We start from the raw sequence: 114579 nt of genomic DNA on the forward strand, positions 1-114579 counted from the left end.
CATGTCGATCGCGTTGGCGGCCTCGGGCCGGTTCAGCTCGATGTGGGCGACGCCGTCAGTCACGGCGTACGAGATCAGGTCTGTCATGGATGTTCCTTCGTCAGGAGCGAGCGTCGTCGCCGACGCGCGCGATCAGGAGCGAACCGAGGTTCGCGATGTGGCGAGGGGCGTCAGTTGTAGGTGTAGAAACCGCGACCGGTCTTGCGGCCGAGAAGACCCGCGTCGACCATCCGGTTGAGCAGCGGGGGAGCGGCATAGAGCGGCTCCTTGAACTCCTCGTAGAGCGACTCGGCGATCGCCTTGGTGGTGTCCATCCCGATCAGGTCGGCCAGCGCGAGCGGGCCCTGGGGGTGTGCGGCGCCGAGCACCAGGCCGCGGTCGATGTCCTCGGCGGTGGCGAACCCGGACTCCAGCATCCGGATCGCGGAGAGGATGAACGGGACCAGCAGGGCGTTGACGACGAAGCCGGCCCGGTCCTGGCAGTCGATCGCGGACTTGCCCAGGGTGCCCTCGACGAAGGTACGGGCGCGCTCGGTGACCTCGGGGTCGGTGACGATGGAGGGGACCAGCTCGACCAGCTTGAGCACCGGGACCGGGTTGAAGAAGTGGATGCCGACCACGCTCTGCGGGCGCGAGGTGACCACGCCCAGCTTCATGATCGGGATCGAGGACGTGTTGGAGGCCAGGATTGCGTCGGGGGAGGTGACGATCCGGTCGAGCTCCTTGAACAGGGCGACCTTGGCGCTCTCCTCCTCGACGATCGCCTCGATCACCAGGTCGCGGTCGGCGAGCTCCTCGAGGTCGGTGACGATGCGGATCCGGTCCATCACCGCGGCAGCGGAGTCGATCTTGCCCTTGCTCTCGGCGCGGCCGAGGGACTTCTCGAGGCGGCTGCGGCCGGCCTCTGCGGCGGCCTGGCTCGACTCGGCAACGATCACGTCGAGGTCAGCGCGGGCGCAGACCTCGGCAATGCCGGCCCCCATCAGGCCACATCCGACTACACCGATCTTCTCCATGCTCATGCTCCCTGCCTGTCAGCTGGTTGACTCACCCGCGGAGGCTCGTGGCTACCGACAGGTAATTTAGTTGGACGTCCAACTAAAAGTTAGCAGAGGGCGTCTGGCCTCTATTCGCGCGCTCCCGCCGAGTGGGTCGCCTCATGGGCACGCGTCTCGAAGGGCACCTGGATGAAGAGTCCGCGCGCCTCGACGGTCCGCTCGCCGTCGAGCTCGATCCAGGCCTCGACGACGGTCTTGCGACCACTCTGGCTGGTGATCCGCGAGCCCAACGACAATTGACGATCCAGGGGCGTACGCCGCTTGTAACGCAACTCGAGTGTCCCGGTCACCGACGGCCTCAACGTCGACTGCACCAGCGCCCCGGTCATGCAGTCCATCAGCCAGGCGAGGGTGCCGCCGTGCACCGAGTCGGGCGGGCCCTCCTGCAGGGCGTTGATCGTGACCACCGCGTGCGCGGAGTCGCCGTCGAAGTGGATCGCCAGCGGGACCGAGGCGGGGTTGCCCGCGCTGCGGTGGAAGGGGATGCCGAGTTCGCGGGCCCGGCTGGGTGCCGGATATTCAGAGCGCGGCACCCGCGGTCGGGTCTGCTTCGCCAGCAGTTCGGTGGCCTCGGCGATCAACTCCTCGGCCCGCTCCCGGTCCTGACCGCCCACCGTCGAGGTGCCGGCAGCGAGCATCAGCGCGCGTACGGCGTCGGCCAGAGCCACCCGGTCGGGTGAGTCGGCGAAGGTGGGGTCGGTCAGGGTCGGGTCATCTTGGGTGGGATCAGTCGAGCTCGGATCGGCACTCATGAACACACCGTAGGTCGCTCAGGCGTGGTCGGGCATGTTGGTCCAGCCCTTGCGATTCACCTTGGCGTACCAGCCCGATGCGGCCAGAGTGCCGCCGTCGACAGGGACGGTGTGGCCGGTGATGAACCGGGCCTCGTCGCTGGCGAGGAAGGCGATCACTCCCGCGTAGTCGTCGACGTGACCGAACCGGCCCAGCGGCAGCCAGGTGCGCAGCAGCTCCGGGTCGCGACCGCGGAGCATGGCCTCGGCCGGGGTCTGCTGGGTGTCGGCGAGGTCGGGTGCGATCGCGTTCACGCGGATGCCGTGCTGCCCGACCTCGACGGCCAGGCTCTTGGTGAACGCGGAGACACCGGCGTTGTACGCCGTGTAGGGAGCGTGACCCGGGTTGCCGCGGAACGCCTCGACCGTCGAGTTGTTCACGATCACGCCGTGTCCCTGCTCGACCATCGTGGGCAGGAGCCGGTGCGTCACGGTGAGGACGTGCTTCAGGTTCAGCTCGTAGAGCCGCTGCCACTGCTCGGGCTTGCTGTGCAGGAAGGACTTCGAGGCGGGCCGCCAGTCGCCGACGTTGTTGACCAGTACGTCGACCCGACCGAGGTCCGAGACCGTGTCGGCGATGGCGTCGAGTGTCGTCTCGACGGTGACGTCCCCGACGATGACGTGGGCCGTGCCCCCGTCGGACCGAATCTCGTCCGCGGCCTGCTGAGCTGCTTCGTCGTCGATGTCGACCAGGACCACGGTGTCGCCGTCTCGCGCGAGCCGGCGCGTCGTGGCCCCTCCGATGCCGAGTGCGCCACCGGTGATGACGCTCACCCGACCGGTTCCGTCCTGCCCGCTCACCGGAGCACCTCGAGGTGACGCGTGCCGACCGAGCCCACGTAGACCTCTCGGCGAGCGAACCGCCAACCCTGACTGGTCCGGCGATAGCTGTCGCGGTAGGTGACGGTCCAAGTCAGGTCGCTCGCACGAGGTGACGACTCGTCGGCGAGCTCGAAGAAGTGGTGCGCCTGGCAGGCGACGCGACCGCTCGCCGTGTCCGGGCCCAGGATGGTGAACACCTCACCGGCTACGGCGTGGAAGGTGCCGCGCACTGCGAGCAAAGCCTGCATGGCCTCCAGGACACCGTCCCGCCCGACGTGCTCGGTCACCGGGTCGAGGTGCTTGGGCGGTGCGGCCGCGGCGAGGATGCCGTCCTCGGTGAAGAGCGCGGCGACGGAGTCGAAGTCACGATCATCGACGCCGGCGGCATAGCGGTGGACCAGGTCGCTCAGCGCGGCTCGGTCCGCACAGCCGAGCGTCTCGGTCCCGGCGGTCACAGGCCGAGCCGTTCGGCGCAGGCGCTCAGCTCGTCGCACGCCTGCGTCAGGTCGGAGGTGTTGCTGGCGGCCAGGACGATCCTGTCGGCACCCTGGGCGGCCAGCTTCTCGGCCCGGCCCTGGTCAATGCGGGTGACGAGGTGTCCCAGGGACAACTCGAGCGCCTCGGGGTCGCGGCCGGCCCGCTCGGCCTCGTCGCGCATCAACGCAACCAGCGCGGCGAGCTCCTCGCCGGCGACGCCCAGCGGCTGCAGGCCGTCCCCGTAGCGCCCGGCGCGACGAGCCGCGGCCTTGCTGTGACCGCCGACGTGCAGCGGGACGCCACCGGCCTGCGCCGGCTTGGGATAGCTCATCGCCCCAGCGAAGTCGAAGAACTCGCCGTGGTGGTCGACGCCTTCGCTACTGGTGTTGGCCCAGAGCTTGCGCAGCACCTGGAGTTGCTCGTCGGCACGCCGGCCGCGGGCGTCGAAGGGTGCTCCGCAGGCCTCGATCTCCTCGCGCATCCAACCCATCCCCACGCAGATCCTCAGCCGGCCGCCGGAGAGTCGGTCGATCGTGGCGAGCCGCTTGGCCAGCACGACGGGGTGGTGGTTGGGCAGGACGAGGACGCCGGTGGCAAGCCCCAGGGTGGTGGTCTGGCCGGCGAGGAAGGCCATCAGGTCCAGCGGGTCCGGGATGTCGAGGTCGTCGGCCAGCTCCATCTTGCCGGAGGCGTCATAGGGATAGACGCTGGAGTAGCGGCTCATCACCACTGCGTGCTCCACCGCGACCACCGACTCGAAGCCACAGGCCTCGACGTGCTGGGCCCAGGCGGAGATCCAGTCCGGGTCAGCGGTGGTGCCAGCGGCAGTCGGGGCGATGACGGCGAATTTCATGACCGCCACAGTGTCGGAGTCGCCACCAGGTGACACGACGGTTCCCGGTGGGCGGGAACCACCGCGAAGCCGGGGTGTCAGGCGCACTAGACAGACCTGTAAGGGCGCAGCGGCCTCGTTGCCGCATGCGCACCCTGCGCCTTGCCCCCTGCACCCGCGCGAACCCTGATCGACCTGACCTGCACAGGACCCCTGCGACACCCGGAGAGCCAGTGACCGCATCAGTGAACGAAGCCGCGAACCGAGCACCCAGCCAGAGCCAGAGCGAGGACCAGAGCCAGAGCGAGAACCAGAGCTCGAGCACCGGGACCTGGGCGACGGAGCGCACCCAGGCGACAACGGCCCTGGTCGCAGCCACCCGTTCGCTGATGCACGCCGCAGCGACCACGGACCTCCCGGTCGACGACCTGGCCACGGCACGGAGGGCGATCGAGAGCGTGACCGCTGAGCTCTCCGCACGAGCGCGGGACAGGGTGCTGCGGATCCCATTCGACCTGCCCGCGCAGGTACGGGCTGCCGGGCCGGAGGCTGAGTGGAACACCTATGCCCTGAACCCGTTCGGGATCCCGGTGCGGGTCACCTTCGACGACGAGACCTCCCGGGGAAGCTTCGTCCCGGGTGCTCTGCACGAGGGCCCGCCCGACTCGTTGCACGGCGGATGGTCGGCACACCTGATGGACTGCATGCTCGGGGGGCTGGTGCAGGCCACCGGTGCGCGGGCGGTCACGGCCACCCTGGAGCTGAGCTATCGGCACCGGGTGCCGCTGGACAGTGAGGTATCGATGGAGGCGACGATCACCCGCCGCGACGGCCGCAAGATCTTCGCCGAGGGTTGGATCGAGCACGACGGCGTCCGCTGCGTCGAGGCGACGGCCCTGTTCATCAGGGTCGACGGGATCAGTGTCGACGGGGTCGCCTCATGACCTACCCACTCACCGGTCTGGACGGCAAGGTCGCGGTGGTCACCGGAGCCGGACGGATGCGCTCGATCGGTCGCCACCTCGCCGTCGAGCTGGCCCGCGCCGGCTGCGACGTGGTGCTGACCGGCACCGGTCGCGCGCCCGAGCGCCGGCCCGCGGACGAGCAGGAGGCCGGCTGGAACGACATCGACTCGGTCGCCGACGAAATCCGCGCGCTCGGCCGTCGCGCCGTACCAGTCGTCTGCGATGTGTCCGATGCCGACCACGTCGACCAGCTGCTGGCCACGACCCGCGCCGAACTGGGCCGCGTCGACGTACTGGTGAACAACGCGGCGGCCTCCCGGGGCAACGACCGCGGCCCGCTGATCGACGTGGACGTCGAGGACTTCGATCGGGTGCTCCGGATCAACCTGCGCGGCACCTTCCTGATGGCGAAAGCCTTCGGTCGGGAGCTGGTCGAGCGTGGTGAGGGCGGCAGCATCATCAACATCTCCTCGATCGGCGGCAAGCAGTCCGGCGTCGGCACCGGCGTCTACTCCGCAAGCAAGGCGGGGGTGCAGTCGCTGACCTCGACGCTGGCCAAGGAGCTCGGGCAGTACGGCATACGCGTCAATGCGCTCTGTCCCGGCGTCACCGCGACCAGCCGCCTCGACGACCTCGACGCGTCGACGTGGGAGACCTACGTGCGTGCCAACATCCCGCTGGGCCGCGCCGGGCAACCGATCGAAATCGCGCACGCCGCGGTCTTCCTGGCCAGCGACCAAGCGGCATGGGTGAGCGGGCAGTGCTGGAACATTGACGGCGGGCAGCTGACGATCCGATGAGGCAGACACCAATGACACAGACACAGGCACCCATGACACAGGCACCCAACACACCGACACCACGCGACGAGGCGCTGGCACGGCTGACCGCTCCCGGGCAGCGCTTCGAGATCCGGGACGAGCCCGTGCGGGGCGCACAGCTCCCGGTCTTCGCCAACCGGCACCGGTGCCTGGCCGAGCTGCTCGAGGCCTCACGTCAGCACGGCGACGCCGACTATCTGGTCACCGAGGACGAGAGGCTCTCGCACGCCGATCACTACGCGATGGTCGCGGCCGTCGCCACGGCCCTGCGCGAGGAGCACGGCGTGCGGCCCGGGGACCGGGTCGCGCTGTGCGGTGCCAACTCGATCGAGTGGATCGTCGGGTTCTGGGCGACCGTCTCATTGGGAGCGGTGGCGGTCGGGATGAACTCGATGTGGTCCGCCGGTGAGCTCGCTGACGGGGTCGAGCTGACCAGCCCGAAGGTGCTGTTCGTCGACCGGCCGCGCTCTGCGCTGGTGGGCGAGACGAGTGCACGAGTCGTCGGCCTCGAGCCGGACACCGACCGCGAGGACGACTTGCGCGCGATGGCTGCGCGGCACCGCGGCGCGGAGCTGCCCCGAGCCGAGGTCGACGAGGACGACGCAGCGGTGATCCTGTTCACCAGCGGGACCAGTGGCCGCGCAAAGGGGGCCACCCACTCGCACCGCAACGTGATCGCCGCGGTCTGGTTCCACCTGCTCAACGATGCGATCGCCGCGGAGCTCGGCTTCGCGATGAAGGACCGCCGCTACCTGCTGGCCACCCCGCTCTTCCACATCGCGGGTCTGCACAACCTGGCTGTCGTCCGGCTGTTCGTCGGCGACACGGCAGTGATCCATCGCGGTCGCTTCGAGATCGACCGCGTGCTGCGCCTGATGGAGAAGGAGCGCGTCACCAACTGGGGGGCCGTCCCGACGATGCTCAACCGGCTCCTCGAGACCGACCTGTCCGGCTATGACCTGAGTGCCTTCCGGACGCTCTCGGTCAACAGTGCACCTTCCACTCCCGGGCTCAAGGAGCGGATCCGCGAGCACCTGCCGGTGGCCGGAGCGAGCCTGGGTACGACGTACGGCCTCACCGAGTCCTCGACCGGCGCCACCCTGGCCACGGCTGCCGACCTGGCGATTGATCCCGACTCGGTCGGTCGTCCGGTGGTGAACATCGAGGTGCAGATCCGCGCCGAGGACGGCACTGTTGTGGGCGAGGGGGTCGAGGGCGAGGTGTGCCTGCGCGGCGCCCAGATGATGTTGGGCTATTGGGCGAACCCGGAGGCGACGGCCGAGTCGATCACCGCCGACGGATGGTTCCGCACCGGTGACCTGGGCTCGCTGGTCAACGGTCACCTGAGGATCGCCAGCCGGCGGTCGGACCTGATCCTGCGCGGTGCCGAGAACATCTATCCCACCGAGGTGGAGCACCAGTTGATGCTGCACCCGGACGTGGTGGAGTGCATCGTGCTCGGCGTCCCGGACCCAGACTTTGGGCAGGCGGTGGCCGCGGTGGTCGTCGTGGGGCCGGAGTCGACGGTCGACGAGACCGGGCTGCGCGAGCACCTGGCCGAGCGACTCGCGCGCTACAAGACACCGTCGGTGTGGCGGATCACCACCGCGGCGCTGCCGCGCAACGCCACCGGCAAGGTGAGTCGGCGCGAGGTCCGGCTGCAGGACTGACCCGGTTCTCTCGCTGGGTGGGAGTGACGGTGCGGGTACGGCGTGCGGTTGCTTGGCTGCACGTACAGGGAGACGCCGACGGGGCTGCTCCCTCCGTATGGAAGGAAGTCCACCGATGCGTGGAGCCACACCCCGCAGCGCGCGCTTGGTTGCCGGTGCCGCCGCTGTCGTGCTGTCCGTCGGCCTGCTGAGTTCATGTGCCAGCTCCGATGACGACAAGGACACCCCCGGCAACGCCGCAACCTATGAGACCGGCCTGGTGAACATCCCCAAGGCAGGCGACGTGAAGAAGGGCGGCACGCTGAGCTTCGCCGGTTATGGCGAGCCGGCAGTGCTCGACCCCGCCGAGACCATCGTGGCCGGTTCCACCGGCGGCCTGGAGATGGCGGCGATCTATGACGTGCTCATGCGCTGGGACAGTGAGGCGAACACCGTCGAGCCTCAGCTCGCGGAGAGCCTCGAGCCCAACGAGGACTTCACCACCTGGACGTTGAAGCTGCGCGACGGGGTGAAGTTCAGCGACGGTACGCCGCTCGACTCGGCCGCCGTGAAGTTCAGCCTCGACCGCTATCTCCGTCTCGGTGCCGACGAGGCGATGCTGTGGAGCAACAACGTCAAGAAGGTCTCGACCCCGGACCCGCTGACGGTCGAGTTCGAACTGAAGACCAAGTGGCCGACCTTCGACTACATGCTGACCACCGGTCCGGGCATGGTCGTGGCCAAGTCGGCAGGCGAGGGCAAGGGCTTCAAGCCGGTTGGCGCGGGACCGTTCACCCTCGCTTCGCACGCGCCCAAGGAGAAGATCACCCTCAAGGCGAACCCCAGCTATTGGGACGGTGCGCCGAACCTGGACGCGATCGAGGTCGTCTTCCTCAACGACCCGCACTCGACCTGGGACTCCTTCAAGGGCGGAAACGTCGACATGGCGTTCCTGCGTGACCCCGACGTGGTGGACGAGGCTGTGTCGGCGAAGTCGCCGGGCTACATGAACCTGGTTTCGCTGGGCAACGTGGCGATCATCAACGGCACCAAGGGTCACCCGGGTGCAGACCCGCGGGTGCGCAAGGCGATGCAGCTGGCTGTCGACGCGAAGGTCGTGATGGAGCGGGCCTATGACGGTGCGGGCGTGCCCAGCAACGAGACGTTCGCGAGCTTCTCGCGCTGGCACACCGATGTCGACTCGCTGCCCCACGACCCGGAGGCCGCGAAGAAGCTGGTCGAAGAGGCCAAGGCGGACGGGTTCGACGGCAAGATCACCCACCTCGACTCCTCCGACCCGGCGTCGAAGGCCACTGCGCTGACCATCAAGGCGTCGCTCGAGGCAGTCGGCTTCGAGGTCGAACTGGACCTGGTCGCCAACATCCAGGAGCAGATCCAGAAGGTCGCCATTGAGCGGTCGTACGACGTTGCCGGCTGGGGTATCAGCTGGCGCGAGGCCGGCCCCTACGGCCGGATGTTCGCCACCAACCACAGCCAGGGCAACCTGTCGGCCGGAATGCCGACCTCGCCTGAGATGGACGCCCTCTTCGACGCCTTCCAGGCTGCGGAGTCCGAGGATGACCAGCGCGAGATCATGGGCAAGATCCAGGCCGAGTGGAACGAGCTCGTCCCGGCCCTGGTCTTCGCGCCGAGCGCGGAGTTCCTGATGTGGAGCAAGCAGGTGCACGGCGTGGTCGACTCGACCAACAGCCTGGTCCTGCTGCAGGACGCGTGGATCAGCTGAGGTAGCAATGCTCTGATTCGGCCCGGATGACTAGGCCGGTATGACTCGGCCCGTCTCGACACTCGAGCCCACTCCTGCACGTGCAGGTGTGGGCTCGAGTGATTTGTAGGTGCCGCGCTGTTCCTGACGCAGGGCACTGCCTGACGACGTGATGTTCTTGGCGCTGGGCGTGGCGCGGGGCTGGGCGTGGTCCCGCTCAGAAGGGCGGCGGCGCGTCCGGATCCGGCTGCACCTGCCGGTGGCGTCCGGTCGATGCCTCAAGCAACTCGGTCTCGTCGATGAGGTCGTTCGGATCGGGCTCCCAGTCATCGGGAGCGAAACAGGGAGTGCCGCGGGCATAGGTCACCTGGGCCTCGCGTTCTCGCCAGCGGCCAGGTCTGGGTGGTGGTCGGTCCCGCTCGGTTGAGTTCTCGTCGTGGAAGCATCCGGTGTGGTCCTCGACCTCGCCGGGCAGGGTCACATCCACGGTGCCGAGAGCGTCGCGGAAGTAGTGTCGGCCGCCGGGCGAGCGCCACAGGTGGGCGCCGGCATCGATGATCGTGTAGCTCCAGCCGCCGAAGGTCTTGAGCCGGTGGTGACGTCGGCAGGTGGCGGCCAGGTTGCAGGTGCAGGTCCGGCCGCCCTTGCCGAAGGGGACGTTGTGGTCGCAGTCGCAAGCGGTCGCCGGACGTTCGCAGAACGGGAACGAGCAGGTGATCGTGAACCTGGCGACCTGCTGCCTGATCCGGTCGGGGATCTCGTAGCGGTCCACGGCCTGGTGCTCGCGGTCGTCGATCACCGGAAGCACCGTGAGCGCCGTGTCCTCGCGGCCCAGCCAGTCGCGGATCATCGCCACCGAGACCGGCCGGGCCCCGCGCTCGAGGCGGGCGACCACCGGGCGAGCATCTGCTGGTTGGGAGGCTGATGGCCGAGAAGCTGTTGGCCGAGAGTCTGCGCAGGTGCACGTGGCGGTCACTGCGTCCTGGGAGATGTGCACGACGAGCGTGGCCCGCTTGCGGGTCGGCTTCGGCGGCTCGGTCCCCTCGAGCAGGGCCAGGGCGCGAGCGGGGTCGGCGAGCACACCGACGGCCAGGGCACGACGTACGTCGAGGGACTCCTCGCAGCCGGCGTCCTTGAGCAGGCCCGCCAACCGGGTGATCGTGTCGTTGAAGTCGAGCGCGTCCTTCAGGTCGGCCTCGATGATGATCGTGGCGACGCCGTTGGCGGAGATCTGCTCGAGCAGCCTGACCTGACGGGCATCGAGCGCAGCGGTGCGCTCGGCCTCGCGCTCCTCGGGGAACAGCACGATCATCGCCTCGTCGATCAGCTTCTCCAGCTTGAGGATGCCGACCCGGTGCCCCACATGGGCGACGTGCTCGTCCACGTGTGCGGCCACCTCGTCGGGGCGCCCCATCGTGGCCTGCGCGATGCGCCGAGCGCGCCAGGCAGCCAGGTTGCCGCGCACGACCCGGTCCCAGGTCAGCGGGCAACGGTGGCGCAGCTCCAGACCGTCCCGCATCAGCGCCTCGCCGGCATTGGGGGCCATGCCCACGGCGAGAGCGAACTCGGCGGCGGCGTCCCAGTCCACCTGCGGCATCAGGTCGTCGGGGTCGGTCTGCTTGGTCACCGGTCCGGGAAAGGGGAAGACGGACTCCGGATCCGCAGGGTGGGCATCGGCCCACTGGGTCGCCCGGACCAGGATCCGGCGCTCCGCATCATCGGCCACCCGGCGCTGCGCGGCAGCGTCTGCGAGGACCGCGTCGGCGGTCTCACAGGTGGGGTGATCGAGGAGGTCCATACCCCAAATCTAGATCGAACGAGCGTTCGAACGCAAGGGGTGAATTGCAATCTGTGGAAAACTATTTCCGCAGGTCAGACTGCATTTTCGGCTCAGCCGCGGAGGACCGCGAAATCGCCCAACATGATCTGCATGTCGAAGGCGCGGTGGGTCAGTTGCCACCCGTTCGCGGTCCGGCGCCAGCGGTCGTCGTACTCGCCCATGCACTCGAAGAACTTGCCTTCCATCGGCCCGATCCCGACGTGGTGGACCCGGGCATAGGTCAGCGAGCGGGCGGTGGTGTCGTCGACGGTGACCCGGTGGTTGCCGAGCAGGTGCTGGGTGGCGCCGACCCCGTCAAGGTGGGCGCGGGTCTGGGCGACGATCGCCTCCCTGCCGCGCTTGCCATAGCCGGTGGCATCCTCGACGAACAGTGACCCGAGCAGCGGCCAGTCCTTGGTGTCGAGGGCCAGCGCAACAGTGGCGAGCCGCTCGACGATCTCGTCACGCACGCAAGTTTGCGACATCAGTCGTCCAGCTCCGGCTGCCAGGCCACGCCGTTGATGTGGCCACCGCCGTCGGCGAACACGGTGTTGCCGGTGACATAGCGTGCGCCCTCGCTGGCCAGGAAGATCGCGACCGGAGCGATGTCGTCCAGCGGGTCACCCAAGCGGCCCATCGGGTTCATCCCGTCGACCTGGGCTGCGAGCGCAGGGTTGCCGGCCATCACCCGGTCGTACGCCGCGCTCTTGGCGCCGGGCGCGATCGCGTTGACGACCACGCCGCTCGGCGCCCACTCGCGGGCAGCGGTGCGGGTCAGCGCGCGCAGGGCTTCCTTGGCGGTGTTGTATTCCAGCGTGCCCACGTGCGCGTTCACGCCGTTCAGGCTGACCATGTTGATCACCCGCCCCCAGCCCTTGGCCTTCATTCGCGGATAGACCGCCTGCATCGCCCACAACGGACCGCGGAACCCGACCGCAAGAGCGTTCTCGATGTTGTCGTCGGTCTTGTTCTCCACCCGCGAGATGCTCGCGCGTCCCCAGGCGTTGTTGACGAGGATGTCGACCCCGCCGTGCTGATCGACGGCGTGCTGGACCATCGCCTCGACCTGGTCGCGCTGGGAGACGTCGGTCCGGATGAAGCTGCCGCCGACCTCGGCGGCCACGGCGCGGCCCTTCTCCTCGTTGAGCTCGGCGACCACGACGACCGCACCCTCGGCGGCGAACCCGCGGGCCACTCCGGCACCGATCCCGTCGCCGGCGCCAGTGATGATCGCGACGCGACCTTCCAGCTGACCGGTCATGCCTTCTCACCCCTCGCGCCCTTCACGAGCAGCTCGGGGGACTCCGCGCGTCCGTCGAGGACCCGACTGGTGCGCTTGGCGACCAGCCACCCCTCATCGGTGCGGACGAGTTCGAAGTGATGGGCAGTCGCTCGTCGGACCACGAAGTCCGGTGCCTGTTCGAACGCGCCGCCCTTGTTGACCACCATCAGGGAATGGCAGACCGCGATCGCCTCGTCGCCAGCCAGGGTGACCTTCACTGGGCCGAGGAAGTGCGCGCAGCCACCCTTGATCCAGCCCTGGTGATTGTCCGAGCGGACCATCGCTCGGAGCTGCTTGCGGCCGTGCATGGTGATCTCGTCGACGTCATAGACACCGTCCTCGGTCCACTGTGCGGCCACGTCCTCGGCTGCCCCTCCGTCGACGAAGGGCCCGTAGCCAGCGATCAACTCGACGATCGCCTCGCGGTCCTCGAGTTCGCGGAGACGTTGCTCCAGGGCGGCCAGTCGTTCCTCGGTACTCATCGGGTCTCCTCCTCGAGCGCGGCCAGCGCCTCGAGCTGCTCGCAGTAGTGGTCGACGGACTCGGCGGCGATGGTGGCGCTGACGATGGTGGCGCCGGCCGCACGGGTACGGCGTACCTGCTCGATGGTCTTGTCCCGGTTGTCGATCGGATCGAGTGGGCGGCCAGCACCCAGCGCGACCTCGAAGTCGTCGGGGAGGTCAGCCTTCTCGAGCATCGCGGCGAGCTCGTCGAGCTTGAGGCCGAAGGGGACCCAGCCGTCGCCGAGCGTCGCGGCGCGGCGCAGCGAGCGCGGTGTACGGCCGCCGATCCACAGCGGGAGCCGCTCCTGGATCGCGTGCGGTTCGACCACGACGTCGTCGAAGTCGAAGTGGGTGCCGTGGTAACTCGGCTCGCGCTTGCCGAGGCTGGCACGGAGTGCGGCGAGGGCGTCGTCGGCGATCGCGCCGCGCCCCTCGAAGGTGGCGCCGACCAGGTCGAACTCCTCCTTCAGCGAGCCGACGCCGAGGCCGAGGATCACCCGGCCGCCGCTGATCAGGTCCAGGGTTCCGTAGCGCTTCGCGATCTCCAGCGGGTGGTGGTAGCCGAGGACCAGCACCTGGGTCATCAGTCGGATCTGCTCGGTGCGCGCGGCCAGGAAAGAGAGGGTGGAAATCGGATCCCAGTACGTCGCCCCGCGCTGCTCGGCGATCGCGGTCGGAACCGCCACGTGCTCGCTGCAGGTGAGGTGGTGGAAGCCGAGCCGGTCCGCGGTCGCGGCGATCCGGCTGAGCTCCGCGATGCCAGCCTTCCCCTCCCACGCGCTGTGTGCGCCGGGATTCGCGGTCACGATCGGGCTGACGATGCCGATCTTCATCTGGTCCTCCTGGACGGCCGGGTTGCAGGCTGGGAATGCCTGTCAGTCAGCGTCGCAGGGGCGGTGCGGTTGGGTGGGGGCGCTCCCGATCAGCGGAAATGTGCGGGACGCACCAAGGTCAGGCAGGCCCGGTCTGGGTGAGGAGGACCAGCTCGCCGAGGCCGATCAGCGCCGTGGCGATTGCAAGGGCCAGTGCGGCGCGTCCGCCGCGGCCCTTGGGGCGGGTCCGGTGCCCAGCGCTGTGCCGATAGCGTGCCGCGCTCTCGAAGAAGACCCAGGTGCCGAGGACTGCGGCAACCACGACCAGGGCGAGCACCGGCGGCCCGGACTGGTCTACGGCGAGCCGGGCCATGATCGCCGTACCGGCAATCAGGGTCAGTGCGGTGCGTTGCCAAGCCAGGGCGGTGCGCTCGTTGGCGCTTCCCGGGTCGGGCTGGGTCACGTCAGGCCGATCAGTACGACGATTGCCGCTGCCACCACGACCAGGGTGAAGGTCAGTCCCGTCCCGAACGAGGGCAGCGGCTCGCGGCGGCGCATGGCTCGCTCCGCGAGGGCCCAACGGACCCAGGAGGCGACCGAGGTGACCAGGCCGGCGCTCACCAGCAGCACGGCCAGCAGGTGTTGGGAGGTGGCGGAGAGGGAGAGGTCGACGACGTCCACGGCCACTCCGGCCGCGAGCAGGGCCAGCGAGGTGCGGATCCAGGCGAGGAAGGTGCGCTCGTTGGCCAGGCTGAATCGGTAGTCCGGCTCCTCGCCCTCGTCATAGACGAAGGCTGGCCAACGGCTCGAAGCCACGACTCTCCTCTGTTCTGGGCGTTCTCAGGACTTTCGCGAGAGTAGTCGATCGCCTCGGCCTCGGCCGGGGCTCGCGCCGCTGGAGGCGAAACCAGAATGAATTCTAAGAAGTTCTTGCTCGGGTGTCCTCGATCACCTAGAATTCATTTCAGTTCCGGTGGTTGGCGCAAGTTTCGGTCCGTACAAAGGGAGTCACCTGATGTCTGCAGTTGAGAGTGTCGAGGTTCCGCAGAAGAACGGGCGCGAGCTGCCCCCGTCGATGGTCGAGCGGATGACGCTGATCCTTGATGCCTTCCGGGGCCCGACCACCCGGCTGACTCTCGAGCAGGTCGCGCGGGCCACCCACCTGCCGCGCTCGACCGCCCACCGGATCCTCGACCAGCTGGTCAAGCTCTCCTGGCTCGAGCACACCTCCTTCGGCTACGCGCTCGGCTCCCGCTCGCTCAAGCTGGGCGACGCCGGCGACCGGGGCAGCAACGACCTGCGCGCCGCGGCCGCACCCAAGCTGCACGAGCTGATGGTCCGCACCGGCCTGGTCGTACACCTCGCGGTGCTCGACGACGGCCAGGTCAGCTACCTCGACAAGATGGGCGGCCGCTTCGCAGCCTCAGTCCCGTCCCGCGTCGGCGGCCGTGCCCCCGCTCACTCGACCGCTCTGGGCAAGGCGATGCTCGCCTGGCTCGAGCCCGAGCTGGTCGACGACATCCTCGCCGAGGGGATGGCCCGGTCCACGGTCAAGACGATCGGTGAGCTGACCACCCTGCACCAGGAACTGCACCGCATCCGCCAGCGCGGCGGCATCTCCTTCGAGAAGGAGGAATGCTTCGCCGGCATCGCGTGCGTGGCTGCGGCCGTCCGCGGCGTCGACGGCCCGATCGGCGCGATCTCCCTGGTCAGCGACACCAAGGCGCCGCTGGAGCGGATCGCCCCGCTGGTCGCCGCCACCGCTCGCCAGATCTCCCTGACGCTCTCGCCGGAGCTGGCCAACGAACCTCGTTCGCGTCGAGGCCACGGCGCCTCGGCCACTGTTCCAACTCCGCAGGAGAGCTGGTCCCCGGAGACGCTGGGTCGGCTGATGGCCGTGGGCCAGGGCAGCTGGATGTGACGCCTCGTCCTCTGCGACAAGACTGAGGGAGCGCCGCCGGATTCGTACCGGCGGCGTTTCTGTATTTGTGGGGTGCGGCGGCGGCCCCTGGGCTCTAACTGATGGGTTGGGGTCGGTGGTGGCGGTAACTGATGGGTTCGGGGTCCGTTCAGGCTGATTTGGCCGCCCAAGACATCAGTTAGGTGAGCCGGTAGCCCTAAGGCATCAGTTGGTTGGGTTCGGCATCGCTGAGCGGTAACTGATGGGTTGGGGGACTGATCAGGCTGATTTGGCCTCCCGAAGCATCAGTTAGTCGAGACCGCGACCCCAGGGCATCAGTTAGACGAGCCCTGAGCCCCAACCCATCAGTTAGGCCGCCAGGGGCCGAAGAGTCAGCCCCAGCGGTTGCTGTTCGCCCAGTCCAGACCGGACTCGAGCAGCGCCTGGCCGTCGCGAGCCTGGTCGACGTGGTCGACGCCGAACTTGCCGCGGTAGAAGAGCATCGGGCGCTCCGGGGTTCCGGGCTCGAGCTCGAGGACCCGGCCGATGACGATGTCGTGGTCGCCGGCGGTGTGTACGTCGTGCACCTCGGCGTGGACGCGGAGCATCACGTGGGGGAGTGAGGGCGTGCCCCATGCGGAGACGGACCAGTCGAGGCCGTCGAAGCGCGCGCCGCGGCTGGAGCCGAACCGACCGCAGAGCTCGTCCTGGTCCTCGCCGAGGACGTTGACCGAGAACCGTCCGGTCGCGCGGATCCGCGGCCAGCTGCGGCCACCGTGGTCGGCGCAGAAGAGGACCAGTGGCGGGTCGAGGGAGACTGAGGCGAACGACTGGCAGGCGAAGCCGACCGGGCCGTCGTCGTCGAGGCCGGTCACGACCGTTACACCGGAGGCGAAGATGCCCATCGCCCGGCGCATGGCCATCGGATCGACGGCACTGTGCTGCGGGGCAGGTCCAAGGTCGATGCTCATGGCGCAGATCATCGACAGTGCACCGGGCAGCGAGGAGTGCTGATCCCGGTCAGTGGCAGATCGTGCTGCCAACCGCGCAGCTGCAGGCGCGTCGGAGCCACGGACTCGGGCAGCGCTCACCCGGCGCAGTGCAGGACAGGGGCAGGAAAGGGGCAGGACAGGGGCAGGACAGGGGCAGACAGGGCCAGCGCCTCCCGGTGATCGGGATCGCCGCCAGCCCCGCCGGCGCAGGGAACCTAGCGTTCAAGGGTGACTGATGAGCTGACCCGCGAGGGCACACTGCGAGAGCTGCAGACCGAGCACGGCGTGCTCCGCTACCACCAGGCGGGTGACCCCGATGCCCCGCCGCTGGTCCTCCTGCACGGCTCCGGCCCCGGAGTGACCGGGTGGCGCAATTATCGCGGCAACCTGGCCCGGTTCGCCGAGCACTTCAACACCTACATCCTCGAGTTCCCCGGCTTCGGCGTCAGCGACGACACCAAGCTGCACCCGATGGCCGCCGCGCTGCCGTCGGTCTCGGCATTCCTCGACGGCATCGGCCTCGAGAAGGCCCGGATCATCGGCAACTCGATGGGCGGCGTGGTCGCCACCCGCTTCGCGATCGCCAACCCCGACCGGGTCGAGCGCCTCGTGACGATCGGCGGCATGGGCCGCAACATCTTCAGCCCGTCCCCGGGCGAGGGGATCAACCTGCTCACTGACTTCGTCGAGGACCCGACCCGCGAGCGACTCATCGCGTGGCTCAACTCGATGGTCTTCGACCAGTCCCTGGTCACCGAGGAACTCATTGAGGAGCGGCTCGCCCTCGCCCTAGAGCCGGAGACTCTGGCCGCCTCGAAGCGGATGTATGGACGTGGTGTCCTCCAGGCGATGGCGAAGGCAGCCGAGAAGTCGAACGAGGCGCCGTACTGGGCGATGCTGCACAAGATCACCGCGCCCACCCTGCTCACCTGGGGGCGCGACGACCGAGTCAGCCCGGTCGACATGATGCTGCTCCCGATGCGGACCATCGGGCAGGTCGAGGTGCACGTGTTCCCCAACTGCGGCCACTGGGCGATGATCGAGGCGAAGACCGCCTGGGAAGCCACCGTCATCTCCTTCCTGACGCGGGAGGCCTGAGATGAGCACGGGCACGCAGGACTTCGACGAGGAGTTCGACCTCGTCATCGTCGGCTCCGGCGGCGGCGGGATGACCGCGGCCCTGGCCGCAGCCGAAGAGGGCCTGAGTGTCCTCGTGGTCGAGAAGGCGAAGAAGTTCGGTGGCTCCACCGGCATCTCCGGCGGCGGCGTCTGGATCCCCAACAACCCGACGCTGCGTCGCAGGGGCCACGACGACTCCCGGCAGTCGATCCGCCGCTATCTCGACCTGCTCACCGAGGGCCGCGTGCCCGGTGAGCGCCTCGACGCCTTCATCGACAACGGTCCCGCGACCATGGAGATGCTGGACAAGTCGAAGTGGATGAAGTTCGACTGGACCAAGGGCTACGCGGACTACCACCCCGAGCTCGAGGGCGGTCGACCGCTGGGCCGATCCATCGAGCCGAAGCCGTTCAACACCCGCAAACTGCGCGAGGACGAGCAGTTCCAGCGTCCCAACAGCATGAAGGGCCCGCTCGGCCTGTGGGTGACCAGCAAGGACTACCACGACCTGGCGATGGTCAAGCGCACCTGGCAGGGCCGCAAGGCCTCGCTGGTCGCGGCCTGGCGGGTCTTCTCCAACTTCTTCGCCCGCCGGCACATGGCGACCGGCGGCCGCGCACTGGTGGCCCGGATGCGGATGGCGCTCAAGGACGCCGGAATCCCATTGCGCCTGCAGACCGCGATGACCGACGTGATCACCGAGGACGGCCGGGTCACCGGCATCGTCACCCAGGTCCGCAGCAAGACCGGCGACGGCGAGGTACGCCGGATCCGGGCGCGCAAGGGCGTCCTGCTGGCCTCCGGGGGCTTCGACCACAACCCGAAGATGCGCGAGCAGCACCTGCCCGAAGGCGGGCGGGCCAACCACAGCCTGGGTGCCCGCGAGAACACGGGTGACGGGATCCTGCTCGGCCAGCAACTCGGTGCCGCCATCGACCTGATGGACGACGCCTGGTGGATGCCGTCGGTGGAGCACCCGATGGGCGCCACCATCCCACTCGTCTCCGAGCGAGCCATCCCCGGCCACGTCATCGTCTCCGGCGACGGGAAGCGGTTCACCAACGAGGCCTCGCCCTATGTGAACTTCGTCCACGACCAGCTCGAGGGCAAGCACCTCCCGGCCTGGTTCGTGATGGACTCCCGGGCCCGCGCCCGCTATCCGTTCGCGCAGATCCTGCCGGGCGCACCGATCCCGAAGGCCTTCTACGAGAAGGGGATCGCGTACAAGGCAGAGACCCTCACCGACCTGGCAGCCGCGATCGGCGTACCGCCCGAGACGCTGAATGAGACCGTCACCCGGTTCAACGGCTTCGTCAAGGACGGTGTCGACCTCGACTTCCGCCGCGGCGAGAGCGCCTATGACCGCTACTACGGTGACCCGACGTTGCAGAACCCGAACCTGGACCGGGTCGACAAGGCGCCGTACTACGCGTTCCAGATCGTCGTCGGCGACCTCGGCACCAAGGGCGGCCTGGTCACCGACGAGCACGCTCGCGTGCTGCGCGAGGACGGATCGGTGATCGAGGGCCTCTATGCCACCGGCAACGCCACCGCCTCAGTGATGGGCAACGAATATGCCGGGCCCGGCGCGACGATCGGTCCTTCCATGGTGTTCGGCTACGTGGCGGCACGCCACGCGGCTGCCAACTGACAGGAGCATTGCAGTGACCCACACCGAAACGACGTACGACGTCATCGTGGTCGGCACCGGCGCCGCCGGCAGCACCGCTGCCATCGCGGCCCACGACGCCGGGGCCTCGGTCCTGATGCTCGACAAGGCCTCCGAGTCCGAGGCCGGCGGCAACAGCCGGGTCTCGGGTGGTGGCTGGGCCGTACTGGATGACGAGAAGCTCGCCGCCACGTTCCTGCGGGCCATAAGCGGCGACTTCGCCCTGGCCGAAGATGTCATCGAGGCCTGGGCCCACGAGGTCGTGCAGAACTCCGCGTGGATGGAGTCGATCGGCGCCGACGTGCAGGTGTGTCCCGGGTTCCACACCCGCGCCGAGCACCACGACGCCGAGGCCAGCGAGACCTACAAGTGCATGCACGCTGTCGGTGGCACGCTCGGCGGCTTCGCGTTCTTCGACGCAATGCGCAAGGCCACCAGCGACCGTGGCATCGAGATCCACTTCGACTCGCCGGTCACCGAGCTGGTGCGTACCGGCGACGTCGTCACCGGTGTCCGGGTCGAGACCGCAGACGGGGTGCGGGAGTACGCCGCCCGCGGCGGCGTCGTTCTGGCGACCGGCGGGTTCCATGCCAACCGGCAGATGGTCAACGACTACCTGCGCCTGCCCTCCGCGCCGATCTGGGGCACTCCGCACAGCACCGGCGACGGGCAGCGGATGGCGCAGGCGATCGGTGCCGACCTGTGGCACATGGGCAACATGATGACCCAGATGGGCATCGACACCGACGGCTGGGGCACCTATCTTTCACTGTTCTCCGCGAACAGCTTCCTGCATGTCAACGACGATGGCCGCCGCTATCGCAACGAGGTGATCCCGGGGCGCCACGGCCACGTGGTCGACGGCCACGGTGTCGAGCTGCACCCACTGCACGGCGCCACGATGATCTTCGACGAGCCGATGCTCACAGCCGGCCCGCTCGGCGCCGGACCCGAGCTCCTCAACGTGGGTTGGGGACTGCTGATGGCGGGCGTGGCGTGGAGCAAGGACAACACCGCAGAGGTCGAGAGCGGGAAGATCGTCAAGGGCGCGAGTCTCGAGGACCTGGCGGCGAAGACGGGATTGGATGCCGAGAACCTGCGGTTCGCCGTGGAGACGTTCAACCGGTCCGCAGTGGCCGGCACGGACCAGGTCTTCGGTCGCGACCCGAACCGGATGACACCGCTGGACCTGACCGGTCCGCTCTATGCGTTGGCGGTGACTCCGATGCTCGGCTGGTCCAACGGCGGGCCGCGTCGTGACGGTCGGGCCCGGGTGCTCGATACCGGACACGAGGTGATCACCGGACTCTATGCAGCCGGTGAGGTGAGCTCGACCTACAGCTGGGGCAAGGACGGCGGCTTCCACATCGCCGACGCGCTCGCCTTCGGTCGGATAGCCGGCCGTGAGGCCGCAGCCCGCGCGGTTCCGCCCGCCTGAGGAGTCCCACCTCCACCCGATCCCGATCACCGGGAGGTGGCCGGACAACGACGCATTACCGACGTGAACTTGACGCAGACCACGCGCACAGAGAAGAGACCGACATGACCAACCCGGTGCTGGACTTCATCGAGGAGCACGCCGACGAGATCGCGGCCCTCGGCCCCGAGAACGAGAAGCTCGGCAAGCTCACGCCGCGTGCGGCAGAGATCCTGAGGCAGAGCGGCGTCATCAAGATGCTCCAGTCCGCGAAGTACGGCGGCTCCGAGGCGCACCCGGCGGAGTTCGCCAAGACGGTCATGCGGATCGCCTCGCTCGACGGCTCGTCCGGATGGGTCTCCGGCATCGTCGGCGTGCACCCCTGGGAGATGTCGATGATGCCGGCACAGCTCCAGGAGGAGATCTGGGGCGAGGACCACGACACCTGGATCGCCTCGCCCTATGCCCCGATGGGTGTGCTGCGTCCGGTCGAGGGCGGCTACATCTTCAACGGGCGTTGGCAGTTCTCGTCCGGCACCGACCACTGCGACTGGATCTTCCTGGGCGCGTTCCTCGGTGACGAGGACGGCAAGACGATCATGCCGCCGAAGAACTACCACGTGGTCCTGCCGCGCTCCGACTACGAGATCGTCGAAGACTCGTGGGACGTCGTGGGCCTGCGTGGCACCGGCTCGAAGGACGTCATCGTCAAGGACGCCTTCATCCCCGAATACCGCGTCGTCGAGTTCGGCCGGTTCCTCAACGGCTCCCAGCTGGCCGACTCCGGCCAGACCGACCCGTGCTTCGGGATCCCGTTCACCACGGCATTCCCGCTGGGCATCACCTCGGCCGTGATCGGCATCGCTGAGGGCGCCCTCAACGCCCACCTGGCCTACCAGAAGACCCGCGTCCAGATCACCGGCACCAAGGTGAAGGACGACCCCTACGTGCTGTTCGCGATCAGCGCGGCCGCCGAGGAGATCAAGGCATCGCGCACCGCGATCCTCGACAACGTCACGTTCTTCTACGACAAGGCAAAGCGTGGCGAGGAAGTCACCTTCGAGGAGCGCGCCGCATCGCGTCGTACCCAGGTCGCCGCCGCGTGGCGCGCAGTCCGGGCGATGGACGAGGTGGTCGCCCGCTCGGGCGGCAACGGCATGCGGATGGACAACCCCATTCAGCGGTTCTGGCGCGACGGCCACATGGGCCTGGCGCACGCGATCCACGTGCCCGGCTCGGTGTTCCACGCCGCGGCGCTGCTCGACATCGACGTGACGCCGCCTCCCGGCCCGATGCTCTCGATGATCTGACCCACCCCACCTGCTCGCACGACACGAAGGACGACCAATGACCGACATCCGCGGACTGGGCTATCTCAAGGTCCAGAGCCAGGACATCCCGCGTTGGCGGGAACTTACCGTCGACTGCCTCGCCATGCAGGAGACCACCGGCTCCGACCCGGACGGCCTCTACCTGCGGATGGATGAGCGGGCCGCGCGCCTGGTCGTCGTACCGGGCGACTCCGACCGCGTGCTCGCCGTCGGCTGGGAGGTGCGCGACCAGTTCGCGCTCGCCTCCGTCGGCCGCGCGGTCGAGGCCGCCGGCTACGGGGTGAAGATGCTGGACCAGGACGAGTGCGACGAGCGTCGGATCGAGGCCGGGATCCGCTTCGACGACCCGGCAGGCACGCCGGTCGAGGTCTTCTTCGGCCCCGTCCTCGACCACAGCCCGGTTCTCACCGGCCACGGCCAGCAGTTCATCACCGACGGGCAGGGGATGGGGCACGTCGTGCTGCCCACCACCCGGCCCGACGAGACCGTCGCGTTCTACACCGAGGTGCTCGGTTTCCTGCCCCGTGGTGCGATCCGGATCGGCGGCCCGACCTCGCCGCCGCCGGTGCGCCGGGTGCGGTTCATGGGTGTCAACCGTCGCCACCACAGCCTGGCCGTCTGCCCGGCCCCGCACGGTGAGGCACCCGGCCTGGTGCACCTGATGATGGAGGTCGACTCGCTCGACGCCGTCGGCCGTGCGCTGGACAAGGTGAACAAGGCGGGCTTCACGCTCTCCTCCACCCTGGGTCGGCACACCAACGACAAGATGGTCTCGTTCTATGTCCGCGCGCCCGGTGGCTGGGACCTGGAATATGGCTGCGAGGGCATGCTCGTGGACGAGGAGCACTACACGGCCGAGGAGATCACCGCCGACTCCTACTGGGGCCACGACTGGTCCGGCTCCGAGCCGCTGGCTGCGTTCACCACGCCGTGACATCCAGCGACCCCGCCGGGACTGACGCCGGGACTGGCCCACGGCCTACTGGTGCGCCGGTCCCGGTGGCCGACGTCGAGTTCGACCACGAGGTCGACGTCGTCGTGGTCGGCTTTGGCTGTGCCGGAGCGGCCGCTGCACAGGCAGCGGCCCTGGCCGGCGCCTCGGTGGTTGTGCTGGAACGCGCCTCCGGCCCGGGCGGATCCTCGGCACAGTCCGGGGGTGAGCTCTATCTCGGCGGCGGGACCGCTGTGCAGCAGGCGTGCGGCTTCGCCGACGACGCGGACAACATGTTCGCCTATCTGGCCTCGGCGCTCGGGCCCAACGCCGACCTCGACAAGCTGCGGCTCTATTGCGACGGCAGCGTCGAGCACTTCGAATGGTTCCGCGAGTGCGGGGTGGAATTCACCGAGTCGCTCTATGACGCGCCGACCTGGATGCCGCCCACGCAGGACGGGCTGATGTGGCTGGGCGAGAACGCCTGGCCCTACACCGAGCAGGCCCGACCCGTTCCCCGCGGCCACCGGCCCTCGACCGAGGGCTGGGCCGGTCACACCGTGATGGCGGCGCTGGTCGCTGCGGCCGGCTCCGCCGGAGTCGAGACGCACGTGGACACCCGCGCGACCTCACTGGTCGTGGACGGGGACGAGGTCGTCGGGGTGGTCGCGCGGAAGTTCGGTGAGAGTGTCAGCTATCGCGCCCGCAACGGCGTCGTGCTCACCACGGGTGGTTTCGTCGACAACGAAGACATGCTGGCAGACCACGCTCCGGCGCTGCTCGGGCACGGCAAGGTCAGTGATGGGCTCGACGACGGCTCCGGCATCGCGCTGGGCCAGTCGGTCGGCGGTGCGATCCGCCGGATGGCCTCGATCGAGGTCGCCTACACGGCGCTGCCGGCAATGCTGGTGCGCGGGATGCTGGTCAACGGTCTCGGCCAGCGCTTCATCAACGAGGACGCCTATCCGGGCGTCTTCAGCCACGCCGCGTTCCACCAGCCCGGCCCGTGCTGGGCGATCGTGGACGAGGCCGGTCTGGAGTCGATCCCCGAACAGGACCTCTGGGGTGTGCGGCCGCAGCACGCCGCCGAGACCCTGGCCGAGCTGGAGATCGACCTGGGTCTCCCGATCGGTTCCCTGGAGGCAACGGTCGGGCTCTACAACCGGCACGCCGCCGACGGCGTGGACGGGCTCTTCCACAAGAACCCGAAGTGGGTCCGGACCCTCGAAGGTCCCTGGGCCGCCGTCGATCCCCGGCTCGGCTTCGCGCCGGCCGGGAGGACCGGCCAGACACCGGGCAGCGGCTTCTCCGGGTTCACCCTCGGTGGATTGAGGACCAGCGTCGACGGGGAGGTCATCTCCCTGGCCGGGGCACCGGTCCCCGGTCTCTTCGCCGCCGGACGGGCTACTTCCGGCATCCACGGTGACGGCTACGTGTCCGGTACGTCGCTGGGCGACGGCACCTTCTTCGGCCGCCGCGCAGGGCGGACCGTCGCCTCGCGAACCGGCAGTTGTTGAGCGTCGAACCTGCAGTTGTTGCGCGCTGAACAGGCAATTGTTGAGCGTCGAACCGGCAGTTGTTGGTCGTCGAGCCTGCAGTTGTTGCGCGCCGAACAGGCGATTGTTGAGGTTCTAACGGATCACCCGTTGTGGACCCAAACCGCGGGCGTACGCCGACTGGCGGGGCGCCCGCGTGCGTCGTGCGGCCGGCACGGGCTGAGCACCCTGCCGGGCGCCCTCGACTCAGATCAGGTTGTCCTCGACGGTGATCCCGAACGCACCCTTGCCGTGCAGCGCGAGGGTGCGTTCCACATCGTTGGCCACGTGCACCGAACCCGCGTGGGCATCGCGCCACGCGCGCCCGATCGGGTTGTCGCGGCGCAACGAGTTGCCGCCGGCGGTCTTGAACAGGATGTCGATGGCGGTGAGTGCGCGCTCGGTCCCGCGGACCTGGTCGCGACGGGTGCGCAGGCGCAGCTCCATCGGGATCTCCGCACCGGCCGAGGCAGCGGCGTACATCTCCGCGATGTTGCGGTCCATCTGCAGGATCGCGGCGTCGATCTCGGAGGACGCCCGCGCCACGGCGATCTGGGCGAACTGGTCCTCCGCGAAGCGGCCACCGCCGAGGCTGAGCCGCATCCGGTCCGCCATCGCGTCGACGTACGACGTGAGCCCGCCGGCCACGGTGCCGAGCAGGGGAGCGGTGACCGTCGTGGTGAACAGCGCCCCGAACGACATCCGGTAGAGCGGGCCCTTGTTGACCTTCTGGCCCGGGCCCTCGAGGCGGGAGTGCACGAAGTTGCGCAGGCTGCGGTGGGCCGGGACGAAGACGTCGTCGACGACCACGTCGTTGCTGCCGGTGCCGCGCAGGCCGATGGTGTCCCAGACGTCGAGGACGGTGACCTCCGAGCGGGGGACCAGGGTGGTGATGAAGTCCACCGGCTTGTCGTCGGCGTCCACGGCGAGCGCCCCGAGCAGGACCCAGTCGGCGTGGTCGATCCCGGAGGCGAAGCTCCACCGGCCGTTGAGGCGGTAGCCCCCATCGACCGCGGTCAGCTTGCCGATCGGCGCATAGGAGGAGGCGATCAGGGCGTTGGAGTCGTCGGCCCACACCTCGTCCTGCGCAGCCTTGGGGAAGATGCCGAGCTGCCACGGGTGGACGCCCATCACCGAGGCCACCCATCCGGTGGAGCCGCAGGCGCCGGCGATCGCCCGGACCGACTCGTAGAACTCGATCGGGTTCCGCTCGAGCCCGCCGCACCGCTTCGGCTGCAGGAGCCTGAAGAAACCGGCCTCGGTGAGCTCGGCGATGGTCTCGGCGGGAACGCGACGAGCCTCTTCCGTCTCCACCGCACGCGCGGCGATGATGGGGAGGAGGTCACGGACGTTGTCGAGCACCTGATCGTTCACCCGGTCACGATGCAGTTTCCAGCCTCGCAACAGTGGGCGGTCTTCCGATGAGTGGGACTGCCGAGCCCCAGGGGAAGGGGTGCCATTGACACTCGAATGAGAGATGGTCGTAGGGCACCCCCAGCCCGAACTTGGACGGAGACATGTCATGACTGCAGTCGAGGACGAAGTCCGTCGCATCGAAGCCGATGCGGCACCCACGCGATTCGCCCGCGGATGGCACTGCCTGGGCCTGGCCAAGGACTTCCAGGACGGAAAGCCGCACCAGGTCAACGCCTTCGGCGAGAAGCTCGTCGTCTTCTGCGGTGAGGACGGCAAGGTCAACGTGCTCGACGGCTACTGCCGGCACATGGGCGGCGACCTGTCCCAGGGCACGGTCAAGGGCAACGAGATCGCCTGCCCGTTCCACGACTGGCGCTGGGGTGGCGACGGCAAGTGCAAGGCAATCCCCTATGCCCGCCGCGTCCCGCTCCGTGCCCGCACCGCGTCCTGGCCGACGATGGTCCAGGACGGCATGCTCTTCGTCTGGAACGACCCCCAGGGCAACCCGCCCCCGGCCGACGTGACGATCCCCAAGATCGACGGCGTCGAGGACGAGGGTTGGACCGACTGGCAGTGGTACTCGATCAAGATCGAGGGCGCCAACTGCCGCGAGATCGTCGACAACGTCGTGGACATGGCGCACTTCTTCTACGTGCACTACTCCTTCCCGACCTACTTCAAGAACATCTTCGAAGGCACCACCGCCACTCAGTTCATGAACGGTGAGGGCCGCGAGGACGTGATGCGCCCGCAGAGCGCCGGGAGCAACGCGCCCAAGGCGACCGGCAACTCCTCGGTGGCCTCCTACCACGGCCCGTCCTTCATGATCGACGACCTCGTCTACCACTACGAGGGCTACGACGTGAAGAGCGTGCTGATCAACTGCCACTACCCGGTCGACGAGAACTCCTTCGTCCTGCAGTACGGCATCATCGTCGAGAAGCTGCCCGGCATGGACGACTCCGAGGCCGACGCGATGGCCCGCAAGATGGGCGACTTCATCAAGATCGGCTTCGAGCAGGACGTCACGATCTGGAAGAACAAGGCCCGGATCGACAACCCGCTGCTCTGCGAGGAGGACGGGCCGGTCTACCAGCTGCGTCGATGGTACGAGCAGTTCTATGTCGACGTCGAGGACATCACTCCCGAGATGACGGACCGCTTCGAGTTCGAGATCGACACCAGCCGCCCGAACGAGGCATGGAAGGCCGAGGTCGCGCAGAACGTCGAGGCCCGCAAGCAGGCATCCGCCGAGCAGGGCCAGACGGTCTGATGGCTGTCCGTCCCGACAACCGTCTCGATGACGGCCCGATGCAGCCGGTCGAGTGCTCGGCCTGCGGGGCCTGCGTCCTGGTCCGCAAGAGCAGCTGGGAGCAGACCTCGCTGCAGTGGTCGGCGCAGGCCATCGAGGCCTGCGTCGAGCGGCGGGCCGCCTCCCCGCGGTCGGGTCCCAACGGTGCCGCCTTCTCCGGTTGCGCGTCGCTGCGTGACTCGGTCACCGCAGCCGTGAACCGCGGCGACGTGGTGGTCCAGATCGAGGACCCGCTCAAGACGAACCCCGAAGCGATGGCCGGTGGCACGGGTCATGGACATGGTCACGGCCATGGTGGACAGGAGCACGCACACGCATGAGCAACAACATCACCGTCGAGAAGTACGGCCCCTGGGCGGTCATTGCCGGCGGCTCCGAGGGCGTCGGCGCATCGTTCGCCGACCAGCTCGCCGCAGCCGGACTCAACCTCGTCCTGCTGGCCCGCAAGCCGGGCCCGCTCGAGGAGACCGCCGAAGCAGTACGACGTACCCACGGCGTCGAGGTCCGCACCCTGTCGGTGGATCTGACCGAGCCCGGCGCAACCAAGCAGATCGCCGAGCTCACCGAGGACGTTGAGGTCGGCCTGCTCGTCTTCAATGCCGGCGCCAACACCTATGGCCACGAGTTCGTCACCGGTGACCTTGACCGGTTCGGCAAGGTGATCGAGCTGAACATCAACGCACAGCTCGCACTCGTGCAGCTCTTCGGCGCCCCGATGAAGGAGCGTCGCCGCGGCGGACTCCTGCTGGTGGGCTCGCTGGCCGGCTTCCTGGGATCGGCGCAGATCAGCATCTATGCCGCGGTCAAGGCGTTCTGCCGGATCTTCGCCGAGGGCCTGTGGGTGGAGATGCGTGAACACGACGTGGATGTGCTCGAGTTCGTCCTCGGCGTCACCCGGACCCCTGCGATGGCGCGCGCCGGCTTGAACATGGACATGCCCGGCCTGCACGTCTCCGAGCCCGAGGACGTGGCTCGCCAGGCATTGGCCGCGCTGGGCAACGGCCCGGTGCAGGTCGCCGAGGGCAACGAGAAGGGCGTCGAGATCCGCTCCGGGGTCGACCGGACGAAGCTGGTGCTCGGCGCCTACGAGGCCTCGAAGAAGATGCTTCCGCCGAGCTCGAAGTAGTCCACACTGCACAAGGACCCCGCGGCCTCGGCCTCGGGGTCCTTGTGCGTGGGTGGTCCACCAACGAGTCTGCGGACGGGCCCATCGGCACGGCCGGCTGCCTCAGGCAAGCAGGTGCTTGACCGCCCGGCTCGCAAAGACCATCGCGGTGCCGATCGGAGCGCCCGGCCCGGGGTAGTGCTTCCCGGTCATCGACGCCGACGTGTTGCCCGCGGCGTACAGCCCCTCGATGGCTGAGCCGTCCTCGCGCAGCACCCGCGCGTCGACGTCGGTGACGAGTCCGCCCTTGGTGCCGAGGTCGGAGAGCAGCAGCCGCGCGGCATAGAACGGACCCTGCGCCACGGGCACCAGGACGGGGGATGCGAAGTACGTCGCGAACTCGTCCTTGCCGCGGTCGAAGTCCTCGTCGTCGCCAGCCTCGGCGAACCCGTTGAACCGTTCGACGGTGCTCACCAGGGCGTCGCCGGGGACGCCGATCTCGTCGGCCAGGGCCACCAGGGAGTCCGCGCGGGTCCAGGTCCCGGCCGCGAGGTGGTCCTCGGGGTCGCCCTCGGGGATCGCGATCGCGGGGATGTGGCCCAGCGAGGTGTTGTCGAAGATCACGTACGAGGGGATGCGTGCGGGGTCGGCGGCCATCTGTCGCCCCATCTGGTCATAGGGCAGCGACTCGTTGGCATAGCGCGTGCCGTTCTGGTCCACGATGAGCCCGCCGCGGAAGCCCAGCGTGAACGCGGCCGAGCCGTCCGGGTGTGCGATGCCGGGAGTGAACCAGGCCTGGTCCATCAAGTCGGTGGCAGCGCCCAACGCGACCGCAGCCGCGATCGGCTCACCGGTGTTGCTGCCCTCGGGGGCCATCGTCCACGCCGCATTGCCGGGGACACCGTGCCGGGCGCGCTCCTCGTGGTTGCGCTCGAAGCCTCCGGCGGCGAGGAGTACGCCGTCGCGCGCCGCGAGGCGGACCCGCGCGCCGTTGGTGCCGTTCCCGGCCACCCCGACGACGCGACCGTCCTCGGTGATCAGTTCGTCGACGGCCACACCGGTATGCACGGTGCCGTTGCCCGTGGCGTCGAGAGCCAGCAGGAAGCGGCCGATGTAGGCACGACCGGCAGCCAGCGGCTGGCCGAGGTGGTGCGACTTGCCGACGCGCTCGCGGTCGACCGGTGGGCGGACCAGGTCGAGGCGCTCGCCGATCTGCTCCAGAGGCAGCGGCGTGGGCACGAACGAGCGCCCGCCGGGCACGCGGCCGGGCCGCTCGAAATAGTCCGGGAAGGCCTGGAACTGGAACTCCAGCAGAGGGTCTTCCTCCAGCTTTGTCACCAACTCCGGTGACTCGGTGAGGAACGCCTCGAGTTTGACCTGGTCCGGCTCGTCGAGGAGTGCATTGAGATAGGTGCGCGCGGATTCAGTCGAGTCGACCAGGCCGGCCCGCTCCTGCACGACGGTTCCCGGGAGCCAGGCAGCCGCGCCGCTGTAGGCCGTGGTACCTCCGAGACGATCGGTCTTCTCGACCACGGCGACCTTCTTGCCGGCCTTCGCGGCCAGGTAGGCACCGGTCATCGCGCCGGCTCCGGAACCGACCACCACCACGTCGTACTCTGCATCCCAGGTCATCTGACACCTCTCGGGTCATTGGCACCCGCGCCGATCGCGTGGCCGGGTCACAGCCCACCGCAGCTGGCCGCGCCGGACCAGCCCGGTCTCGCTGAGCGGTAGGCTGCCGCGCATCGGAGCCCACCCTCGGACGAGCATTGACCAACCGATCGAGGGGGAGAAGTGCCAAGAATCGCCGAGGTCCGGCTGCCGGCCCAGCCGAACTCACCGCAGCAGCAGGAGCGGGTGAACCGGATTCTCCGTGCTGCCGCGCGACAGGGGGCCGCCCACGGGCTCGAGCGCGTCCAGATGCAGGAGATCGCCAAGGAGTCCGGTGTCGCGATCGCCACCCTCTATCGCTACTTCCCCTCGAAGATGCACCTGTTCACCGGCGTGATGCGGATGCAGATCGGCCGGATCGGTGCCGAGGTCTCACAGCCCGCCGACGGCACGGATCCCGTCGACGCGGTGACCGACCTGATGCTGGCCGCGACCAAGCGGATGCTCGACTCCCCGAAGCTGGCCCACGCGATGATGACCTCCAACAACGCTGCCTTCCATGCCACGGAGGCCGGCGCGCATGAGACCCACCTGGCCTTCAAGGGGCTGATCCTGCGGGCTGCAAGAATCGCGGAGCCGACCCCGCGCGACGAGCAGCTGGTCCGGCTGATCGAGCAGTCGTGGTTCGGTGCGCTCAACTCCGCACTGAACGGTCGCACCACCCGGGAGGAGAGCGAGGACGACATCCGGCTCTCATGTCGGCTGCTGCTTCCCGCCTGGTCGGAGCGTTGACGAACCCCTGCCAGTGAACCGTGCTCGAGACCACTGACCGGGAGCGCTGTGGGCGAGCCCAGAAGCCGGGTGCCACCATGCGAAGCATGAACAGGTTCAGTGGGACGAACGTGCTCGTCACAGGTGCGGCCTCGGGCATCGGGGCCGCGACTGTACGCCGTCTCGTGAGCGAGGGAGCCGCAGTCTTCGCGGTGGACCGCGACGAGGAAGGGCTCTCCGAGACCGCCGCGTCCGCACTCGGGTCAGGACGTGTCGAGACCGCGGTCGTCGACGTCACCGACGAAGCCGCGGTCGCACGCGTGGTGAACGATGCCGTGACGCGACTGGGCGGGATCGAGGTGTTGATCAACATCGCCGGGATCCAGCGGACCACGCCGATCGAGACGCTCACTGTCGCCGACATGCGTGAGCTCTTCGAGGTCAACATGATCGGCACGATGGTCTTCTGTCGCGAGGCACTGCGACACCTGCCCGAGCAGGTCGGGGTGATCGTGAACATCGCCTCCACGGCGGCCGACCACGGCAATCCCTACATGTCGGCCTATGCGGCCTCGAAGGGGGCAGTGCTCGCCTTCTCCAAGACGCTGGCCGCTGAGCTGGTCGTCCGCGGTATCCGGGTCGTCCCCGTCTCGCCGGGCACGACGGTCACCCCCCTCACCGCGAACGTGGTCCCGGGTGACCTGGACTTCTCCTACTTCAACCGAGTCCGTTCCTTGCTCGGTCCGGCCGATCCGGACCAGATCGCCGCGGCGATTGCCTTTGCTGCCTCGCGGGACGGTTCCTATCTGACCGGGGCCGAGCTCCGCGTCGACGGAGGGTCGCACACATGAACAGGACTGCTGTCGTCACCGGATCGGCGTCCGGGATCGGACGCGCCGTGACCGATGCCCTTCTCGCGCGCGGTGACCGGGTGATCGGGGTCGACCTGCGCAACGCCGACGTCCTCGCCGACCTTTCCACGACCTCCGGCCGCGCCGAAGCGGTGGCCGGCGTGCTCGGCGCCGCCAACGGTCCGGTCGACGTCGTGGTTGCGTGCGCGGGCATCTCGGGTACGTCGCCTGCCGTGGTGTCGGTGAACTTCTTCGGCGTGGTCGAGCTGCTCGAGGGCCTGCGCTCGGCGCTGGCCGCGTCGTCCGCTCCGCGCGCCGCCGTGGTCGCCTCCAGCGTCGCCGTCCACGCCTCCGACGCCGAGCTCGACCAGGCCTGCGCGGACCGCGACGAGGCCTCGGCACGAGCCCGGGCCGAGGCGCTCACCGAGCAGGGACACGGACACGCGATCTATCCCGGATCCAAGGCCGCGTTGGCCAAGTGGGTACGCCGGGTCGCGGTCACGCCGGAGTGGGCCGGCGCCGGAATCCCGCTCAACGCGGTGGCCCCGGGCGTCGTGCTGACGCCGATGTCGGCCGGGCTCTTTGATGACCCGAGGATGGTCGCCGCCATGGACCAGGCAGTGCCGATGCCGCTCAACGGCCACCAGGAGCCCGAGGTGATCGCCGACGTGCTGGCCTTCCTGGTCTCGCGTGAGAACTCGCACGTCACCGGCCAGGTGGTCTTCGCCGACGGCGGCGCCGAGGTCGTCCACCGGGGTTCCGCGCAGTTCTGAGGCGCTGGCTCGTCCCGTAGTCGGCCGACCACTGGTCGGGACGAGCCGGCGCAACCGCGTCTCGGGACGTCGTACGGTCCCGGCACACGTCACCGAAGAAAGCACCGAGGAGAGCAATGACTGAGACCAGCCTGGCCGGACGCACCGCGATCGTGACCGGCGCCGGTGGCGGCCTCGGCCGCGCCGAGGCCCTGGCCCTGGCGGCGGCCGGCGCGAACGTCGTGGTCAACGACTACAGCGCGGCCGGCGACGAGGTCGTTGCCGAGATCAAGGCCGCCGGCGGCGAGGCGATCGCGGTGCGCGGGGACATCGGCGAGTGGGCGCTCGGCGACCAGCTCGTCGCTGCGGCGCTGGACACCTGGGGTTCGCTCGACATCGTCGTGAACAACGCCGGCGTGCTGCGCGACAAGATGATCTTCAGTCTCACCGAGTCGGACTGGGACGAGGTGATCCGCGTGCACCTCAAGGGCCACGCCTCTCTCTCCCGGGCCGCAGCGGTGCACTGGCGCGCCGCATCCAAGGCTGCAGGCGCTCCGATCTATGGCCGTCTGGTCAACACCACCTCGGAGGCGTTCCTCTTCGGTTCGGCCGGTCAGCCGAACTACTCCGCAGCGAAGGCCGGCATCGTCGCCCTGACCCTGTCGGCGAACCAGGGCCTGTCGCGCTATGGGGTGACCGCGAACGCGATTGCCCCGCGGGCCCGCACTGCGATGACGGAGAAGGTCTTCGCCGGCGACCCGAACGAGGAGCGTGAGCTCGACATCCTGGCTCCCGAGCGGGTGGCGACGTTCGTGTCCTACCTCGCCTCACCGGCCGCGGCCGGGATCAGTGGGCAGGTCTTCGTCGTCTATGGCGACATGGTCGCGCTGATGGATTCGCCGAAGGTCGAGCAGAAGTTCACCGCAGACTCGGGCGTATTCTCCACCGACGAGCTGGCCGCCAAGCTGGGCAGCCACTTCGAGGGCCGTTCGCCGCACCAGACCTACGCGGCGTACTCGGTCGCCGAGCTCGACACCACCGGGGTGCAGAACCTCAACTGACCCCGCGAGCCGTCAGCTGCCTCGCCAGGTCTGCCGCCGATGCCTGCCCCCGGGAACGGGTGGCAGGCATCGGCCATGTGGTGGCTCCCGAACGCGTCGTTGCCGCGCCGGGCAACGGCCGCTCGCGGCCACTGAGTGGGAGACCTCAGCGCGGCCACGCCGTAGACGAGGCACTGTGAGCGGCACCGTTGGACAACAGGAGGAACCATGCCCGAAGCAGTGATCGTCGACGCCGTGCGCACCCCGGTGGGCCGTCGCAACGGATGGCTCTCGGGCCTGCACCCGACCCGGATCCTCGGGGCCGCGCAGAGCGGGCTGCTGACCCGCAATGGGATCGACCCCGGCTCGATCGGGCAGGTGGTCGGCGGCTGTGTCACCCAGGCAGGTGAGCAGTCGAACAACGTCACCCGCAACGCGTGGCTGGCGGCCGGGCTGCCCTGGAGGACCGCGTGCACCAGCATCGACTGTGCGTGCGGATCCTCCCAGCAGGCAGTGCACATGATCGCCGGGCTGATCGCCAGCGGCCAGATCGACGCCGGCATCGGCTGTGGGGTCGAGGCGATGAGCCGGGTGTCCCTCGGCGCCGCACTCGCCCCCGGGACCGGGATGCCGATGCCCGATGACTTCACCCTGGACATGCCTGACCAGTTCACTGCTGCGGAGCGGATCGCCGCGAAGTATGGCATCACCCGTGAGGCGGCCGACCACCTCGGGCTGGTCTCCCAGCAGCGTGGAGCACAGGCGTGGGCCGAGGGCCGGTTCGACAACATCCTCGTGCCCGTCACCGCCCCGGTGATGGCCAAGCAGGAGGACGGATCCCTCGTGGACACAGGTGAGACTCGCCTGGTCGACCGCGACCAGGGCCTGCGCGAGACCACCGCGGAGAACCTGGCCAAGCTGAACCCGGTCGTCCCCGACGGCATCCACACCGCCGGCAACTCGTCGCAGATCAGCGACGGCGCGGCCGCGGTGCTGCTGATGAACCGTGAGCGCGCCGAGGCCGACGGCCTGCGTCCGCGTGCCCGGATCGTCGCCTCGGGCATGATCGGGTCGGACCCCTACTTCCACCTCGACGGCCCCATCGCGGCCACCACCCACGTCCTGGAGAAGTCCGGGATGAAGCTCGGCGACATCGACCTGGTCGAGATCAACGAGGCCTTCGCCTCCGTCGTACTTTCCTGGGCCAAGACCCACGACGCCGACATGGACAAGGTCAACGTCAACGGGGGCGCGATCGCACTCGGTCACGCCGTCGGCTCCACCGGTTCCCGGCTCATCGCCCAGGCGGTGGAGGAGATGGAGCGCGCGGACAAGTCCACTGCACTGGTCACCATGTGCGCCGGCGGTGCACACGCGACCGCCACGATCATCGAGCGGATCTGAACATGTCTGAGACCAGCCTGACCGAGAAGGGCCTGGGCGCGATCGGCCTGGGCGAGGACCTGGAGCACCTGCGCGACTCGGTCCGCGGCCTGCTCCGTCGCCACATCAGCGAGGACGTCGTCCGCGAGGCCGTGGAGGCCAAGGAGGAACTGCTTCCGACCTGGTGGCCGACCCTGGCCCAGAACGGTCTGCTCGGCCTGCACCTGGCCGAGGAGCACGGCGGTGCCGGCTTCGGTCTCAACGAGCTGGCCGTCGTACTCGAGGAGGCCGGGCGCCTGCTCGTGCCCGGTCCGCTGGTGCCGACCGTGCTCGCCTCCGCCGTGCTCGACGCGGCCGGGCACACCCGGTTCCTCGCCGGGCTCGCCGACGGTACGTCGATCGGCGCGCTCGACCTCTCCGGAGAACGGACCGCCCTGGTCGGCACCCCCTTGGCCGACGGCGCCCTGCGCGTCGAGGGCACGAGCACCGCGATCATCGGCGGCCAGCTCGCCGACCTGTTCCTGCTGCCGGTGGCCACCGACGGGTCGACGGCCTGGGTGGTCGTTGAGCGCTCGCAGGTAGAGGTCGTCAACGAGCACAGCCACGACCTGACCCGGCGTCTCGCGACGGTGCGGACGAACGGACTGGAGGTGCCGCGCGACGACGTACTCGACATCGTCGCGCAGCGGCCCCTCGACCTGGCCGCCGTCGTGCTGGGTGCCGAGTCCGCCGGCATCGCCGACTGGGCCACCGCGACCGCCGCCGACTACGCCGGCACGCGGGAGCAGTTCGGCCGACGGATCGGCCAGTTCCAAGGCGTCAAGCACCGTGTCGCCCGGATGCTCGTGCGCACCGAACAGGTCCGTGCCTGCGCCTGGGACGCTGCCCGCGCCGCCGATTCCGCACGGGCCGCCGGCCCGGAGTCGGTCAGGCAGGCCACGCTGACCGCCGCGATGGCCGCGGCCACCTCGGTGCCCACGACGCTGGTCGTGGTGAAGGAGCTGATCAACACTCTCGGCGGCATCGGTTACACCTGGGAGCACCTGGCCGGTTTCGCGCTGCGCCGTGCCCTGACCAGCTCGATCCTGCTCGGCGCCAGCGACACCTGGGAGGTGCGCGTCGCGGAGCTCTCCCTGGCCGGGACGCGACGACCGCTGAGCCTCGAGCTGCCGCCCGAGGCAGAGGAGATCCGTGCGCGGATCTCCGCCGAGCTGGACCCGATCCAAGGCAGCGGCGACGCGGTCGCCCAACTGGCCAACCTGGGCTACACCGCGCCGCACTTCCCGGCGCCGTGGGGCAAGGCCGCCGACGCCGTCACCCAGGTGGTGATCGCCGAGGAGCTGGCCAAGCGCGACCTCGTGCCGCACGACATGATCATCGGCAACTGGGCCGTCCCGACCCTGCTCGCGCACGGCGACGAGTCGATCCAGCAGCGCCTTGTCCCGCCGTCCCTGCGCGGTGACATCACCTGGTGCCAGATGTTCTCCGAGCCCGGCGCCGGCTCCGACCTCGCCGCGCTGACCACCAGGGCGGAGAAGGTCGACGGAGGTTGGCGGATCAACGGTCAGAAGGTGTGGACCTCCGGCGCCGCCGGCTCCGACTACGCCATCCTGCTGGCACGCACGGATCGCGAGGCGGCCAAGCACAAGGGCATTTCCTACTTCGTGCTCGACATGACCACGCCCGGCATCGACATCCGGCCGCTGCGCGAGCTGACCGGGGGAGCGCACTTCAACGAGGTCTTCCTCGACGACGTGTTCATCCCCGACGAGATGCTGGTCGGCAAGCCCGGTGAGGGCTGGCGCTTGGCGATCACCACCCTGGCCAACGAGCGGGTGCACATGACCAGCAACTCGGCCACCGGCACCCAGGAGCTCCTCTTCGAGCACGTCGACCGCAGCTCGCCGGCACAGCTGGCCAGGCTCGGTCGACTGCTCGCCGATGCCCAGGCCGGCGGGCTGCTCGGTCTGCGCCAGACGATCCGCTCCATCTCCGGACTCGAGCCCGGAGCGGAGTCGAGCGTGGCCAAGCTGGCCAGCGCGGAGACGATCCAGGCGACCTGGCAGACGCTGATGGAGTTCCAAGGAGCCGACTCGCTCACCGTCGACCCGACCGAGCGCAGCGCGACCTGGTGGTTCCTGAGCAGCCGCGCGCTGACGATCGCCGGCGGCACGACCGACGTACAGCTGAACATCATCGGAGAGCGCATCCTCGGACTGCCGCGCGATCCCGCACCGGAACGGAAGTGAGCATGAGCGAGAAGCCAGAGCTGGTGCCGGGGGAGACCCGGAAGCTGGAGGTGCTGACCGCGATTCCCAAGAACGAGGGTGTCGACAGTGCCGTGGCCGCCACCCGGCGGGTGATCAGCGCGCTGCTGCACGCCGGTGACCGCACCTCGGCCGAGATGGGCGCGGTCGCGGCGCAGCTCAACGCGATCGCCGACCACCTCGACGAGCACAACGGCCCGGTCGATGACCGCCTGGTCGACATGTGGTCCGGCGAGGGCGTCACCCGCCACGACCCGATCACCGGTGCCGAGAACGCGATCGCTCCGCCGTTGCACCTCGCCGGACGCGAGGACGGATCGATCGGTGGAGTCGTCACACTCGGCCTGCCCTACCAGGGCCCGCCCGGCCACGTGCACGGCGGAGTCTCCGCGATGCTGCTCGACCACGTGCTCGGCGTCTCGAACGCCTGGGCCGGTACGTCGGGGATGACGGCACGGCTGACCCTCAACTACCACCGCCCCACCCCGCTCTTCCAGGAGCTCGAGATCACCGGGCGACAGATGAAGGTCGAGGGTCGCAAGATCTGGACCGAGGGAGTGATCTCCGTCGACGGCGAGCCGTGTGTCTCGGCCGAGGGGCTCTTCATCAACAAGCAGGTCCCGCGGCCTCGCTGACTCTCTGCTGCCCTGCGCTCGGCGCCCGCTCCCGTCCTAACTGATGGGTTGGCGGGCGCCGCTTGCGTAACTGATGGGTTGGTGGGCGCCGCTTGCGTAACTGATGGGTTGGGCGGCGCCGGACGATTAACTGATGGTTTGGGCGGTGTTTTCAGCCTGATTCGGCTCCCAAAGCATCAGTTGGTTCGGACCCAGCCCCCAAGGCATCAGTTGCTGCAGACGCAGATCCCCAAGGCATCAGTAACGCAGGAACCGGCTCCCAGGGCATCAGTTGCCCAGATGCCGGTTCCCCAAAGCATCAGTTGCGCACGCGCACCCGCAGGCGCACCCGCAGGCAGATCACCCTGCGGCGACCTGCGCGCGATTCACCTTGCCGGTGGCATTGCGCGGGAGCGGCTCGGTGGTCAGGCGCCAGTGGGCGGGAACCTTGTAGTAGGCGAGCTGTCCGCGCAGGAACTCGGCCAGCGACTCCTCGGAGGGGACCGTGGCTCCGTGCACCACGACGGCCAGGACCTCTTGGCCGAGATCCTCGCTCGCGACGCCGTACACCATGCACTCGACGACGTCGGGGTGCTCGGCCAGGGCGTGCTCGACCTCGACGGGATAGACGTTCTCGCCGCCGCGGATGATCAGGTCGGAGCGACGCGAGCTCAACCGCAGCCGGCCCTGCTCGTCGAGCGCACCCAGGTCACCGGTGTGCAGCCACAGGTCCTCGCGGATCGAGGACTCCGTCGCCTCCGGGTTCTCCCAGTAGCCGAGCATGTTGTAGCAGCTGCGCACGCAGACCTCGCCCTCCTCGCCCACGGGCAGCGGCCGGCCGAGCGGGTCGCGGATCTCGACCTGCACGCCGTACGTCGGCCGTCCCACCGTGCCCGGAGCCTCGGCGAGGTCGATCGGGGTGGCCGCCGAGACACCGGTCGAGGTCTCGGTCAGGCCGTAGGAGTCCACGAGGGCGGTGGCGAAGGGGAGGTTCTCGCGCAGCTTCTGCTTCAACGCCTCGGAGGAGGGTGCGGACGCGAGCGAGAACGCGGTCAACGAGCTGAGGTCGTACTTGTCGGCGACGTCGGCCGCCAACATCCGGGAGGTCATCGTCGGGACGGCGCCCCAGTTGGTCACCTTCTCCTGCTCGATCAGCGCATAGATCCGCTCGACGTCGAAGGCGCCGGTGTGCAGCGCGACCTTGGAGCCGGTGGCCAGGCGCGGGATCGCGAGGTTGTGCAGGCTGGCGATGTGGAACAACGGCGAGACCATCAAGTAGGAGCGGTCCCGCGGGTCCATCGGGTTGCCGAACGCCGCGATCAGCGCGTCGTTCATCCGGTGATATTCCACGACCGCGAGCAGGTTGCGGTGCGAGTGGGTCGCGCCCTTGGGCGCGCCGGAGGTGCCGGAGGTGAAAATGATGCAGGCCGGATCGTCCTCGGCGACGTCAGCCGAGGGGAGCGGCGCGTCAGGGTGTGCGGTGCGCAGCCGCGGGATGTCGGACTCCAGGTTGAGCACGGGTACGTCGAACGCGGCCAGGTCGGCGGCTCGCTTCGCGTCGGCGATGGCCAGCTTGGGCGTGGTGAGCGCCAGGGCGTGCTCGATCTCGCGCGGGGCCCACCAGGCGTTGAAGGCGACGGTGATCGCACCGAGAGATGCGACGGCCCAGAACGTCTCGATCCACTCGATGGTGTTGGCGGCATCGATGATGACCCGGTCGCCCTTGGTGATGCCGTGGTCCTCGGCGAGCGCCTTGGCCAGCGACGAGACGTTGGCGGCGTGCTCGGTGAACGTGATCGACCTGTCGGCGGTGGCGATGTAGGTGCGGTCGCCATGCTGCAGCGACTCGGCCAGCAGCTCGTGCAGGGCACGGCGACGGTTGCGATAGATGGGAAGCTGGACTCCGCGGACGTCCTCGACGACCATCTCGAACGGACCGTCCGGTCCCACGAGTGCGGCGTACGCGGCCATCGGGTCGATGGTCTGGGTCATGGGTGGAGCTCCTGGGTCCGGCGGTGCGATCTGGTGAATGGCCAGTCTGCGTGGGGCGCAGTGTCGTTGATCACCGCTCTCCCAGTGAACGGGACCGGGCCGGGACCCACCCCGGCGAGGATGGCAACGATGACGCCATGACGACTCTGAAGGGCCACACTGCCCTGATCACCGGTGCTGGACAAGGCGTTGGCCGGGGCATCGCGATCGCCCTCGCCGAGCGCGGCGCCGACATCGCCGCCGTGGGCCGCACGCTGTCGAAGGTCGAGGACGTGTGCGCCGAGCTGAGCGAGCTCGGGGTGACGGCGCGGGCCTACGAGCTGGACGTGACGGACGAGGAGAACGTGCCGGGACTCGTCGACCGGGTGGCCGAGGAGTTCGGCAGCCTCGACATCCTGGTCAACAACGCCTACTTCGGTTCGCTCGGCCCGCTGCTCTCAATGGACGCGAAGAAGTTCCAGCGCGGCTTCCGCAGCGCCCCCTTCGCGGCCTTCAACTTCATGGTCGCCGCCCACCCGCACCTGGTGGCTCGTGGCGGAGGGTCGATCGTCAACCTGGTCACCTCGGCGATGGTGCGCTGGGACGGGACCAACTACGGCGCCTATGCCGCGGCCAAGACGGCGCTGCGCTCGCTGACCCGCACCGCCGCGGTCGAGTGGGGCGGCGACAACATCCGGGTGAACTCGATCGCGCCGCACGCCCTCACGCCCGCCCTGGCCGGTTGGGCCGAAGCGAACCCGCAGGAGGCGGAAGAGTTCGTGGCCAGCATCCCGCTCAAGCGGATCGGTGACCCGGTCGCCGACATCGGTCGCGCGGTGGCGGCCCTGGTCAGCCCGGAGATGTCCTACCTGTCCGGCGCCACGATCCCGCTCGACGGTGGCCAAGCGTTCTTCGGCTGAGTCGCGACCGCAACAACTGCAGGCTCGACGCGCAACAACTGCAGGTTCGGCCAGCAACAACTGCCGGTTCGACGCGTAAGAACTGCAGGTTCGCGCAGCAACAATTGCAGGCTCGCGGCTCCCGATGAGTGGAAGTGGGGGCGAGCCCGGGCCCCCGACGCCCTAGGTTTCCGGACATGACGTCGATGACCCGCAAGGAACCGGTCAGCCGCCCGCAGCTGCCGCAGGAGGAACGGCTCGAGACGATCGCCGACCTGCTCCTGGCGCGCCTGGGCGACGAGCACCCCGGCCTGCTCGACGGCGACCGGTCCTGGACCTGGGACGAGGTGGTCCGCGAGTCGGCCGCGCGCGCCGCCTGGGCCGAGGCGCTGCGTGACCCCGCGAAGCCGTTCCACATCGGGGTGCTGCTCGAGAACCACCCCGAGTTCATCTTCTGGCTCGGCGCCGGGGCACTGGCCGGGGCCACGATCGTCGGCATCAACAGCACCCGCAGTGGTGAATACCTCGAGCAGGAGGTGCGGCACACCGAGCTCCAGCTCGTCGTCACTGACGCAGCCGGCGAGCAGTTGCTCGACGGTCTGGACATCGGCGTCGCACCCGAGCGCTTCCTGCGCATCGACGACACGACGTACGACGCCCAGGTGGCCGCACACCGTGTCGAGCCGACCCGCAAACCGGAGATCGACGCGAGCACGCAGCTGCTGCTGCTCTTCACCAGCGGCACGACCGGCGCCTCCAAGGCGGCCCGCGTCGGCCAGGGACGACTGGTCGGCCTCGGCTACCAGAACACCGCGAAATATGACATCACCCGCAAGGACATCTCCTACTGCTCGATGCCGCTCTTCCACGGCAACGCGGTGATGGGCCTGTGGGCGCCGACGCTCACCGTCGGCGGCACCGTCGCGTTGACCCGCAAGTTCTCCGCCTCCCGGTTCATCGACGAGTGCCGTGCCTACCGCGCGACCTACTTCACCTACGTCGGCAAGGCGATCGGCTACGTCCTCGGCACCCCGGCCCGCGACGACGACGCGGACACCCACCTGACCCACGGCTTCGGCACCGAGGCCTCGCCCGAGGACCGGTCCCGGTTCAAGGAGCGCTTCGGCGCCACGCTGCTCGAGAGCTACGGCTCCAGCGAGGGCGCCGGGATGGTCGCCCTCGACCCGGACGCGCCGACCAGCGCACTCGGTCGCCCCGCGCACGACGGCGTACGGATCGTGAACCCGGAGACGCGCGAGCAGTGCGCGGTCGCAGAGCTCGACGAGCACGGCCGGGTGCTCAACGCAGAGGTCGCGGTCGGCGAAATGGTCAACACCACCGGCGCTGCCGCGTTCGAGGGCTACTGGAAGAACCCCGAGGCAGACGCCGAGCGGGTCCGCCACGGCTGGTTCTGGACCGGCGACCTCGGCTTCATCGACAAGGACGGGCTGATCTACTTCGCCGGCCGCTCCGGTGACTGGATCCGGGTCGACTCGGAGAACATCTCCGCCCTGCTGACCGAGCGCGTCCTGCGCCGCCACGAGGGGATCCTGCTCGCAGCCGCGTTCGCGGTGCCCGACCCGCGGGCCGGCGACCAGGTGATGGCCGCCATCGAGATCCCCGAGACGACCAGGTTCGAGGACCTCGACCTCGGCGCCTTCCTGGCCCAGCAGACGGACCTCGGCACCAAGGGCGCGCCGCGCTTCGTCCGGGTCTCGCACGCGCTGCCCAGCACCGGCTCGAACAAGCTGCGCAAGAAGGAGATCCAGCTCGACGGCTGGCGCACCACCGACCCTGTCTATGCCTGGGTCGGCCGCGGCGAGCCGACGTACTCGCTGATGACCGAGGACGACAAGCACGCCCTGATCGCGGAGTTCGACGCCAATGGTCGACGCCGCTTCCTGCCCTGACACCACACTGATCCGGTACGCCGTCGACGCGGCGTGACCATCGAACCCCTGGAGAACCCGTGGATCTTCGCGAGACCCCGTCCCAGCAGGCACTGCGTGTCGAGCTGCGTGAGTACTTCGCCAACCTGCTGCCCGATGACGAGCGCCGCGCAGTCGGCGAGGCCGGCGCCGGTGGCCCGCGCTTCCGCGAGGTCGTGAAGATGCTCGGTCGCGACGGCTGGCTGGGCGTGGGCTGGCCCGAGGAGTACGGCGGGCGTGGGCTCTCGGAGGAGGAGCAGTTCATCTTCTACGACGAGATCCAGCGGGCCGGTGTGCCGTTCCCACTGGTGACCGTCAACACCGTCGGTCCGACCCTGATGAAGTTCGGCACCGACGCGCAGAAGAAGGAGTACCTCCCCAGGATCCTGACCGGTGACGAGGTCTTCGCGATCGGCTACACCGAGCCGGAGGCAGGCACCGACCTCGCCGCCCTGGGCACCCGCGGAGTCGTCGACGGTGACCACCTGGTCGTCAACGGCGCCAAGATCTTCACCACCGGCGGCAACACCGCCGACCACGTCTGGTTGGCGGTCCGCACCGACCTCGACGCCCCGAAGCACAAGGGGATCACCATCGTGATCGTCCCGTGCGACGACCCCGGCTTCTCGTGGAGCCCGATCCATGCGGTCGGCGGAATGATGGTCACCGCGACCTACTACTCCGACATCAGGGTGCCGCTGAGCAACGTGGTGGGGGAGCTGAACGGAGGCTGGTCGCTGATCACCGCCCAGCTCAACCACGAGCGGGTCGCGCTGGCCGCCCTCGGCGGTCGGATGATCCAGCTGTGGGAGGACGTCCTGGCCTGGGCGAAGGAGAACGGCGTCGCAGAGCAGCCGTGGGTGCAGGCCGAGTTCGCCCGCACGCACGCCAAGCTCGAGGCGATGCGGTTGATGAACTGGAAGCTGACCAGCCAGGTCACCGCCGGCACCCTCTCCGGCGAGACCGCGGGCGCCGCCAAGACCTATGGCACCGAGACCCACATCGACGTGCAGCGCACCCTGTCCCAGATCGTCGGCTCCGCCGGGCGCCTGCGTGCCGGTAGCCCGGGTGCGGTGCTGCACGGCCAGCTCGAGCAGATCTCGCGCCAAGGCATCGTGAACACCTTCGGTGGCGGGGTCAACGAGGTGCTGCGCGACATGGTCGCCACCGGTGGCCTGGGCCTGCCGCGAGGACGCCGATGAGCACGGCACCGAGCAACGCGGCACTGATCAACGCGGCCCTGGTCAACGCGGCCCTGATCAACGCGGCACCGAGCAACCCGGCACTGATGAACACTCCGGAAGGGACCCACTGATGGACTTCTCGCTCGACGAGGACCTCGTCTCGCTGGCCGACCTGGCCCGCACGATCTTCACCGACCTGGCCCGCCCGGAGCGCATCCGCGAGGTCGAGACCTCCGAGACGCGCACCGATGACCAGCTCTGGCAGGCGCTCGGCCAGGCCGGACTGCTGGGTCTGGTCGTCGGCGAGGACGCCGACGGCGCCGGGCTCGGCCTGGACGCCCTGTGCGTCGTGCTCGAGGAGCAGGGCCGCACCGTTGCCCCGGTCCCCTTGTGGTCCGCAGGGGTGGCCGCACTCGCGCTGACCCAGCACGGCACCGACTCCCAGCAGGCGCTGCTGCCCGGCCTGGCCTCGGGCGCGGATCGCCTCACCGTGGCACTCGAGGAGTTCGCACCGGCCACCGCGCAGGCTCCGCTGACCCAGGCCCGCGCCGACGGCGAACGGTGGCTGCTCACCGGCACCAAGGCCGCCGTACCGACCCCGGCCGGCGCCAGCGGCGTCCTGGTCGCGGCAACCGGTCCTGAGGGCCCCGCGGTCTACCTGGTGGCCACCGACGCCGAGGGCGTCGAGTGGGAGCAGTCGATCACCACCACCCACGACCTCGCCGCCAACCTGGTCCTCACCGACGCGCCGGCCGAGCTCGTGCCGGTGCCGCTGGCCGAGCTGATCGCGCACGCGACCCTCGCCCTGGCCGCGATCCAGGTCGGCGTGGCCGACGGCGCCATGCGCCTGGCCGCGACCTACCTGTCCGGACGCGAGCAGTTCGGCCGCCCGCTGGCCACCTTCCAGGCCGTCGCCCACCAGCTGGCCGACTGCTGGATCGACGTCGACGCGATGCGGTCGACCCTGTGGCAGGGACTGGAGTCCCTCCGGCCCGCCGACGCCGCCGACGGTGCCTCGAACGGGGTGGCAGCAGCGACCACCAGCGCCGTACTCACCGCGAAGTGGTGGTGCAACCAGGCCGGTCTCGACGTGGTCCACCGCACCCAGCACCTGCACGGCGGAATCGGCGTCGACGTGGACTACCCGGTGCACCGGCACTTCCTGTGGGGACGCCAGATCGCCAACACCCTCGGTGGTTCGTCGGCGGCCCTGGCCGACCTCGGCCGGCTGCTCACAGCGACCCGCTGAACCGGGCAGAACCCTTGCCGGAACCAACGGTTCCGGTCAGTGGGAGTTGCCCGATTGTGGCCCGGGCCACAGACCTAGCCTTCTTCGAATCCAGTCTCTGTGAAAGGACGCCCATGCTCCTCGTGGTGCGCGGTCCCTCTGTTGTAGAGGGCGGCCGATGAGCAAGATCCTCATCCGCGCCGGCGAGCTCCTCGCCGTGCTGCTGGTGGTCAGCTTCGGCGTCTTCGCCATGGTCACCCTGATGCCGGGCGACCCGGCGGTGGCGATCCTCGGAGAGGGACACCCGCCGTCGGACTACGCCGACCTCCGCCAGGAGCTCGGCCTCAACGACCCGCTGCTGGTCCGCTACTGGGACTGGCTCAGCTCCGCGGTCACCGGCGACCTGGGCAGCTCCCTGGTCCCGCCGCAGAGCGAGGTCACCGACCGGATCGTCGCGGCGCTCCCGGTCAGCGTCCAGCTCGCGGTGATGGGCCTCGTCCTCGCCGTCGTCATCTCCGTCCCGCTGGCGATGTGGTCGGCCGCGAACGCCGGCGGCGTCATCGACCGGATCATCTCCGGCTCGATGTTCGGGATCCTCTCGGTGCCCTCGTTCCTGATGGGCCTGCTGCTGATCATGATCTTCGCCAACGGGCTCGGCTGGTTCCCCCGCGCACAGTGGGTGCGGATCGGCGAGGACCCGGTGGGCAACCTGCACCACGCGATCCTGCCGGCAGTCGTGATCGCCCTGACCGAGCTGGCACTGTTCACCCGCATCTTGCGCAACGACCTGATCATGACCCTCAACGAGGACTTCATCCTCTCCGCGCGGGCGAAGGGCATGCCGCCGTGGCGGATCATGTTCACCGACGCGCTGCGCCCCTCGTCGTTCTCGCTGATCACCCTGCTCGGCATCAGCCTGGGCCGACTGATCGGCAGCACCGTGATCGTCGAATACCTCTTCGCCCTGCCCGGCATGGGCTCGATGGTGGTCACCGCCGCCAACCAGGGTGACTACCCGATGGTGCAGGGCGCCGTGCTGATCATCGCGATCGTCTATGTCGCGGTGAACGCCACCATCGACCTCTCCTACGGCTACATCGACCCGAGGACGCGCCGTGTTCATGCATAGCTCCCGAACCGCGAAGGCCAACCGCACCAAGACGCTCCTCGTCGGTGGCGCGCTGCTGATCGCCGGCCTCGCGCTGCTCATCTTCGGCTGGAGTACGCCGTCACTGGTCCTGGCCGCCAAGGCCGCGATGGTGCTGATCGGCATCGTGCTCGTCTTCCAGGGCACGAACCGTCTCATCGAGGCCATCCGCGGCGAGCGCGTCGACCTGCTCTTCGGTGCCAGCATGGTCTGGCTGGTGCTGATCATCGCGCTGGCGATCCTGGCCCCGTTCCTGCCACTCGGCGAGCACAACGACGTCGCCAAGTCGCTGATGAACGAGACCAACGTGCCGCCGAAGCTGCTGAGCGAGAACCCGCTCGGCACCAACAACCAGGGCCTCGACCTGCTTTCACGTGCGATCCACGGAGCCCGCACCTCGCTGATGATCTCGCTGCTCGCGGTCGCCATCGGCACCGTGGTCGGCGGAGCGGTCGGCGTCGTCGCCGGCTACTTCCGCAAGGGAGTCGACAGCGCGATCGGCATCCTGACCAACGCGTTGCTCGCGGTGCCGCCGCTGATCCTGCTGATCGCCCTGAGCACCTTCCTCGACCCGAGCGTCAGGAACATGGCACTGGCCCTGTCCCTGCTGACGATCCCCGGCATGGTGCGCCTGGCCCGGGCCAACACGATCTCCTTCGCCCAGCGCGAGTTCGTGATGGCCGCCCGACTGATGGGGGCCAACCGGATGCGCGTCATGGTCCGCGAGCTCGTGCCCAACGTCGTGTTCCCGGTCTTCTCGATGGCCGTGGTGATGATCTCCGTGCTCATCGTGGCCGAGGCCTCGCTGAGCTTCCTCGGGCTGGGCATCCAGCAGCCCGACCCGACCTGGGGCAACATGATCTCCGAGGGTGAGGGTGGCGTGATGGAGGACTACCCGCACATCGTGCTGGTGCCCGGTGTGTTCCTGTTCCTGACCGTCTTCGCCTTCAACCTCCTGGGCGAGAAGGCCCAGAAGAAGTGGGACACGAGGAGTGCCAAGCTGTGAGTGATCCGAACCAGGTGAGCACCAAGGGTGCTCCCGTGCTCGAGGTCGACGACCTCCGCACGACATTCCTCACGCCCCGCGGACCGGTCCGTGCCGTGGACGGTGTCTCGCTGCGCGTCGCCGCCGGTGAGACCGTCGGCATCGTCGGCGAGTCCGGCTCCGGCAAGTCCGTCTTCGGACGCACCGCGATGGGCCTGATCTCGAACGGTCCGACCACCGAGGTGACGGGTCGGGTGTCCATCAACGGGCACGACGTACACGCCATGAAGCCCCGGGACCGCCGCAAGCTGTGGGGCCCCGAGGTGGCGATGGTCTTCCAGGACCCGATGACCTCGCTGAACCCGGTGAAGAAGGTGGGCACGCACCTCACCGAGACCCTGCGGCTGCACCTGAAGGTCGGCGCCAAGGAGGCCAACGAGCGGGCCATCGACCTGCTGCGCCAGGTCTTCATCCCGGAGCCCGCACGTCGGATGAAGCAATATCCGCACGAGCTCTCCGGCGGCATGCGCCAACGCGTGGTGATCGCGATGGCACTCGCCTGCGACCCCAAGCTGCTGATCGCCGACGAGCCCACGACGGCGCTCGACGTCACCGTGCAGAAGCAGATCCTCGACCTGCTGGCCACGCTCGCCAGCGAGCGCAACATGGCCACGATCCTGGTCAGCCACGACCTCGGCGCTGTCGAGGGACGCACCGACCGGGTGGCAGTGATGTACGCCGGGCGCACCGTCGAGACCTCGAAGACCTCCCGCGTCTTCAACTCGCCCGTGCACCCCTACGCCGAGGCGCTGCTGGCCTCGATCCCGCGGATCTCCGACGAGCCGCACACCGTGCTGCGCGCCATCGAGGGCACGCCGCCCAACATGCTCATCCCGCCGCCGGGTTGCCGTTTCGCGCCGCGTTGCCGGCTCGCGGTGGACCTGTGTCGTGAGGAGTCGCCCGAGCTGCTCGAGCACGGGGACGGTTCCGGCCAGCAGCACCTTGCGGCCTGCCACTTCCCGCTCGTCCCCGCAGGGTCCGAGGTCCTGGTCCCCGCCCCCGGTTCCGCCCACGAAGAGGTGTCCTGACATGGCAGGCAGTGGAGTGGCGCACATGCGTCCCGAGTCCGACCCGGTGCTCTCGGTCGACCAGATGGTGGTCGAGTTCCCGGTCGGACGCGGGCAGAAGGTGCACGCCGTCTCGGGAATGAACATCGACCTGCTGCCGGGGGAGACCCTGGGCATCCTCGGTGAGTCCGGCTGCGGCAAGTCCAGCGCCGGCCGGGCGATCATGCAGGAGCCGTCGCCGACTTCCGGGACCGTCCGGCTGCTCGACCACGAGCTGACCGGCCTGAAGATCAAGCCACTTCGCAAGGCTCGTTCGCGGATGCAGATGATCATGCAGGACCCGGTCTCGTCGCTGAACCCTCGCCGTCGGGTCCGTGACCTGGTCGCCGAGGGCCTGGCGATCTGGGGATATGACGGCGACGACATGGACGCCTCGATCAGGGAGACGCTGACTGCGGTCGGTCTCGACCCGGACGCGGTCTGGGACCGTCGACCGCACGAGCTCTCGGGAGGTCAGTGCCAGCGGGTGTGCATCGCTCGTGCCCTGATGATGAACCCCGACGTGCTGATCTGCGACGAGCCGGTCTCCGCGCTCGACGTGTCGGTCCAGGCCCAGATCCTGAACCTGCTGGAGAGGACCAAGGAGAAGTACGACCTGTCGATGATCTTCATCGCCCACGACGTCTCCGTGGTCAAGAACATCAGCGACCGGGTAATGGTGCTCTACCTCGGCAAGACCTGCGAGGTGCTGCCGTCCCAGGGGATGCAGACGCGTGCGTTGCACCCCTACACCCGGACCCTGATCGCCTCGATCCCCGGTGGTGAGCAGGCGTTCTCCTCCGACGACCCGGTCGCTGGTGACCTGGTCGAGGAGAAGCCTCGCTCGGCGGCCACCACGGAGCTGCCCTCGCCGCTCAACCCGCCCTCGGGCTGCCGGTTCCGGACCCGCTGCCCGCTGGCCACTGAGCAGTGTGCCGCCGAGGAGCCGCAGCTGCGTGAGGTCGGGCAGGGGCACTTCATCGCCTGCCACAACGTGGCCACCGGCATCGTCTGAGCCTGCTTCACGACCTGCACCCCAGCGTCCCCGTCACAGGGGCGCTGGGGTGTAGGCGTTCTGGGTCATCCGCGACTCAAGGTGCCCGTCACGGGACCGTGCCGCGTGGGAGACGCCGTACGCCGTGGGGGTGGGGGTCAAACTAGTCCCACGGGTCGCGAGACCTGGAGTACCCCTGAGGAGTGTTAAGTGGTGTGAGGCTATCCCCGCAGGAAGAGCAACGAGCCGAAGAATTCTACTTGGCCGTCATACCACGCCTCATAGCCATGCTCTACGTGTTCACAGGCTCTCGAGACGACGCCGAAGATATTGCACAAGAGGCATTCGTTCGGATGCTCAAGCGATGGGGCCACATCAATCGTTACGATTCCCCCGAAGCGTGGATTCGCCTGGTGGCCACACGCCTGGCACTCACCCGCAGGCGAAATCTGACCCGCCAGCGCACTGCTCCCTCAGTCGACATCGACACAGAGCCTGCAGTACCGCAGGATCCAAGCCAGCGACTGGACCTGGAGCAGTTGGTGCGACATCTGTCCCGGGAGCAGAGAGAGGCAGTCGTCCTGCACTACCTGTGCGACCTGTCCATCCAGGAGACCGCAAACTCCCTCGGGACGACCCCATCAGCCGTCAAGAATCGGCTACTACGCGCCCGCGACCAACTTGCGCGACTGATGCCCTCGCCAGGCCCAGGGTTACAAGACTGGAAAGGAACCGATCATCATGGATGATTTCGCAGACGCCTTGGAGGGCTCGCTCCGAAACTCGACCAGTGCCCCGTCAGCCACCTTTCAGGAACTCCTCAGCCAAGCTCGGCGCGAATCTCGTCGCAAGGCGTGGACCGTTGCCGGTTGTTTCGTGGCTGCGTCTCTCGCGGTCCTGGTAGCCGCACCTCTCGGATGGTCCGCCATCAACGATCAGGAACGCTCCCCGGTCGCCGGCGACCCCAATGCCCCAGGGGTTACAGAAATCGCTCCGGGCTACGCGATGGAGCTTCCTGAAGCGTGGTCTTCTGACCCGGTCGCGTGTGCCGACTCCTCGGCGACCTTCTTCACAACGCCCCCAGCCGATCCATGCCTTGACCGCTACACCCCACAGGTGATCGTTGACTCCTTGGATTCACCGACAGCCAGGTTCTATGCAGGACGGTTTCGGGGCATGGAACCTGCGACCAACGCGCACGGAATCGCTGTCAGAAGCGGGTTTCCCGCGTGTAAAGAAAGCCTCCCGGCCTTGTGCAGTGTTGCAGCGCAGGTGCCTGAAGCAAACGTGATTGTCGTTGCCCGATGGCGGGAATCAGAACCCAAGGATCGTGAGGCAATGCTTGAGATCCTGTCTACCATCCAGAGCATCACTGGATGAGGAACCTGCTCAGCAGGTCTTGGGGAAAGCACAAGAGCCCGGCCCCCCGAAAGGGGACCGGGCTCTTCGGTTCGGGTCAGCTGACCCGATCGATCACTTCTTCTCGATCCAGGCGTCGTCGAACAGGACGATGGTCTCGCCGGTGCCCTTGATGCCGTGGACGTTCTTCTGCCAGATGTCGACCATCGCGCCGGAGCTGATCGTGACGGCCGGGACGTCCTCGGCGTAGAGCGCCTCGATCCTGGTCAGCACGTCCTTCGCGTCCTCAGGCGTCTTCTTGCCCTGGAGCTCCTGAATCAAGGCGTCCATCTCCGGGCTGGAGTAGCCACCACCGTTGGTTGGGGACCCGGTGCCGAGGGCAGTGGCGATGCGGCTGTAGACGCCCTCCTCGTGCACTGAGATCGCGGCGGCGGCGATGTCGAAGTCCTTGTCGATGTAGATCTTCTGGGTCTGGTCCGCGACGTTCTGGACCAGATCCAGTTCGACGTCGAAACCGACGGCCTCGAGCATCGCCTGGATGGCGACCGCGCCGGCCTGGGAGGCCTGCTCGGAGCGGGCGATGATGCTGATCTTGCCGTCGTAGCCGTCGGCCTTGGCTTCCTCGAGCAACTTCTTCGCGGCCTTCTGGTCAACCTCGGGCTCCTCGACTCCGGGAGACCAGATCGAGCTCTCGCCGAGGAGCAGCTTGGTCGGGTTGCCGCCACCGTTGGCGGTGCGCTCGAGATAGATCTCCGGGTCGAAGGCGAGCGCGATCGCCTGGCGGACGCGCTTGTCCTCACCCGGGCGACCCTTGACCGCGTTGATCCACAGGTTGTTGGCCGAGCCGGTGTGGTTGACCATGCCGGGGACGCCGTCGGTGATCGCCTCGTCGACGACCTCGGTTCCACGCAGGTAGGCCACGTCGATCCCGCCGGACTTGAAGGAGTCATAGGCCGTGGCGTCGGCGCCGAGCAGCACGAACTCGATCTTGTCGAGGTTCGGGCGGCCGTCGAAGTAGTCCTCGTTGGCGACGACCACGGTCTTCTCGGCCGGGGCATAGCTCTCGAACTTGAACGGGCCGGCACCGATCGGCTTGAAGGCAGCCGGGTCCGGGTTGGCATAGGCGGCGGGAGCCATGATCATGCCGGGACCGGTGGTGAACATGTTCGCGAACGTGGGCCATGCGTGGTTCAGCGTGATCGTGACGGTCAGGTCGTCCGTGGCCTTGATCGACTTGATCTCCTGCTTGAGCAGGGTGGCGTTGAGGCCATAGCTGTTCACGTAGTAGTTGAGGCTGCCGACGACGGCCTCGGCGTCCAGCGGAGTGCCGTCGGTGAACTTCACGCCGTCGCGGAGCTTGATCGTCCAGGTCACATCGTCGCTGGACTCGAGCGACTCGGCGAGCTGCGGTTCGTAGGCGTTCTTCTCACCGTTGTAACGGACCAGGGTGTCGTAGAGCGCGGCGAGGATGTTGCCGCCCGTGGAACCGGTCGGGTAGGTCTGGGTCGGGTTGAAGCCGCGTGCCTCGGAGTACTCCGCGACGCGAAGGGTGCCGCCCTTGACCGGCTCGCCCTTCGGCTCGGAGACGTTCATCATGCGGGTGGTGTAGTCGATGCCGCCGTCCGACTTGTCCTTCGAGTCGTTGTCGGCGCTCGAGGCACATCCGCTGGCGACCAGGGCCGTCGTAGCCAGTAGCCCCGCCCATCGCATGCGGGTGGTGATGCGTGTGTTCACTGTGTCCTCCACTTGGTACCGGTGCTCCGAGATCACCCTGGTTGTGTCTGCCGTCACAGAGTGGACGCACCCGCTATGTCCCATTAGGGTGCATCCCACTCACCGGGAGGTCGCGCCAATCAGGTCGCGTGGTGACCTGTGTCCCGGCTGGTCCGTTCTCCGGGACATCGACAGTGGTGATCCACGTCGCACTCCTAGCGTGGGTTCCATGACTGATTCAGCAACCCGCCTGCCCGACACGGACGCGACCGGAATGGCTGCCATGGTCCGTGAGGGCGAGGTCAGCGCGCGCGAGCTCGTGGAGACCGCCATCGCCCGGATCGAGCAGATGAACCCAGAGTTCAATGCGGTGGTCGCGACCCGCTTCGAGGAGGCGCTGGCCGAGGTCGACGCCGGACTTCCGCAGGGGCCGCTGACGGGCGTCCCGGTCCTGATCAAGGACCTGAACATGGCAGTCAAGGGACTGCCCAGCACGCATGGCAGTCGACTCTTCGCCGAGAACATGCCGGCCGATGACGCCGAGCTGGTCGCCCGCTACAAGCGGGCCGGGATGGTGGTCCTCGGGATGAGCAACAGTCCCGAGTTCGGGTTGAGCCCGAGCACCGAGCCGGCACTGCACGGTCCGACCCGCAATCCTCGCAACCTCGACCGGTCCGCCGGCGGCTCGAGCGGTGGCTCCGCGGCCGCCGTCGCTGCCGGGATGGTGCCGGTGGCACACGCCAGTGACGGTGGGGGCTCGATCCGGATCCCGGCCTCGATCAACGGTCTGGTCGGGCTCAAGCCCAGCCGAGGTCGGGTGAGCAGCTTCCCGGTCCCCTCCACGCTGAGTGCGCCGGCCTCCGTGCACCACGCGGTGACCACGTCGGTGCGCGACAGCGCGGTCCTGCTCGACATCTCCGCCAGCCGGGTGCTCGGCACGGTGATCGGCATCCAGGAACCGTCGATGTCGTTCACCGAGCACGCCGCGACACCCCCGCGCCCGCTCCGGATCGCTGTCGCCACCAGCCTCGGTGAGAGCGCCGTCCAGACCCAGGCCGACATCGTCGAGGTGGTCGAGCAGACCGCGAAGCTGTGCGAGTCGCTCGGCCACACCGTGGTCCCGGTCCCGGTGCCCCACGACGCCGCCGGACTCCAGACCCAGACCGCGCCCCTGATGGGGGTGGCGTTCGCTGCGAGCGTGCAGGCACGACTTGCCCAGCTGGGTCGCGAGCTCGCGGACGACGACCTCGAGCCGTTCAGCCGGATCCTGTTCGAGCACTACTCGGCGCTGCCGGCCACCCAGCTCACCGCTGCACTGGTTGCCTGCCAGCAGGCCGGGTGGCAGTTCGGCCGCCTCTTCGCCGAGTACGACGTGATCCTGACGCCGACGCTCGCCGCGTCGCCGCCCGAGCTCGGCGTGCTGGACCCGACCAACCCCGAGGCGATGTACACACGAGCAGGCACCTATGCGGCGTGGACCCAGGTCTTCAATGCCACCGGGATGCCGGCGATCTCGCTGCCGATGGGCACCGACGGACTGGGTCTCCCGGTCGGTGTCCAGCTCGGTGCCGACCTGGGCCAGGAGGGCCTGCTGCTCTCCCTCGCCGGACAGCTCGAGGCAGCCGCCCCGTGGCAGCGGCTGGCCTGAGCGGATGACCCCAGCGATGTGCGCGTGCCGCCGGCATGGGTGACCTGTTGACGCTGGCCCTGGCTGCGGCAGCCATCTTCGTCCTCGCCGCGCTCGCCCAAGCGGTCAGCGGATTCGGGTCCGCACTGCTCGCCATACCGCTGCTGGTGATGGTGATGGACCCTGTCCCGGCGGTGGTCACGGCGACCGGCGTCAGCCTCGTCATCTCGGGTACGGCGTGGCGCCGGGAGCGTGCGCACGTGATGGTGCCGGTGGGTCGGCGCCTGGTCCTGGCCGGTGTGCTTGGCATGCCGCTCGGACTCGCCACCCTCCTGCTGGTCAGTGAACGCGCCCTCGGTATCGGCATCGGGATCCTGGTGTTGGTGACGGTGGCGGCGCTGGCCTGTCGCGTGAAGGTGCCGGACTCGCCCGGCATGCACTGGGTCGCGGGGATGATGAGCGGTGCGCTGCTCACCTCGACCGGGATGAACGGCCCACCACTCGTGCTCGCCGTGCACGGTGTCGGCGGGTCCGCGCGCAGCACCCGAGCGACCCTCCAGACGGTCTTCACCGTGCAGGACCTGCTCGCCCTGTGCGCGTTCGCGCTGGCCGGACTCTTCAGCCAGCAGGTCGTGATCGCGATGGCCGCCGGCTGCCTCGGCATACCCCTGGGCTGGGCGATCGGGGACCGGATCTTCCACCGGCTCAGCGAGCAGACCTTCCGCCGGGTGATCCTGGTGGGCCTGAGCCTGGCTGCGGTGACCAGCCTGGTCCAGACGACCACCCACTGACTCGTCGGCACGACCTGTGGGCCTGGCGCTGGGCGTGGTGTCGGGCACTGTTTTGACCATTGTCAGGACAGCCACCTGCCGGGTGGTCGAGGATGACGATTCGCACTCGTGAACCCTTGAGGAGACCCCCAGACGTGAAGCGCCTTCCCACCCTTCTGATCGCCATCGTGGCCACCATGCTGGCCACCCTGGTGGCATCGCCCGGCCAGGCGTTGGTCTCCAACCATGACGTCCCGAAGGCCTACGAGATCGGGAAGGTCTTCCCAGGTCTCGCCAAGACCACTCGGATGCTCGACGAGGAGCGACGTTTCACGGTCCCGGGCGTGTGGTGCGCCGGCGAGAAGGAGTTCAAGGCCAAGTCAGCGATGTCGGTGCTCTACGGTCCCCGCTACTTCGCGGACTTCGAGACCTGGGGGACGGTCAGCCGTCCCCTCCTCTCGGTCTCGGCCTATGAGTTCTCGACGACCAAGCAGGCCTCCGCGGTGATCAGCTCGTTGCGTGCACACGCGAAGAAGTGCACCTCCTACCGTGCCGAAGGGGTCTACGTCAGGACCGGCTATCTCAAGGTCGGCCGGATCGGTGACGAGCGGATCAGCATGCGCATGCAGGCCGGCGGCCAAGACTTCGGCGGCTTCCTCACCTACACCGGCGTCCGCCAGGGCCGGGTGGTGAGCATCGTGGTGACCTCCGCCGAGGACAAGATCTCCCAGGACCGGCTCACCCGACTGACCCGCCTCGCCGTCGCCAAGGCCAAGTGACCCCCAAGTCACCTCCGCAGTGCCCCTGAAGTGACCCCCCGGCGGTCCGAGACCGTCAGCTGTTCCCCATCCCCCGAGGCAGAGCACTCGCCGCGCCCGTAGACACCCCTCGTCAAGGAGCCACAACCGTGAATCGCGCACGTCCCCTCTCGTCCCTCGTTGCCGTGACCCTGCTGGCGCTGCTCGCCAGCCTCGTTGCCAGCCTGATCGCCAGCCCCGCGCAGGCGGCCATCACCAGCGTGGACACGCCCTCCACGTCCACGGTGGCGAAGTACTTCACCGGCTACAAGCACTCCAAGCGCTCCGCGACCAGGATCTCCGGCATCTACGGACCGGGCGCCTACTGCCGCAGCTCGAAGACCTACTCGAGCAAGACCGGCGTGGAGGCCAACTACACCCCGACCTACACGAACGACTGGATGAGCAGCACCCAGAAGCCGTGGATCGTGATCGACGCACTCGAGATGAGCAGCACCACGTCGGCCAAGAAGCTCGTGGCAGGCTTCCGCAACCACCTCAAGAAGTGCCCGTCGTACACCGACGGAGGCACCAAGATCACCAACTCCGCGCTCAACATCGGCACGATCGGCAACGAGCGGGTCGGCATGCGGATCAACACCGGTGACGCGGACGGCCCGATGCACCTCACCTATTCGGTGATTCGCAAGAACCGCATCGTCGTCATAGTCACCACGGTGTCGGAGAACAAGGTTCCGGCCACCCGCATCGCCGGCCTGAGCCGGGCGGCGTACAAGCAGGCCAACTGACGCCACGCACTGAACCAAATGAACAGAGCCGCCGTCCCAACCGGGACGGCGGCTCTGTGTGTCGGAACTTGATCAGCTCTTGTTCGCCTTGCGCGCCTGGGAGGCGGTCTTGGCGCGTGCGTTCGCGTCCAGGACCACCTTGCGGATGCGCACCGAGTCGGGTGTGACCTCGACGCACTCGTCGTCGCGGCAGAACTCGAGGCACTGCTCGAGGGAGAGCTTCTTCGGCGGGATCAGCTTCTCGAAGTTGTCCGAGGTGGCGGACCGGATGTTGGTCTGCTGCTTCTCCTTGGTGATGTTCACGTCCATGTCGTCGGCGCGCGAGTTCTCGCCGACGATCATGCCCTCGTAGACCTCCGTGGTCGGCTCCAGGAACATCGTGCCGCGCTCCTGGAGCGAGGTCATCGCATAGGCCGTGGCCGCGCCGGAGCGGTCGGCCACCAGCGAGCCGGAGTTGCGGCTGCGGATCTCGCCGGCCCACGGCTCGTAGCCCTCGGAGATGTGGTGCGCGATGCCGGTGCCGCGGGTGTCGGTGAGGAACTCGGTGCGGAAGCCGATCAGGCCACGGGCGGGGACGAGGAACTCCATCCGGACCCAGCCGGTGCCGTGGTTGGTCATCGTCTCCATGCGGCCCTTGCGGGTGGCCAGGAGCTCGGTGATCGTGCCGAGGTATTCCTCCGGCGCGTCGATGGTCAGGCGCTCCACGGGCTCGTGGACCTTGCCGTTGATCTCCTTGGTGACCACCTGCGGCTTGCCGACGGTGAGCTCGAAGCCCTCGCGACGCATCTGCTCGACCAGGATGGCCAGCGCCAGCTCGCCGCGGCCCTGCACCTCCCAGGCGTCGGGACGCTCGGTGGGCAGCACGCGGAGCGAGACGTTGCCGATCAGCTCGGCGTCGAGACGGTCCTTGACCAGGCGCGCGGTGACCTTGGTGTTCTTCGAGGGGCCACGGCCCACGAGCGGCGAGGTGTTGGTCCCGATGGTCATCGAGATGGCCGGGTCGTCGACGTGGATCAGCGGCAGCGCGATCGGGTTCTCCGAGTCGGCCAGGGTCTCGCCGATGGTGATCTCCGGGATGCCGGCGATGGCGACGATGTCACCGGGGCCGGCGGACTCGCCAGGCTTGCGCTCGAGGCCCTCGGTGACCAGGAGCTCGGTGATGCGGACGTTCTTGACGTCGCCGTTGCGTCGCATCCAGGCCACGTTCTGGCCCTTCTTCAGCACGCCCTGGTGCACGCGCACCAGCGCGAGGCGACCGAGGAACGGCGAGGAGTCGAGGTTCGTGACGTGGGCCTGGAGCGGTGCGCCCTCGTCGTACTCCGGGGCGGGGATCGTCTCGAGGATCGTCCGGAACAGCGGCTCGAGGCTGTCGCCCTCGGGCAGGGTGCCGTTCTCGGGCTTGGTGAGCGAGGCGACGCCAGCCTTGCCGGAGGCGAAGACGACCGGGAAGTCGAGCGCGTCCTGGCTGTGCGAGTCGTCGAGCAGGTCCATGAACAGCTCGTAGGACTCGTCGACGACCTCGTCGATCCGAGCGTCGCTGCGGTCGGTCTTGTTGACCACGAGGATCACCGGCATGTCGGCGTTGAGCGCCTTGCGCAGCACGAACCGGGTCTGGGGGAGCGGGCCCTCGGAAGCGTCGACGAGGAGCACGATGCCGTCGACCATCGACAGACCACGCTCGACCTCGCCACCGAAGTCGGCGTGGCCGGGGGTGTCGATGATGTTGATGACCATCGGCTCGCCACCGGCAGCCGGACCGGCGTAGTGGACGGCGGTGTTCTTCGCGAGAATGGTGATGCCCTTCTCGCGCTCGAGCTCGCCGGAGTCCATGGCGCGCTCGTTGACACCCTCGGCCTGGTGCTCGGTGAACGCGCCGGCCTGGTGGAGCATGGCGTCGACCAAGGTGGTCTTGCCATGGTCGACGTGGGCAACGATTGCGACGTTGCGAAGGTCGGTGCGCTTCGTCCTGGCTGATTCGGGGCTGGCTGACATGCGGTGGCCGTGTGCTTTCGTGTGGGGTGCGGCCCGCGGTGTCGCAGGCCGATCCATCCTACGGGTGCGGCGTGGCTGCACTGAAACTGAAACCGTTGCCGGGTGCGACACACTGGGTGGATGAGCGAGCACGTGGAGGTACGACGTACCGGCGGCTTCATCGGTCGCCCGGTGACCCGGCAGGTCAGTTTGGACCCCTCCGCGGCGTACGACGACGACGTCGTTGCCGAGGTCCAGTCCCTCGTCGAGCGGCTCTCCTTCGACCCGATCCCACCCGGTCGCCGCCACCCCGACATGTTCACCTATGCCTTCAGCGTGGGTGAGCACACCATGGTCTGCGCCGAGCACCAGCTCACCTCGGACCTGCAGCGACTGGCCACCCTGGTGCTCGAGCACGGCGTCGAGGCCTGAAGCACTCCCGGCAACACGGACAACCACCGGCCGCAATGAGGGTGCGGCGGCTAACCTCGGCCTCATGAGCGACGAGGCCGCAGATCGAAGGATGCGCAAGTCCGCACTCGGGCGGACCGTGCGGCTCGCGACCCTGCCGGCCGCCTATGCCGGCCGGACCACGCTGGGAGTCGGCAAGCGCCTGGTGGGACGCCCCGCCGCAGCGGTGATGACCGAGGTGCAGCAGCGCACCGCCGACCAGATCTTCTCCGTCCTCGGCGAGCTCAAGGGCGGCGCGATGAAGTTCGGCCAGGCGATGAGCATCTTCGAGTCCGCGCTGCCGGACGAGCTGATCGGTCCCTACCGCGATGCGTTGACCAAGCTCCAGGACTCCGCTCCGCCGATGTCGCAGCGAATGCTCGAGCAGGTGCTCACCGAGGACCTCGGGTCGGACTGGCGTTCGATGTTCACCTCCTTCGACACCACGCCGGTGGCCTCCGCCTCGATCGGACAGGTGCACCGTGCCGTCTGGTCGGACGGCACCGAGGTGGCGGTGAAGGTGCAATATCCCGGCGCCGCCAAGGCGTTGCACTCCGACATCAAGCAGCTCGGCCGGATGGCGCGGATGTTCACGGTGCTCGCGCCCGGCATCGACATCAAGCCTCTGCTCGCCGAGGTCGAGGCCCGGATGGAGGAGGAGCTCGACTACACCCTCGAGGCCTCGAACCAGATGGTCTTCGCCGCCGAGTTCGCGGACGATGAGGACTTCGTCGTACCCAGGGTGCTCGGCAACTCGCCGCGGGTGCTGGTCACCTCGTGGATGGAGAGCGAGTCCTCCCTGGCGCAGGTGATCAAGGAAGGAACGCCCGAGCAGCGCGACCACTTCGGCCGGCTCTACGCCCGGTTCCTGGTGGCGGGACCGACCCGCACCGGTCTCCTGCACGCCGATCCGCACCCGGGCAACTTCCGGATCCTGGCCGACGGCCGGCTCGGCGTCGTGGACTACGGCGCCGTGGCGCGGCTGCCCGACGGCTTCCCGCGTCCGCTGGGCGAGCTGCTCTCCAGTGCGATGCACGACGACTGGGAGGCCGTGGTTGCCGGCCTGCGCGAACAGGGCTTCCTGCTGGCGAAGGTGGAGTTCGCGCCCGAGGACCTGCAGGACTACCTCGGCGCGTTCCTCGACGCCGGACGCACGGAACTGTTCACCTTCAGCCGCGAATGGCTGCGCAGCCAGACCGTCCGGGTGGCCACGCCCACGCAGGAGAACGTCTCGCGGGCGTTCAAGCTGAACCTCCCGCCGGAATACATGCTGATCCACCGGGTCTGGCTCGGCGGCTTCGGCGTGCTCTGCCAGCTCGAGGCGACGGTGCCGTTCCGGTCGTTGCTCGAGGAGTATGTCCCCGGCTTCGACCTCGCGCCCTGATTCGAGCGGTCAGCCGAGAGCGCGGTCGAGCGCGGCGTTCACGTGCAACGTGGTGCACGGGAAGAGCGGGACCTCGACATCGGCCTGCTCGACGAGCAGCTCCAGCTCGGTGCAGCCCAGGATGACGCCCTGCGCGCCCCGGTCCCAGAGCCCGTCGATGAGCTCGACCATCCGGCGCCGCGACGGGTCGAGCACGCGCCCGTGGACCAGCTCGTCATAGATCACCGAGTTGATCCGGTCGTGCTTCTCGGCGTCCGGCACGATCACCTCGATGCCGTGCGAGGCGATCCGCTCGGTGAAGAAGGTGCGCGACATCGCGAACTTGGTGCCGATCAGGGCGAGCTTCTCGACCCGGTTGGCCTTGGCCTCGCCGGCGATCACGTCGGCCAGGTGGAGCAGCGGGATGTCGACGGCGGCCTCGACCTGCTCGGCGACCCGGTGGAACGTGGTCGTGCAGAGCATCAGGAAGTCGGCACCGGCCTTCTCCACGCCGCGAGCGGCCTCGGCCAGGATGTCGGCGACGCCGTCCCAGTCCTCGCGCTGGCCGAGCTCGGTGACCTCGGCGAAGTTCACCGACGCCATCACCGTCTTCGCGGAGGAGTAGCCACCGAGTCGCTTCTCGGCACCCTGATTGAGCTGCTGGTAGTAGGCGGCACTGCTTTCCCAGCTCATGCCACCGATGAGTCCGATCGTCTGCACAGCCGAAGTCTCTCCCGAGTCTGGATTTCTTGCCACTCGTGTTCACTAGGTGGCGTGGCGCGTCGACTCAGGTGACCCGGTGGACCTTGTGCTGCGCGGCCTGCGCGCGCGGCTTGATCACCAGCTCGTCGATGTTCACGTGCGCCGGACGGGTCGCGATCCAGGCGATCGCATCGGCCACGTCCTCGGCGACGAGCGGGTCGGGGACGCCGGCATAGACCGCGTCGGCCTTGTCCTGGTCGCCGTCGAAGCGGACCAGGGAGAACTCCGGGGTGTGCACCATCCCGGGCGCGACCTCACTGATCCGGATCGGTTCGCCGACCAGCTCGAGGCGCAGGGTCTGGGTGACCACCTTGGTGCCGTGCTTGGCGGCGACATAGCCGGCGCCGGTCTCATAGGGCGTGCGTCCCGCGGTCGAGCCGACGTTCACGATCAGGCCGTCCTGGCTGGCACGCAGGGCCGGGAGCAGGGCCTGGGTGGTGTGCAGGATGCCCACCACGTTCACGTCATACATCTGCTTCCACTGGGCCGCGTCCGCGGTCTCGACCGGGTCCACCCCGTAGGCGCCGCCGGCGTTGTTGACCACGACATGTACGACGTCGCCCGCCGCGGCCGCGAGCTGAGCGACGGAGTCTGGGTCGGTCACGTCGCAGGTCACCGCGACGCCGCCGATCTCGGTGGCCAGCTCCTGGAGGCGCTCGGCCCGACGGGCGGCACAGATGACGCGGAATCCCTGTGCTGCCAGGGCGCGCGCGGTGGCGGCCCCGATTCCGCTGGATGCTCCGGTGACGACGGCAGTGCGCTGCGAGGCGGTGGTCATGGACTCGATTGTGCCGGACCCGGATGACCGGCAGACTGGAGGATCAGTCCCGTCACGAGAATGAGGTCGATCCGTTGCGCGCCACCGCTTACACCGCTGGAGTCCTGGGCGGAGTGTGCCTCGTGGTTCGGCACCTGGTCGGCTCCTCGTCGGGCGACGTCCTGTCCTGGGTCGCTGCCGCGTTCCTGGCCATCGCCGGACTGGGCCTGGCGCTCGAGCTGGTGCCCACCGCGCCCAAGTGGCTCCAAGCCGTCGTCGCGGTCGGGGTGGTGGCACTGGTGGCCGCGGTGTGGGTGACCCTGCGGGATGCGATCGACCACGAGCTGGCCGACCTGGGCGTGGGAGTGGTGGCCATCGCGGTGGGTCTGGTCGGCGTCGGCAGGATCGTGGCCGAGCACGACCGTGAGGCCCGTCCCCGCGGCGCCCACTCGAGCTGAGCCGACACCTGTGCCGACGGCGCTGGGCGCCGGGGGAATAATCGGGGCTCCGACGCCGGTTTGTTCCACCGACGAGCACTCGAGGAGGTGGCAATGAGCAGGATCGCGATGATCAGTCTGCACACCTCCCCGCTGGACCAGCCCGGCACCGGTGATGCCGGCGGGATGAACGTCTATGTGATCGAGCTGGCCAAGCGGCTGGCACGGCGCGGGATCGACGTCGACATCTTCACCCGGGCGACCTCCTCGAGCCTGCCGCAGCTGGTCGAGGTCGGTGACCGGGTCCTGGTCCGCCACGTCCACGCCGGTCCGTTCGAAGGACTCTCCAAGGCCGAGCTCCCGGCCCAGCTGTGCGTCTTCGCCCGTGAGGTGATGCGTGCCGAGGCCGGTCACCTGCCGGGCCACTACGACGCGGTGCACTCGCACTACTGGCTCTCGGGACAGGTCGGTGCGCTGGCCCGTGACCGCTGGGGCGTTCCCCTGGTCCACTCCATGCACACGATGGCCAAGGTGAAGAACGCAGCGCTGGCCGCCGGGGACACCCCCGAGCCGGCCGCGCGCGTGCTGGGCGAGGAGCAGGTCGTCGAGGCTGCCGACATGCTGATCGCCAACACCTCGCTCGAGGCCACCCAGCTGATCGACCTCTATGGTGCCGAGCCCAGCCGCGTCGAGGTGGTGCATCCGGGTGTGGACCTCGACGTATTCACCCCGCGTCCGGGAGCACGGGGCCGGCTCGGGCTGCGCGAGGACGCGCACGTCCTGCTCTTCGCGGGACGGCTGCAGCCGCTGAAGGCACCCGACGTGCTGCTGCGCGCGGTCGCCGTACTCCTCGCCGAGGACCCCGAGCTGCGGCACAACCTCGTGGTCCCCATCGTCGGTGGGCCGTCCGGGTCCGGGCTGGAGCACCCCGAGTCCCTGGCCGACCTGGCTCACGAGCTCGGCCTCGACGACGTCGTCCGCTTCGTGCCGCCGGTGGCGCAGTCGCTGCTGGCGGACTGGTGTGCCGCGGCCACGTTGGTCGCGGTGCCGTCGTACAACGAGTCGTTCGGCCTGGTCGCGGTGGAGGCCCAGGCCACCGGCACCCCGGTGGTGGCTGCCGCGGTCGGTGGCCTCCCGACGGTCGTGCGCGACGGGCACTCCGGCCTCCTGGTCGAGGGCCACGACCCGACCGACTGGGCGATCTCCCTGCGCAAGATCATCCGCGACCCGCAGCTGCGCGAGCATCTTGCCGCCGGCGCGCTCGAACAGGCCCACAACTTCTCCTGGGACCGGACGGCGGACCGCACCCTGGACGTCTACCGGCAGGCCGCTTTCATGATGAGGAAGGACCAGGATGTCGCAGCACGCTGAAGCGAACGCCCAGCACCGGGAGACGATCCGGACCTGGCTGAACGAGAACGAGATCGAGTTCGAGGAGACCGAGGCCGGGATGTTCTCCTTCGCGTTGCCGGGGGAGAAGAAGTTGCAGACGCCGGTCCGCGTCGACGTCGGTGAGCACGCCCTGGGCATCCACGCGTTCGTGTGCCGCAACCCCGACGAGAACCACGAGGGGGTCTTCCGCTGGCTGCTGGAGAAGAACCTGCGGCTCTTCGGGGTCGCCTTCGCGGTGGATCGGCACGGCGACATCTATCTCGACGCGCGGCTGCCGTTCAGTGCCGTCGCCCACCTCGACCAGCTGCTCGGCACGGTGCTGACCACGGCCGACGAGTCGTTCAACACGATCCTCGAGCTCGGCTTCGCGACCTCGATCCGCAAGGAGTGGGAGTGGCGTATCTCGCGGGGTGAGTCGACCAAGAACCTCGAGGCGTTCCGGGGTTGGCTCGAGGCCGACGAGGAGTCCTGACCCGAGCAGGTCAGTCAGTGCAGCGCCGACCCGTCAGTTGTTGCCACCCCGACCCGTCAGTTTGTGCGTTTTCTCGCCGAGCCGTCAGTTGTTGACACGTTCTGACGCCGAGTCGGCACTTGTTGACACCGGTGGGGCGTCAACAAGTGCCGGGTCGACGGGAGTTGGCGTCAACAAGTGCCGGGTCGGGGTGTGGTCACCAGCGACCGGTCGAGGCCGGGAGCGCCTTCGACTCGGGCGCGATGACATAGGCGATACCGCCGGAGCCGTTGAGCCAGACCTTCTCGAACTGTCGGCGGTCATAGACCCGGCGCACGCTCCAGTTCGAGGGGGCAGCGGGGTCGTTGGCGATCACCCGACCGCCGGCGGAGATGCCGGTGATCACCATCAGGTGACCGTTGGTCGAGGAGATCGGGGCGCCGGTGAGCTGGCCCTTCTTGAACGCGACCGAGACGACCACCGGGATCCCGGCCTTGATGAACTTCTCGACGTCGGTCAGGCTCCACAGCCGGGTGACGAACCCGGGCACGTTGTAGTGCGCGGCATACGCGGTGTTGAACGGCCAGTTGCCGTTGCCGCGGTAGGTGTGGTCATAGGTGTAGCGGGCCGCGTGGTCCACGTGACCGTCGGTCTCGCCGCTCCAGGCATAGGCACCCGAGGTCGGGCCGGCCTTCCAGTAGCGCAGCACCATCGAGGTCGAGGTCGGCGAGCACCAGGCTTCGCCGCCGCCGCCCCACTGCGGCTCGTGGCCCCGGTGGATCATCTGGGAGTGGCGGGGCACCTTGAGCTCGACGGTCTGGGTCATCGTGGTCCGGCTGGCCGAGGTCGGGTAGCGCTTGGCATAGGGCGAGGCCACGCCGCTCAGCGCGGTCACGGTCGGGGTGACGCTGGTGCCTGCCGCGCGATAGAGGGTGACCTGGACCTGCCACCTGTTGATCGCGTGGCCGTCGTTGGCGGTCAGGGTGTCGGTGAGCAGCGTGTTCAGGTCGTCGCTCTGCGCCGAACCCGAGTGCCGGTGGGTCGAGGAGGTCGAGGCGCCCCAGGCCGCGATCTCGTCCCAAGAGCTGGTCCGCCAGCCCGACTTGGTGCGCACGTGGAAGCGGAGCAGGGTCGAGCCCGAGGTCTTCGCGTTCCAGGACAGGATCATGTTCTTGGCATCCATCCCGGTGCTCACCCACGGGGAGATCCAGCGACCGTAGTCGAATCGCTTCGAGGTGCCGTTGCCGTAGGGGTCGCGGTAGGACGTGGTGCCGCGCGGCGTGCTGGCGATGCGGATGCTGCCGTCGCTGCCGACGCTGACGCCCTGCTTGGTGCCGGCGTTGAAGTCGGCCACCGAGGTCAGGTGCGTGATCCGGGGCTTGGCCGTCGCAGCGCTCGCAGGCGTCGTCGGTGCGAGTACGACGAGCCCCACCGCGAGCGCGCAGCCTGCGGCCAGGCCGCGGCTGAGGCGAGTGCGGAGCGAGACGTCGGAACCGGGGACGAGCGAGGTGGCCATGCGCAGCATTCTAAGTGACTGGAGTGACTTGCGGGGCTGTTGGGAAGAACTGCTTTCCGGTGCTCATCAGGGCCGGTCCGGTGGCCCGACCGCGGCCCGGCGCGACCCTGTTCAGCGCGCCGGAACCTCCTCGATCACCTCTGGCGAGGCGACCTTGCGTCGCGAGATCAGGACGCCGACCACGCACAGTGCGCCCCCGACGTACGCCAGCCCGGGCGGGGTCTCGGAGAGGAAGAACGCGGAGAGCAGGATGGCCAGCACCGGCACCAGGAAGGTCGTGATCGACAGCTTGCCCGCGTCCATGTGGCTGAGCGCATAGGCCCAGGTGCTGAACGCCATCGCCGTCGGGAAGACCCCGAGATAGACCAGCCACAGCCACGACGAGCCGCTGCCGTGCTGGACCAGGTCGATGAACTCGCCGGTGAACGGGGTCGCGGTGAGCAGCCCGATCACGCAGGCCAGGAAGGTGATCGTGAACGGGTGCAGGCGCCGGGTCAGCGGCTTCTGCGAGACCACCCCGATCGCATAGGTGATCGCGGCCAGGACGGTCAACGCGACGCCGAGCACGTCCTGAGATCCCGAGTTGCTCGAGGCCAGGCCGATGATCGCGACGCCGGAGAAGCCGATCGCGATGCCGATCAGCACCCAGCGGGTGAGCCGCTCGCCGAGGAAGATCGAGGCGAGGAACAGGGTGAGCACCGGGCCGATCTGGATGAGCATCGCCGCGGTGCCGGCGTCGATGCGTCGCTCGGCCTCGTTGAGCGCCAGGTTGTAGATCCCGAACCACATCACCCCGCACAGCACGAGCAGCGGCCACTCGCGCCGGTTCGGCCAGATCCGGGGTCGGCGGGCCACGATCAGGCCGAGCACGATCGAGGCGATGCCCAACCGGGCGATGGTCAGGGCGCCGGGGGTCACTTCGTGCCCGAGGTGGCGGATCGCCACGAAGGCCGAGGCCCAGCAGACGAGCGTAAAGGCTCCTGCGGCGACGGGGAGCCAGGTGCGGGTCAGGGCGGTGGGTTCCGCCGTCGTTGTCGTCACCCACCGACCCTAGGGAACGACGTACGCCCGTGCCCAGCGGTTTTCGGACAGCCGAGCGCGGTATCCAGCCATCCGCGAACCTGCAGTTGTTGCGCGCCGAACCTGCACTTGTGGTGCGTCGAGCCGTCAGTTGTTGTGCGCCGCGAACCGTCAGTTGTTGCGTTGCGCGCAAGCACCGACCGGCCGCACGTCCCTCACAGGTCGAGCTTGTAGCCCAGGCCGCGGACGGTGACCAGGAACTTCGGCTCGCCCGGGTCCGGCTCCAGCTTGGCGCGCAAGCGCTTCACGTGTACGTCGAGGGTCTTGGTGTCGCCGACGTAGTCAGAGCCCCAGACCCGGTCGATCAGCTGGCCGCGGGTGAGCACCCGCCCGGGGTTGCGCAGGAACATCTCGAGGAGTTCGAACTCCTTGAGCGGCAGCCGCTGTTCGTGGCCGTCGACGGTCACGACGTGCCGCTCGACGTCCATCCGGACCGGTCCTGCTTCCAGCGTCGCCGGAGCCAGGTCCGGCTCGGTCCCGCGGCGCAGGACGGCCCTGATCCGGGCGACCAGCTCACGGGGGGAGTACGGCTTGGTGACGTAGTCGTCGGCGCCGAGCTCGAGCCCGACCACCTTGTCGACCTCGTCGTCCTTCGCGCTGACCATGATCACCGGGACGCTCGAGGTCTGCCGGATCTGTCGGCACACCTCGGTCCCCGGGATGCCGGGAAGCATCAGGTCGAGCAGCACGATGTCCGCCCCGGACCGGTCGAACTCGGTGAGGGCGTCGTTGCCGTTGTTGGCGATGGCGACCTCGAAGCCCTCCTTGCGCAGCATGTACGCCAAGGCGTCGCTGTAACTCTCTTCGTCCTCAACGACGAGTACCCGGGTCACGGATGTGTCTCCTTCTTCCTGGGAAGGACCAGGGTGAATGTCGAACCCTGCCCTTCGACGGACCATACGCGGATGTCTCCACCGTGGGTGGCCGCGACGTGCTTGACGATGGACAGGCCGAGGCCGGTGCCACCGGTGGACCGGTGCCGGGCTGGATCAACCCGATAGAACCTCTCGAAGATCCGGTCGATCTCCTCGGGAGGGATGCCGATGCCTTGGTCGGTCACCGCGATCTCGATGGTGTCCTCGTTGGCTCGGGTGGTGACCGCGACGCGAGATCTGTCGGGCGAGTAGCTCACCGCGTTGGCGACCAGGTTGGTGATCGCGATCAAGAGCTGCTTGGAGCTTCCGTGAGCATCGAGGTCCGCGTCGCCGGAGGCCGTGACCTCGATGTGGCGCGCCTGGGCGTCGATCTTCACGGTGTCCAGCGCAGCCGCGACCAGCGGGCCGATCGGCACCGTGACCGGCTCGTCGAGGGGGTCGTCGGTCTGGAGCCTGGAGAGCTCGATGATCTGCTGCACCAGGACGGTGAGCCGCTCGCTCTCGAGCAGCATCCGTCCGGCGAACCTCTCCACCGCCTCGGGGTCGTCCGATGCAGCCTGGACCGCCTCGGAGAGCAGACGGATCGCGCCGATCGGGGTCTTGAGCTCGTGGCTGACGTTGGCGACGAAGTCGCGGCGGACCGCCTCGACCCGCTTCTCCCGGGTGCGGTCCTCGACCAGGATCAGGATCAGCCTTACGCCAAGGGGTGCGACGCGGACGGAGACGTGCCTAGCCGGGGTCCCCGGGAGTCGCTGGATCTCGAGCTCGACCTCGCGGATCTGCCCGTCACGGCGTACGCCGTGCACCATCTCGATGAGCTCTGCGTCGACCAGGGTGTTGCCCTGGACCAGACCCAGGGCGTACGCCGGTGCCGAGGCCTTGAGCACCATGTCATCGTCGTCGACGACCACACCGCTGGAACGCAGGACCGACAGGACGGTGGCCACGCCGGTGGGGACCGCGGGCTCCTCGGTCTCCGGCACCCGCTTCTGCTCTCGCTCGCTCACCAGGAAGGCCAACAGGACGCCGGCGACCAGCAGGCCCGCGAGAAGCGCAAACAGGATCGTCTGCGATGTCGTCACGGGCTGATCGTACGCAGACTTCGCCTCATCGTTCTCCCACGGACATGTGAGCACCGACTGTTCACGTCGCGTTCACTCCAGCCGTGGACCGGGTACTTGAGTGCGACCTAGGCTCGAGCACATGCGTGAAGCCTTTGTTGATGAGTTGGAGTCCGTGTTCGCCGACCTCGCCGCGATCGCCGGCAAGGTCCGTATCGCCGTGTCCGGGGCCACCGAGTCCCTGCTGACCGGGGACGTCGAGACCGCGGAGTCCGTGATCAGTGCCGATGTGGAGATCGATCAGGCCCGGGAGCACGTCGAGGAGAAGGCCTTCGAGCTGCTCAGCCTCCAGCAACCGGTGGCCGGTGACCTGCGCACGATTGTCGCTGCGCTGCGGATGGTCGCCGAGCTTGAGCGGATGGGCGACCTCTCGGTGCACGTCGCCAAGATCGCCCGGCTGCGGGTGCCGCAGCGTGCGGTGCCGGAACAGGCCGAGCCGACGATCAAGAAGATGGCCGAGATCGCCGAGGCGATGAGCGGGAAGGTCGCCGAGGTGATCGCCACCCGCGATGTCGAGGCCGCCCGCGACCTGGTCGGCGACGACGAGGAGATGGATGCGCTGCGCCGCGAGACCTTCCGCCAGCTGTTCGCCCAGGAGTGGACCCACAGCATCGAGGCCGCAGTGGACCTGGCGCTGCTCGGCCGTTACTACGAGCGGATCGCCGACCACGCCGTCTCGGTCGCCCGCCGGGTGGTCTTCGTGGTCACCGGTGAGGCCGAGCGCTGAGAGCGCTCAGACACAGCAGTACGCCGACCCGCGGGTGCGGGCCGGCGTACCGACGTGCTCAGCTCAACGCGACGGGTCAGGGCTTGCTGAACCGCATCGTGTAGCTGCCCGATCCGGAGTAGGACTGCACCACGTAGGAATAGGACCCTGAGCTGCCGTCATACCTGATCTCCTCGTGTGACCCGGACGAGGTCGACGCGGCCACCCTGGTCCACGCGGTGCCGTTCCACTTCTCCAGATAGAGGTCGAAGTCGGTGCCGGCGGGACCGTCGATGCAGGCGGCGTGGGTGCCCGAGGCGCTGCTGGTGTAGTAGCCCTGGCTGCCCGGCTCATAGCCGTAGGACCCGCTGCGTGCCAACCTTCCGCTCTCCGTGGAGGAGAGATCCTCGCAGGCGCCGGTGGGCGGCTCCTCGGGGTCGGTGCCGCCGCTGTTGGTGCAGGTGAAGTCGTTCTGCGGAACCGCGACGCCGTCCCAGGCCGACTCGATGCCGGCGCACTCGGCGCTCTCGGCGCCATAGAGGTCGACCGCCGCGCGGACCGTGGCGTCACGGGCCTCGGGATAGGTGGTCGTGGACGTCATGTACGTCGACAGCGCGCGGTACCAGATCTGCTCGACGCTCGCTCGCCCGATGCCCTCGACGGTGGAGCTGTCGCAGGTCGGGCTGTTGTAGTCGACACCGTTGATCGTTTTGGCGCCCGAACCCTCGGAGGCGAGATAGAAGAAGTGGTTGCCCGGGCCCGAGGTGTAGTGCGGATCGGCGCTGCCCATCGAGGAGGTCCAGCAGTCATAGCTGGAACCGTCGCGCGACGGCTTGTCCATGTAGCGCAGCGGCGTGCCGTTGCCGTTGATGTCGATCTCCTCGCCGACCAGGTAGTCGCCGACGTCGTCGGCGTTGCCGGCGTTGAACTCGACCGAGGTGCCGAAGATGTCGCTGGTCGACTCGTTGAGACCACCGGCATCGCCGTAGTAGACGAGTCCGGCGGTGGCCTCGGTGACACCGTGGCTCATCTCGTGGCCCGCGACGTCGAGCTCGGTGAGCGGGTTCTGGTTGTTCTCCCCGTCGCCGTAGGTCATCTGCTGACCGTCCCAGAAGGCGTTGACGTAGTTGTTGCCGTAGTGCACCCGCGACGGCACGCCCTGGCCGTCGTCGAAGATGCCGTGCCGGTCGTGCCGGTCCAGGAAGTAGTCCCAGGTCTGCGCGGCGCCGTAGTGCGCGTCGACGCCGGCGGAGTGCGGGTCGCCCATCGTGCCGTCGCCCCAGGCGTTGTCGGAGTCGGTCATCACCGAGCCGCCGGACTGTGCGTTGTTCATGTCGATGGTGGTCCCGTTGCCGCGCACGGTGTCGGTCATCTCGTAGCCACCGGAGACGGCCTTGGTGTCGATCTGGACGGTGCCGACGAAGATGCCCTCACCGCTGGCGTTGTGGATCTCGTCCCACTGGGCCAGGGCCTTGCCGGTGGTGGCGTCCACGATCACGTGCATGCGGCTGGGGGTCTGATCCTTGCGGATGCCCTTGACCACGGTGTCCCAGGCCAGGACGTCGCCGTCCTTGCCGGCGAACACGATGAGCTCGGCCTTCTTCGACCGCACCGGGTAGTCGGCCGCACGGGCCCCGGCGAGTTCGGCCGTCTTCTTGCTGATCCGGGCCTTGGTGCTCGCGACCCGCACGTCCTTGCGTGAGGCGTGCTGTACGTCGGCAACCGCGCCCTTGTCGTCGGTGTGCACCAGGACGTCACCGCCGAGGACCCGCAGGCCCTTGTAGGTGCGGTCGTAGCGGGTGTGCTGGGCACCGCCGCCGTCGACCTGGACGTCCTTGGCGACCAAGCCCTGCGCGGAGGGCAGCTTGAGTTGCTTGGCGGTCGCGGACTGCTTCGACTTCGCCTCGGAGACCAGCTGCCTGCGCTCGGCGGGGCTGATCTGCTTGGCCGAGTTGCGGGTCTTGGCCTGATTGCTCGACTGCGAGTCCCGTTGGGGAGGCTTGACGTCGTCTCCGTGATCGTCGGCGTGCGCGGTCTGCGCCAGTCCGAGTAGTGCGATCGTGGTCGTGGCCACCAGGATGCGGCGGCGGCGCGACAATGGGTTCTGACTCATTGATCCTTCTTTCCCGAGAACGGTGCCAGGAGCACCGGGTCGGTGCCCGGCGGCACCAACGTCCACGACGATCCGGTCAGAGGCCCCGTGGATTCAAGGGATTGGGCGTCGTTAACTTTTGACGACCGGCGTGGCATGGGACCACGCGATGCCGGTCGTTCCGGGCGCGCAGTCCAGCACCACGCTGTGTGCGTGGCCCAGGTTGTCGACCGAGATCCGGTGTCGCCACTGCTCGCCGTGCCCGAGGTTCGGCCGGCCGTAGGCTTCGACCCAGACGGGCAGGTGCGAGGTCGGGAAGTGGACCTCCACGACATATTCGCGGATCGGCCGGGCACAGCTGGCGTCGTACGACGTGTCCCGGGGCCCCGGGCCGTTCGAGGTCATCTCGTAGTCCAGCACCACGGTGTCGCCGCGGTCGAGCGGCCGGGCGAAGCGCAGCGAGGTGCCCAGCACCCGGTGTCCTGCATCCATGTGGCGCTCGACGATCTCGGCGCCGGAGTGGACGGTGAGCTGCGGCGTACCGGCGGTGCGGTCCTCGAAGAACTGGGTCACACCCAGGGTGGTCAGTCCGTCCGCGTCCGCTCGGGCGACGGTGCGGGTGCGCACCGACTCGATCCGGTGCGCCGCGTCGAGGCGGACCACGTCGTGCTGGCTGATCCGGTTGAGGAACCGGCCCGAGCTCGGTTGCTGCACCCGCTCGGCGATCCGGCGGACGGCCTCGCGCTCGGCGAACAGCGGCACCAGCGCGCCGCTCTCCTCGCGGATCGGCCCGCGTGGTCGGGGTGCGGGCACGAGCACCCGCAGGCTGCGCGGCGGCAGGCCGAGCACGCTCTCGAGGTGGGCGACGACGACCTGCGAGCTCTTGCGCCCGGGCACGCGGTTGCCGCTCTGCCAATAGCTCAGGGTGGCGATGCTGACCTCGACGTCGCGCTCGCGGAGTCGAGCAGCGATGTTCTCCAGGCCCAGTCCGCTGGCCTCGACCGCGTCGCGCAGGGCACGGGCGAAGGGGGCGGCGCGGGGCGCGAGAGTGCTGGACACGTTTTCTCCCATTCCGTGCCCTGGTCCATCTCCCCGAGGGGTCGAACCTAACAGCCGACCGAGCCTGCCGCATCCCGTTCGTGGGTCGCGGGCCTACCCTGCAGACGTGACCTCACTACTGATCATCGGCGCGACCGGCGCGGTCGGTTCCCGCACATTGGCCGCTGCCCTCGCGGACGAGCGCGTGGACCGGGTGTTCGCGCTGGGTCGTCGCCCGCTGCCCGAGCACCCCAAGCTCGATGCTCGGGTGGTCGACTTCGACACGCTGGACACGGTCCCGCCGGTCGACGCGGTGGTGTGTGCACTCGGCACCACGCGCCGCGACGCCGAGACCCGTGAGGCCTATCGCCGGATCGACCACGACATCGTGGTGCGGGTCGCGGAGCTGGCCCGAGAAGCTGGCGCGACGACCTGTGCGCTGGTCTCCTCGCTGGGCGCCAACCCGGCTTCGCGCACGTTCTACCTGCGGCTCAAGGGCGAGGTGGAGGAGTCGGTACGCCGTGTGGGCTTCGAGTCCGTGACCGTCGTGCGGCCCTCGGGACTCGTCGGCGGTGAACGGACCCGGAAGAACGGGCTCGGTGACCGGCTGGTGGAGGCCAGCGCGGTGATCGGTCCGCTGGTGCCCGCGCGCTATCGGCCCGTGCACGTGGATCGGGTCGCTGCGGTGCTGCTCGACGCCGTGCTCTCGCCCGAGGCCGGCATACGGGTCAGGGAGTCCGAGACGCTCTGAGGGCCTTGGGTGCCCAACTGATGGGTTGGTCGGTGGGGGTCGCGAAGGCGGCGCCTAACTGATGGGTTGGTCGTCGAAATCGGCTCTTTGGAGCGCCCAAGGCATCAGTTACGCGAGGCGAGCGACCGAACCCATCAGTTTGTGCGGGGCTGGGTCCCAAGGCATCAGTTAGACGGGCGCCAAGGGGTTCGAGGCGCTGTCGGCGCGCGGAGCCGACCAACTGATGGGTTGGTCGTCGAAATCGGCCGTCTGGGGCGCCCAAGGCATCAGTTACTCGACGCGGGCGACCGAACCCATCAGTTAGCGCGGGACCGAGCGCCCAACGCATCAGTTGCGCGCGACGAGGCGCCCAACCCATCAGTTGGCCCGGAGCTGAAGCCTCAGCGACCCTGGTTGGCAACAGCGGCAGCAGCGGCTGCGGCGGCCTCGGGGTCGAGGTACTCGCCACCGCGCACGGTCGGCTTCAGGTGGTCGTCGAGGCGGTAGACCAGGGGCATCCCGGTGGGAATGTTGAGCCCGGCGATGTCCTCGTCGCTGATGCCGTCCAGGTGCTTCACGATCGCGCGGAGGCTGTTGCCGTGGGCGGCGACCAGCACGGTCTTGCCCGCACGCAGGTCGGGCGTGATGTCGGCGTCCCAGTAGGGGAGCAGGCGCGCGATGACGTCCTTGAGGCACTCGGTGCGCGGGCGCTCGTCGCCGAGGTCGGCGTAGCGCGGGTCGTCGGCCTGGGAGAACTCCGAGGAGTCGTCCAGTGGCGGCGGCGGAGTGTCGAAGGAGCGGCGCCAGGTCATGAACTGCTCCTCGCCGAACTCGGCCAGGGTCTGCTTCTTGTCCTTGCCCTGCAGTGCGCCGTAGTGACGCTCGTTGAGGCGCCAGGAGCGCTTCACCGGGATCCAGTGCCGGTCGGCGGCGTCGAGGGCCATCGCGGCGGTGTTGATCGCGCGGCGCTGCAGCGAGGTGTGCACGACGTCGGGCAGCAGGCCGGCAGCCTTGAGCTGCTCACCGCCGCGTACGGCTTCGCCGCGGCCCTTCTCGGTGAGGGCCACGTCCACCCAGCCGGTGAACAGGTTCTTCGCGTTCCACTCGCTCTCGCCGTGGCGGAGCAGGATCAGCGTGTACGCCATCAGTGCGACTCTTCGCCCTCGGCGTCGCTGTGTCCGCCGTCCTCGTCCTTGGCGACGCCCGGGTCGGTGGCGTGGTTGTCGGTCGGGGTCAGCTTCTCGCCGTCCTGGCCGGCCCAGTGGCCGTTGTTGTTGACGACCGGTACGTCGAGGGTGACCGGGTCGCCCTCGTCGAAGGTGAAGGTGACCTTGACGAAGTCGCCGGCCTTGAAGTCGCCGGTGACCTTGATGCCGGCGACGTCGCGGCCCTCGCGCTCGGGGAGCGGCTTCTCCTCGAGGGTGGCGATGCGGGTGTAGTCACCGGCGCGCACCAGGATCGGCTCACTGAGCTCGGCGGTCACGTCACCGGAGACCTCGGTCAGCTTCTTGTCCGCGCTGCCGGCCTTCTCGCCGACCGCAACCGAGTCGTTGTTCACCAGGCTGGTGACCAGGGTGCCGGAGCCGTCCTTGGTCGCCACGATGACAGCGTTGAGTACGTCGACCCGCTCGCTGCGGTCGTTCGCGCCGGGGGCAGGCGTGTAGACCTTGTCCGTCGCAAAGCTGCAGGAGGAGAGTGCCGGGGCAGCGAGCACGAGCGCGCCGATGGCGGTGGCGCGGGCGATTCGGGTGCGAAGCAGCATCTGTGAGCCTTCGTTGTCGTCGGCGGACCGTCTCTGACCGGACCGCGGCATGCGGATCACACCATATCGTTCAACGGGCGAGCCCGGAGGTGAGGGCTGCCACGATGAGCAGAGCCCCACTCACGACCAACCAGACGATCGAGATCAGCATCAGCTTGGGCGCTCCGGTCTTGAGCGCGATCTTGAGCGGGAGGCTGGAGCTGCCGTCCTTGTTGTCGTCGACCAGGCCCGGCAGGGAACGGATCAGGTGCACGCCGATGCCGATCAGGGCGGCGGTGATGGTGATCGCCACCGTGGGCGGGTCGCCGGCGTCGTCGCGGCCCCAGCCGCCCCACGACAGGAAGGTGGGGAAGGCGCCGAAGGTCAGGGCCCAGGGCACGAACGAGAAGCGGGTACGTCGCAGCAAGCCCGCGTTGGTGATCATCGCGACCGCGAGGATGGCGAGATGGGCGATGCCGGCGGCGAGACCGTTGGCGATGGACAGCGGGATCACCAGTAGGACGCCGCAGGCGATGGCAAAGGTGAGGGTGCTCCTGTCCAGATAACCCTCGGCCACGGGCTTGTTCGTGCGTCCGTGCAGCCGGTCGCGCTTGGCGTCGACCAGGTCGTTGTGCCACCCGAGCAGGACCTGTCCGACCAGCACTGTGACCGCGACGAGTGCGATCTCGCGTCCGCTGCGACCTGCCAGCGCAGCGCCCACGGCCAGGGCCAGCGTGACCAGGACGCCGTGGCGCAGGTGAGCCGCGCGCCACAATGCGATGGGCAGGGATCGACCGATGTCGAACGGGGCGTCGTCGAGCAGGCGCGGGTTGTCACCGCGCACCTGACGAACGGGCTTGTACTTCTTCGCAGGCATAGGCGGAAGTATTGACCAGACAGGGCACCGATGTGGTCATTCCATGCCGACTTCTCCGAGTCCGGACGAACGCGCACCGGGCCCCACGGAGCGCTGAGAACCGTTGCCCACCACAAGCGTCAAGGTTCTGTCAAGCCTGCATTTGCCACCTGACCTGCGCAAACGTGGAAAGAGCACTCCGCTGGCCGTGTTAGACTGGTCACCTAGGAAGGGGTACTTGGCACATGACATTTACCGTCGGCGAAACGGTTGTTTACCCAAATCACGGAGCAGCGGTCATCGAGGACATCGAGACGCGCACCATCAAGGGAGAAGACAGGGAATACCTGGTTCTCCGCATCGTCGCACAGCAGGACCTCGTTGTTCGAGTCCCTGCCTGCAACCTCGACCTGGTCGGGGTTCGCGACGTCGTGGACAAGGAGGGACTCGACCGCGTGTTCGACGTCCTCCGTGCCGCGCACGTCGAGGAGCCGACGAACTGGTCGCGTCGCTACAAGGCGAACCTTGAGAAGCTGCACTCGGGTGATGTGATGAAGGTGGCCGAGGTCGTCCGCGACCTGTGGCGCCGTGAGCGTGACCGTGGCCTCTCTGCCGGTGAGAAGCGGATGCTGGCGAAGGCTCGCCAGATCCTCGTCTCCGAGCTGGCACTGGCCGAGAAGACCAACGAGGACAAGGCGGAAGCCATCCTCGATGAGGTCCTCGCCAGCTGAGGTCGCACTCGACGCAACGATCAGGAAGCCCCCGCCGGTACGCCCGGCGGGGGCTCCTGCATTTCGCGGTGCGAGCGCGCCGTGAGGCGGTGAGGACATGTTGACATCTGCGTGTAACAAACCAGGCGATTCATGAAATCTGCGCTACCTACGGTCTGAGGTGTTCCCACAGATCGAGGAGTCCACCCGTGAGCACCGAGACGACGTACGACGCATCCGCGGCCACCCCGGGCGGCGAGCTGCCGGGCCGAGGGGGATTCACTCCCGGCGGAGTCACCATCGACGACTGGCGCCCGGAGGACGAGTCGTTCTGGGAGAGCGGCGGCAACCGGGTTGCCAGGCGCAACCTGGTCTGGTCGATCTTCTCCGAGCACCTCGGCTTCTCCGTCTGGCTGCTCTGGAGCGTGAGCGCCGCCCTCCTGGTCAAGGTGGGCTTCGACTTCAGCACCTCCCAGCTGTTCATCCTGATCGCGGTGCCCAACCTGGTCGGCTCGCTGATCCGGTTGCCCTACACCTTCGCGGTGCCGAAGTTCGGTGGCCGCAACTGGACCGTGGTGAGTGCCTCGATGCTGCTGGTCCCGACACTGCTCTTCGCGGTCTTCGTGCAGCGACCCGGGACGCCCTACTGGGTCTTCCTCCTGATCGCGGCCACCGCAGGCCTCGGCGGCGGCAACTTCGCCTCGTCGATGGCCAACATCAACTTCTTCTATCCCGCACGGAAGAAGGGCACGGCGCTCGGGCTCAACGCGGCCGGCGGCAACCTCGGCGTCGCGATCATCCAGTTCTTCCTGCCGATCATCGTCGGCGGCGCGGGCGCGTTCGGCCTGATCAAGGCCTCCGGGAGCGGCATCGCGCTGGAGCGGGTGGGCTATCTCTATGCGGCCCTCGCCCTGCTCGGCGCGGTCTGTGCCTGGAAGTTCATGAACAACCTGTCGATGGCCCGGTCGCGTCCCCGCGAGCAGCTCGCCGTGCTCAGGCACAAGCACACGTGGGTGATGTCGTTCCTCTACATCGGCACCTTCGGCTCGTTCATCGGCTACTCCGCGGCGATGCCGCTGCTGATCAAGCTCAACTTCTGGGTGCCCACCGCTGACGGCGCCGGCGCCGGGATCAACTTCGCCCACTACGCATTCCTCGGTGCCCTGGTCGGCTCCGTGGCCCGGCCGTTCGGTGGCTGGCTGGCCGACAAGTACGGCGGCGCGCGGGTCACCTTCTGGACGTTCGTCGCGATGATCGTCGGCACCCTGGCCGTCCTGTGGACGCTCTCCCAGCTGACCCCGAACCCGACCGCATCGGCGGCGATCGCGCAGCAGAACCAGTCCTGGTTCCCGTGGTTCCTCGGCTTCTTCCTCTTCGTCTTCGCTGCCACCGGCATCGGGAACGGGTCGACGTACCGAATGATCCCGCTGATCTGGAGCAAGCGGGCGGTGGACTCGACGGCCGCGGGCAGCCCGGAGCGCCTCGCCGCGGTCTCGGGTGCGACCAAGCAGTCCTCGGCGGTGATCGGCATCGCCGGATCGATCGGCGCGATCGGCGGCTTCCTGATCCCGATGACCTTCGGTGCCCCCTGGGTCGAGGACCCGGTGGCCGCGGTCAAGGGCGCGTTCCTCGTGTTCACCTGCTTCTACGGTGTCTGCCTGACCGTGACCTGGTTCTTCTACACCCGGCGTTCGTTCCTGGCCGGTCGGGTGCCGAGCCTTGCCGGTGCGGGGATCTGAGCCCGTGACCCAACCAGCGACCCGACCAGTGAACCAGACCCACTGCCCCTACTGCTCGCTGCAGTGCGGCATGCAGCTGAGCGGAACCGGCCCCCGCGGGCGTGGCCCCCTCGAGGTGAGCGAGTGGGCGGAGTTCCCGGTCAACGCCGGAGCCATGTGCCGCAAGGGCTGGACCTCGACCGGACTGCGTGGACACCGCGAACGACTGACCTCACCGCTGCTGCGCTCGAGCGTCTCCGGCGAGCTCGAGCCGGTGTCGTGGGAGCAGGCGCTGGACTTCATCGGCTCCCGCCTGGTCGCCCTGCGCGCCGCAGAGGGCGCGGACTCGATCGGCGTCTTCGGTGGCGGGGGACTGACCAACGAGAAGGCCTACCAGCTCGGGAAGTTCGCCCGGGTGGCGTTGGGCACCAGCCAGATCGACTACAACGGCCGCTGGTGCATGTCGTCCGCCGCGTCCGCCGGGACCAGGGCGTTCGGCGTCGACCGCGGCCTGCCGTTCCCGCTGGCCGACATCGAGCAGACCGACGTACTGGTCCTGGTCGGCTCCAACCTGGCCGAGACGATGCCGCCGGCCGCACGGCACCTGGCCGCGTTGCGCGAGCGCGGTGGGAAGGTCGTCGTGGTCGACCCACGGCGTACCCCCACTGCCGAGCTCGCCGACGTCCACATCCAGCCGGTCCCCGGCACCGACCTGGCCGTCGCGCAGTCGGTGCTGCACCAAGTGATCGCCAACGGGGACGTGGATTCGGACTACGTCCGCGACCGTACGACGGGGTTCGAGGTGGTCCGCGAGTCCGTGGCGACCTGGTGGCCCGAGCGCGGCGAACGGGTCAGCGGTGTGGCCGCCTCGGAGCTCCGCGACCTGGCCGCCCTGGTCGGCGGCGCCGAGCGAGTGATCATCCTGACCGCGCGCGGCGCCGAGCAGCACGCGTCGGGATCCGACACCGTCCTGGGCTGGATCAACCTCGCCCTGGCGCTCGGCCAGTGCGGCAAGGCGTACGGCGGCTACGGCTGCCTGACCGGACAGGGCAACGGACAGGGCGGACGCGAGCACGGGCAGAAGGCCGACCAGCTGCCCGGCTATCGGATGATCGACGACCCTGCGGCGCGCGCCCACGTCGCCGCGGTGTGGGGCGTCGAGCCGGATGCCCTTCCTGGCAAGGGGAAATCGGCCTATGAGCTGCTGGCGTCACTCGGTGAACCCGACGGCATCAAGGCGCTGCTGGTCTTCGCCTCCAACATCATCGTCTCCGCGCCCAATGCGCGGTTCGTCTCCGAGCGGATCGATTCCCTCGACCTGCTGGTCGTCGCCGACATCGTGCTGTCCGAGACCGCCGCACGCGCGGACGTCGTACTGCCGATCACCCAGTGGTCCGAGGAGACCGGGACGATGACCAACCTGGAGGGGCGAGTGATCCTGCGGCAACGCGCGATCAGCCCGCCCGAGGGCGTGCGCAGCGACCTGGACATCCTGGGCGAGCTGGCGACCCGGCTCGCGGCGCCGGTGGACTTCTCCACCGACCCCGAGGAGATCTTCGCCGAGCTGGGGCGCGCCTCGTCCGGTGGCAAGGCCGACTATGCCGGGATCACCTACGACCGGATCCGTGCGGAGAACGGTGTGTTCTGGCCGTGCCCGACACTCGATCACCCCGGCACCGAGCGGATGTTCGCCGACTCCTTCTTCCACGACGACGGTCGGGCCAGGTTCCATGTGGTCGAGCACCGTGGGGCCGTCGAGCAACCGGACGAGCAGTTCCCGGTGGTGCTGACCACCGGGCGGGTGCTCGCGCACTACCAGTCCGGCGCGCAGACCCGACGGATCCGCGACCTGCCCGACGACGGGCCGTTCGTGGAGCTGCACCCGATGCTGGCCGGGCGGTGTGGCGTGATCGACGGGGAGCCGCTGCGGCTGACCACCCGGCGCGGCTCGATGGTGGCTCCCGCGCGGGTGGTGAGCACGATCCGCCCGGACACCGTCTTCGTACCGTTCCACTGGGTCGGCGCCAACCTGCTCACCAACGACGCGCTCGACCCGGCGTCGCGGATGCCCGAGTTCAAGGCGTGCGCCGTGCAGGTCCAACCCGCGTCCACCCGTCGCGAATTCACCTCCCAACCCCCGCCGACCCGTCGTGAGTTCACGCCCCAACCCCCGCCGACCCGTCGCGAATTCACATCCCAAGCACCCGGGGGGCTCGTATGACGACCTCCGAACGGTTGGTGATCATCGGGAACGGGATGGCGGCGACCAGGCTTGTCGAAAGGCTCATCGCTCGCCGCTACCAAGGCCAGATCACCGTTCTCGGTGACGAGGAGGTGCCGGCGTACAACCGGATCCTGCTCTCCGCGGTCCTGGAGGGGACGCACACGCGTGAGGCGCTGACGATGCGTTCGGCCGGGTGGCATGCCTCGGTGGGCGTGGACCTGCGCCTGGGCAGTCGCGTGCTGGGCATCGACCGTGAGCGCTCGGACGTGATGCTGGTGGACGGGACGGTGATCTGCTTCGACAAGCTGGTGCTGGCGACCGGCGCGATCCCGACGCTGCCGCCGATCCGTGGCCTGGTGCAGATGGACGGACAGCTGCACCCCAAGGTGCACGCGTTCCGAAGCCTGGCCGACTGCGATCGGCTCCTCGAGACACTGCCCAGCGCGCGCCGGGCGGTCGTGGTCGGGGGAGGACTGCTCGGCATCCAGGTTGCCCGGGCGCTGAGCGTGCGCGGCGTGGACACCGAGATCGTCGAGGGAACCGACCACCTGCTCTCGACCCAGCTCGACGAACGCGGAGGCTCGATCCTCAAGCGGGGCTTGAAGAAGCTCGGCACCGCCGTCTACACCGGCGCCCGAGCCGTGCGGCTGACCGACGACGGGCTGCGACTCGACAACGGCTACACCCTGGACGCCGACCTGATCGTGCTGACCGCGGGCGGGCGGCCGTCGACGGCGTTGGCCCGCGGTGCGGGTCTCTACTGCCGGCGTGGTGTCGTCGTGGACTCGACGCTCGCCTCGATCACCGATCCGCGGATCCATGCCATCGGCGACTGTGCGGAGTTCGGTGGCAGGACCACCGGGTTCGTCCCGCCCGCATGGGAGCAGGCCGCCGTGCTCGCCGAGCTGTTGACCGGCTCGGAGGAGACCTATGACGGGTCACGCTCCGTGGCTCGCCTGCGTGCCTCCGACCTCGAGGTTGCCGTCCTCGGGGAGCCGGAGCGCACCGATGGGGAGGTGGTCGAGGTGACGAACCCGATCGCCGGCACCCACCGCAAGCTCGTCGTCCAGGGCGGCGTCATTGTCGCCGCCGCCCTGGTCGGCGACCTGTCCCGGGTCGGCCTGATCACCCAGCTGCACGATCGGCGCACGATCCTCGGCGCGAACGAGCCGGGTGAGCTGCTGATGGCCGAACGGGCCAGCGACGAGCAGGCCGCCGAGCTGCCGGACGAGGCCGAGGTCTGTGCCTGTGCGGGCGTCAGTGCCGGCCGGATCCGAGCGTGCGCGTCGCTCGACGAGGTGCGTGGCGCCACCCGCGCCACCACCGGTTGTGGTGGTTGCCGCTCGGTGGTCGAGCAGCTGCTCGGTGCGCCGAGGGCCCAACCCGTCTCCTGAGCCGGGCGAGGCCAAGCGACGACAGGGGCGACCCCGCGCGTTGGTGAGCAAGGGTTTTCCTCCCCGAAACAAACAGAAACGGGGAGACAACACGGGGCTCATAGGTTTCTTTCCACAGCGCAAGGCTGAATGGGAAGGACCTCGCAATGAGCACACGCAAGACCCTCGTCGTGATCGGGAACGGCATGGTCGGTCACCGCTTCGTCCAGGCCTCCGTCGAGCGTGGCGTCACCGAACGCTTCGACATCGTGGTGGTCGGCGAGGAGCCGCGGGCGGCGTACGACCGGGTCGCGCTGACCAGCTTCTTCGAGGTCGGCGCCGAGCAGCTCTCCTTCCTCCCCGAGGGCGAGTACGACGACCCGCGGGTGCGGCTGGTCCTCGACACCGCGGTCACCGCGATCGATCGTGACGCCCGCACCGTCAGCCTCGGCACCGGCGAGGTGATCGGCTTCGACGTCGCCGTGATGGCCACCGGGGCGGCGCCCTTCGTGCCGCCGGTGCCCGGCAAGGACCTCGACAACGTCTTCGTCTATCGCACGATCGAGGACCTCGAGGCGATCCGCGAGGCAGCGAAGAGCGCCAAGGCGGGTGTCGTCATCGGTGGTGGCCTGCTCGGCCTGGAAGCCGCCAATGCCCTGCACCAGCTGGGGATCGAGGCCCACGTCGTCGAGATGGCACCTCGCCTGATGGCGGTGCAGGTCGACGATGCCGGTGGCGCCACGCTCAAGCGGCACATCGAGAACCTCGGGCTCGGCGTACACACCTCGGTGCTGACCGAGCGGATCGTCGGCGACGACTCCGACGGGACCGGCGGCAAGGTCAGCGGCCTCAAGTTCAAGGACAACGACACCCCGCTCGACGTCGACCTGGTGATCTTCTCCGCCGGCATTCGGCCCCGCGACCAGCTCGCCCGCGACTGCGGCATCGAGGTCGCCGAGCGCGGCGGCGTCCTGGTCAACGAGCGACTCCAGACCAGCGATCCGGCGATCTACGCGATCGGCGAGTGCGCGGCGCCGGCCGGGAAGATGTACGGCCTGGTGGCCCCCGGCTACCAGATGGCCGAGATCGTGGCCGACCACCTGGTCAGCGCCGGGAGTGCGGCGGCCTTCGAGGGTGCGGACATGTCCACCAAGCTGAAGCTGCTCGGCGTCGACGTGGCCTCGTTCGGGGACGCGTTCGCGACCACCCCGGGTGCCCTCGAGCTGGTCTTCGCCGACGCAGTGGGCGGCGTCTACAAGAAGCTCGTCGTCCTCGAGCGGGACGAGCCCGAGGGTGGTTTCGTGCTCCTCGGCGGCGTCCTGGTCGGGGACGCATCGGCATACGGGATCCTGCGCCCGATGGTCTCCTCGGGGATGACGCTCCCGGAGAACCCGGAGGAGCTGATCCTGCCCGCAGCCCGCGCCGGTGGCGGTGCCGCCAAGATCGGCATGCCCGACGAGGCCGTCGTCTGCTCGTGCAACAACATCACCAAGGGCTCGATCTGCGCGACCATCGACGACAAGGGCTGCGCCGACCTGCCCTGCGTGAAGTCCTGCACCAAGGCCGGCACCGTGTGCGGCTCGTGCGTGCCGATCGTGAAGAACCTGCTCGCCGAACGCCTCGAGGCCTCCGGCGCCGTGGTGAACAAGGGCATCTGCGAGCACTTCGACCTGACCCGCCAGGAGCTCTTCGACGTCATCGCGATCCACGGCTTCCAGCGCTTCGACGATATCGTCACCGCTCACGGACGTGGCCGCGGATGCGACATCTGCAAGCCCGCGGTCGCCAGCATCCTGGCCAGCCAGTTCAACGGGCACGTGCTCGACCCGACGACTGCGAACCTGCAGGACACCAACGACGCCTACCTGGCCAACATCCAGCGCAACGGCACCTATTCGGTGGTGCCGCGCATCCCCGGCGGCGAGATCACCCCGGACAAGCTGATCGTGATCGGTGAGGTGGCCCGCGACTTCAACCTCTACACCAAGATCACCGGCGGTCAGCGGATCGACCTCTTCGGTGCCCGGATGGAGGAGCTGCCGAAGATCTGGAAGCGCCTGGTCGACGCCGGCTTCGAGTCCGGCCACGCCTATGGCAAGTCGCTGCGGACGGTGAAGTCCTGCGTGGGATCGACCTGGTGCCGCTACGGCGTACAGGACTCGGTCCAGATGGCGATCGACCTGGAGCTGCGCTATCGCGGCCTGCGCAGCCCGCACAAGCTCAAGGGCGGCGTCTCCGGGTGTGCCCGCGAGTGTGCGGAGGCACGGGGCAAGGACTTCGGGGTGATCGCCACCGAGAAGGGCTGGAACCTCTATGTCTGCGGCAACGGCGGTGCCATCCCGGCGCACGCGCAACTGCTCGTCTCCGACGTCTCCGGCGAGGATCTGGTCCGCTATCTCGACCGGTTCCTGATGTACTACATCCGCACCGCCGACCGGCTCCAGCGCACCTCCACCTGGCTGGGCACCATCGACGGTGGCCTGGACCGGGTCCGCGAGATCGTCGTCGACGACGCCCTGGGCCTGGGGGCCGAGCTCGAGGCGGAGATGGCCCGCCACGTCGAGACCTACTTCGACGAGTGGAAGGCGACCATCGAGGACGAGGAGAAGCTGTCCCGCTTCGTCTCGTTCGTCAATGCCCCCGGCGTCCCGGACCCCAACATCAGCTTCGCCGACACCGAGCGCGGTCCGATGGTTCCGGCGATGGCAGGTGGACCGGTCAGCCTGGGTACGACGATCCCGGTCGGCGCGCCTTCGACGGCAGGAGTGAAGTGATGGAGGATTGGGAGAAGATCTGTCCATTCACCGCACTCGAGGTGGAGAGGGGAGTGACGGCGTTGGTGCACGGCCAGGCGGTCGCGATCTTCCGGACCCACGACGACGAGGTGTTCGCACTGGGAAACTACGACCCGTTCGCCAAGGCGAGCGTCCTCTCGCGTGGGATCGTCGGGACCCGGGGCGACGTGCCGTTCGTGGCCTCGCCCATGCACAAGCACGCCTTCGACCTGCGCACCGGCCAGTGCCTCGACGACGAGCAGGTTTCGGTGCCGTCCTACGAGGTGCGGATCGTGGACGGTGTGGTCCAGGTCGGACCGAGGCTTTCGCTGGAGGACTCGGCATGACCCCGCTGCCACTCGACGGGTTCCGGATCGGAGTCACCGCGGCGCGGAAGGCTGCCGAGCAGTGTGCGCTCATCGAGCGGCGCGGGGGACAGGTCGAGTGGGCGCCCGCGCTGTCGGGCGACATCGGGACGATCGACGCCGATCAGCTGCGCAGCGCCACCCTCGACGTGCTGGCCCGCCCGGTCGACATGTTCATCGCGACCACCGGGGTGGGCATCAAGGCCTGGTTCGGGGCTGCGGAGGAGTGGGACCTGGGTGTCGAGCTGCTCGAGCACCTTGCCGGCGCCGAGATCCTGGCCCGTGGCCCCAAGTCGGTCGGCGCCCTGCGTCGCGCCGGGCTGCGCGAGCTGTGGGCGCCGGAGTCGGAGTGCTTCGAGGACGTGCTCGCCCACCTGCGTGGCAGGGACCTGGCCGGCTTGCGGATCGTGGTCCAGGAGCACGGCCAGTCGCTCTCCAACGTCGCGCACGCGCTGCGTCGGCAAGGGGCCGAGGTGGACGTGGTGACGGTCTATCGGATCGAGGGCGCAGCCGACCCCGCGCCGCTGTTCCGGATGGTCGAGCTGATCGCGGACCACAAGCTCGACGCGGTCACCTTCACCTCCGCGCCCGCCGTGGCCGCGCTGATGGACATCGCCGCGGTCGTGGGTCGGCGCGACGACGTCGTGGCCGCCTTCCAGGCCGATGTGGTTGCCTCCTGCGTCGGCCCGGTCACCGCAGCAGCCTTTGAGATGTGGGGCGTGCCGACCATCTCGCCCGAGCGCTCACGCACGGCGGCGATGATCAAGCAGCTCGAGTCCGAGCTCCCGTTGCGCCGGGACGGCCTGGCGATCGAGGTCGCCGGACATGCGCTGCTTCTGCACGGGGACGTGGTGCTGCTCGACGGTGTCGCGGTGCATCTCTCGCCGGCACCGCTGGCCGTCCTCAGCGCCCTGGTGGTCAACCCGGGCCACGTGGTCCCGCGTCGCGAGCTGCTCGCCGCGCTTCCCACCGGTCAGGCCTCCTCCGAACATGCCGTCGAGATGGCCGTCGCCCGACTGCGTGCGGCGCTGGGCACGACGGTGGTGCAGACCGTGGTCAAGCGCGGCTATCGATTGGCCGTGGGATGAACCGTCCGCGGCTGGTGACGGTCGCCCACGGCACGCGGGTCGCGGTGGGCAACCGGGTTGCTCGTGCCGTCACCGGTCTGGCCGGTCGGCGGCTCGGGGTGCCCGCCCACACGTCGTACGTCGAGCTCTGCCGGCCGCTGCTCGCCGACGTACTGGCCGAGGAACCGGGCCCGGCGATCGTCGTACCGCTGCTGCTCTCCACCGGCCACCATGCCCGCCACGACCTGCCGGCCTCGTTGGCGCGCGCACCGCATCCGGTGGTGCTGGCGGGTCCGCTCGGGCCGCACCCGCTGCTCGCGGAGGTGCTGGTACGTCGTCTGCTCGGCGCCGGTGCTCGACCTGGTGAGCCGGTGGTGCTCAGTGCCGCTGGGTCCAACGACCCGGCCGCGATGGCGGACCTGACTGAGGCTGCCCACCTGCTCGACCGGCGCTGGGACGCCCCGGTACGGCTGGCGACGCTGACCGGCCCCGGGTCGGGGTTGGAGGAGGTGATCGCCGAGGCGAGGCAGGATGGCCCAGTGGCGGTGGCGCCATACCTCCTGGCCACAGGTCACTTCCACAAGCAGACCCTGATCCGCGCGGGTGAGGCCGGCGCACGCCTGGTCTCCGGTGTGATCGGCCCGGACCCGCTGGTCGCGGAACTGGTCGCCCGCCGCTATCTGGCCGCCGCGAACCTGCATGTCTTGTGTCGCGAACCGGCAGTTGTTGCGCGTCGAACCGTCAGTTGTTGATGTCCGAACCTGCAGTTGTTGTTCGCCGAGCAGGCAGTTGTTGACGACCGAGCGGTCAGTTATCAACGTCGAGCCGTCAGTTGTTGACACCCGAGAAGTCAGCCCTTGAGTCTGGGACGCCCGCAACAACTGCAGGCTCAAGCCGCAAGAACTGCAGGTTCGCGCCACAACAAGTGCAGGTTCGACGCGCAACAACTGCAGGTTCGGCGGAAAAGAGTCAGGCCTCGCGGGCCCAGACGATCGCTGTCGCGATCGCAGCCACGCCCTCGCTGCGTCCGGTCAGCCCCAGTCCGTCGGTGGTGGTGGCGGACAGGGACACCGGCGCCCCTACGACCCCGGCCAGCACGGCCTCGGCCTCGCCACGGCGTGAGCCGAGCCGCGGTCGATTGCCGATCACCTGGATCGCGACGTTGCCGATGACGAACCCCGCGGCCAGCACCCTGTGGCAGGTCTCGCCGAGCAGGGCGGTGCCCGAGGCGCCGGACCACTGCGGCTCGGCGGTGCCGAAGTTGGTGCCGAGGTCACCGAGCCCGGCCGCGGACAGCAGGGCATCACAGGCGGCGTGCGCGGCTACGTCCGCGTCCGAGTGCCCCTCGAGACCGGCGGGCTCGTCCGGCCAGGCCAGCCCGGCAAGCATCATCGGACGCCCGACCGCGAAGCGGTGCACGTCGGTGCCGATGCCGATTCGGGGGATGCCTGCGAGGGGAGAAGAAGTCACCACGTGATCATGCCTGACACGATGGAGCAATGAGCACACCTCGCGCAGCGTGGGCCGGAGCCGGGATCATCGCCGGGCTCGCCGGCCTGGCGGTCAGCCATGCCGCAGCCATGGTCCTGACCTTGAGGTCCTCGCCGATCGTGTCGGTCGCCGAGACGATCATCGAGGTCGTCCCCGGCACGCTGATCGCGGGCGCGATCGACAATCTCGGCACCAACGACAAGCCGATCCTGGTGATCGGCATCTTCACGGTGATGATGATCCTGTCCGTCACCGCCGGCCAGCTGGCACGCCGCAACTGGTGGGCGCCGGTCCTGGTCTTCGCGGCGATGGGTCTGATGGCCCTCGGCGCGGTGCTGACCCGTCACGACGCGACAGCGCGCGACGTGGTGCCCGTGGCCGCCGGGGTGGTGACCTGGGTGGTGGTGCTCTCGTTCCTCACCGACGCCCTGCTCCTCGAGGACCGCAGCCAGCAGTCATCCGAGACCCCCTCCGACTGGCACACCCGCCGCGGCTTCGTGCACAAGTCGGTGATCATCGGCGTGCTCACCGTGGGGATCGGCTACCTCGGCTCGTTCGTCGGCGGCAAGCGCCGCGAGGTCGAGAAGGCCCGCCAGCTGCTGCGCCTGCCGGTCACCCTGCCGAGCCGGCCCGACAACGTGTCGGTGCAGGTTCCGGGCATGCCCACGTGGCAGACACCGAACGACGAGTTCTACCAGATCCACACCGCCGTGATCGTGCCCGCGATCCAGCCCGACTCCTGGTCGATACGCATCCACGGGATGGTCGAGCGCGAGATGGTGCTGAGCTATCAGGACCTGATCGAGGCCCAGCTCACCGAGCGCTGGATCACGCTGAACTGCGTCTCGAACCAGGTCGGCGGCAACCTGATCGGCAACGCCTGGTGGAGCGGCGTGCTGCTGGCCGACCTGCTCGAGCGCGCCGGCTGCCACCCGGACGCCGACGCGGTCCTGCAGACATCGCACGACGGCTGGACCTGCGGCACCCCGTTGGACGCGCTCACCGACCCTGCACGCCACGCGATGTTGGCGGTCGCGATGAACGGCGACCCGCTGCCGATCGATCACGGCTTCCCGGTACGCACGATCGTGCCGGGCCTCTACGGCTATGTCTCGGCCTGCAAGTGGGTGATCGATCTCGAGGTCACCCGGTTCGACGAGATTGAGGCCTACTGGACCGGCAAGGGCTGGTCGGAGCGCGGGCCGGTCAAGATCGCCTCCCGGATCGACGTGCCCCACAACGGCAAGGACGTCGAGGCGGGGTCGGTGGTCATCGGCGGCCATGCCTGGTCGCAGCACACCGGCATCGACGGCGTACAGATCTCCCTCGACGGCGGCGACTGGCAGGACGTCCGCCTCGGTGGCGTGCCGAACAAGGACACCTGGGTGCAGTGGCGCGCCGAGGTCGACGTCGCCGAGGGCGACCACGATGTGCGGGTCCGGGCGATCGGCGCCGACGGCACGGTGCAGACTGGGGCCCGCGCCGACGTCGTACCCGATGGCGCGACCGGCTGGCACGAGATCGGATTCAACGCGAAATGACCTTTCCCACACAGGGCGTCGCCCTCGTCGTCGGCGGTAGCGGCGGCATCGGCGCGGCCATCGCCACGCTCCTCGCCGAACGTGGCAGCAACGTCGCAGTCACCTATCGCGGCAATGCCGACGGCGGTATGGCGACCGCGGCGGCCGTCGAAGCCCTCGGTGCGCGCTCCGCGGCCCACCGCCTCGACGTCTCCGACCCCGAGGCCTGCTCGCGGGTGCTGGACGAGGTGGCCGCCCAGTTCGACGGGGTGCACACCCTGGTCCACGCCGCCGGACCGCACGTGCCGATGGTGCACCTGTCCCGGGTGACGCCGACGCAGATGGCCGAGCAGCTGCAGGCCGACGCCTCCGGCTTCTTCAACGTCGTCCACCCCGCGCTGGCCCACCTGCGCGCCAGCCGTGGCTCGATCGTCGCGGTCACCACCGCGGCCACGACCCGCTACCCGGTCCGCGACGGGCTCTCCGCCGGACCCAAGGGCGCGGTCGAGGCTCTGGTCCGCGGGCTCGCTGCCGAGGAGGGCCGATTCGGGGTGCGGGTCAACGCAGTCGGCCCCGGCATGCTCAGTGAGGGGATGGCCGAGCGGCTGATCGACTCCGGCGACCTGAGTCCCGAAGCCCTGGAGATCACCCGCGGCAACATCCCGCTGCGGACGTTCGGCACCGCTCGAGACATCGCCGAGGCGGTCTGCTTCCTGGCCTCGGGGGCTGCCGGGTTCATCTCGGGGCAGAAGCTGGACGTCGACGGGGGCTACGGCGCCTGACCCCGCGCGAAATCGGTCCAGCGCTCGCCCGCCACTAGGATTGCGGGCGTGACCTTGAGGATCTATGACACCGCGACCCGTGAAGTGCGCGACTTCACGCCCCTTGAGGAGGGGAAGGCCAGCCTCTATGTCTGTGGCCTCACGGTGCAGTCGGAGCCGCACGTCGGTCACATCCGGTCCGGGGTGAACTTCGACGTCCTCCAGCGCTGGCTGCGGGCGACCGGTTTCGAGGTGACGTTCATCCGCAACATCACCGACATCGACGACAAGATCCTGATCAAGTCCGCCGAGCAGGACCGGCCCTGGTACAACCTCGCCTACGACATGTCCCGCGAGCTCACGGCCGCCTACGACGCGCTCAACGTCGCCGCGCCGACCTATGAGCCGGCCGCGACCGGTCACATCCCCGAGATGGTCGAGCTGATCACCGAGCTGATCGAGCGGGGCCACGCCTATCCGGCCGGCGACGGATCGGGCGACGTCTATTTCGACGTCCGTTCCTGGGCCGCCTACGGCGAGCTCTCCGGCCAGAAGCTGGACGACATGGAGGCCGCTGCGGACGCCGATCCGCGCGGCAAGCGCGACCCGCGCGACTTCGCCCTCTGGAAGGGCCAGAAGGCCGGCGAGCCCGACACCGCCGCCTGGCCCTCGCCGTGGGGACGCGGACGCCCGGGCTGGCACATCGAGTGCTCGGCCATGGCCGGCAAATATCTCGGTCCCGCCTTCGACATCCATGGCGGCGGGCTCGACCTCCGCTTCCCGCACCACGAGAACGAGCAGGCCCAGGCGCGTGCCGCCGGCCGCGACTTCGCGGCGTACTGGATGCACAACGCCTGGATCACCACCGCAGGCGAGAAGATGAGCAAGTCGCTGGGCAACTCGCTGCTGGTGCCCAACGTGCTCGAGCGGGTGTCCGCGGCCGAGCTGCGCTTCTACATGGTCGCAGCGCACTACCGCTCCAACGTCGAGTTCAGCTTCGCGGCGCTGGAGGAGGCAGCGGTCGGCTTCCGCCGGATCATGGCGTACGTCGAGCGCGCGAGGAAGGCGCTCGGCGAGATGCCGGAGCGGGTCGCCGCCAGCGGCCTCGCCGCCACGGTGCCGCCCGACTTCGCCGCGGCGATGGACGAGGACCTGGGCACGCCGGCAGCGGTCGCCGTGCTGCACAACACCGTGCGCGAGGGCAACAAGGTGCTCGATGACACCGCACGACTCGGCGCCAACCTGGCGCAGGTGCTGGCCATGCTCGACGTGCTCGGCCTGCACCCCGACGACTTCAGCAGCACCGGCGGGAGCGACGCCTCCCGCCACGAACAGGCGATCGACGTACTGGTGACCGGGCTGCTCGAGCAGCGCAACCAGGCACGCGCCGACAAGGACTATGCAGCAGCCGACGCGATCCGGGATCGGATCAAGGCGGCTGGAATCGAGATCGAGGACACCCCGAGTGGTCCGAAGTGGTCTCTGGGAGAGGGAAACAACTGATGGCCGGCAACTCACAGCGCAAGGGCGCGATCAAGAAGACCGGGAAGGGCAACCCGACAGCCGGCTCCGGCGGTCGCGTCAAGCGCGGGCTCGAGGGCAAGGGCCCGACCCCGAAGGCGACCGAACGGCCCAACCACAAGGTCTACAAGCAGCGCAACAAGGTCGACAAGTCCGCCGCGGCCCGCCCCAAGCGTCGGGTGAACAAGGGCAGCGAGGCCGAGTGGATCGCCGGGCGCAACTCCGTCGTGGAGGCACTGCGCGGCGAGATGCCCGCGACCGCGATCTATGTCGTCGAGGGCACCGAGCGCGACGGTCGGCTCCGCGAGGCGTTCGCGCTCGCTGCCGACGCCAGCATTCCGCTGATGGAGGTCTCCCGGGTCGAGCTCGACCGGCTCACCGGCGGCGCCGTCCACCAGGGCCTGGCCGCCCGGATCCCGGCCTACGAATATGCCCACCCCGATGACTTCATGGACGCCGCGGCCGCGAACTCCGAGCCGGTGCTGATCGTCGCGCTCGACTCGATCACCGACCCGCGCAACCTCGGTGCCGTGGTCCGCTCCGCCTCGGGCTTCGGCGCGCACGGCGTGCTGATCCCCGAGCGTCGCGCCGCAGGGATGACCGCATCCGCGTGGAAGACCTCGGCAGGCGCTGCCGTGCGCCTCCCCGTCGCGCAGACCGTCAACCTGGTCCGCCAGCTCAAGGCCTACCAGGCCGCGGGCTGCATGGTCGTCGGCCTCGCGGCCGAGGGCGAGGTGGGCCTGCCCGACCTCGACCTGGCCACCGGTCCGCTCGTGGTCGTGGTCGGATCCGAGGGCAAGGGCCTGGGCCGACTCGTCGCCGAGACCTGCGACCAGCTGGTTTCGATCCCGATGGCCAACAACCTCGAGTCCCTCAACGCCGGAGTGGCAGCCTCGGTTGCGCTCTATGCGATCGCGCAGGCCCGCGCGGGCGCCTGAGTCGCCCATGCACCCAGCATGACAAGGTTGGCGCGATGACGGAGAAGAAGAAGACCGCACTCCGCGTCGGTGTCTATTTCCTTGCCTGGCTGGCGATGGCGGTTCCGGTCTCCTTCGGGCTCTTCCTCAACGCGGAGAAGTCGGTCACCGTGGCCAGCCACGACGCGATGGTCAGTCCCGCGCTCGGCAACCACGTCACGATCCGCACCGGCCCCTTCCTCCCGAACGTACGACGTGAGGCGCGGGCTCCGCTCGGCGTCGACATCGTCCTGGGCAAGACCGAGGCCGGGACCATCGAGGAGGCGGTCGAGCGTTATGCGTTCATCGCCAGCCAGCCGGACGCCCAGATCAAGATCGTCACCGATGCCCTGGTCGCGATGGCCCTCGAGTCCGCGCTGCGCGGGGGCGTGGTCGCGATCGTGCCGATCGGCGTGTGGCTGCTGATCGGCAAGACCCGCAGGCGCCAGCTCTTCGGGACCACGCGGTTGACGCGGGTGGGCCGAGCCGGAGTCGCAGTGGTCGTGGCGAGCGGACTGGTCGTCGTACTCACCCAGAAGTCGTGGCTCGGCGACGACGCCGTCGTGGTCGACCGGTCCGAGTGGATGAGCCTGCCGGACTACCTGCCGGGCGTGGTGATCCCGTCCGAGGCCCGCGACATCGAGATCCAGGGAACGCTCGCTGCCTCCGGCACCCGACGCCTGGTGCTCAGCGCGATCGACACCTATGACAAGAGCAGCACCTTCTATGCCGAGGCGAAGGACAACGTCGACGAGCTCGAGCTGCGTGAGCCCGCCGAGGACGAGACCGTCGCGGTGCTGGTCTCGGACCGGCACGACAACATCGGGATGGATCCGGTCGCCCGCGCGATCGGCGACAGGGCCGGTGCCTCGGTGATCCTGGACGCCGGTGACGACACCTCGACCGGTTCCAGCTGGGAGGCCTTCTCCCTCGACTCCCTCAACGAGGCCTTCGACGAGGACGACTATGCGCGCTATTCGGTGCAGGGCAACCACGACCACGGTGGCTTCGTCGGCCAATACCTGGCCGACCGGGGTTGGACCACGGCCACCAACGGGGTGATCGACGCGGGCCCGATCGGCAACCTGGCCTCGTGGGACGACCCCCGCTCGAGCGGGTTGGGCAACTGGCGCGACCAGAAGGGACTCTCTGTCGAGGAGCTCTCCACCATCATCGCCGATGAGATCTGCGACGGCGACGAGCGGGTCAACACCCTGCTGGTCCACGACATGAACATGGCCGACCAGGCGCTGGCGCGGGGCTGCACCGACCTGGTGGTCGCCGGGCACGTGCACGTGGTGTCGGGACCGACGCCGTTCGAGGGCAGCAACGGCGAGGTTGGCTACCGGTTCCGCAACGGCACGAGTGGTGGCGCGGCGTACGCCGTGGCGGTGGGCAGCAAGCTGCGCCGTGCTGCCGACATCAGCCTGATCACCTATCGCGACGAGCGTCCGGTGGGGATCCAGGTGGTCACGTTGCAGACCAACGGTGGCTTCGAGGTGGGGGAGTGGACCGAGCTCGACTACCAGGCGCCGCCCGAGGAACCCGAGGACGAGGGCGCCGACGAGGAGTCCCCGGCCCCGTCGCCGACCATCACGCCCTGAGTCGATCGTCGCTCTCGCTCACGCTGTGGGCCGCACGACTCAGGCCAGGCTGAGCACCAGCACACCCGGCCCGTCGCCGGCCGGGACCTGCAACGGCCCCGGTGATGGGGTCGGGTGTCCGTCGGCGAGCAGCACCTCACGCACATCGACGCCGAGCCGGTACGCCGGCCCCGCGCCCCGGCGTACGGCCACCAGGACGTCACCCGAGGGGTGCTCGCGGACGAAGGCCAACGCGTCGTCCGACACGTGCGCCCAGCGCAGACTGCCGTCGCGCAGTGCCGGGTGCTCGCGGCGCAGCGCGGCCAGGGCGCCATAGAAGTCGAGGGTCACGGTGTCCCAGTCGGCCGCCTCGGACCACGGCATCGGCCGGCGGGAGTCCTCACCGAGCACGCCCTCCAGGCCGATCTCGTCCCCGGCGAAGATCATCGGCACGCCGGGCAGGGTGAACTGCAACGCCGCAGCGACCCGATGCCGCTCGGCGGATCCGGCGATGGTGCGGATCCGGGCGCTGTCGTGGGAGCCGAGGATGTTCCACGACGAGCAGAACGTGCGCCAGCCATAACTGCCGAGCCACTGACGCATGCTGGCCACCACCTGCGGGCCGGTGCGCTGCGCGATCGGGACCGGCGTGCCGAAGCTGCGGGCGGCCGAGTCGTCGGCGCGCAGCCACTCCCAGACCGGCCACGAGAAGCCGGAGTAGTTCATGATCCCGTGCCAGCCGTCGCCCGGCACGTCACCGGTGGCGTCGTGGTTGTGCTCGCCGAGGACCAGGCCCTCGGGGTTGAGGTCGGCCACCGTACGCCGCACCCGACGGGCGACCTCGTGGTTGATGTCCTGGGCGCCGAGGCGTCCGGTCATGTTGGCGACGTCGATCCGCCAACCGTCCAGGGAGAACGGCTGTTGCAGCCACCGGCCCACCACCGAGTCCGGGCCGTCGGTGAAGGCGGCGCGCAACCCCTCGTTGGCGTGGTTGAGCTTGGGCAGGGTGTGGTGGCCCATCCAGGTGGCATAGCTGCCGTCCGGATTGAAGAAGTACCAGTCCCGGTGCGGGTCATCGGGGTCGGCGGCCGATCGCTGGAACCACTCGTGGGTGTCGCCGGTGTGGTTGGTGGTCAGGTCGCCGAGGATGTGCCAGCCGCGTTCGTGGACCGCGTGCGCGAGCCGCGCGTAGGCCTCGTCGCCGCCCAGCAGCGGGTCGACACCCTCGAAGGTGGAGGCGTTGTAGCGGTGGTTGGACTCACCCGGGAAGACCGGTGTCGTGTAGACGATGTCCGCGCCGACTCGCTCGATGTGGTCGAGGTGCTCGGTGATGCCGTCGAGGTCACCGCCGAAGAACTGCAGGGGCGTGCGTGGGTCGGAGCCCTCGAAGACGACCTCGTCGTCCCACGCCGCCGGCGTCGCCCAGCCCGGGGTCTCGCGCTCCTCGGTCTGGGTCGACCTGGCGAAGCGGTCGGGGAAGATCTGGTAGACGACCCCGGCGCGGGACCACTCGGGTGCTGGTTCGTGCCAGGTGAGGGTGAAGTCGAACGCGTCCGGTACGTCGTGCTCGAACGTGCCCGCGCCGGTCAGCCAGCGCTGCGAGCCGTCCTCGCCGAGCAGCAGGAAGCGATAGTTCATCGTCGGGTTGTGCATCGGGACCTGGGTCTGCCACCAGGTCGCACCATCACCGGTATCGCTGCCTTCGGTGCGCGTGCACTCCAGGAAGATCGGCTCGGCGTCCGTGGTCGTGCGCACCCATGCCTTCACGACCGGGTCGTGCGCGCCGGTGCGGGCGCGCACGGTGACCAGGTCGCCGGGCGCAGGCGTCGGGTTGCCGACGTACGTCGTCGATCCGTCGTGGTGGGGCTGGTCCAGGAGGTCCATGGCACCAGTGTGGCGCGAGGGTGTTTCGGCTGTGAAGCGCCCGACCACTAACATGAGTCCGCCGTCCTTGATGGCGCGCCGGTGTAGCTCAGTTGGTAGAGCGCCTCACTTGTAATGAGGATGTCGCGGGTTCGACTCCTGTCACCGGCTCCACGCTTTTTTGATCGGTCGTCGATGGAGCCGAGACTGGGCTGTCCAGAGCTGGGGCTCAGCGGACCTTGCGGGCGACGAACTCCGCCGACGGATGCGCGATCGCGTCCTGTCCGAGGACGATCTGCAGCTCGCGCTCACCGGAGTCGATCGTCCTCTGGAGTACGCCGAGCACGGACGCCGCCGTCTCACTCAACGCCTGCGCGGGGTCGCCGCTGGAGAGCAATCGGGCGGTGAACAGGGCCGCGGTCAGGTCGCCGGACCCGTTCGCCTTGAGCGGCAGGCGCGGCGTCTGCACCAGCCAGGCGCCGTCGTCGGTCACGGCGAGCATCTCGATCGTGTCCGCCGGGGCGTCGGGCTGCTCGACGCTGGTGACCAGGATCGTGCGCGGACCCATCGCGCGGGCCAGGTCAGCAGAGGCCAGGGTCTCGTCGAGGGTGCGCGGCTCGGTGCCGGTGAGGAAGCCGAGCTCGAACTGGTTCGGGGTGATCAGGTCGGCCTTGGGGACCACCCGGTCACGGAGCAGGTCCGGGATGGCGGGGTGCACGAAGCAACCGCTCTTGGCGTTGCCCATCACCGGGTCGCAGGCATAGATCGCGTTGGGGTTGGCGGCTTTGACCTTGGCGACCGCGTCAAGGATCACGTCGCCGATCTCGTCGCCGCCCTGATAGCCGGAGAGGACCACGTCGACCTGGTCCAGGACGCCGCGTTCGGCGATGCCGGTGATCACGTCGCGCACGTCGCTGGCAGCCAGCAACGGCCCGCGCCAAGCGCCATACCCGGTGTGATTGGAGAAGTGGACGGTGAACACCGGCCACACCTCGTGGCCGAGTCGCTGGAGCGGGAAGACGGCGGCGGAGTTGCCGACGTGGCCATAGGCGACCGATGACTGGATGGAGAGGAACTTCACCCGCTCAGTGTGTCACTTGCGCAGATCCGTGGAGTCCTCGATGGACTGGTTCGGACGGTCATCGGGCTGGTGATGCCCTGCGAGACGGTCGTAAACGATCACCACATACCGACGGTCGGTTTCCTCTTCCGGACCAAACTAGAACTTGTTACAGTGCTCTTCGTGTGGGCCGCGCCACACGACGACAACCCGAGCCCGATCAGACGAGGTAGACGCACATGGCGAAGAAGCCCTACTCCAGTGAAGCCGACTATGTAGTTGTCGGTGCGGGCTCGGCAGGCTGTGCCGTGGCCGGGCGACTGGCGGAGGCCGGCCACTCGGTGATCCTGATCGAGGCCGGTGGCAAGGACTCCTCGATCATGTTCCGCCGTCCCGGCATGATCACGATGATTCACAGCGAGCCGAAGCTGAAGAAGAAGTTCGACTGGGGCTACCGCCACCAGCCGCAGGAGCACGCCGGGGGACGCCGGCTCAGCGCGCCCCGTGGTCGCGTGATGGGCGGCTCGGGCTCGGTCAACGGGATGATCTATGTCCGCGGCAACAAGGAGAACTTCGACTCGTGGGAGGCCGAGGGCAACAAGGGCTGGGGCTATGACGACGTCCTGAAGACCTACAAGCGGATGGAGGACTGGCAGGGCCCCGACAGCGAATATCGCGGCAAGGGTGGCCCGGTCAAGGTCTTGGAGAACCCGCACATCTGCGACGCCTCGAAGACGTTCATCGAGGCCGGCGCGTCCGAACTCGGCATCGGCGTCAACGAGGACTACAACGGTGCCGAGCAGGTCGGCATGCACACCATCCAGGAGAACACCACCGGCGGCATCCGCTACTCGTCGTCCTACGCCTACCTGGTGGCGCGCAAGAACCCGACCCTCGAGATCCAGATGCACGGCACGGTCTCGCGAGTGGTGATCGAGGACGGCCGCGCGATCGGCGTCGAGGTGATCGACGACAAGGGCCAGCACCGACTGATCCGCGCCGGCCGCGAGGTGGTCCTCTCCGCAGGTGCCTTCGGCTCGCCGCAGATCCTGATGCTCTCGGGCGTCGGCCACGCGGACGACCTGCAGAAGCTCGGCATCAAGGTGCGCGCGGACCTCCCGGTGGGCGACAACCTCAGCGACCACCTCTTCATCCCGATGACGTACGCCGTGGACAACTCGCCCCACAAGAGCCACGCGCTGCACTTCGGCTCCGGCATCATCAAGGACCGGCTCAAGCCCGGCGCCACGTTCATGGCGCACTCGGTCTTCGAGGCCGGCGGTTTCGCCCACACCTCGTTCTCCGACGGGATCACCCCGGACCTGCAGCTCTTCGCGATCCCGTGGTCCTACCCGCCCTTCCAGGACGAGTCGGTGCGGCTCAGCCCGGACAAACGCCCCTCGCTCTCGGTCTTCTCCACGCTGATCCGCCCGCGCTCGCGCGGCACGCTGCGCCTGGCCTCGAGCGACCCGCTGGCTGCACCCCTGATCGACCCCAACGTGCTCTCCGAGCCCGATGACCTCAAGGTGCTGCTCGAGGGCGTCGAGATGATCCGCTCGATCATGGCCAACCCGGCGATCTCCAAGCACGTCCAGGAGGAGTACGAGCCCGGCCTGGCCTACACCGGGGACAAGCTGCGCGAGGAGGCGCTGCGACGCGTCACCACGGTCTACCACCCGGTGGGCACCTGCCGGATGGGCGTGGACGAGCGCGCCGTCGTCGGCCCAGACCTCAAGGTCCGTGGCGTCGACGGCCTGCGGGTCGCGGATGCCTCGATCATGCCGAGCATCTCCGGCGGCAACACCAACGCCCCGTCGATGATGATCGGCGACAAGGCCGGACAGATCATCCTGGAGGAGCTGGCATGAGCATCAAGCGTCCCGCATCGGTCACCGACGAGTTCCTCAACCGGCTCGTCTCCCGGGTCCCGTCCACCTCGGGTGGCACCTGGAAGCTGACCGAGGTCTACACCGGCGAGGTCCTCGTCGAGCTCCCGCAGTCCACCCCCGAGGACATCGAGCGTGCCTTCGAGACCTCGCGCAAGGCGCAGCAGGAGTGGGCCCAGTGGCCGCTGAAGAAGCGGCTGAAGGTCTTCAAGAAGTTTCACTCGCTGGTGCTCAAGCACAACGAGACGATCGTCGACCTGATCCAGGTCGAGTCCGGCAAGGCTCGTCGGATGGCGTTCGAGGAGACCCTCGACATCCCGATGGTCGCCGGCTACTACATCAAGCGGGCACCGAAGGTCCTGGCCGACAAGAAGCACGCCGGCCCCGTGCCGGTGGTGTCGTCCTCGCTCGAGACCCGGCAGCCCAAGGGCGTCGTCGGGATCATCGCCCCGTGGAACTTCCCGTTCGCCACCGGCATCTCCGACTCCATCCCGGCCCTGATCGCCGGCAACGGGGTCGTGGTCAAGCCGGACAACAAGACTGCGCTCTCGCCGCTCTACGGCATCGAGCTGATGGAGAAGGCCGGCCTGCCCAAGGGCCTGGTCCAGGTGGTCTGCGGTGAGGGACCCGACGTCGGGCCGACCCTGATCGACAACGCCAACTACGTGATGTTCACCGGCTCCACCAACACCGGCCGGGTGATCGGCGAGCGCGCCGGGCGCAACCTGATCGGCTGCTGCCTCGAGCTGGGCGGCAAGAACCCGATGATCGTCCTCCCCGACGCCAACCTCGACGACGTGGTCAAGGGCGCGATCTTCGGTGCCTTCGGCAACACCGGCCAGATCTGCATGCACATCGAGCGGATGTACATCCACGACTCGATCTATGACACCTTCCGCGACCGCTTCGTCGCGGCCGCAGAGGCGCTCAAGGTCGGCGCGGCCTACGACTTCGAGCCGGAGGTCGGCTCACTGGTCTCCGTGGACCACAAGAACCGGGTCGCCTCCCACGTCGAGGACGCGATCGCCAAGGGCGCCAAGGTGCTCACCGGTGGCCGTGAGCTGCCCGAGGCCGGTCCGGCGTTCTTCGCGCCGACCATCCTCGAAGGCGTCACCAAGGACATGCTCGCCGGCGTGGGGGAGACCTTCGGCCCGGTCGTCGCCCTGCACCGCTTCTCGACCGAGGACGAGGCCGTCGCGCTCGCCAACGACACCGACTACGGCCTCAACGCCTCGGTCTGGGGCGGTGACCTCGACAACGCGATCCGGGTCGGGCGCCGCATCCAGTCCGGCAACGTGAACATCAACGACATCCTGGCCACGGCCTATGCCTCCAAGGGCACTCCGTCCGGGGGCGTCAAGCAGTCCGGCGTCGGAGCTCGTCACGGTGACCAGGGCCTGTTGAAGTACACCGACTGCCAGAACGTCGGCATCCTCAAGAAGCAGGTGATGGGCGCCCCCGAGGGCGTGCCGTTCGAGGACAACGTCAAGCAGCAGATCATCGGCCTGCGGGTGATGCGCAAGCTCGGCATCCGCTGATCGGTTCGCGAACGCTGGTGCGTTCGCGAACCGGCTTTGCAGCGTGCGTCGCAGCCCTCGGAAGGGGTCAGGCGACCTGCCAGGACCTCTTCGAGAGACCCATCCAGTAGCCGTCGATCTTCTGGTCGCCCGGCTTGTCGGCCTTGTCCGCGGCACCGAGGGTGATGAAGAGCGGGATGTAGTGCTCCACGGTCGGGTGAGCATAGGGCATGCCGGGCGCCTTCGACTTGTATGCCGCCAGCTCGTCCACGTCGCCCCGGTTCATCGCCTCGCCGGCCCACAGGTCGAAGTCCTTGGACCAGCCCGGCGCCTTGGCCTCGATCGACCAGTCCTTGAGGAAGGGCAGGCCGTGGGTGAGGAAGCCGGAGCCGATGATCATCACGCCCTCGTCGCGCAGCGGGCGCAGACGCTCGCCGAGCTTGAGCAACTTGTATGGGTCCTCGGTCGGCAGCGACATCTGCAGCACCGGGATGTCGGCGTCGGGATACATGATCTTCAGCGGCACCCAGGCGCCGTGGTCCAGGCCGCGGCTGCGGTGCTGGTGCACCGGCTCGCCCTGGGGCATCATCGCGGCCACGCGCTTGGCGAGCGCCGAGGCGTCGGGGGTCTCGTAGGTCATCTTGTAGTACTTCGGGGCGAAGCCGCCGAAGTCATAGACGAGCGGGGCGCCGGAAGCGGTCAGGCTGACCGGAGCCGATTCCCAGTGGGCGCTGACGATCAGGATCGCCTTGGGGCGGGGGAGGTCCCTGGCCCATGCGGCGAGCTGGCCCGACCAGACCGGGTCATCGAGCAAGGGCGGGGCACCGTGGCCGATGTAGAGGGCCGGCATCTTCGTAGTCATGTCACCATAATAGTTTAAGGTTCAACTTTATTCCACTGTGCTGCCGGAGTGACGCGGGAGTGTGGCTATGGTCTGGGCCATGAGCGCGCTGTCCGGACTGCTGGAGAAGGGCATCGTCGCCCCCGACTGGGCCGAGGCGCTGTCCCCGGTCGATGAGCAGATCGAGCGGATGGGGGTGTTCCTTCGCGAGGAGATCGCCGCCGGGCGCGGCTATCTGCCACATGGTGAATCGGTCCTGCGAGCGTTCCAGCGGCCACTGGCCGACGTCAAGGTCCTCATCGTCGGCCAGGATCCCTACCCGACCCCCGGGCACCCGATCGGGCTCAGCTTCGCGGTGGCACCCGACGTACGCCCGATCCCGCGCAGCCTGGCCAACATCTATGCCGAGCTGGAGACCGACCTGGGCCTGCCCCGGGCGCCGCACGGCGACCTGAGCGCGTGGGCCGACCAGGGCGTGATGCTGCTCAACCGTGTCCTCACCGTGCGACCCGGCGAGCCCGCCTCGCACCGCGGCCGGGGGTGGGAGCAGGTGACCGAATGTGCGATCGAGGCGCTGGTACGCCGTGACTCACCGCTGGTGGCCGTGCTGTGGGGCAATCACGCGCAGACGCTCAAGCCGATGCTGGGATCCGTGCCGTGGGTGGCCTCCGCGCACCCGTCGCCGCTGTCGGCATCGCGCGGGTTCTTCGGGTCGAGGCCGTTCTCCCGGGTCAACCAGTTGCTGGCCGGCCAGGGCGCCGGTCCCGTCGACTGGTCGCTCGCCTGATCCTGCCCGCCAGTGATCCTGCCCGCGAGCGCCGTGGCGATCAGCGGGTGGGGCGTTGCAGTCGGTCCAGGAACGCGATCAGCAGCGCCTCACGCATCCGGGGCGAGGCCACGTCGAGCATCGCGTTGACCTCGGCCATCCTCGTGGGCAGCTCCAGCTCGCCGTCGTCGGAGGCGCCGACCAGGCCGGAGGCGGCCAGCAGGCCGTCGAAGTCGTCGTCGCTCAGTGCATCCGGGTCCAGCGACTCGATGAAGGCGACCACCTCCGCGTCCACCCGGACCGGGCCGGAAGCGACGGCGGCCGAGACGGCGGAGCCCAACGCGGCAAGGAACTCCTCAACATGGGGCAGCGTCGCCGCGGAGACCGACAGGTGGATCGTGGCGGGCGAGCCGCCGAAGGCCATCTGTGGCTGGACGAACCACCCGGCGGCGGCCATCTCGTCGCAGATCGTGAACGGGTCGCAGGCTTCGCTGGTGCCCAGTGCGATCAGGGTGGAGTCCGGCTGTGCGACCACGGAGAGCTCCGGGATCTGCTCGATGCCGGCCACGATCTCGTCGACCGCTTGGAAGACCTCGTCGCTCAGCTTGGAGTAGCCCTCGTCGCCGATCGTGGACACCACCGCCCAGGCAGCGGCCAGCGGGCCCCCGGACTTGGTCGACTGCATCGTCGAGTTCAGCATCGTGTAGCCGGGCCAGTCGGCGTGCGCGAAATATTGCGGCCGACGCAGCGCCGGGGTCCGGTGCAGGAGCAGGGAGACGCCCTTGGGGGTGTAGCCATATTTGTGCAGGTCGACCGAGATGCTGGTGACCCCCTCGACCGCGAACGTCCAGGCCGGAACGGAGCGGCCGAGGCGGGCGGCATACGGCAGCACCCACCCGCCGATACAGGCGTCGACGTGGCAGCGCACCCCGCGCGCCGCAGCGACCGCGGCGATCTCGGTGATCGGGTCCACCACGCCGTGCGCATAGGACGGTGCGCTGGCCGCCACCAGGACGGTCGAGGAGTCGATGGCAGCACTCATGCCGGCCACGTCGGCACGGAAGTCGGGACCGACCGGGACCACGCGCGCCTCGACACCGAAGTAGTGCGCGGCCTTGAAGAACGCGGCATGGATCGTCGAGGGCACGACGATGTTCGGCTTCGCGACCTCGGGGTGCGCGTCGCGGGCGCCCTGCACCGCCAGCAGCACCGACTCGGTGCCGCCCGAGCTGACGGTGCCGACCATCGTCTCGGGGCCGTCGAGCAGGTTGGCGGCGAAACCGACCAGCTCGTTCTCCATCGTCAACAGTGAGGGGAAGGCGGTGGGGTCCAGGCCGTTCGAGCCGGCGTACGCCGCCACCGCGGTGCGGGCGACCTCGTCGACGTCGGTGAGCCCCGAGTCATAGACATAGGCCAGGGTGCGTCCCCCGTGCACGGGCAGGTCGGTTGCCTGCAGCGAGCGGAGTCGGGCGAGTACGTCGTTCATGCGGGCAGGTCCTCGGCTTCGGGGGCGGGGTCGGGGGACGAGGTGAGCGAATAGCGGGAGAGCCACCACAGGGAGGCCAGCACGATCGCCGCGGGCACGAGCGAGAAGCCCAGGACGATCGCGGTGACCGCGGACTCCGGCTGGTCGGTGCCGCCGGTGGTCGAGGACTGGTAGTCGCCGAGGGTGAGCATCAGCGCGAACAGGCCCGGACCCAGCGCGAGACCGAGGGTCTCGCCCGCGGTCCACACGCCGGTGAACACGCCCACCCGGTTCTCGCCGGTGCGGGCCGCGTCGGCGGCCGCCGCGTCCGGCAGCATCGCCAGCGGGAAGACCTGGGCACCGGCATAGCCGACGCCGATCAGGCCGACCGCGGCGAAGACCGCCCAGTTCGGGGCGTCCCGGGCGATCACGGTCAGGGCGGCGCCACCGGCCAGCACGAGCGAGGAGGCGACGTACCCCTTCTTCTTGCCGATCAGCACCCCCACCCGCGCCCACAGCGGGGTGAGCAGGAGTGCCGGCCCGACGAAGCAGACGAACAGGATGGTCGCGGTGCCCTGCTTGCCGAGCACGTCGCCGGCGACGTAGTCGACGCCGGCCAGCATGCAGCCGGTGGCGAGTGCCTGGAGCACGAAGGTGGTCAGCAGCAGCCGGAAGTCCCTTGCCCTGCTGACGATCCGCAGCTGGTCGCCGAGAGAGCCTGTGCCCGGGGCGACCTCGGTGTGCGGCGCGGAGCGGGTGCCGAAGTAGGTGCCGATCACGCCCAGGGTGATCAGCACGGCCATGATCAGGCCCATCACCCGATAGCCGTCGCGTCCGCCGATCGCGTCGCGGATCGCGGGTGCCGAGGCGCCGGCCAGCATGATCGTGAAGGCCAGGATCGCCACCCGCCACGACATCAGCCGGGTGCGCTCGTCGTAGGAGTCGGTGATCTCGGCCGGCATGGCGACGTAGGGGACCTGGAAGAAGGCGTATGCCGTGGCGCAGGCCAGGAACCAGAACAGCACCCAGGCCGCGTCGAGACCCGGCCCCAGGGAGGGGCCGGCGAAGAGCAGCGCGAAGGCCACGGCCAACGAGAGCCCGCCGCGCAGCAGCCACGGGCGTCGTGGCCCGCGGGGATCGACGGTGCGGTCGCTGATCCGTCCGGCGATCGGGTTGAGGATGACGTCCCAGGCCTTCGGCAGCAGCACGATCATCCCGGCGTAGAGGGCGCCGATGCCGAGGTTGTCGGTCAGGAACGGCAGCAGCATCAGGCCGGGGACGGTGCCGAAAGCGCCCGTCGCGACCGAGCCGGTGGCATAGCCCAGGCGTACGCCGCGGGTCAGGGGCTCGGACATGGCCGGAGCCTATGCCATGCATCGGGGCCTCGTAGGGGGTTTGCGTGGCCGGGATGCGGGCAACGCTGCTGGTGCAACAATGCATGCGGATGAGCTGTTCTCTGCAGGGTGCGGGGTCCCGCGCCGGCTCAAAGTCTCGGAGGAAACCAATGACGGACGGATCGCCCACGAATCCCGGAAGCCACGGCCCACGCTGGGAGATCCAGCCGACGCCACTCGGGACGGAGCCGGATGTCGACCCGGCCGATCCGTTGGGCCTTGGTGACCTCGACGGCGAGGCGGGTGCGTCCGACCCGAGCGAGCACACCCACTACAACCAGGCGCACCAGGGTGCTCAGCAGCAGAGTCATCAGCAGGGTCCTGTGCCTGGCCAGCAACAGGGATGGGCCCCGCAGCAGGGGCAGCAGCAGTCTCAGCAGTCGTGGGGACCGCCGGGCGCCCCGGGTGGTTCTCCGGCACCCGCGCAGGGCGGGCAGTTCGGTCAGCAGCCGGGCCAGGCGTCGCCGCAGCAGCACGCTCCCGTCACCCAGTCTGGCCCGCAGCAGGGCCAACCTCAGGACCAACCGCAGGGCCAACCGCAGGGTCAGCACCAGGCAGCTCAGTACCAGCAGGGGCAGCAGCAGACGGGCCAGCAGCAGCCGGCTCAGTATCAGCAGAGCCCGTACTCACAGGGTCAGCAGCAACAGCAGGGCCAGCACTTCGCCGCGCAGGGCCCGGGCCAGCCGGCGTACGGCCAGGGTCAGCAGCACCCCGCCCAAGCACACTCCGACCAGTCACTTGCGGGCCAGTCACTTTCCGGCCAGCCACACTCACAGCCAGGCGTCCCGGAGCGGGTCCCCACGGCTCAGGACTTCCTGCTGAACCGGCACCAGAGCATGGACGTCGGTCCGGCGACGTGGGGCTGGCGTGGATTCCTGCGCAAGGCCAGCTTCGGCCTGATCAAGCTCCAGATGGGCAAGGCCGAACGCAGCTGGCGCGAGTCGCGCGCCGCCGTACAGCGTTCCTTCGACGGTCCCCGCACCATCGTGTTCGCCAACCCCAAGGGTGGAGCGGCCAAGACCACCAGCGTGCTCGCGGCCGGCTACACGTTCGGCACCGTGCGCGGCGGCGGAGTGGTGGCGTGGGACAACAACGAGACCCGCGGCACGCTCGGCATTCGTGGCGAGCGGGCCAACCACCAGAACACCACGCGCGAGCTGCTCGACGACCTCGAGAAGTTCCAGGACGTCTACGAGTCGCGGATCGGCGATCTCGGTGCCTTCGTCCGCTCCCAGGGCGACGCACACTTCGACGTGCTCGCCTCGGACGAGCGTGCGGACGTCACCGGCACGATCAAGGCCGATGACTTCGGGGCAGTGCACCGGCTGCTCGAGCGGTTCTACCACCTGATCCTGGTCGACACCGGCAACAACCTGCGTGCCGAGAACTGGCTCGCCGCGGCGCAGACCGCCGACCTGATCGTGGTCACCTGCACGGTGCGCGAGGACACCGGATATTCGGGGCTCTGGATGCTCGACGCGTTGGTCGATGCGGGTCACCAGCACATCCGGGAGAAGACCGTGACCGTGCTGGCCGACCCCTCGGAGAAGGTCGACGCCCAGTTGGCCAAGGACCTCGTCGAGGTCTACTCCAAGCGGACCTCAGCGGTCTTCCGGATTCCCTATGACCCGGCCCTGGTGGCGGGCTCGGTGATCCAGTACGGCCAGCTGTCGGAGAAGACCCGCAACGCGTGGCTCGAGGCATGCGCCGCGATGGCGCAGCGCCTCTGAGTCAACCTGCTCGTCTGCAGGCCGTGCTGTCTGGTCGGGGCTACTTGGCGAGGGAGCGTGAGCTGCCCGAGCCATAGCGCCGTGTCGGCGACGAACCGATCGACGCGGCATCCCGGGCGCCGGGCTTCGCCTTCTTCGCCGCAGTCTTCTTGGCGGTGGCCTTCTTGGCGGGCGTCTTCTTTGCCGCGGACTTCGCGGGGGCCTTCTTCGCCGGAGCGGCCGGCTCATCGGCAGCCTCGGGGCGATCGCTCGACCACTTCGAGATCCAGGAATCGATGAACTTCCACGTGGTCTCACGTGCCGATCGTCCGGTGAGCATGCCTAGGTGACCTCCTGGAACCACCTCGAAGCGCACTTCGGGGGACCCGGTGAGTAGGGGAACAACTGCCTGCACACAGGCTACGGGAGCGATGCCGTCGGTCTCGCCACCGAAGACCAGCACCGGCTTGTCGATGTTCGCGATCTCGATGCGACGATCCCCGAACTCGAAGTAGCCATACTTCAGGTCGTTGGTCTTGAAGAACCGGTGATAGAGCTGCCCGAACGTCCGCCCCGGATAGGCGATCATGTTCGCGGTGAAGTTGTCGACGGCCTCGAGCTGGGCCAGGAAGTCGGTGTCGTCGAGGTTCTGCAGCTTCACCATCGGCTTGGAGATCAGCTTCTGCGCGGCCGAGAGCTGGAAGGCCCACCGCACCAACGGCTTCGGCGCGCCACCCATGACCTGGTAGACGCGCTGGACCGGACCCCGACCGCTCTTGGTGATGCCACCGAACATCGGCCCGTCGGCGAACCTCACCAACGGACGCAGCGGCGCCACCAGCGGCACCTTGGCGACATCGAACGGCGACCCGATGATGGTCATCGAGGCGATCGGCAGGTCGGCGTTGTCGGCCGCGGCCAGGGTCATGAAGATCCCGCCCAGGCTCCAGCCGATCACGTGCACGGGCCGCCCGCCCGCGTGTGCCGACGTGGCCCGGATCGCCTCCGGCATCACCTCGTCGATCCAGTGCTCCATGCCCAGGTTGCGGTCGCGGAAGGAGACCTCGCCATACTCCACGAGGTACGTCGAGCGGCCCTGCGTCACCAGGTGCTCCACCAGTGAACAGCCACGGCGCAGGTCGAAGCAGATCGACGGCGCGGCGAGCGGAGTGACCAGCAGGACCGGATCACCGGTCGTCTTCGTGGTGCCGGCGGGCCGATAGTGATAGACCTGCCGCAGCATGCCCTCGTCGATCAGGGTGCGCGGCATCTTGCGCAGGTCGGCGACCCCGCCGTAGAACATCTTGTGGGCGACGTTCCCGGCGGCAGAGACGACCTGGTCGGGCTTCGGAATCAGGTCCATGTCCGAAAAGTACCGGAGACTCGACTTATGCGCCCCATGTCGATAGACACATGGCATGAAGTGGAAGCCAGTTCTTGCCGCCGGTGCGGCCGCCATGGGTGCGGCCGCCGCCATCGACGTCACCCAGAAGACACACGCCATCCGTAGGAACTTCCCCCTCGTGGGTCGCGCCCGCTACTGGCTCGAGACGATCGGGCCCGAGCTGCGCCAATACATCGTGACCAGCAACGACGAGGAGCGACCGTTCAGCCGGGACCAGCGCAGCTGGGTCTATGCCTCCTCCAAGCTGGAGAACAACTACTTCGGATTCGGGACCGACAACGACGTGGAGAACGTGGTCGGCTATCCCATCGTCAAGCACCGCACCTTCGCGCAGTTCGACGCAGACACCCGTCGCCACACCGACGAAGAGGTCCTCCTGCCGTCGGCCAAGGTGCTCGGCGGGCCGCGCGACCGGGCGAAGAAGTTCCGCCCGGCATCGGTGATCAACGTGTCCGGGATGAGCTTCGGTTCCCTGGGCGGAAACGCGATCTCCGCCCTGAACAAGGGCGCCCAGCTGGCGGGCTGCCTGCAGAACACCGGCGAGGGCGCGCTGTCGTCGTACCACCGCCAGGGCGGGGACATCGTGTTCCAGATCGGGACAGCCTACTTCGGCTGCCGGGACAGGGCCGGGGCCTTCGACATCGAGCGGCTCAAGGACCTGGTCGCAGGCGCTCCCGTGCGGGCGATCGAGATCAAGCTCTCCCAGGGCGCAAAGCCCGGCCTGGGTGGGATGCTCCCCGGCGCCAAGGTGACGCCGGAGATCGCGGAGATCCGTGGCATCGAGGAGGGCGTGGACTGCGCCAGCCCCTCGCGGCACACGGCCTTCAACGACGTGGACTCGATGCTGGACTTCGCCGAGATGATCGCCGCGGAGACGGGTCTCCCGGTGGGGGTGAAGTCGGCCGTCGGCGACTTCGAGGTGTGGGACCAGCTGGTCGCCAAGATGGCCGCCGACCGCGGCCGTGGCGTCGACTTCGTCAACATCGACGGTGGCGAGGGCGGCACCGGGGCGGCGCCGCTGGTCTTCAGCGACACCGTCGCCTATCCGTTCCGGATCGGGTTCTCCGAGGTCTACAAGCGGTTCGCCGCCGCAGGCCTGAGCGACGACGTCACGTTCTGGGGCGCGGGCAAGCTCGGCATCCCGGAGAACGCGCTCGTCGCCTTCGCGCTGGGATTGGACATGATCAACGTCGGCCGCGAGGCGATGCTGTCGATCGGCTGCATCCAGGCCCAGAAGTGCCACACCGATCACTGCCCGACCGGTGTCGCGACCCAGAACGCGTGGCTGCAGCGTGGCCTCGACCCGGAGTCCAAGGCGGTGCGCTGCCACAACTACATCAAGTCGCTGCGTCGCGACCTGATCAAGGTCTCCGAGGCGATCGGCGTACCGCACCCGGGGATGATCACGGTCGAGGACATCGACCTGGTCTCCGGCACCCGCACCCGGCAAAGCCTGGGCGAGCAATATGGATACCAGCCGGGATGGGGCCGACTCGGCCCTGCTCTGGCCGAGCAGGTCTCCGCCCTGATGTCGCCACAGCTGGACGAGTCGCACAGGTCCTGACCCGGGCGAGCCGTCGAGTCAGCGCACCGGCCGCAGCTTCTTCGAGTGCGACGGTCGCGCTGCCTCGAGCTCCTCGAGGAACCGGTTCGCCCACGACGCGACGTCGTTCTCCCGGACCTGCTTGCGCATCGCCTTCATCCGTCGGGTGATCTCCTTCGGCTCGGCACGCGCGGCCTCGACGATGGCGTCCTTCATCCCGTTGATGTCGTAGGGGTTGATCAGCCAGGCCTGGCGCAGTTCGTTGGCGGCACCGGCGAACTCGGAGAGCACCAGCGCGCCGTCGTTGTCATAGCGGCAGGCGACGTACTCCTTGGCGACCAGGTTCATCCCGTCGCGGAACGGCGTGACGACCATGATGTCGGCGGCGCGATAGAGAGCTGCCATCTCGTGGCGCGGGAACGAGGAGTGCATGTAGGCGATGGCCGGCGAGCCGAGTCGGCCGAGGTCGCCGTTGATCCGCCCGACCAGGCGGTCGATGTCGTCGCGCAGGATGCGATATTGCTCGACCCGCTCGCGGCTCGGCGTCGCCACCTGGACGAAGACGCTGTCCTTGACGCTGAAGTCCCCGTCCGCGACGAGCTCGGACCACGCCCTCAGCCGCGGATAGATGCCCTTGGTGTAGTCGAGTCGGTCGATACCCAGCAGGACGAGCTCCGGGTCGCCGAGCGCGGAGCGGATCTGCGCGGCCCGCTCGGTGACCGACTCGGAGCGGGCGAGCTCCTCGAAGCCGTCGGTGTCGATCGAGATCGGGAACGCCATCGCCTGCACGGTGCGGCCGTCAGGCAGGTAGACCATGTCGCGGTGGGTCTTGTGCCCGACCCGCTGGCGGACCAGGCGGACGAAGTTCTGGGCCGCGCCGGAGAGCTGGAAGCCGACCACGTCGGCGCCGAGCAGACCCTCGAGGATCTGGCGACGCCACGGCATCTGGCCGAACAGCTCGGTGGGCGGGAACGGGATGTGCAGGAAGAAGCCGATCCGCAGGTCCGGGCGGAGCTCGCGGAGCATCTGCGGCACCAGCTGCAGCTGGTAGTCGTGCACCCAGACCATCGCGTCCTTCGCGGCGATCTCGGCGGCCTTCTCGGCGAAGCGACGGTTGACCCGCACGTAGGCGTCCCACCACTCACGGTGGAACTCCGGCTTCGCGACCACGTCGTGGTAGAGCGGCCACAGTGTCGCGTTCGAAAATCCCTCGTAGAACTCCTCGATCTCCCCGGCGCTCAACGGCACCGGGACCAGCCAGAGGCCGTCGTCCACGAAGGGATCGGTCTCGTCGTCGGCCACCCCGGTCCAGCCGATCCACGCGCCGTCGTTGCTGCGCATCACCGGCTCGAGCGCGGAGACCAGACCGCCGGGGGAGCGGCGCCAGCGACGGCTGCCGTCGGACAGCGTGACCCTGTCGACGGGCAGGCGGTTGGCCACGATCACGAGGTCTGCGGAGCCTTGTGTGGTCACGCGTTGAACCCTAAGCCATTCCCGGTGACCCGTTCGAGGGATGAAACTCAGGTACGCCGCTCACTCGTCGTCGGCGGGCTGCCGCTCGGCCTTGCGCTCGGTCTTGCGTGACGGCTTCTTCGGCGGCTTGAGGGCCCAGGCCTCCAGGCGGTTGTAGCCCCTGACGGAGCGGCTGGGGGCACGACGTACCCGGAACTCCTCGTCGTGGTCGCGCACCGCGTCGGCAAGGGAGCGATCGACCAGCACCCGTCCGGGGCGAGCGATCGAGGTGAGCCGGGCGGCGACGTTGACCACCTCGCCGAAGACGTCGCCGAGGCGACTCAGCACCCGGCCGTGGGCGAGCCCGATCCGTACCTGCGGGAAGTCCGTGCCGGCCTGGTGGGCGTCGGAGAGGATCATCGCGATCCGGGCTGCCGAGTGTGGGTCGTCGCAGACGAAGAGGACCTCGTCGCCGATCGTCTTGATGATCCGCCCACCGTTGTCGGAGATCACCGAGGTGACGGTCGACTCGAACCGCTCGACCAGCTCGGCGAGCTCGGCGGCGCTGAGGCTGCGGGTACGTCGGGTGTAGCCGACGACGTCCGCGAAGCCCACGGCCATCTCGGTGGACTCCTCGTTGGACGCGTTGAGCAGCAACCGGCCGGCGGCGCTGGCCAGGTGCCGGCGCCAGACATAGTTCTGCAGCTGCTCGATGTGCGGCATCGTGGCCGCGATGATGGCGTCGAGCTGCTCCATGTCGAGCACCCGGCCCGGGTCGACCAGGCGGCCGGCAACCTCGCCGATCTCCCACTCGGCCAAGCGAGCGAAGCTGCGGCCCATGCTGCGGGTCAGCGCGAACTCCAGCTCCGAGTCGACCAGGCCGCTCTCCACCAGGGTGCCCAGCACCTTCACCGCCTCGACATCGGCGTCGGTGAACATCACCTGCTCGTCGGAGGCTGGTGGTGAGAAGCCCAGGGAGAGCCACAGCTCGTGGGCTCGCTCATAGGTCACCCCGGCCCGCTCGATCACCTCGGGCCGAGTCAGATGAGGCGCCTGCCCGAGCAGGGTCGCCTCGAGCGCGCCGAAGACCTCGGGCTCGAGCGAGATCCGCGGGCGTGCGGAATCCTCGTCCTCGGTCTCGGCGTCGCTCATGTCTGGCCGATCATGCTGGGCCGCCATACCGGCCGTTCATGCCGGGTGGCTCATGCCGGGCCGGTGCTGCCCAAGCGCTCGTCGGCGGTCTTCTCCAGAGCGGTGCGGAAGGTCGGCACCTCGGCCAGGAGCTGCTGGACCGCCTCGCTGGTGAAGTGGAGCACCTTCAGCGGCGTCACGGACACGACGCTGGCGTTGCGCAGCTTGTTGGCCACGATGGCGGTCTCGCCCACGGTGTCGCCGGGGCCGAGCCGGGCGATCTCCTCGCCGCGACGCCGTACGACCACGTCGCCCTCGAGGATGATGTAGGCCTTGTCTGCCGGGGTCTTCTCCCAGATCAGGGACCAGTTGGCCGGCACGTTCACCGGGGTGCCGTTGTCCACGATGGCCGTGATCTCGGCATCGGACAAACCGGCAAAGCGATCGATGGCAGTGAGTTGTTGCCGCAGTCGGGCGTGCTCGTTCACAAGATGTTCCTCTCGAGGCGGTGACGCAGGGCGCCTTACTCCCTCCCGCGATGATCTTCGCGGGGGTTGGCGCGTGTGTCCAGAACAGGCCTCATGCGTGTCGGCGGCTGCGGGTCGAGTCCCGGCGCCGTCCGCGGGGCGCGCGCATGGACTGGAGACTCGCCGAGGATCGAATGACATGCGTGTGATTCAGCGTCTACCATGGGGGCGAGTGCCCGACGGGGCATCCACAGCATGGGAGGGTCGACGCGCATGGACGCCGCAGAATCGTTCAACCACGAAGAGGTCGAGGGCACCTCCCTCTCCGAGCGCGATGCCGAGATCCTCGAGTTCGAGCGCCAGTGGTGGAAATATGCCGGCGCCAAGGAACAGGCCGTGCGCGAGAAGTTCGACATGTCCTCGACCCGTTACTACCAGGTGCTCAACGCCCTGATCGACAGCCCCGAGGCCCTCGCCGCCGACCCGTTGCTGGTGCGCCGGCTGCGCCGGTTGCGTGCTGCCCGGCAGCGCCAGCGTTCTGCTCGTCGCCTCGGCTTCGAGGTCTGAGCCGTGTCCAGCCAGTCCGTGAAGCGCGCCAGGGATGAGCGAGGCGTCGCCTTCCCCTCGCCGCTGGTGATCCTGAGCATCGTCGCGGTGGCGATGGCCGGCATCGCCTTCGTGGCGACCAACAACGACAGCCCCGACCGCGAGATGTCGACCGTCTCGCAGCCGGCCACGTCCGAGACCCCGAGTCCGACCGCGACGATCGCGCCGACCCCCAAGCCGAAGCCGAAGAAGAAGGCTGCGGTCGAGCGGGACAAGGTCTACGTCGAGATCTACAACAAGACCGCAGTCAAGGGTCTGGCCGGCAGCACCGCCACCAAGGCCACAGACGTGGGCTGGCAGGTCGTCGCCACGGACAACTGGGTCGGCGGCAACATCCCCTCCGCCACGGTCTACTACCCCTCGCGTCTCAAGGACGCCGCCAAGTTGCTGGCCAAGGACCTCGGCATCGAGCGCACTGTGCCCGCCGTCGACCCGATGCGTGGCGACCGGCTCACGGTGATCCTCACCGCCGACTACGGATCCTGACCGCGAACCTGCAGTTGTTGTCGCGCGAACCGGCAGTTCTTGCGCGTCGAACTGGCAGTTGTTGTGGCGCGAGCCGGCGATTGTTGCGCGTCGAACTGGCAGTTGTTGATGGTTGAGCCTGCAGTTGTTGCGGTGGCATCGGACAAGAAGTGCAGGTTCAACGCGCCATAACTGCAGGTTGGACGCGCAACAAGTGCAGGTTGGACGCGCAACAAGTGCCTATTGGTCAGAGGCGGGTGTCGGCGGCGTCGGCGGTGAGCTGACGCAGCAGGTCGAGTACGCCGTCCGGCCCGTCGACGGCGATGTCGGCCAGGTCGCGCAGCGCGCCCTGTTCTGACGAGGACGAGCAGACCAGCAGGGTCGGCATACCCGCGTCCCGGAGCTCTCCGACGGCGGCGAACGCCTCCACGTCGCCCAGGTCGTCACCGGCGAACAGGAAGCCACCGGCCTGCTGCTCGCGGGCGACCCTCCGAACCGCATCGCCCTTGTTCGTTCCCGGTGCGCGGACCTCGATCACGCTGCGCCCGGGCTCGACGGTGAGGTCGTTGGCGGCAGCCAGATCGGCCAGCGGCTTGCTGAGACGTTCGAATGCCGCCTCGGCATCGGGTAGGCGCCGGGTGTGGATGGCGACGGCCAGGCCCTTCTCCTCGACAAAGGCGTCGAAGGCGTCTGCGCGCCGCAGCGTCGAGGGGAGTGAGCGCAGGAAATTGCCCAGGCCGCGAGGCGGCCGCGGGGAGATGATCCGGCGCGAGGTGGAGGACCAGCGCTCGTTGCCGTACTGCCCGAAGACGTGCAGCTCCTTGCCGTGCTCACCGATCGCTTCGCCGACCGCGTCCAACCCGCCGAGGGCCAAGGCCTGGCGAGCCGGGCGTCCGGTGATGATCGCGATCGCCTTGACCACCTCGGCCAGAGCGACGAGGACCTCGGGCGCGTCGGCGTGGATGCGGGCTTGGGTCGGGTCCTCCACGATCGGGGAGAGGGTGCCGTCCATGTCGAGACCGATGACCGACTCGGCGAGTGCCCGCACCAGGGCGGCGTACCGGTTCTCGGCCTCGGCGGAGATGAACTCCATGACGGCAAGCCAACCACATCGCCTCCTGGTGCGCAGGTGCCCCAGATCGAGGTGTCCAGATCGCGGACGTGATGTGCACATCGTGAGACGCGCTGCGTAGTGTGGCGATCAGCTCATCGAGAGGGACTGAGGGAACGGCCCAGTGAAGTCCCGGCAACCGCCACGAGTCCCCTGATCCGCCCGTCGGACCAGTCGTGGAAACGGTGCTAATTCCGGCCCACGGCGAGATACGACGCGGGGAAGATGAGAAGGAGGACTCATGAGCGCAGCAACCGTAGAGGCCAAGAAGACCCTGCGAGACGGCGCCTTCGGGCACGCCACGGCACTCTCGTGCCGCGAGTGCGGCCACCAGATCGAGCTCGGTCCGCACTATGCGTGTCCGGAGTGCTTCGGCCCCCTGGAGATCGCCTACGACTTCCCCGAGGTCACGAAGGCGGAGATCGAGGCCGGGCCCCGCAACATCTGGCGCTACAAGGCGCTGCTCCCGG

The 114579-nt window shown here is 68.7% G+C and carries 104 protein-coding genes, 1 tRNA gene and 1 riboswitch (2 of these 106 cut by a window edge); of the genes, 63 read left to right on the forward strand and 42 right to left on the reverse strand.

Annotation, left to right across the window (positions count from 1 at the left end):
• From BJ980_RS14195 to BJ980_RS14220, 6 genes are all read right to left on the reverse strand, one after another.
• Window positions 1-87 carry the beginning of an enoyl-CoA hydratase/isomerase family protein gene (locus BJ980_RS14195; protein ID WP_179502894.1) on the reverse strand. The gene continues 669 nt to the left of window position 1, outside the view, so 87 of the gene's 756 nt are visible here — the first part of the coding sequence; its start codon is at window positions 85-87; the stop codon falls past the left edge of the window.
• 83 nt (window positions 88-170) lie between these two features.
• Window positions 171-1016, reverse strand: a complete 846-nt coding sequence (locus BJ980_RS14200) for a 3-hydroxybutyryl-CoA dehydrogenase (protein WP_179503922.1) — start codon at window positions 1014-1016, stop codon at window positions 171-173.
• 110 nt (window positions 1017-1126) lie between these two features.
• Complete coding sequence (locus BJ980_RS14205; RefSeq protein WP_179502895.1) at window positions 1127-1810, reverse strand: PaaI family thioesterase; 684 nt, start codon at window positions 1808-1810, stop codon at window positions 1127-1129.
• An 18-nt stretch (window positions 1811-1828) separates the two neighbouring features.
• A complete protein-coding gene (locus BJ980_RS14210) occupies window positions 1829-2650 on the reverse strand; it encodes an SDR family oxidoreductase (protein WP_179502896.1) in 822 nt (273 codons plus the stop codon).
• A complete protein-coding gene (locus BJ980_RS14215; protein WP_179502897.1) occupies window positions 2647-3126 on the reverse strand; it encodes a nuclear transport factor 2 family protein in 480 nt (159 codons plus the stop codon). Before BJ980_RS14215 ends, BJ980_RS14210 begins: the two co-directional genes overlap by 4 nt.
• Entirely contained in the window at window positions 3123-4001 is an 879-nt protein-coding gene (locus tag BJ980_RS14220) for an LLM class F420-dependent oxidoreductase (RefSeq protein ID WP_179502898.1), read from the reverse strand. The genes BJ980_RS14215 and BJ980_RS14220 overlap by 4 nt, the downstream gene beginning before the upstream one ends.
• Before the next feature lie 212 nt (window positions 4002-4213).
• On the opposite strand from BJ980_RS14220, the gene BJ980_RS19340 reads away from it, so the two are divergent.
• From BJ980_RS19340 to BJ980_RS14240, 4 genes are all read left to right on the forward strand, one after another.
• The gene (locus BJ980_RS19340) at window positions 4214-4924 is read left to right on the forward strand and encodes a hotdog domain-containing protein (RefSeq protein ID WP_218855516.1); all 711 of its coding nucleotides are present in this window, start codon (window positions 4214-4216) and stop codon (window positions 4922-4924) included.
• Window positions 4921-5745, forward strand: coding sequence for an SDR family NAD(P)-dependent oxidoreductase (locus tag BJ980_RS14230; protein ID WP_179502899.1), 825 nt, complete (start codon window positions 4921-4923; stop codon window positions 5743-5745). The genes BJ980_RS19340 and BJ980_RS14230 overlap by 4 nt, the downstream gene beginning before the upstream one ends.
• Before the next feature lie 32 nt (window positions 5746-5777).
• Window positions 5778-7436 carry a steroid-24-oyl-CoA synthetase gene (casG, locus tag BJ980_RS14235; RefSeq protein WP_179502900.1) on the forward strand — a complete coding sequence of 553 codons (1659 nt, stop codon included), beginning with the start codon at window positions 5778-5780 and terminating at the stop codon, window positions 7434-7436.
• 115 nt (window positions 7437-7551) lie between these two features.
• Complete coding sequence (locus tag BJ980_RS14240) at window positions 7552-9159, forward strand: ABC transporter substrate-binding protein (RefSeq protein ID WP_179502901.1); 1608 nt, start codon at window positions 7552-7554, stop codon at window positions 9157-9159.
• Between the two features lie 196 nt (window positions 9160-9355).
• On the opposite strand, the gene BJ980_RS14245 is transcribed toward BJ980_RS14240, so the two are convergent.
• The 7 genes from BJ980_RS14245 to BJ980_RS14275 form a co-directional block, all read right to left on the reverse strand.
• Window positions 9356-10936 (reverse strand): HNH endonuclease signature motif containing protein, encoded by a 1581-nt coding sequence (locus BJ980_RS14245; RefSeq protein WP_179502902.1) that lies wholly within the window; start codon window positions 10934-10936, stop codon window positions 9356-9358.
• A 92-nt stretch (window positions 10937-11028) separates the two neighbouring features.
• Window positions 11029-11427, reverse strand: coding sequence for a nuclear transport factor 2 family protein (locus BJ980_RS14250; RefSeq protein WP_218855517.1), 399 nt, complete (start codon window positions 11425-11427; stop codon window positions 11029-11031).
• Window positions 11428-11441: 14 nt separating this feature from the next.
• Window positions 11442-12218 (reverse strand): SDR family NAD(P)-dependent oxidoreductase, encoded by a 777-nt coding sequence (locus tag BJ980_RS14255; protein WP_179502904.1) that lies wholly within the window; start codon window positions 12216-12218, stop codon window positions 11442-11444.
• Window positions 12215-12721 (reverse strand): nuclear transport factor 2 family protein, encoded by a 507-nt coding sequence (locus tag BJ980_RS14260; protein WP_179502905.1) that lies wholly within the window; start codon window positions 12719-12721, stop codon window positions 12215-12217. The genes BJ980_RS14255 and BJ980_RS14260 overlap by 4 nt, the downstream gene beginning before the upstream one ends.
• Complete coding sequence (locus tag BJ980_RS14265) at window positions 12718-13575, reverse strand: LLM class F420-dependent oxidoreductase (protein ID WP_179502906.1); 858 nt, start codon at window positions 13573-13575, stop codon at window positions 12718-12720. The genes BJ980_RS14260 and BJ980_RS14265 overlap by 4 nt, the downstream gene beginning before the upstream one ends.
• 118 nt (window positions 13576-13693) lie before the next feature.
• Complete coding sequence (locus BJ980_RS14270; RefSeq protein WP_179502907.1) at window positions 13694-14017, reverse strand: DUF202 domain-containing protein; 324 nt, start codon at window positions 14015-14017, stop codon at window positions 13694-13696.
• Complete coding sequence (locus BJ980_RS14275) at window positions 14014-14370, reverse strand: DUF202 domain-containing protein (protein ID WP_179502908.1); 357 nt, start codon at window positions 14368-14370, stop codon at window positions 14014-14016. Before BJ980_RS14275 ends, BJ980_RS14270 begins: the two co-directional genes overlap by 4 nt.
• A gap of 199 nt (window positions 14371-14569) precedes the next feature.
• On the opposite strand from BJ980_RS14275, the gene BJ980_RS14280 reads away from it, so the two are divergent.
• The gene (locus BJ980_RS14280) at window positions 14570-15475 is read left to right on the forward strand and encodes an IclR family transcriptional regulator (RefSeq protein WP_179502909.1); all 906 of its coding nucleotides are present in this window, start codon (window positions 14570-14572) and stop codon (window positions 15473-15475) included.
• Window positions 15476-15846: 371 nt separating this feature from the next.
• Here BJ980_RS14280 and BJ980_RS14285 read toward each other — a convergent pair whose 3' ends face one another.
• Window positions 15847-16425 (reverse strand): flavin reductase family protein, encoded by a 579-nt coding sequence (locus BJ980_RS14285; protein WP_218855518.1) that lies wholly within the window; start codon window positions 16423-16425, stop codon window positions 15847-15849.
• 249 nt (window positions 16426-16674) lie between these two features.
• Here BJ980_RS14285 and BJ980_RS14290 point away from each other — a divergent pair, with 249 nt between their 5' ends.
• The 6 genes from BJ980_RS14290 to BJ980_RS14315 all read left to right on the forward strand — a co-directional run bounded on the left by BJ980_RS14290 (window position 16675) and on the right by BJ980_RS14315 (window position 24430).
• On the forward strand, window positions 16675-17544 hold the full coding sequence (locus BJ980_RS14290; protein ID WP_179502910.1) for an alpha/beta fold hydrolase: 870 nt from the start codon (window positions 16675-16677) through the stop codon (window positions 17542-17544).
• Window position 17545: 1 nt separating this feature from the next.
• On the forward strand, window positions 17546-19216 hold the full coding sequence (locus BJ980_RS14295; RefSeq protein ID WP_179502911.1) for an FAD-binding protein: 1671 nt from the start codon (window positions 17546-17548) through the stop codon (window positions 19214-19216).
• Window positions 19217-19229: 13 nt separating this feature from the next.
• Window positions 19230-20672, forward strand: a complete 1443-nt coding sequence (locus tag BJ980_RS14300; RefSeq protein WP_218855519.1) for an FAD-dependent oxidoreductase — start codon at window positions 19230-19232, stop codon at window positions 20670-20672.
• A gap of 104 nt (window positions 20673-20776) precedes the next feature.
• Complete coding sequence (locus BJ980_RS14305) at window positions 20777-21961, forward strand: acyl-CoA dehydrogenase family protein (RefSeq protein WP_179502913.1); 1185 nt, start codon at window positions 20777-20779, stop codon at window positions 21959-21961.
• A gap of 37 nt (window positions 21962-21998) precedes the next feature.
• Complete coding sequence (locus BJ980_RS14310) at window positions 21999-22916, forward strand: VOC family protein (protein WP_179502914.1); 918 nt, start codon at window positions 21999-22001, stop codon at window positions 22914-22916.
• A 65-nt stretch (window positions 22917-22981) separates the two neighbouring features.
• Window positions 22982-24430, forward strand: a complete 1449-nt coding sequence (locus BJ980_RS14315) for an FAD-binding protein (protein ID WP_179502915.1) — start codon at window positions 22982-22984, stop codon at window positions 24428-24430.
• A gap of 225 nt (window positions 24431-24655) precedes the next feature.
• Here BJ980_RS14315 and hsaA read toward each other — a convergent pair whose 3' ends face one another.
• The gene (hsaA, locus tag BJ980_RS19500) at window positions 24656-25822 is read right to left on the reverse strand and encodes a 3-hydroxy-9,10-secoandrosta-1,3,5(10)-triene-9,17-dione monooxygenase oxygenase subunit (protein ID WP_179502916.1); all 1167 of its coding nucleotides are present in this window, start codon (window positions 25820-25822) and stop codon (window positions 24656-24658) included.
• A 148-nt stretch (window positions 25823-25970) separates the two neighbouring features.
• On the opposite strand from hsaA, the gene BJ980_RS14325 reads away from it, so the two are divergent.
• From BJ980_RS14325 to BJ980_RS14335, 3 genes are read left to right on the forward strand one after another with little or no spacing between them, the layout of a single operon-like run.
• Window positions 25971-27137, forward strand: coding sequence for a 3-ketosteroid-9-alpha-monooxygenase, oxygenase component (locus BJ980_RS14325; protein ID WP_179502917.1), 1167 nt, complete (start codon window positions 25971-25973; stop codon window positions 27135-27137).
• A complete protein-coding gene (locus BJ980_RS14330) occupies window positions 27137-27496 on the forward strand; it encodes a hypothetical protein (protein ID WP_218855521.1) in 360 nt (119 codons plus the stop codon). Before BJ980_RS14325 ends, BJ980_RS14330 begins: the two co-directional genes overlap by 1 nt.
• Window positions 27493-28302 carry an SDR family NAD(P)-dependent oxidoreductase gene (locus BJ980_RS14335; protein WP_179502918.1) on the forward strand — a complete coding sequence of 270 codons (810 nt, stop codon included), beginning with the start codon at window positions 27493-27495 and terminating at the stop codon, window positions 28300-28302. Before BJ980_RS14330 ends, BJ980_RS14335 begins: the two co-directional genes overlap by 4 nt.
• 102 nt (window positions 28303-28404) lie before the next feature.
• Here the strand turns inward: BJ980_RS14335 and BJ980_RS14340 are convergent, their stop codons facing one another.
• The gene (locus BJ980_RS14340) at window positions 28405-29913 is read right to left on the reverse strand and encodes an FAD-binding protein (RefSeq protein WP_179502919.1); all 1509 of its coding nucleotides are present in this window, start codon (window positions 29911-29913) and stop codon (window positions 28405-28407) included.
• Between the two features lie 162 nt (window positions 29914-30075).
• Here BJ980_RS14340 and BJ980_RS14345 point away from each other — a divergent pair, with 162 nt between their 5' ends.
• The 7 genes from BJ980_RS14345 to BJ980_RS14375 all read left to right on the forward strand — a co-directional run bounded on the left by BJ980_RS14345 (window position 30076) and on the right by BJ980_RS14375 (window position 37591).
• Entirely contained in the window at window positions 30076-30684 is a 609-nt protein-coding gene (locus tag BJ980_RS14345; RefSeq protein WP_179502920.1) for a TetR family transcriptional regulator, read from the forward strand.
• An 86-nt stretch (window positions 30685-30770) separates the two neighbouring features.
• The gene (locus BJ980_RS14350; RefSeq protein WP_218855522.1) at window positions 30771-31514 is read left to right on the forward strand and encodes an SDR family NAD(P)-dependent oxidoreductase; all 744 of its coding nucleotides are present in this window, start codon (window positions 30771-30773) and stop codon (window positions 31512-31514) included.
• Window positions 31511-32287 carry an SDR family oxidoreductase gene (locus tag BJ980_RS14355; protein ID WP_179502922.1) on the forward strand — a complete coding sequence of 259 codons (777 nt, stop codon included), beginning with the start codon at window positions 31511-31513 and terminating at the stop codon, window positions 32285-32287. Before BJ980_RS14350 ends, BJ980_RS14355 begins: the two co-directional genes overlap by 4 nt.
• A gap of 116 nt (window positions 32288-32403) precedes the next feature.
• The gene (locus BJ980_RS14360; RefSeq protein ID WP_179502923.1) at window positions 32404-33327 is read left to right on the forward strand and encodes a 3-oxoacyl-ACP reductase; all 924 of its coding nucleotides are present in this window, start codon (window positions 32404-32406) and stop codon (window positions 33325-33327) included.
• Window positions 33328-33534: 207 nt separating this feature from the next.
• Window positions 33535-34710 (forward strand): steroid 3-ketoacyl-CoA thiolase, encoded by a 1176-nt coding sequence (locus BJ980_RS14365; protein WP_179502924.1) that lies wholly within the window; start codon window positions 33535-33537, stop codon window positions 34708-34710.
• A gap of 2 nt (window positions 34711-34712) precedes the next feature.
• Complete coding sequence (locus BJ980_RS14370) at window positions 34713-36938, forward strand: acyl-CoA dehydrogenase family protein (RefSeq protein ID WP_179502925.1); 2226 nt, start codon at window positions 34713-34715, stop codon at window positions 36936-36938.
• Between the two features lie 2 nt (window positions 36939-36940).
• Entirely contained in the window at window positions 36941-37591 is a 651-nt protein-coding gene (locus tag BJ980_RS14375) for a PaaI family thioesterase (RefSeq protein WP_179502926.1), read from the forward strand.
• A 339-nt stretch (window positions 37592-37930) separates the two neighbouring features.
• On the opposite strand, the gene casG (BJ980_RS14380) is transcribed toward BJ980_RS14375, so the two are convergent.
• The gene (gene casG / locus BJ980_RS14380; RefSeq protein WP_179502927.1) at window positions 37931-39562 is read right to left on the reverse strand and encodes a steroid-24-oyl-CoA synthetase; all 1632 of its coding nucleotides are present in this window, start codon (window positions 39560-39562) and stop codon (window positions 37931-37933) included.
• Between the two features lie 137 nt (window positions 39563-39699).
• Here casG (BJ980_RS14380) and BJ980_RS14385 point away from each other — a divergent pair, with 137 nt between their 5' ends.
• From BJ980_RS14385 to BJ980_RS19600, 9 genes are all read left to right on the forward strand, one after another.
• The gene (locus BJ980_RS14385) at window positions 39700-40461 is read left to right on the forward strand and encodes an SDR family NAD(P)-dependent oxidoreductase (RefSeq protein WP_179502928.1); all 762 of its coding nucleotides are present in this window, start codon (window positions 39700-39702) and stop codon (window positions 40459-40461) included.
• Window positions 40462-40637: 176 nt separating this feature from the next.
• On the forward strand, window positions 40638-42350 hold the full coding sequence (gene casI, locus BJ980_RS14390; RefSeq protein ID WP_218855523.1) for a steroid-22-oyl-CoA synthetase: 1713 nt from the start codon (window positions 40638-40640) through the stop codon (window positions 42348-42350).
• A gap of 59 nt (window positions 42351-42409) precedes the next feature.
• Window positions 42410-43570, forward strand: a complete 1161-nt coding sequence (locus tag BJ980_RS19505) for an acyl-CoA dehydrogenase family protein (protein ID WP_179502929.1) — start codon at window positions 42410-42412, stop codon at window positions 43568-43570.
• Between the two features lie 112 nt (window positions 43571-43682).
• Window positions 43683-44801, forward strand: coding sequence for an acyl-CoA dehydrogenase family protein (locus BJ980_RS14400; RefSeq protein WP_179502930.1), 1119 nt, complete (start codon window positions 43683-43685; stop codon window positions 44799-44801).
• A 157-nt stretch (window positions 44802-44958) separates the two neighbouring features.
• The gene (locus BJ980_RS14405) at window positions 44959-45909 is read left to right on the forward strand and encodes an ABC transporter permease (RefSeq protein WP_179502931.1); all 951 of its coding nucleotides are present in this window, start codon (window positions 44959-44961) and stop codon (window positions 45907-45909) included.
• Window positions 45902-46933: an ABC transporter permease gene (locus BJ980_RS14410; protein WP_179502932.1), complete on the forward strand. Its 1032-nt coding sequence runs from the start codon at window positions 45902-45904 to the stop codon at window positions 46931-46933. Before BJ980_RS14405 ends, BJ980_RS14410 begins: the two co-directional genes overlap by 8 nt.
• On the forward strand, window positions 46930-48000 hold the full coding sequence (locus BJ980_RS14415) for an oligopeptide/dipeptide ABC transporter ATP-binding protein (protein ID WP_218855524.1): 1071 nt from the start codon (window positions 46930-46932) through the stop codon (window positions 47998-48000). The genes BJ980_RS14410 and BJ980_RS14415 overlap by 4 nt, the downstream gene beginning before the upstream one ends.
• 1 nt (window position 48001) lies before the next feature.
• Window positions 48002-49033 carry an ABC transporter ATP-binding protein gene (locus BJ980_RS14420; protein ID WP_179502933.1) on the forward strand — a complete coding sequence of 344 codons (1032 nt, stop codon included), beginning with the start codon at window positions 48002-48004 and terminating at the stop codon, window positions 49031-49033.
• Window positions 49034-49227: 194 nt separating this feature from the next.
• Window positions 49228-49761 (forward strand): RNA polymerase sigma factor, encoded by a 534-nt coding sequence (locus BJ980_RS19600; protein ID WP_179502934.1) that lies wholly within the window; start codon window positions 49228-49230, stop codon window positions 49759-49761.
• A 724-nt stretch (window positions 49762-50485) separates the two neighbouring features.
• Here BJ980_RS19600 and BJ980_RS14430 read toward each other — a convergent pair.
• Complete coding sequence (locus tag BJ980_RS14430; RefSeq protein WP_179502935.1) at window positions 50486-52105, reverse strand: ABC transporter substrate-binding protein; 1620 nt, start codon at window positions 52103-52105, stop codon at window positions 50486-50488.
• A 208-nt stretch (window positions 52106-52313) separates the two neighbouring features.
• Between BJ980_RS14430 and BJ980_RS14435 the strand changes: the two genes are divergently transcribed.
• The 4 genes from BJ980_RS14435 to BJ980_RS14450 all read left to right on the forward strand — a co-directional run bounded on the left by BJ980_RS14435 (window position 52314) and on the right by BJ980_RS14450 (window position 56027).
• Window positions 52314-53732, forward strand: coding sequence for an amidase (locus BJ980_RS14435; RefSeq protein ID WP_179502936.1), 1419 nt, complete (start codon window positions 52314-52316; stop codon window positions 53730-53732).
• Between the two features lie 35 nt (window positions 53733-53767).
• Window positions 53768-54502, forward strand: a complete 735-nt coding sequence (locus BJ980_RS14440; RefSeq protein ID WP_179502937.1) for a sulfite exporter TauE/SafE family protein — start codon at window positions 53768-53770, stop codon at window positions 54500-54502.
• 134 nt (window positions 54503-54636) lie between these two features.
• A complete protein-coding gene (locus BJ980_RS14445) occupies window positions 54637-55260 on the forward strand; it encodes a hypothetical protein (protein ID WP_179502938.1) in 624 nt (207 codons plus the stop codon).
• 128 nt (window positions 55261-55388) lie between these two features.
• Complete coding sequence (locus BJ980_RS14450; RefSeq protein WP_179502939.1) at window positions 55389-56027, forward strand: hypothetical protein; 639 nt, start codon at window positions 55389-55391, stop codon at window positions 56025-56027.
• 72 nt (window positions 56028-56099) lie between these two features.
• On the opposite strand, the gene typA is transcribed toward BJ980_RS14450, so the two are convergent.
• Window positions 56100-58019, reverse strand: a complete 1920-nt coding sequence (gene typA / locus BJ980_RS14455) for a translational GTPase TypA (RefSeq protein ID WP_179502940.1) — start codon at window positions 58017-58019, stop codon at window positions 56100-56102.
• Window positions 58020-58139: 120 nt separating this feature from the next.
• On the opposite strand from typA, the gene BJ980_RS14460 reads away from it, so the two are divergent.
• Entirely contained in the window at window positions 58140-58430 is a 291-nt protein-coding gene (locus BJ980_RS14460) for a protealysin inhibitor emfourin (protein ID WP_179502941.1), read from the forward strand.
• Window positions 58431-58494: 64 nt separating this feature from the next.
• Window positions 58495-59832 (forward strand): ABC1 kinase family protein, encoded by a 1338-nt coding sequence (locus tag BJ980_RS14465; protein ID WP_218855525.1) that lies wholly within the window; start codon window positions 58495-58497, stop codon window positions 59830-59832.
• Between the two features lie 9 nt (window positions 59833-59841).
• Here the strand turns inward: BJ980_RS14465 and BJ980_RS14470 are convergent, their stop codons facing one another.
• Together BJ980_RS14470 and BJ980_RS14475 are read right to left on the reverse strand one after the other, a co-directional pair.
• A complete protein-coding gene (locus tag BJ980_RS14470) occupies window positions 59842-60567 on the reverse strand; it encodes an aspartate/glutamate racemase family protein (protein ID WP_343047816.1) in 726 nt (241 codons plus the stop codon).
• 31 nt (window positions 60568-60598) lie between these two features.
• Window positions 60599-61351, reverse strand: coding sequence for an SDR family NAD(P)-dependent oxidoreductase (locus BJ980_RS14475; RefSeq protein ID WP_179502943.1), 753 nt, complete (start codon window positions 61349-61351; stop codon window positions 60599-60601).
• A gap of 74 nt (window positions 61352-61425) precedes the next feature.
• Between BJ980_RS14475 and BJ980_RS14480 the strand changes: the two genes are divergently transcribed.
• From BJ980_RS14480 to BJ980_RS14490, 3 genes are all read left to right on the forward strand, one after another.
• Complete coding sequence (locus tag BJ980_RS14480) at window positions 61426-61788, forward strand: hypothetical protein (RefSeq protein ID WP_179502944.1); 363 nt, start codon at window positions 61426-61428, stop codon at window positions 61786-61788.
• Window positions 61789-61881: 93 nt separating this feature from the next.
• Complete coding sequence (mshA, locus tag BJ980_RS14485; protein ID WP_179502945.1) at window positions 61882-63138, forward strand: D-inositol-3-phosphate glycosyltransferase; 1257 nt, start codon at window positions 61882-61884, stop codon at window positions 63136-63138.
• Window positions 63122-63631, forward strand: a complete 510-nt coding sequence (locus BJ980_RS14490; RefSeq protein ID WP_179502946.1) for a type III secretion system chaperone family protein — start codon at window positions 63122-63124, stop codon at window positions 63629-63631. The genes mshA and BJ980_RS14490 overlap by 17 nt, the downstream gene beginning before the upstream one ends.
• 196 nt (window positions 63632-63827) lie before the next feature.
• Here BJ980_RS14490 and BJ980_RS14495 read toward each other — a convergent pair whose 3' ends face one another.
• The 4 genes from BJ980_RS14495 to BJ980_RS14510 form a co-directional block, all read right to left on the reverse strand.
• Window positions 63828-65126, reverse strand: a complete 1299-nt coding sequence (locus BJ980_RS14495; protein WP_179502947.1) for a peptidase C39 family protein — start codon at window positions 65124-65126, stop codon at window positions 63828-63830.
• A gap of 111 nt (window positions 65127-65237) precedes the next feature.
• Window positions 65238-66167: an EamA family transporter gene (locus tag BJ980_RS14500; RefSeq protein WP_179502948.1), complete on the reverse strand. Its 930-nt coding sequence runs from the start codon at window positions 66165-66167 to the stop codon at window positions 65238-65240.
• A 194-nt stretch (window positions 66168-66361) separates the two neighbouring features.
• Window positions 66362-67039, reverse strand: coding sequence for a response regulator (locus BJ980_RS14505; RefSeq protein ID WP_179502949.1), 678 nt, complete (start codon window positions 67037-67039; stop codon window positions 66362-66364).
• Window positions 67036-68163 (reverse strand): ATP-binding protein, encoded by a 1128-nt coding sequence (locus tag BJ980_RS14510; protein WP_179502950.1) that lies wholly within the window; start codon window positions 68161-68163, stop codon window positions 67036-67038. Before BJ980_RS14510 ends, BJ980_RS14505 begins: the two co-directional genes overlap by 4 nt.
• Window positions 68164-68284: 121 nt before the next feature.
• Between BJ980_RS14510 and phoU the strand changes: the two genes are divergently transcribed.
• Complete coding sequence (gene phoU / locus BJ980_RS14515; RefSeq protein WP_179502951.1) at window positions 68285-68929, forward strand: phosphate signaling complex protein PhoU; 645 nt, start codon at window positions 68285-68287, stop codon at window positions 68927-68929.
• Between the two features lie 76 nt (window positions 68930-69005).
• Here phoU and BJ980_RS14520 read toward each other — a convergent pair whose 3' ends face one another.
• Window positions 69006-71021 carry a M4 family metallopeptidase gene (locus BJ980_RS14520; RefSeq protein ID WP_179502952.1) on the reverse strand — a complete coding sequence of 672 codons (2016 nt, stop codon included), beginning with the start codon at window positions 71019-71021 and terminating at the stop codon, window positions 69006-69008.
• Between the two features lie 111 nt (window positions 71022-71132).
• Window positions 71133-72059: a hypothetical protein gene (locus BJ980_RS14525; protein ID WP_179502953.1), complete on the reverse strand. Its 927-nt coding sequence runs from the start codon at window positions 72057-72059 to the stop codon at window positions 71133-71135.
• A gap of 106 nt (window positions 72060-72165) precedes the next feature.
• Here BJ980_RS14525 and BJ980_RS14530 point away from each other — a divergent pair, with 106 nt between their 5' ends.
• A complete protein-coding gene (locus BJ980_RS14530) occupies window positions 72166-72789 on the forward strand; it encodes an NAD(P)H-binding protein (RefSeq protein ID WP_218855527.1) in 624 nt (207 codons plus the stop codon).
• Between the two features lie 380 nt (window positions 72790-73169).
• On the opposite strand, the gene BJ980_RS14535 is transcribed toward BJ980_RS14530, so the two are convergent.
• From BJ980_RS14535 to BJ980_RS14545, 3 genes are all read right to left on the reverse strand, one after another.
• Window positions 73170-73913 carry a phosphoglyceromutase gene (locus BJ980_RS14535; RefSeq protein ID WP_179502955.1) on the reverse strand — a complete coding sequence of 248 codons (744 nt, stop codon included), beginning with the start codon at window positions 73911-73913 and terminating at the stop codon, window positions 73170-73172.
• Entirely contained in the window at window positions 73913-74530 is a 618-nt protein-coding gene (locus BJ980_RS14540) for a copper chaperone PCu(A)C (RefSeq protein ID WP_179502956.1), read from the reverse strand. The genes BJ980_RS14535 and BJ980_RS14540 overlap by 1 nt, the downstream gene beginning before the upstream one ends.
• A gap of 70 nt (window positions 74531-74600) precedes the next feature.
• Window positions 74601-75386, reverse strand: a complete 786-nt coding sequence (locus BJ980_RS14545) for a UbiA family prenyltransferase (RefSeq protein WP_179502957.1) — start codon at window positions 75384-75386, stop codon at window positions 74601-74603.
• A gap of 224 nt (window positions 75387-75610) precedes the next feature.
• Here BJ980_RS14545 and BJ980_RS14550 point away from each other — a divergent pair, with 224 nt between their 5' ends.
• The 8 genes from BJ980_RS14550 (at window position 75611) to BJ980_RS14585 (ending at window position 86348) form a co-directional block, all read left to right on the forward strand.
• Window positions 75611-76096, forward strand: coding sequence for a CarD family transcriptional regulator (locus BJ980_RS14550; RefSeq protein WP_179502958.1), 486 nt, complete (start codon window positions 75611-75613; stop codon window positions 76094-76096).
• 188 nt (window positions 76097-76284) lie between these two features.
• Window positions 76285-77814, forward strand: coding sequence for an MFS transporter (locus tag BJ980_RS14555; RefSeq protein WP_343047817.1), 1530 nt, complete (start codon window positions 76285-76287; stop codon window positions 77812-77814).
• 4 nt (window positions 77815-77818) lie between these two features.
• Window positions 77819-80014 carry a molybdopterin oxidoreductase family protein gene (locus BJ980_RS14560; RefSeq protein ID WP_343047818.1) on the forward strand — a complete coding sequence of 732 codons (2196 nt, stop codon included), beginning with the start codon at window positions 77819-77821 and terminating at the stop codon, window positions 80012-80014.
• Window positions 80011-81411, forward strand: coding sequence for an FAD-dependent oxidoreductase (locus BJ980_RS14565; RefSeq protein WP_179502959.1), 1401 nt, complete (start codon window positions 80011-80013; stop codon window positions 81409-81411). The genes BJ980_RS14560 and BJ980_RS14565 overlap by 4 nt, the downstream gene beginning before the upstream one ends.
• Before the next feature lie 146 nt (window positions 81412-81557).
• On the forward strand, window positions 81558-84164 hold the full coding sequence (nirB, locus tag BJ980_RS14570; RefSeq protein ID WP_179502960.1) for a nitrite reductase large subunit NirB: 2607 nt from the start codon (window positions 81558-81560) through the stop codon (window positions 84162-84164).
• Window positions 84164-84511, forward strand: coding sequence for a nitrite reductase small subunit NirD (gene nirD / locus BJ980_RS14575; RefSeq protein ID WP_179502961.1), 348 nt, complete (start codon window positions 84164-84166; stop codon window positions 84509-84511). Before nirB ends, nirD begins: the two co-directional genes overlap by 1 nt.
• A complete protein-coding gene (locus BJ980_RS14580; protein ID WP_179502962.1) occupies window positions 84508-85617 on the forward strand; it encodes a uroporphyrinogen-III synthase in 1110 nt (369 codons plus the stop codon). The genes nirD and BJ980_RS14580 overlap by 4 nt, the downstream gene beginning before the upstream one ends.
• Window positions 85614-86348: a sirohydrochlorin chelatase gene (locus BJ980_RS14585; protein ID WP_179502963.1), complete on the forward strand. Its 735-nt coding sequence runs from the start codon at window positions 85614-85616 to the stop codon at window positions 86346-86348. Before BJ980_RS14580 ends, BJ980_RS14585 begins: the two co-directional genes overlap by 4 nt.
• Before the next feature lie 217 nt (window positions 86349-86565).
• Here the strand turns inward: BJ980_RS14585 and ispF are convergent, their stop codons facing one another.
• The gene (gene ispF / locus BJ980_RS14590; protein ID WP_425490329.1) at window positions 86566-87066 is read right to left on the reverse strand and encodes a 2-C-methyl-D-erythritol 2,4-cyclodiphosphate synthase; all 501 of its coding nucleotides are present in this window, start codon (window positions 87064-87066) and stop codon (window positions 86566-86568) included.
• Window positions 87067-87095: 29 nt separating this feature from the next.
• Between ispF and BJ980_RS14595 the strand changes: the two genes are divergently transcribed.
• Genes BJ980_RS14595 through BJ980_RS14615 form a run of 5 tightly spaced genes read left to right on the forward strand, consistent with a single transcriptional unit; the run spans window position 87096 to window position 93449 of the window.
• Window positions 87096-88628, forward strand: coding sequence for a molybdopterin-dependent oxidoreductase (locus tag BJ980_RS14595; protein ID WP_179502964.1), 1533 nt, complete (start codon window positions 87096-87098; stop codon window positions 88626-88628).
• Complete coding sequence (locus BJ980_RS14600) at window positions 88625-89389, forward strand: SDR family NAD(P)-dependent oxidoreductase (protein ID WP_179502965.1); 765 nt, start codon at window positions 88625-88627, stop codon at window positions 89387-89389. The genes BJ980_RS14595 and BJ980_RS14600 overlap by 4 nt, the downstream gene beginning before the upstream one ends.
• Before the next feature lie 48 nt (window positions 89390-89437).
• A complete protein-coding gene (gene cysS / locus BJ980_RS14605) occupies window positions 89438-90871 on the forward strand; it encodes a cysteine--tRNA ligase (protein ID WP_179502966.1) in 1434 nt (477 codons plus the stop codon).
• The gene (gene rlmB, locus BJ980_RS14610; protein WP_179502967.1) at window positions 90871-91827 is read left to right on the forward strand and encodes a 23S rRNA (guanosine(2251)-2'-O)-methyltransferase RlmB; all 957 of its coding nucleotides are present in this window, start codon (window positions 90871-90873) and stop codon (window positions 91825-91827) included. The genes cysS and rlmB overlap by 1 nt, the downstream gene beginning before the upstream one ends.
• Window positions 91828-91862: 35 nt before the next feature.
• Window positions 91863-93449, forward strand: a complete 1587-nt coding sequence (locus BJ980_RS14615) for a metallophosphoesterase (RefSeq protein WP_179502968.1) — start codon at window positions 91863-91865, stop codon at window positions 93447-93449.
• Window positions 93450-93488: 39 nt separating this feature from the next.
• Here BJ980_RS14615 and BJ980_RS14620 read toward each other — a convergent pair whose 3' ends face one another.
• Window positions 93489-95312, reverse strand: a complete 1824-nt coding sequence (locus BJ980_RS14620) for an alpha-amylase family glycosyl hydrolase (protein ID WP_179502969.1) — start codon at window positions 95310-95312, stop codon at window positions 93489-93491.
• Between the two features lie 77 nt (window positions 95313-95389).
• Here BJ980_RS14620 and BJ980_RS14625 point away from each other — a divergent pair.
• Window positions 95390-95465: transfer RNA gene (locus tag BJ980_RS14625), tRNA-Thr, on the forward strand.
• A 55-nt stretch (window positions 95466-95520) separates the two neighbouring features.
• On the opposite strand, the gene pdxY is transcribed toward BJ980_RS14625, so the two are convergent.
• Window positions 95521-96372, reverse strand: a complete 852-nt coding sequence (gene pdxY, locus BJ980_RS14630; protein WP_179502970.1) for a pyridoxal kinase PdxY — start codon at window positions 96370-96372, stop codon at window positions 95521-95523.
• Between the two features lie 218 nt (window positions 96373-96590).
• On the opposite strand from pdxY, the gene BJ980_RS14635 reads away from it, so the two are divergent.
• Both BJ980_RS14635 and BJ980_RS14640 read left to right on the forward strand, forming a co-directional pair.
• On the forward strand, window positions 96591-98219 hold the full coding sequence (locus BJ980_RS14635) for a GMC family oxidoreductase (RefSeq protein WP_179502971.1): 1629 nt from the start codon (window positions 96591-96593) through the stop codon (window positions 98217-98219).
• On the forward strand, window positions 98216-99775 hold the full coding sequence (locus tag BJ980_RS14640) for a succinic semialdehyde dehydrogenase (RefSeq protein WP_179502972.1): 1560 nt from the start codon (window positions 98216-98218) through the stop codon (window positions 99773-99775). The genes BJ980_RS14635 and BJ980_RS14640 overlap by 4 nt, the downstream gene beginning before the upstream one ends.
• Window positions 99776-99842: 67 nt before the next feature.
• On the opposite strand, the gene BJ980_RS14645 is transcribed toward BJ980_RS14640, so the two are convergent.
• Entirely contained in the window at window positions 99843-100616 is a 774-nt protein-coding gene (locus BJ980_RS14645; protein ID WP_179502973.1) for a dioxygenase family protein, read from the reverse strand.
• A 79-nt stretch (window positions 100617-100695) separates the two neighbouring features.
• Here BJ980_RS14645 and BJ980_RS14650 point away from each other — a divergent pair, with 79 nt between their 5' ends.
• Window positions 100696-101382: a uracil-DNA glycosylase gene (locus tag BJ980_RS14650; protein WP_179502974.1), complete on the forward strand. Its 687-nt coding sequence runs from the start codon at window positions 100696-100698 to the stop codon at window positions 101380-101382.
• Between the two features lie 40 nt (window positions 101383-101422).
• On the opposite strand, the gene BJ980_RS14655 is transcribed toward BJ980_RS14650, so the two are convergent.
• The 3 genes from BJ980_RS14655 to BJ980_RS14665 all read right to left on the reverse strand — a co-directional run bounded on the left by BJ980_RS14655 (window position 101423) and on the right by BJ980_RS14665 (window position 104771).
• A complete protein-coding gene (locus tag BJ980_RS14655) occupies window positions 101423-102847 on the reverse strand; it encodes a pyridoxal phosphate-dependent decarboxylase family protein (RefSeq protein WP_179502975.1) in 1425 nt (474 codons plus the stop codon).
• Window positions 102844-104181: an MFS transporter gene (locus BJ980_RS14660; protein ID WP_179502976.1), complete on the reverse strand. Its 1338-nt coding sequence runs from the start codon at window positions 104179-104181 to the stop codon at window positions 102844-102846. The genes BJ980_RS14655 and BJ980_RS14660 overlap by 4 nt, the downstream gene beginning before the upstream one ends.
• A 128-nt stretch (window positions 104182-104309) precedes the next feature.
• The gene (locus BJ980_RS14665; RefSeq protein WP_179502977.1) at window positions 104310-104771 is read right to left on the reverse strand and encodes a hypothetical protein; all 462 of its coding nucleotides are present in this window, start codon (window positions 104769-104771) and stop codon (window positions 104310-104312) included.
• 285 nt (window positions 104772-105056) lie between these two features.
• On the opposite strand from BJ980_RS14665, the gene BJ980_RS14670 reads away from it, so the two are divergent.
• Entirely contained in the window at window positions 105057-105950 is an 894-nt protein-coding gene (locus BJ980_RS14670; protein WP_179502978.1) for a MinD/ParA family ATP-binding protein, read from the forward strand.
• A gap of 40 nt (window positions 105951-105990) precedes the next feature.
• Here the strand turns inward: BJ980_RS14670 and BJ980_RS14675 are convergent, their stop codons facing one another.
• Window positions 105991-107292 (reverse strand): alpha/beta fold hydrolase, encoded by a 1302-nt coding sequence (locus BJ980_RS14675; protein ID WP_218855529.1) that lies wholly within the window; start codon window positions 107290-107292, stop codon window positions 105991-105993.
• Window positions 107293-107347: 55 nt separating this feature from the next.
• Here BJ980_RS14675 and BJ980_RS14680 point away from each other — a divergent pair, with 55 nt between their 5' ends.
• Complete coding sequence (locus BJ980_RS14680; RefSeq protein ID WP_179502979.1) at window positions 107348-108898, forward strand: FMN-binding glutamate synthase family protein; 1551 nt, start codon at window positions 107348-107350, stop codon at window positions 108896-108898.
• Between the two features lie 18 nt (window positions 108899-108916).
• On the opposite strand, the gene BJ980_RS14685 is transcribed toward BJ980_RS14680, so the two are convergent.
• From BJ980_RS14685 to BJ980_RS19070, 3 genes are read right to left on the reverse strand one after another with little or no spacing between them, the layout of a single operon-like run.
• Window positions 108917-110350, reverse strand: a complete 1434-nt coding sequence (locus tag BJ980_RS14685) for a trehalose-6-phosphate synthase (protein ID WP_179502980.1) — start codon at window positions 110348-110350, stop codon at window positions 108917-108919.
• A gap of 60 nt (window positions 110351-110410) precedes the next feature.
• On the reverse strand, window positions 110411-111481 hold the full coding sequence (locus BJ980_RS14690) for an adenylate/guanylate cyclase domain-containing protein (protein WP_179502981.1): 1071 nt from the start codon (window positions 111479-111481) through the stop codon (window positions 110411-110413).
• Between the two features lie 50 nt (window positions 111482-111531).
• Window positions 111532-111948, reverse strand: a complete 417-nt coding sequence (locus tag BJ980_RS19070; RefSeq protein WP_343047820.1) for a cyclic nucleotide-binding domain-containing protein — start codon at window positions 111946-111948, stop codon at window positions 111532-111534.
• Window positions 111949-112182: 234 nt separating this feature from the next.
• Between BJ980_RS19070 and napA the strand changes: the two genes are divergently transcribed.
• On the forward strand, window positions 112183-112494 hold the full coding sequence (napA, locus tag BJ980_RS14700) for a nucleoid-associated protein NapA (RefSeq protein WP_484549440.1): 312 nt from the start codon (window positions 112183-112185) through the stop codon (window positions 112492-112494).
• A gap of 3 nt (window positions 112495-112497) precedes the next feature.
• Window positions 112498-113019: a LytR C-terminal domain-containing protein gene (locus tag BJ980_RS14705; protein ID WP_343047821.1), complete on the forward strand. Its 522-nt coding sequence runs from the start codon at window positions 112498-112500 to the stop codon at window positions 113017-113019.
• A gap of 226 nt (window positions 113020-113245) precedes the next feature.
• Here the strand turns inward: BJ980_RS14705 and otsB are convergent, their stop codons facing one another.
• A complete protein-coding gene (gene otsB, locus BJ980_RS14710; protein ID WP_179502984.1) occupies window positions 113246-114091 on the reverse strand; it encodes a trehalose-phosphatase in 846 nt (281 codons plus the stop codon).
• 110 nt (window positions 114092-114201) lie between these two features.
• A riboswitch (SAM riboswitch) is annotated at window positions 114202-114341 on the forward strand.
• Between the two features lie 9 nt (window positions 114342-114350).
• On the opposite strand from otsB, the gene thrC reads away from it, so the two are divergent.
• Window positions 114351-114579 carry the 5' end (the start) of a threonine synthase gene (gene thrC, locus BJ980_RS14715; RefSeq protein WP_179502985.1) on the forward strand. 1040 nt of this gene lie beyond the right edge of the window, so the window shows 229 of its 1269 coding nt (coding positions 1-229); it begins with the start codon at window positions 114351-114353; the stop codon falls past the right edge of the window.

This window comes from Nocardioides daedukensis, assembly GCF_013408415.1.
Lineage (GTDB): Bacteria > Actinomycetota > Actinomycetes > Propionibacteriales > Nocardioidaceae > Nocardioides > Nocardioides daedukensis.

Bases quoted from the DNA above. Each gene is read 5' to 3' on its own strand.
- BJ980_RS14230 (WP_179502899.1), top strand. From the start codon at position 4,921: ATGACCTACCCACTCACCGGTCTGGACGGCAAGGTCGCGGTGGTCACC.
- BJ980_RS14465 (WP_218855525.1), top strand. From the start codon at position 58,495: ATGAGCGACGAGGCCGCAGATCGAAGGATGCGCAAGTCCGCACTCGGG.
- BJ980_RS14680 (WP_179502979.1), top strand. From the start codon at position 107,348: ATGAAGTGGAAGCCAGTTCTTGCCGCCGGTGCGGCCGCCATGGGTGCG.
- BJ980_RS14475 (WP_179502943.1), bottom strand. From the start codon at position 61,351: ATGACCACCGCCTCGCAGCGCACTGCCGTCGTCACCGGAGCATCCAGC.
- typA (WP_179502940.1), bottom strand. From the start codon at position 58,019: ATGTCAGCCAGCCCCGAATCAGCCAGGACGAAGCGCACCGACCTTCGC.
- BJ980_RS14675 (WP_218855529.1), bottom strand. From the start codon at position 107,292: ATGGACCTGATTCCGAAGCCCGACCAGGTCGTCTCTGCCGCCGGGAAC.
- phoU (WP_179502951.1), top strand. From the start codon at position 68,285: ATGCGTGAAGCCTTTGTTGATGAGTTGGAGTCCGTGTTCGCCGACCTC.
- BJ980_RS14495 (WP_179502947.1), bottom strand. From the start codon at position 65,126: ATGGCCACCTCGCTCGTCCCCGGTTCCGACGTCTCGCTCCGCACTCGC.
- otsB (WP_179502984.1), bottom strand. From the start codon at position 114,091: ATGGAGTTCATCTCCGCCGAGGCCGAGAACCGGTACGCCGCCCTGGTG.
- BJ980_RS14370 (WP_179502925.1), top strand. From the start codon at position 34,713: ATGTCTGAGACCAGCCTGACCGAGAAGGGCCTGGGCGCGATCGGCCTG.
- BJ980_RS14635 (WP_179502971.1), top strand. From the start codon at position 96,591: ATGGCGAAGAAGCCCTACTCCAGTGAAGCCGACTATGTAGTTGTCGGT.
- BJ980_RS14405 (WP_179502931.1), top strand. From the start codon at position 44,959: ATGAGCAAGATCCTCATCCGCGCCGGCGAGCTCCTCGCCGTGCTGCTG.
- BJ980_RS14540 (WP_179502956.1), bottom strand. From the start codon at position 74,530: ATGCTGCTTCGCACCCGAATCGCCCGCGCCACCGCCATCGGCGCGCTC.
- BJ980_RS14440 (WP_179502937.1), top strand. From the start codon at position 53,768: ATGGGTGACCTGTTGACGCTGGCCCTGGCTGCGGCAGCCATCTTCGTC.
- BJ980_RS14645 (WP_179502973.1), bottom strand. From the start codon at position 100,616: ATGACTACGAAGATGCCGGCCCTCTACATCGGCCACGGTGCCCCGCCC.
- BJ980_RS14550 (WP_179502958.1), top strand. From the start codon at position 75,611: ATGACATTTACCGTCGGCGAAACGGTTGTTTACCCAAATCACGGAGCA.
- BJ980_RS14595 (WP_179502964.1), top strand. From the start codon at position 87,096: ATGAGCACACCTCGCGCAGCGTGGGCCGGAGCCGGGATCATCGCCGGG.
- BJ980_RS14335 (WP_179502918.1), top strand. From the start codon at position 27,493: ATGAGCAACAACATCACCGTCGAGAAGTACGGCCCCTGGGCGGTCATT.
- BJ980_RS14200 (WP_179503922.1), bottom strand. From the start codon at position 1,016: ATGGAGAAGATCGGTGTAGTCGGATGTGGCCTGATGGGGGCCGGCATT.
- mshA (WP_179502945.1), top strand. From the start codon at position 61,882: ATGAGCAGGATCGCGATGATCAGTCTGCACACCTCCCCGCTGGACCAG.
- BJ980_RS14355 (WP_179502922.1), top strand. From the start codon at position 31,511: ATGAACAGGACTGCTGTCGTCACCGGATCGGCGTCCGGGATCGGACGC.
- BJ980_RS14410 (WP_179502932.1), top strand. From the start codon at position 45,902: ATGCATAGCTCCCGAACCGCGAAGGCCAACCGCACCAAGACGCTCCTC.
- BJ980_RS14520 (WP_179502952.1), bottom strand. From the start codon at position 71,021: ATGAGTCAGAACCCATTGTCGCGCCGCCGCCGCATCCTGGTGGCCACG.
- BJ980_RS14585 (WP_179502963.1), top strand. From the start codon at position 85,614: ATGAACCGTCCGCGGCTGGTGACGGTCGCCCACGGCACGCGGGTCGCG.
- BJ980_RS14365 (WP_179502924.1), top strand. From the start codon at position 33,535: ATGCCCGAAGCAGTGATCGTCGACGCCGTGCGCACCCCGGTGGGCCGT.
- casG (WP_179502927.1), bottom strand. From the start codon at position 39,562: ATGACCCAGACCATCGACCCGATGGCCGCGTACGCCGCACTCGTGGGA.
- BJ980_RS14255 (WP_179502904.1), bottom strand. From the start codon at position 12,218: ATGACCGGTCAGCTGGAAGGTCGCGTCGCGATCATCACTGGCGCCGGC.
- BJ980_RS14535 (WP_179502955.1), bottom strand. From the start codon at position 73,913: ATGGCGTACACGCTGATCCTGCTCCGCCACGGCGAGAGCGAGTGGAAC.
- BJ980_RS14375 (WP_179502926.1), top strand. From the start codon at position 36,941: ATGAGCGAGAAGCCAGAGCTGGTGCCGGGGGAGACCCGGAAGCTGGAG.
- BJ980_RS14220 (WP_179502898.1), bottom strand. From the start codon at position 4,001: ATGAAATTCGCCGTCATCGCCCCGACTGCCGCTGGCACCACCGCTGAC.
- BJ980_RS14615 (WP_179502968.1), top strand. From the start codon at position 91,863: ATGACGGAGAAGAAGAAGACCGCACTCCGCGTCGGTGTCTATTTCCTT.
- BJ980_RS14400 (WP_179502930.1), top strand. From the start codon at position 43,683: ATGGACTTCTCGCTCGACGAGGACCTCGTCTCGCTGGCCGACCTGGCC.
- BJ980_RS14600 (WP_179502965.1), top strand. From the start codon at position 88,625: ATGACCTTTCCCACACAGGGCGTCGCCCTCGTCGTCGGCGGTAGCGGC.
- BJ980_RS14205 (WP_179502895.1), bottom strand. From the start codon at position 1,810: ATGAGTGCCGATCCGAGCTCGACTGATCCCACCCAAGATGACCCGACC.
- BJ980_RS14565 (WP_179502959.1), top strand. From the start codon at position 80,011: ATGACGACCTCCGAACGGTTGGTGATCATCGGGAACGGGATGGCGGCG.
- BJ980_RS14435 (WP_179502936.1), top strand. From the start codon at position 52,314: ATGACTGATTCAGCAACCCGCCTGCCCGACACGGACGCGACCGGAATG.
- BJ980_RS14545 (WP_179502957.1), bottom strand. From the start codon at position 75,386: ATGCCTGCGAAGAAGTACAAGCCCGTTCGTCAGGTGCGCGGTGACAAC.
- BJ980_RS14420 (WP_179502933.1), top strand. From the start codon at position 48,002: ATGGCAGGCAGTGGAGTGGCGCACATGCGTCCCGAGTCCGACCCGGTG.
- BJ980_RS14690 (WP_179502981.1), bottom strand. From the start codon at position 111,481: ATGAGCGACGCCGAGACCGAGGACGAGGATTCCGCACGCCCGCGGATC.
- BJ980_RS14285 (WP_218855518.1), bottom strand. From the start codon at position 16,425: ATGAGCATCGACCTTGGACCTGCCCCGCAGCACAGTGCCGTCGATCCG.
- BJ980_RS14385 (WP_179502928.1), top strand. From the start codon at position 39,700: ATGACGACTCTGAAGGGCCACACTGCCCTGATCACCGGTGCTGGACAA.
- napA (WP_484549440.1), top strand. From the start codon at position 112,183: ATGGGAGGGTCGACGCGCATGGACGCCGCAGAATCGTTCAACCACGAA.
- BJ980_RS14670 (WP_179502978.1), top strand. From the start codon at position 105,057: ATGGACGTCGGTCCGGCGACGTGGGGCTGGCGTGGATTCCTGCGCAAG.
- BJ980_RS14330 (WP_218855521.1), top strand. From the start codon at position 27,137: ATGGCTGTCCGTCCCGACAACCGTCTCGATGACGGCCCGATGCAGCCG.
- BJ980_RS14640 (WP_179502972.1), top strand. From the start codon at position 98,216: ATGAGCATCAAGCGTCCCGCATCGGTCACCGACGAGTTCCTCAACCGG.
- BJ980_RS14310 (WP_179502914.1), top strand. From the start codon at position 21,999: ATGACCGACATCCGCGGACTGGGCTATCTCAAGGTCCAGAGCCAGGAC.
- BJ980_RS14650 (WP_179502974.1), top strand. From the start codon at position 100,696: ATGAGCGCGCTGTCCGGACTGCTGGAGAAGGGCATCGTCGCCCCCGAC.
- casG (WP_179502900.1), top strand. From the start codon at position 5,778: ATGACACAGGCACCCAACACACCGACACCACGCGACGAGGCGCTGGCA.
- BJ980_RS14360 (WP_179502923.1), top strand. From the start codon at position 32,404: ATGACTGAGACCAGCCTGGCCGGACGCACCGCGATCGTGACCGGCGCC.
- BJ980_RS14265 (WP_179502906.1), bottom strand. From the start codon at position 13,575: ATGAAGATCGGCATCGTCAGCCCGATCGTGACCGCGAATCCCGGCGCA.
- BJ980_RS14245 (WP_179502902.1), bottom strand. From the start codon at position 10,936: ATGGACCTCCTCGATCACCCCACCTGTGAGACCGCCGACGCGGTCCTC.
- BJ980_RS14580 (WP_179502962.1), top strand. From the start codon at position 84,508: ATGACCCCGCTGCCACTCGACGGGTTCCGGATCGGAGTCACCGCGGCG.
- nirB (WP_179502960.1), top strand. From the start codon at position 81,558: ATGAGCACACGCAAGACCCTCGTCGTGATCGGGAACGGCATGGTCGGT.
- casI (WP_218855523.1), top strand. From the start codon at position 40,638: ATGACGTCGATGACCCGCAAGGAACCGGTCAGCCGCCCGCAGCTGCCG.
- BJ980_RS14305 (WP_179502913.1), top strand. From the start codon at position 20,777: ATGACCAACCCGGTGCTGGACTTCATCGAGGAGCACGCCGACGAGATC.
- BJ980_RS14295 (WP_179502911.1), top strand. From the start codon at position 17,546: ATGAGCACGGGCACGCAGGACTTCGACGAGGAGTTCGACCTCGTCATC.
- BJ980_RS14280 (WP_179502909.1), top strand. From the start codon at position 14,570: ATGTCTGCAGTTGAGAGTGTCGAGGTTCCGCAGAAGAACGGGCGCGAG.
- BJ980_RS14325 (WP_179502917.1), top strand. From the start codon at position 25,971: ATGACTGCAGTCGAGGACGAAGTCCGTCGCATCGAAGCCGATGCGGCA.
- nirD (WP_179502961.1), top strand. From the start codon at position 84,164: ATGGAGGATTGGGAGAAGATCTGTCCATTCACCGCACTCGAGGTGGAG.
- BJ980_RS14490 (WP_179502946.1), top strand. From the start codon at position 63,122: ATGTCGCAGCACGCTGAAGCGAACGCCCAGCACCGGGAGACGATCCGG.
- BJ980_RS14660 (WP_179502976.1), bottom strand. From the start codon at position 104,181: ATGTCCGAGCCCCTGACCCGCGGCGTACGCCTGGGCTATGCCACCGGC.
- BJ980_RS14240 (WP_179502901.1), top strand. From the start codon at position 7,552: ATGCGTGGAGCCACACCCCGCAGCGCGCGCTTGGTTGCCGGTGCCGCC.
- rlmB (WP_179502967.1), top strand. From the start codon at position 90,871: ATGGCCGGCAACTCACAGCGCAAGGGCGCGATCAAGAAGACCGGGAAG.
- BJ980_RS14340 (WP_179502919.1), bottom strand. From the start codon at position 29,913: ATGACCTGGGATGCAGAGTACGACGTGGTGGTGGTCGGTTCCGGAGCC.
- BJ980_RS14620 (WP_179502969.1), bottom strand. From the start codon at position 95,312: ATGGACCTCCTGGACCAGCCCCACCACGACGGATCGACGACGTACGTC.
- BJ980_RS14260 (WP_179502905.1), bottom strand. From the start codon at position 12,721: ATGAGTACCGAGGAACGACTGGCCGCCCTGGAGCAACGTCTCCGCGAA.
- BJ980_RS14655 (WP_179502975.1), bottom strand. From the start codon at position 102,847: ATGAACGACGTACTCGCCCGACTCCGCTCGCTGCAGGCAACCGACCTG.
- BJ980_RS14350 (WP_218855522.1), top strand. From the start codon at position 30,771: ATGAACAGGTTCAGTGGGACGAACGTGCTCGTCACAGGTGCGGCCTCG.
- BJ980_RS14460 (WP_179502941.1), top strand. From the start codon at position 58,140: ATGAGCGAGCACGTGGAGGTACGACGTACCGGCGGCTTCATCGGTCGC.